This window comes from Sphingomonas sp. SphC10 (assembly GCF_057004845.1).
The window spans coordinates 57,672-170,825 of the sequence record NZ_JBSLMQ010000002.1; the positions used below are offsets into that span (position 1 = coordinate 57,672).

The following is a 113,154-nucleotide window of genomic DNA, read 5'->3' on the forward strand; positions in this document are numbered from 1 at the left end:
CCTGCGACAACAGTGAGAGTTCGTTTGCTAGCCATGTTCCATTCCACTTCCTGCATAAGGGCCGTGGGGTCGGGCGGGCGGCGGTTACGGCCCAATGAGCCGTCGTCCGAGTTCAACTCCTCTGATTGTTCATCCTGTCGAGCGCCGCGCGCAGCCCACGGGCGAGCTTGGCTGCGTCGTCGTTGGCCCAGAAGTGCATGAAGAACAGCCGCGGCTCGTCGTTTAGCATATGATTATGCAGCGCCGTGACCTCGATCCCGTTCGTCCGCAGCACGCGCAGGACCGGATCGACCTCGTTTGCGACAAGTACGAAATCGCCGGTGATGGCGGCTCGGCCGTCCCCGGTTGGCTGAAAGTTGATCGCGGTCGCCGTGCCCATCGTCGGCGGAGTCTCCATATCGCCGTCCATCAGCCGCTCGGCGCGCGGAAAGCTGTATTGGAGGATGCCACCGGCCGTCTTGCCCTCACCGCCCATCAACCGGTTGAGCGCGGCCACATCGAGGTCGAGCCGCGATGCGGCTGCGCTGGCCGAAGGCGATTGCGGCGCGGCGAGCGGGGTCCGACTGGCTGATAGCGCTTGCCGGAGCGCGGCCGCGAGCTTCACCGGGTCGCCGTGGCCGGCAATGTGCATGTACATGGTCGCAGGCGAAGAGCGGAGCAGGTGATTGTGGAGCGCGGTGATCGTAAAACCGCTTGCGAGCAGGCGGCTCAAAACGGGGTTCACCTCGTCGTGGGTCAGCACGAGATCGCCCATCACCATCGCCTCGTCGCCCATCGGCTGAAACGCCGCCCAAGAGCCGAGCGCGAGGGAGGGCTTGATCGTCACCCCATCCAGCGTGACGCTCAGGTCCGAACGCGGGAAGCTGTAGCGGTGAACGCCCCCCGGCTGTTCGGCCCCCGCTCGTCCTATCGCCCGGTCGACAGCCGACCAGTCCGGCGCTGCCCATGCCGGGCTTGCCAGCAGGAGGCTGGCGAATCCCAAGGCGATGGTCTTTTTCAGCATAATTGATCCTTCATCAGCGCACTCGACACGGAAAGCCTCACGTCATGCGAGCGCGCCGCCGGCGAGCCGCGACATTGCGCTCCGGTTTCTTTCTTCGGGATAAGCAGTCCTATGTTCATGAGGCTTGTGATGCAACCCTTACACTTGTAGGCTAGTGACGATACAACTATGACAAACACACAAGCTTCCCCTTGGTTGCTCCTGATCCCGCAGCTTCCGGCTAAGCCTGCCTATTTGCGGGTGAAGGTCTGGCGGCGTTTGCAGGCGATCGGGGCCGCGCCGCTCAAGAACGCCGTCCATGCGCTCCCCAATCGCGAGGACACGCGCGCGCTGTTCGAAGAACTGCATCGCGAGATCACCGAAAATGGCGGCGAGGCGCTGATCCTCGAAGCGCGCCTTGTCGGCGGCATGGGCGATGCGGAGCTGCGCGGAGTGTTCGACGCTGCGCGTGACGCCGACTATGAGGAGTTGGCACGCGAGGCGCGCGCGCTGTGTGAGGGCGAGTATGTCGCGGCGGCGGATGTGGGCCGCCTGCGCAAACGCCTGAACGAGGTCGCCGCGATCGACTTTTTCGGTGCGCATGGTCGGCAGGCGGCACAGGCCGCCATCACCGAGGCGGACCGCCGCTCTCACCAACATCCCGATGTGAGCGGCCCCGGTGCGCCCGAGCTGACCCCGGCGGAGCTAAAGCGCCGCGTTTGGGTGACGCGCCGCCATGTCCATGTCGATCGCATCGCGTCCGCCTGGCTCATTCGCCGCTTCATCGACCCCGAGGCGAGCTTCAAGTTCGTCGAGGGCAAAGGATATGTGCCGGAGCCTGACGAACTGAGGTTCGACATGGCGGACGCTGAGTTCACCCACGAAGGCGACCGCTGCTCCTTCGAGACCTTGGTGTTCCTCACCGGTCTCGAGACCGACCCCGCGCTGCGGGCGCTCGGCGAAATTGTTCACGACCTTGATATTGCCGATGCTCGGTTCGAGCGCCCGGAAACTCCGGGAGTGAGCGCGCTTATCGCCGGCATCTGTGCCGGCACCGACGACGACGAGGAGCGGATCGCGCGCGGATCGACCGCGCTCGACGGATTCTATGCTCACTTCACCCGGCGAAAAGAGGACTAAAGATGGAGGCCAGCGCACGCGCTGAAATCGCAGTCGAGACGCTGCACGAGCACGGCATCAGCTTTGGCGAGGCGGTGCGCGTCTGGATCAGGGTCGCGCTGCTCAGCTTCGGCGGACCGGCGGGCCAGATAGCGGTGATGCATCGCATCCTGGTCGAGGAGAAGCGCTGGATCGGCGAGGAGCGGTTCCTCCACGCGCTCAACTATTGCATGCTGCTGCCCGGCCCTGAAGCGCAACAGCTAGCTGTCTATATTGGCTGGTTGCTCCATAAGACCAAGGGCGGCCTGGTCGCGGGCGCGCTATTCGTGCTGCCCGGCTTCCTCGCGATTTTAGGGCTCAGCTATGTCTATGTGCTGCTCGGCGAAGTGGCGCTGGTCGAGGGATTGTTCTTCGGATTGAAGGCCGCCGTGCTGGCGGTGGTGCTACAGGCGGTGGTCCGGGTGGGTTCGCGTGCCTTGAAGAACAACGTCATGCGCGGTTTTGCCGCGCTGGCGTTCGTCGCGATCTTCGTGCTCGACGTGCCCTTCCCGCTGATCGTGCTTGCCGCCGCGCTGATCGGCTTCTTCGGTGGCCGCGCTGGTTACGCCGCATTCAAGGGCGGCGGCGGACATGGTCCCGCCGGCGCTGAGATAATCCACGACCGCGACACCGCTCTTGGCGAGGGCCTTCCCGACCATGCCCGGCCGAACCTCTCTTGGTCGCTGCGCATCTCCGGCGTCCTGCTGCTGCTCTGGCTCGGGCCGGTCGCAGCGCTGCTGTTCGCGTTCGGCCCCGACGACGTGTTCAGCCGCATCGCCACCTTCTTCAGCCAGATGGCGGTGGTGACCTTCGGCGGCGCCTATGCGGTGCTCGCCTATGTCGCGCAGGAGGCAGTCGAGACCTATGGCTGGCTCCAGCCCGGCGAGATGCTCGACGGGCTCGGCATGGCCGAGACCACGCCCGGGCCGCTGATCATGGTGACGCAGTTCGTCGGCTTCCTCGCGGCCTTCCGCGAAGCGACCGGGCTGCCGCCGCTCGTCGCCGCGACCTTCGGCGCAATCCTCACCACCTGGGTTACCTTCCTGCCATGCTTCCTGTGGATCTTCGCCGGCGCGCCATTCATCGAGCGGCTGCGCGGCAACCGCGCATTGTCGGCCGCGCTTTCGGCGATCACCGCCGCAGTGGTCGGCGTGATCCTCAATCTGGCGGTCTGGTTTGGTATCCACACTCTGTTCGAGCAAGTCCGCGAAGTGCCGTTCGCAGCCGGCACCATCGATCTCCCAGTCCTAACGTCCGTCAACTGGCCGGCGCTGGCGCTCGCGGTGGGTGCGATACTCGCCATGTTCCGGTTCAAGGCCGGCATGCTGCCGGTGCTCGGCGTCTGCTCGGTCCTCGGGGCCGCATATGTAATGATCATCTGAAGGAGTGACGCGTGACGATCGACCATCTTTCCCGACGCAGTGCAATCGCAACTCTTGGCATCGGAGCCGCCGCCATGACTATCAACGAAGCCTCTGCGCAGACGCCGGCCGCAGCGCCGGCGGCTGTCCCCGCCTTTGCCGGAAATCATCAGGTCAAGCCGCTCAGGTTCAATCCCGCCAGGCTTCACGGCCTCTCCGAAAGGCTGATCACATCGCACCACGAGAACAATTATGCGGGCTCGGTCAAGGCCCTGAATATGATCGAGACACGACTTGCCGCCGCGCTCGCTGACACGGACCTGCCGCCGGTGGTCTATGGCGGATTGAAGCGCGAGGAGCTGCACCGCACCGGCTCGGTCGTGCTCCATGAGGTCTATTTCGACGGGCTCGGCGGCAACGGCCAGGCAGCCGGTTCCATCCGCGACGCGCTGGGCGCGGCGTTCGGCTCGTTCGACCGCTGGGAAGCCGACTTCCGCCGTACCGGGATGAGCCTTGCCGGCGGATCGGGCTGGTGCGTGCTCGTCTACAATCTCCACACGCGCTCGCTGCACAACCATTGGGCGTGGGATCATATGCACGGTGCGATTGCCGGCGTGCCGCTGCTCGCGCTCGATATGTACGAGCACAGTTTCCACATGGATTACGGCACCGCCGCCGCCAAATATGTCGACGCCTTCTTCCGCAACATCGACTGGGAAGTGGTCGACCGGCGCTATGCCGCGGCTTTGCGCGGCGGCGGCTGAACCCGACCGCCGTGGCTTAACACCCACTGCTGCGCGACACCTGAGTTCGCGACCACAAAGGGGACAGGTCCGATGGGGAGATGCAACAATGACATCCGGCCCGAACATCGCTCTTCTTTGGCGTGGGCAAGCAGCCGAGTGGACGCATCGCTTTCATGAAGCCCGGCAGTGGCCGATAATGCAGGCCTTGCGGGCGCTCGGGGCGACCGCAAGGCCTGTACTGTACAGGGACGAGGCGGTTCGCGAGATTCGGGACGAGCTGCTGTCGTGCGACGCAGTGCTGGTCTGGGTGAATCCGTTGGACATTTCAGGCGACCGCTCGCAGCTCGATCCAATGCTGCGCGAAGTCGCGGGGTGCGGCGTTGTCGTCAGCGCGCATCCTGACGTGATCGCCAAAATCGGCGTCAAGGAAGTGCTCTACACAACGCGATCCATGGAATGGGGCAGCGATGTCGATCGATACGTGGACGCTGAAGGCCTTCGCGCTCGTTTCCCCGAACATCTTGCCGCAGGCCCGCGCGTGCTGAAGCCGAACTACGGCAACGGCGGCAGGAATGTATGGCGTGTCCAACTAGACGAAGCGGGAAACGCTCCGGCTTTGAAAACGTCGGTGAAAGTTCAAGAGGCCCGCCAAGGAAGCAAATCGGAGCGCATCAGCCTAGCCGAGTGCTTGGAAAGGTGGGTGCCGTTTCTAAACGACGGCGGCGTGCTGATCGATCAGGCTTATCAGCCGCAGTCGTCCGAGGGCATGGTCCGCTGCTACGTGTGCGGGCACCGAGTGGTTGGCTTTGGGCACAACCTGATCACTGCGCTGATGACGCCAACGGCCATTGATACAACGTCGTCAACCCCACAGCCGATGGGCCGCGCCATGTTCGGACCGGAGGTGACGCGCTTCGCAGCCTTACGGAAAGCGATGGAGGATCGCTGGATTCCAGAGATGCAAAGGTTGCTGTCGATCGTCGACCACGATCTTCCGCTTCTTTGGGACGCCGACTTCCTATTTCGCCCTGGTGAAGCCATCAGCGATGGCTCCTATGCGCTTTGCGAGATCAATGCTAGTTCGGTTGCACCATTTCCGCCAAGCGCCGTCCAGCCAGTCGCCGCAGCGGCAATCGGTCGCGCTCTTGCCATTCGTTTGACGAAGGAGACCTCCAATCCTCATTGATATGATTCAAGCAATTCAAGAGACGTGACATTGGTCGTATCAATCAGACAAGCCTAAGGGTGAGCGAGGCTGGGTGAAACCGGCTCAGGTGGCAGCGCGGAGATACTGGTAGAGGGTTTCGCGACTGATCCCCAGGTCACGGGCGATGACGGCCTTGCGCTCGCCGTCATCAACACGGCGGTGCAGCTCGGCGACCATTTCGTCGGAGAGGGAACGTTTCCGCCCGCGATAAGCACCGCGTTGTCTGGCGACCGCAATGCCTTCGCGCTGCCGCTCCCGGATCAGGGCGCGCTCGAATTCGGCGAACGCACCCATGACCGAGAGCATCAGGTTGGCCATCGGGGAATCCTCGCCCGAGAAGGCCAGGCTTTCCTTCACGAACTCGATCCGGACGCCTCTTTTGGTGAGGGACTGAACCAGTTTGCGCAGATCGTCGAGATTACGCGCCAATCGATCCATGCTGTGGACCACGACGGTGTCACCCTCGCGGGCGAAGGCGAGCATGGCATCGAGTTCGGGGCGGTTGATGTCCTTGCCCGATGCCTTGTCGGTGAAAATCCGGTCGAGCGACTGCCCGTCCAACTGGCGATCGACATTCTGATCGAATGTGCTCACCCGGACGTAACCGATCCTCTGGCCTTTCATCGCCGCCTCCGGTCAAAATGTCAGGTTGAATTCTATGACACGGCGGAACATGCGTCAATAAATGCTTGCCATAACCCTATCCTGACAGAAACCGCCGCTGCATCCTGACGTCCGGTTAGGCTATACTCCAGATTGACGCTAGCCTGTCGCTCTCGACTCGGGATGGAGGCAGGATGGCGCGGCGGCGATTATTGACCGGAGAAGAAAGGCGTCGCCTGTTCGATATCCCCCATGACGAAACCGCGATCGTCGGCCACTATACCCTTGCCGCCGAGGATCTCGAACTGGTCGGTCGCCGCTATCGCCCTGCCAACCGCCTCGGTCTGGCAACGCAGATCGCGCTTATGCGGCATCCCGGCTTCGGTTTGCAGCCCGACGTCGACGTCCCCGATGCGGTCCTTCACTATCTCGCCGCCCAGCTCTTCGTCGATGTTGATGCGTTCGCCGACTATGGCCAGCGCGCGCAAACACGTAACGATCATGCCGACATTGCGGCACGGCATCTGGGGCTACACCCTTTTCGGCGAGGGGATATACCGCTCGCGCTCGATCTCGCCGCAAGAGCTGCGGAGCGGACCGATCGGGGCGAACCTATTGTCCGCGCATTGATGGAGGGGCTGAAGCAGGAACGCTTCATTCTTCCATCGGCAGACACGCTCGAACGTGCGGGCCTCGCCGGCAGGGCACGCGCCCGCAAAGCCGCGGCGGCGCTCATTGTCGAAAGCCTGGGTCATGCCGAACTGGCGCGGATCGATGATCTGATCGTCAACAACAGCGACTTCGGCATGACGCCGCTGGCCTGGCTGCGCAATTTCGAGGAAGCGCCCACCACGGCGAACATCAACGGGCTGCTGGAACGGCTACGCTATGTGCGCGGAATCGGCATCGACCCGGCGATCGGCGCGAAAATCCCCGACTTCCGGTTCGCGCAGTTCATGCGCGAAGGTGGCGTTGCGCCGGCGTTCCTGCTCTCCGATTATAGCCTTAACAGGCGCCGCGCGACGCTGATCGCGGCGGTCATCGACCTCGATGCCAGGCTCGCCGATGGTGCGATCCAGATGTTCGACAGGCTTGTCGGAAGCCTGTTCACACGGGCGCGGCGCGGGCGGGAAAGGCGCTATCAGGACAGCATCCGCTCGGTCGGCGAACTTATGCGGCTGTTCGGCGCGACGATCGCCGCGCTGGGAGAGGCGGTCGAACATGGCGGTAATCCGCTCGAACTGATCGACGAAGCGGTAGGCTGGCACAGACTGGTCGCAGCCAAATCGCAGGTCGATGCGCTGGCCGAGCTGGCGGGCGAAGATGCGCTTGTCGCGGCGACTGGTCGCTATGCGACGCTGCGGCGGTTCAGCCCGGCTTTCCTCGATACATTCACGTTCAAGGCATCGGGGAGCGGATCGCAACTGGTCAAGGCCATCGAGGTCATCCGCGATACCAATGCCCGCAAGGCCCGCAGCCTGCCCGAGGGCGTTCCGCTCCCATTCGCCAACCGGCAGTGGAAGCGCCTCATCACCGAAGGTGGCCAGGTCGATCGCCGGCGATACGAGACGGCCATCATGGCCACGCTGCGCGATCGGTTGCGCGCCGGCGACATATGGGTCGAAGGAACCCGCAATTATCGCCGCTTCGACACCTATTTGCTGAGTCGACGCGATGCCGATAAGGTGGCCGACAGCCTGCCATTCCAGACCGATGCGGCCGCCTATCTGGAGGAGCGGGCAAGGACGCTCGACTGGCGGCTGCGCCGTTTCGCCAAGCAACTCAAGGCGAACAGGCTCGCGGGCGTGGCGCTCGAACGCGACCGGCTCAAGCTGCAACCCATGCCGGCGATCACTCCACCCGAGGCGGAGGCTCTCGATCGCAGGCTCGACGCCTTGCTTCCGCGCGTGCGGATCACCGAACTCCTGGTCGAGGTGGCCGAGCGCACCGGGTTCCTGAGCGCATTTCGCGATCTTCGGTCCGGCAAGGAGCATGACAACCCGCACGCGATCCTCGCCGCCATTCTCGCTGATGGATCGAATCTGGGTCTAGAGCGCATGGCCAACGCCAGCGACGGGGTGAGCTACGCCCAGCTTGCCTGGACCCACAACTGGTATTTGTCGCCCGAAAACTATCAGGCCGCGTTGGGGATGATCGTTGCCGCGCACCATGATCTTCCTTTCACGCGCCATTGGGGAGCCGGCACTAGTTCATCCTCCGATGGGCAGTTCTTCCGCTCGGGCCGCAACCGATCGGCGGCGGCCGACATCAATGCGAAATATGGCAGCGAGCCGGGCCTGAAGATCTACTCCCACCTGTCCGATCATTTTGCCTCGTTCGGATCGCGGATCATGTCGGCCACCGCCGGCGAGGCCCCCTACGTGCTGGATGGCCTGATGCTCGGCGCCGGCGCGCTACCGCTGCATGAGCATTACACTGATACCGGCGGCGCGACGGACCATGTCTTTGCCCTTTGCCATCTTCTCGGCTTCCGGTTCGTGCCCCGTCTGCGCGACATCGCCGACCGGAAACTCGGCTCGATCGCCGCGCCTTCGACCTACAAAGGCATCGAAAGCCTCATGGGCCGCACGATCAAGACGGCGGCGATCGAAGCCGATTGGGATGACATCGTCAGGATCGTCGCCTCCATTAAGGAAGGAGCCGTTGCGCCCTCCGCGATCCTGCGCAAGCTGGCCGCCTACAAGCGCCAGAACAGGCTGGATTTTGCGCTGGCCGAACTCGGCCGCATCGAGCGGACGCTATTTGCGCTCGACTGGCTTGAACAGCCCGACTTGCGTCGCGCCTGCCAGGCCGGCCTCAATAAAGGCGAAGCACGTCATACCCTTGCCGCCGCGATCTACACCAACCGACAGGGGCGGTTCACCGATCGCTCGATCGAGAATCAGGAATATCGGGCATCGGGCCTCAATCTGCTGATCGCGGCGATTTCTTACTGGAACACCGTCTATATGGACAGGGCCGCCCAGCATCTCCAATCATCCGGCGGCACCTTCGATGATGCGCTGCTTGCCCATCTCTCGCCGATGGGCTGGGTGCATATCAGTTTGACCGGCGACTATCTGTGGCAAAGGGCAAACCGGCTCTCCCCTGGCGAGTTCCGCACCCTCAACGATCCCATGGCCCGCCTCAAACTCGTGGCATAGCCAGTGTTCTCATTATGTCCGCCAAATCGTTGTCTGGCGCACAAACCTTGAGGTGACGCCCATCCCAATGCTCGACGATACGACCCTCATCATCTAATCGGAAGATGTCGATGCCAGCGTAGTCGTGGTCTCCGGGCCAGTGCTGATGGCAGTGCAGGACCACGGTATTTCCTTCTGCAATAGTCCGCTTGAATTCGACTCTCTTGCCAGGCCACTCTCGTGCCATCCGCTCAAAATAGTCGATAAATGCCTGCTTTCCGGTAGCGACTTGAGGGTTGTGCTGGATATATTCTCCGCCGACATATTGCTTGATTGCCTCAGCAGGTCGGCAGTCGTTGAACATCATCTCGTAAAAGGCGATCACGTTCGCCTTATTTAGCTCCAATGACATCTAACAGCATCCTTCCCTGAGAAAACGATCCTCTTTTGAAATGGTGTCGCGAACGGCCGGTCCGGGATCGGGCGCTAATCCCAAGCCAGCGGACCTCCCGCTAGCATTCCCCTTTCACCATCCCGATCGGAGCAGTCGCCGGGCTTAGCGTACGACTTGAACCATCCTCTCACCGGCGCCCTTCCTAGACCATCAACATACGTCAGCTTCTGTCCCGTGTCGTGATCGCGACCCCCGCGGAGGCGACGATCAGGCCGGCGATCTGCACCGCGCCGAGCGCCTCCCCAAAGAGCATGAACGCCAGCACCGCCACGACGGGCGGCACAAGGTAGAACAGCGAGGCGACGACCGAGACCGCGCTGCGCCCGATCATCATCAGGAGCAAGGTCATCCCGCCGACCGACAGGCCGATTACCGACCAGGTTAGCGCGCTCCACGCCTCCCAGCTGCCATCGAAGCGCATATCCTCGGTCAGGAGCGCGACGGGCGCGATGACGAGGCCCGAGGCGGCGAATTGGATCGCCGCGCCGACGCGTAGGTCAACGCCACCGCCGCTGCGCTTCTGCCAGATGGTGCCGAGCGTGATGGCGACGGTCGCCAGCGCCGCGACCGCGACGGTGACGGGAGCCGCCGCGTGGACGGACGAGGTCACCTGCGGGGCGAGCACCATTGTCGCGCCGATCAAGCCGACCAGGATTCCCATCCACTGCCGACGGGTGACGCGGTCGCCAAGCATCGGCCCGGCCAGCGCTGCGGTCAGGAGCGGCTGCAGGCCTGTGATGAGGGCGCAGACCGCTGCCGGCAGGCCATGGCTGACTGACCAGAACACGCCCGCCAGATAAATTCCCTGGAGCAGGAGGCCAGCGACGACCGCGTTCGCCCACAACCGCGGTTCGCGGGGCCTGGACGCACCGGCGAGCGCAGCTAAGCCGGTGAATATGGCCGTACCGCACGCGAAGCGGATGGTCAGGAAAGTGAGCGGGTCCGCGTGGCCCGCGACGAGGCGTGCGACCAAAAAGCCAGTCGCCCAGATGCTGACGAACAGCATCGGGGCGACCGTAACGAGGTCGGGAAGCGACCGGGACCTACCGGACACTTGCCCGTGGAGAGAGGGTTCAGAAATTGATCGTGCCTTCGACCGTGAACATGCGCGGCGGGCCGTACGTCACCTCGGCATAGCCGGATGCTGCGGTGAGGGACGAATTGCCGCTGCCAATATAGGCCTTGTTGGTCAGATTGGTGACGCCCGCAGCGATGCTGTAGCGGTCGGCCCGGTCGGCGTAACGCAAGGTCGCGTTGACCAGCGCATACTTGTTCTGGGCGATCTGCTCGGTGTTCGGCGCGTCGAAGTAGGTCTTGCTGCGGTACGCGACGTCGACGCGCGGAGTGAGCGAACCCGAGCTCAACGGGATGCGGTAGGCGAACCCGCCGTTGAGGCTCCACTTCGGCGTATAGGCCTGCATGTCGTCGAGGTCGACGCGACCTAGCGCGCCAGGCGCAAGGTTCGCCTGCCCGGCATTGAGCGCGTTCGTGAAGCTGTCGTAGCCAAAATCCGTGTATCCGACGCCGAAATTGATCAGCAGCGGACCGATCGGGCTGACGGTTCCTTCGACCTCGAAGCCATTGATCGTCGCCTCGCCGGCGTTGCGCACGACCGGGGCGACGCCCTCGCGCACAACGATCTGGATGTCCTTGTATTTCGACTTGAAGGCTGCGGCGGAAAGCCGGAGCGTGCGGCCGATGAGCAGCTTGCCGCCGATCTCGTACGACGTCACCTGCTCGGGGTCGAATTCGGGCAGAAATTCCCGACCCGTCGGCGCGTTGGGCGAGATGACGGGCTGCACGATGCGGGTGTTGAAGCCGCCGCTCTTGAAGCCCTGCGAGTAGCTCGCATAGGTCATGAGCTCCGGTGTCCACTGATATTGCAGCGTCGCCGCGGGCGTGAACTTGCTGTTGGTCTTCGAGTTGAGGACCGGGTTGAAGAGGAAGGTCCGGGAGCCGGTGCAGGTCGCGGCCACCGCGCCCGTGCGCTGCGGCCCGAGGCAGACGTTCTGGGCGTTCAGCGGCGCGGGATAGGCCACGTTGTAGCCGACGTTCGTGTAGCCGTAGCCGCTGACGGCGGCGGTCTCGAACGGCGTGGCCTCCTTCTTGTCGCGGGTGTAGCGGAGGCCGACCGTCAGGTTCAGCTTGTCCGTGATCGCGAAGGACTCCTGCGTAAAGATCGCCAGCGATTCATTCTTGATGTCGGCGTTGTTGTTGAGGCCGCCGACGCGCAGTTCCTCGCCGGTGGTGGCGCTGATCTGCGACGGGAGGAAGACCGGGTAGAACTGGTAGTCGGTCTCGCGAAAATAGTAGGCGCCGAATTGGTACTTGAGGCGGCCGTTGGGGGTCTCGCCAAGGAACTGCAGCTCCTGGGTGAACTGCTTTATGTTGTCCTGGTTGACGGTCTCGAGGATGCGCAGCGGCGTGTTGTCGGCGTCGCGGATCGAGAAAGGGTTGGTCTCGCGATAGGCAGTGATCGACTTGACGGTCAGCCAGTCGGCGACGTCGTACTGGAGTGTCAGGCCGATGCCGTACATCTCCAGCTCGGACCGGCTGGGCGCGTTGGAGGCGACCTTGAAGGGGCCGAGGGCCGAGTACTGGTTGTTGGCGCAGCGGCGATCGTTGTTCTCCGGCACCGGCGTGACGGGGTTCGTCAGCGCGAAGCCGGGACAACCCGCGATTACCGAGGCGAAGCGGACGAACGCGGCGCTGGTGTTGATCCCGCCGAAGACGGTCGGCGACCCGTTCACGTCGTCCTTGGTGTAGTCGCCGATCAGCAGCGCCTCGAACTTGTCACTCGGCTTCCACAGCAGGCTTGCACGGGCCGCAAATGTGTTGACGTCACCGAAGTCGCGTCCGTCGAGGATGTTGGTGACGTAGCCGTCGCGGATGCGCTTGGTGGCCGCGAACCGTACCGCCAGCGTCTCGCTCACCGGGAGGTTGAGGACGCCGCGCAGATCCGCGCGCTTATAGTCACCGAGCGTCCAGCCAACGTTGCCGGACACGCCGGAGAAGTTTGGGCGCGCGGAGAAGACCTGGATGGCACCGCCGACGGTGTTGCGACCGAACAGCGTCCCCTGCGGGCCGCGGAGCACCTCGACGCGCTCAACATCAAGTAGCGATATGGCGGTTCCACTGGCGCGTGCGAAGTAGACGCCGTCGACGTAGAAGCCAACGCCGGGATCGGTCGAGGCCAGGAAGTCGGTCTGACCGACGCCGCGGATGAAAATCGCGGAGGACGAGCTGTTGCCGGATGCGGGCGCAACCGCGCTGAATTGGACATTGGGAGCGAGCTGGGTGAGCTTGTCGGAGGAGTCGATCTGACGCTCGGCGAGCGCGCTGCCCCCGAACGCCGCGACGGAAATAGGGACGTTCTGGATGCTCTCCTCGCGACGGCGCGCCGTCACGACGATGTCGCCAATGCCTCCAGGTTCCTCGGCGATGGGGTCGGACTGCTGTACGGGTGGGGCGGAGGCCGCCGGGGCCGGCGCGGCCTGTGCTGCCGAGGTGCCCGCCTCAACGACGGGCTGTTCCGGTGGCGTTTGGGCGGGAATGGTGGTCTGTGCCAAGGCAGGGGCGGGAACCACGCCAAGACCGATCGCGAGTGCCGTGCTGGACACAGTTCGGCGGATGGTCGCCGTGTAGCTTCGATGAGCCTTCATGTATTTCCTCCCCGTTCGCTCGACTGCCGGGGCTCCGCCCGGTCAGAACGCGTTCGTTGACGAAAGTTAGGAAGAAGTCTTTCCGAACGTCCAATACAGATGACGTATGCGATCGATACCTAGGAGGTCGGTGACACCAACAAGGCAAATCAGTCTTTCGGGAATATCAAGTATGCCCCCGCCAAAGAATTCTTAGCCGATACCGGCATGGTATGTAAATCGATGGCACACCAATGATCTGTAGAAGCGGGTGAGCCCTTTGGAACGTTCGTCGGCGGCGCTGGATATGCCCCCCCCACGCTTGCGAGTTCGCGCACGGGGCGGGGCGCCTGCAAAGCCGGAAGTGCGAATGCGGCAGCAGCGCGGAGTCGCAACCGAGGTGGTCGCTGGCGCCCTCCAATAGCTCAGGGGTGTTCACGCGTTGAGGCAACCACCGAGGCTTCAGCGGCGCGAAGTTGGCAGATTGACGCTGGGGGAACATAAGGAAGGTGGGTCGATCGCCGCAGCGACCGGCCCACCTCGGCTTCGAGCTTGGTTCCGCAGGGTCGGTCAGAGGATTTTTAGGACCCGCACCTGAATTCGGGCAGCTTCGTTGAAGCCCTCTCGTGATTGTACGTCACGTCCGCCGATCAGCTCGAGCTGCCACTTCGGCGCGACGAATTTTTGGATCGCCAGTCTAATCTGCTGACGCTCAGAGCGCTGACCGGTATAGACGCCGTCGAGGTGCTCCTTGCCTCCCCACATACTCGCGGTGCCGATGGCGATCGTCGTCTTCTTGTCGGGCAAGGCGTACCGAAGCCAGCTCTGGACATGGTAGACGGGCTTCTTCGTCAACCGCTGGCTGAGCGCGCCGACGTCATTGTTGACCGTGAAGAAGTTCACGTCGCCGTAGAGATCGAGGGTGACGTTCTTGCCTAGCCCCTGGATGAAGCCAATCTGCGGATCGAACGACCACCGATTATTGCCGAAGTTGACGGCCTTGTTGCGGTCGTACGTCCCGGTAGGGATACCCACGATCGGCGAGAAGCCGAGATACGTCGAATAGTTATCGCTCGGCTTGTTAACAAACCAGATCGTCGCAAAGACGAGAACGTCTCCGATACCGGTGGATGATCCCAGATTCTGCCCACCAACCCGAGCATCATGGACCGACCCCACCGGTACGATGATTTGCGGATCGACGACGAACGGCCCGAGTTTCGTGAAGTGGACGTAGCGCAGCAGCGCGACCGATGTGTTGAGATTGGTGTCGTCCTTCAGCTCCCCGCCGCCTGGAAGCTTGAGCTTGTCGCGGTTGATGAACTGGCCGTAGACCAGCGCGAGGTCGGTGCCGGGGGGTAGCGCCGTGTAGTCACCGGGGTCGACCGCTGTCTGAGCTTGAACGGGTATGGCGGCAGCAAAGCCCAGCAGGGCGGCGGACGTCGCCAGGACGCCACGGATCGTTGCCGAAATCGGCATGGTGCATTCCCCTCTTTTTTGATCGTGTTCGTTTAGGCGGTGATGGCGCTGGCAGCCTGCTCCCCGATGATGACGCAGCCTGCCATGGTATTGCCGGTCGTTACGCGAGGCATGATCGAGGCGTCCGCGATGCGGAGGCCCTGGATGCCGTGAACGCGCAACTGCCCGTCCACGACGGACATGTTATCCCGACCCATCTTGGCGGTGCAGCTCTGGTGCCAGTAGGTCACCGCCGCGTTGCGGGCGAAGTCCTGGAGGTCGGCGCCAGTGATCTTCCCCGGCATAACCTCCCGCTTGTTGAAAGCCGCGAGTGGACCGGTATTGCCGATCTCGCGGCAAAGCTCGATGCAACGGAGCATTGCCGTCATGTCATCGGGCTCAGCGAAGGTATTTGCCGCAATGTTGACCGGGGAACTGGGGTCCGCACCGGTGATGGTGATCTCACCGCGGCTCTTCGGACGCACCACGGCAGGTGATAGCGACCAGCTTCCAGCAGGCGGGTTGTACTGCTTGCCCGTGACTTCACTCACGTAGGGAATCTCGATCTGGAACGGCTGCAAATCCGGCGTGTCGAGCTTGGAGTCACTCTTCCAAAAGAAAGTTGCCTCGGCGGCATTGTTGCGCGGCGCGATCGGCTCTTTGTACTCCCAGACGCAACCCGCGATCATCACGTGATCCTGGAAGTTCTTGCCGACACCCGGGAGGTCCGCGACGACAGGAATGCCGAATTTGCGAAGCTGCGCCGCCTCGCCGATGCCCGACTGCATCAGGATCTTGGGCGTGTTGATCGCGCCGGTCGAAAGAATTACCTCGCGCGTCGCACCGATGGTCATCAGCTTTCCGCCATGGGTGAACTCGACCCCAGTGACGCGCGTGCCCTTGGTGGTGAGCTTGCGGATCGTCGCCTGCGTGAGGACCGTGATGTTCGGCCGATCCAGAATCGGCCGGACATAGGTGCTGAACACGTTGAGGCGCTCGCCGGGCTTGTAGCGAACGTTGGGGATCGCAGCCCCGCCGACGCCCTCCATCAGGATGGCGTTCTGATCAGGGAAAGTCGGGATCCCAACGCCTTTGCACGATGCGAGCATCGCGGGCGCAATGGGCGAAGGATTTGGTGTTTCGCCGACATATACAAGACCACCCTTGCCTCGTCGGTGCGCATCGGCAGGACCTTGGTAATCCTCAATGCGGCGGTAAATTCCGAGCACGTTCTCGTAGCTCCAGCGCGGATCACCGGACTCACTCGCGAAATAGTCCCAGTCGTTCTTGTGACCACGCGACCAGATCATAACGTTGATCGACGATCCGCCGCCCAGGACCTTGCCCATCGATAATGGGATTTCGCGATTGTTGATCTTGGGATTTGGCGCGCCCTTGAAGCCCCAGTCCCGCTCGCTACCGAGGTTTGTGAACCAAACGCCAGGATTGGTAACGCTCGGCACCTGATCGCTGCCGCCTGCCTCAAGAAGCAGCACTTTGACCGCCGGGTTTTCAGCGAGACGGCGCGCGACAACCGACCCGGACGAACCGGCGCCACAAACGATATAATCGTACTGCTTTTGGAGTGCCGCGCCAAGCTGAAGCTGATTTTCGCGGGCGGCCTGCGCGAATGCGGCCCGGCTCACAGCAGTTGTGGAAGCGATTCCCGCCATTGCGGCAACTCGCAAGAAGTCACGCCGCTCGAGCCGCCCCTGCATCAAGCCATCCTCAGCGGCGAGGACTGCGTTGAGCGCCCGAATGCTCGCGTCGTCGTTCATCAATCCTCTCCTTGCGGCAATGGCGCCGCATCGTGTCGCTTCGGCTCCAGCCGAACGCATCGCCGCTTTTCGTGCGTGTCGATTTCAGGAGCGTAATGACGAGAGTCGACTGCCGTCCAATACAGATCTTGTATCTATCCAATACCCTGACGGTAGCTCGCCACGGTCGCCTGCGTACCACCAATTGGCTTGTAGACCGAAAACAACGCCTAAATTAGGGTCATCATATCCACTGGGTATCGGTGAGCGACCTCAACGGTCTTTGCGGCCCGATGTTGATCGAAGGTACGCTATGCCAAACGAAAAGCTAGGAGAGCGGAAGTGACGGACAGCACAAAACTGATCGGAGACGAGCAGCTTAGCGGCGGGGCGTTCACCGGGAGCTGGACAACGCTGTCGACAACGACAGACGTTCAAGAACCTGCAACGGGAGCGACGTTAGGCAAGATCGGCATCGCCAGCCCCGACGACATCGCGGCGGCTGCCGCGAGTGCGCGCGCCGCTCAGAAGGCATGGGCCTCCGATACTCCGGATAATCGGGCAGCCGTTTTTCCAAAGGTTGTGCAGGTTGCAACCGAGCGGTGGGACGAGATCGTCGAGTGGATCATGCGCGAGAGTGGATCGGTCAGAGCGAAGGCCGAATTCGAACTGTCTATAACCATCAAGTCGATCTCGCTTGCGGGTGCCATGCCACAGCAAGCGCAGGGGCTTGTGCTGCCGAGCGAGCGTGGGCGCATCAGCCTCGCCCGTCGCCGACCGTTAGGCGTCGTAGGCATCATCGCCCCGTTCAACTTTCCGCTCTATCTGGCGATGCGCGCAGTCGCACCAGCGATCGCGGTCGGCAATGCAGTTGTGCTAAAACCCGATCCGCGCACGTCCATTTGTGGCGGCTTCGTGATCGCCCGGTTGTTCGAGCTTGCGGGTCTACCAAATGGCGTCCTCCAGGTACTGCCGGGACGCGGCGACGCGGGCGAGGCGCTGTGCCGTGATCCGAACGTCGCCATGATTCAATTTACTGGATCTACCGCCGCTGGTCGGATGGTAGGCAAGACGGCCAGCGAAAACCTGAAAAAGGTCTCGCTGGAACTTGGCGGTAAAAATTCTTTGATCGTCCTCGAAGACGCGGATCTCGAACTGGCAGCCAAGAATGCCTCATGGGCGAGCTATCTTCATCAGGGACAGATTTGCATGTCTGCAGGGCGGGTGCTGGTGCATGCGACCATCGTCGAGGAGTTCACCAAGCGCCTCGTAGCTCACGCGGAAGCGCTGCCGGTGGGCGATCCAATGTCCGGGCAGGTCGCGGTTGGACCGCTCATCAACCAGACGCAAGCCGACCACGCCCGCAAGGTCCTAGATGGAAGCGTTGCCCAAGGTGCGAAGGTAGCTGCGGGTGGCACGTCCGATGGTTTGTTTTTCAAGCCGACCGTGCTGACAGGGGTAAGCAAGGACATGCCTGCGTTCAGCGACGAAATCTTCGGGCCTGTGGCGGTTGTCGTACCGTTCGAGAGTGATGAACAGGCGATCGCGCTCGCCAACGACACTGAATACGGCCTGTCCGCGGCGATCATCACCCGCGACGTTGGACGCGGTATGGCCATTGGTGACCGCCTTCAGGCGGGTCTGGTCCACATCAACGACCAAACCGTGAACGACGACGTCGTTAACCCTTTCGGTGGTGTCGGAGCATCTGGTAACGGAACATCGATCGGCGGCCCGGCGAACTGGGAAGAGTTTACGCATTGGCAGTGGACGACCATCAAGGGAACAGCACCCGCTTACCCTTTCTAGAATGCCTTCGAAAATTATAGTTCGATTGAAATGTGAGGTGTGCCACGAGGACTGTGGCATACCCGTCAATGAACACACGCAAACCCATAACGCTTGGCCGCTGATCGGTACCAGGCGGTGTTCGACGCCGCATTGAAACGAATCTACATAGAGCGAGGATTAAGACATAACCTCACCCATGTGTCCAAGCATCGAGGTGGAGCACCCGACTGTCTCGCGGGCCTATCGTTTGTAGGACAGTCGCCAGCAGTAAATTCAACGCGCCGACACCGTCTTGCGAGCGCACATAAGGCAGAGCTTCAATCCTCAAAGGAGCTCTGCGGTGCCGTTTGGTAGGGTGCCCTTTGGTCCTCCTTGGTTAGGACTTCAGGCGGACCAAAGGGCCAACCCGAGCCAAATTTATGACGTCCAATTTTGGCGGAAATCGGACCGGCCAGAGTAGGAACGCAGAGGGTATACCCATACCAGACCGCACACATTGAAGCCAGGCAGAGACATTTACCCATTGCAGGGCAGGCGTAATCAATGCGAGTCCTCTACTCTAATCGGAAGAGGGTGCCTTATGGATATCGACTTTGATGCGCTGCTGGATGACGACGAGGTCGCACCTATTAACCCGCGTGAGATATTCCAGACCCTCGACAAACATAAGGATTTCGATTTTCTTCGGGATGTTCAACGGGACGTACTCGACGGGTGGTTCTCCCGGAGAACGTCTAAAGACACTGTCATCAAGCTTAATGTAGGATCCGGAAAGACGACCGTCGGACTGCTCGCTCTGCAAAGCTCGATTAATGAGGGAATTTATCCGGCCGTATTTGTATGCGCGGATAACCTTCTAGTCGACCAAGTAGTATGGGAGGCAGATCGCTTGGGTATCGCCGTTTCTACGGCCACCCGGGACCCTGATGTCAAAGCCGGCTCTAAGATCCTCGTTACAAGCATCTATCACGTCTTTAATGGCATGTCAGTGTTTGGCGTCGCCAAAGAGGGCGAGAAGATCCCCATAGGCGCCATCGTCGTGGACGATGCACATGCATGCCTGCGCACTCTTGAGCGGCAATTCCGGCTAACGATCCCGTCCAGCCATCCCGTTTACGAATGGGCTCTCAACAGGTTCGAGGAGGCAATCAACCAACAAAGCCCACGCAGCCTCAAACGGATTAAAGCTAACGATCACAGCGATTACGTTGAGGTGCCCTACTGGGCGCTCAAAGATGCTGCAGATGAACTACTGACAGAGTTAGTCAACGCCGAGAGCGAAAAGCCCTTCAAATACGTCGTCCCATTCCTTGGCGAAGGCCTCGCGCTCTGCCGGGTGATAATAGGCGGCCAAGAGATGGAGATTTCTGCCGTCTATCCCTGGGCAGACCTGGTCAACCCCTTTAGGCGTGCCAAACGGCGCATCTACATGACCGCGACGCTCTCTGATGACACTATCCTAGCCACTCACTTTGGAGCAGACCCTGACGTTCTGGAGGTGGCGGTAACCACGCCTTCCGCGACAATGGGCGAGCGGATGATTTTGATGCCGCAACAGCTCAACAAGGACATAACGTTCAACGACGTCAGCGGTATGTTGAAGGAGCTTTCAAAGGAGCATAACGTCGTCGTTATTGTTCCATCGAAAGCAGCTTCTGAGGAATGGGCTAACCACGCCGACCAAATATTGATGGGCGATGATGTTGCTGACGGTGTCGCGAAGCTCAGGCAATCGCACGTCGGTATGACGGTGCTTGTGAACAGATATGACGGCATCGATCTCCCGGACGACGCGTGCCGCGTTCTCGCTATTGTAGGTCTGCCAGAGGCTGCATCGCTGGTAGAACGCGCGGACATGACAGTGCTGAGCGCGTCCGGTGTCACTCTGCACCGGCAGGTGCAGCGGATAGAGCAAGGCATGGGTCGTGGCGTGAGATCAATTGACGACTTTTGCGCCGTCATCCTGTTCGGCTCGAAGTTGACGGAGAGGCTTCTTTCTGCGGACGGAAAGGCGATGCTTACCGCCGCGACGAGTGCGCAGCTCGACCTTTCTCTAAAACTCGCGAAACAGGTCGAGAAGGCGGCGGGCGGGACAATCGATATCGGAAAGGTCGCTCAAGTCGTCGACCACTGTCTGAGCAGGCACGACGGGTGGCGAAAATCAGCGCGGTCGGCACTGCTGAAAGCCGAGGGATCAAATGAATTGCGCTTTGACCGCACGCAGGTGACCCTGCGATCCGCAATCGACTTGGCTCGAGATGGCGATACGAGGGGAGCAGTCGCAACGCTGCAACCTGTGGTGACCTCAGCAACGGACGATGACAATAAGGCCTGGTTGATGAGCCGCCTTGCGCAGCTTACGCACTTTCACGATCGGGCAGAGGCGCAGAAAATAACCAAGGCGGCCTACGCTTTGAACCGGAGCGTAACCCGCCCACTCGAAGCGCTTAGCTATGAACGCCTCTCAACAGTGAACGAAGCTCAGGCTGTGTCTGCAATACGTTACCTGCGGACCCGCCGTCTTGAGCATCAGGATCGGATCTTTTTCGCGACGGACGTCAAGGAGGATCTTGCCTTTAAGCGCGTGCCTTACAAACGTTTTGAGGAGGCTGTGCGTCAGCTTGGTCTAGCAATCGGGATGCTCTCGCAGCGGCCAGAGGAGGACTATCAGGAAGGTCCGGATAATCTCTGGCGGCTACCAGGGAGGGAGTTTCTGGTCATAGAATGCAAAAATGAGGCTGGATCCGAGGAAGGCATAAAAAAGCGCGACCTCGGCCAACTCGGCCAATCAATCGAGTGGTTCAAAGACCGATATGGGGATACCGAGCCATTTATCCCGATTATCATTCATCCACTCTCGTATGTAGGGCCGCAGGCCACTGCTATACCGGATTGCCGGGTCATAGATGGGCACCGGCTTCGGCTACTTAGAGATAGCTTTTTGGACTTCGTTAAAGCGGCGAATGAGGAGGTTCTTGGAGACCCCGCGGCCGTACATCAACAACTCGCCACACATAACCTGACAGCAGATCGCTTTATAGACGCGTTTACCGTACCACTTGCATAGGCGTAAATCGATGAGGCGGAGTGTCTGTAGCCCCGCCTAGAACCGATATGACGTTTCGGAGTTAGGGCTGGAAGTGCCTATTTTAGCAGACGGTCAGCACGGTAATTTAAGGCAGCGCTTCCTCGGTCGCGCTGTAAAGGTCCTGCGCCTTTCGCTTCCAGTCGTCACACTGCTAATACCTCCCTATATATTATTTGTGGGAGAATCATCCCAGCTTTCGTTGTTCAATGAGTTTGGCCTGCCATCCGGCTTGCAGGACCAGACTGCGGCTGGCGATTTCATAGCCGGAATAGTCGCTATCCTGAACGCCTCCGCGACAGCGATCTTTCTGGCGGTTACCTTGATATGCATATTAGGCGGCGCTGTAAGCATGACCTGCCTAGCGATCATCGATAGAATACGATGGATCGATCGGAAGGTTGGTCATCGCGTAAGGGCGGTCAGCCGAGCAGGCATGAACGGTATGAAGGCAGCAGGCTGCTTTGGACCTATTATAATTGGGTCCGGCCCCTTTGTTGCCATGATCGTCTTCGGTATCCTGTACGGTCTTTTCTTTGCATCAGGTACAGTCCTCTCGGTTGGTTACGAAGAGGGCATGCGGCTCGCGAAGGAAGCAAAATCGAGTGCCTTGATTTGCGCTGGCCTAAAGAGACCAGCGGCGAATGGCGGCAGAACAGATTGCGTATCAATTATTACGAGCGGCGGATCGAGGATTTCTGGTTATCCAATGCCGACGGATCAGCAAATCATTGTCATAGATCAATCGGGGAATGCCAATTGGGTGAAGAGCGACGACGGCCTCACTGTGATGAAGACCACTATTCAACATCCGCATCCGCAGCCTACCAAGCCGAAGCCTCATAAATCCCCATAACGGTGCCGCATAAAAGGCAAAGTCGGCGCGGCCGCTTGCAAGTGCAGCGCTATTCTAAGCGCATGAGTTGCGCCGGATACGGAGATACAAGTGGCTCTAACTCGTTCCAGGGGCCAGTGAGCCATCGAGCATAATCGTCGTCATGCAGAATGACAGGCATTGCCTTGGGGTGTATAGGCGAGACTAGGAAGTTGGGCTCAGTAGTAAGAAAACTATAAGCATTCCCGCGCTCCGTCGGTCTCCAAATTCCGGCAAAGGCGAAGACAGGTCGGCTGGGCACGTCGAACCAGTGCAGCGGCTTCTTGCCGTCCTCACCAGGCGCGAGTCCATATTCAGAGAACGACGTAACCGGCACGAGACAACGCCGAGCCGGGGTGGTCAGCATCGACCGCCAGAAGCTGGAACTGAGATTGCGCACGTTGGTCACGTACTTCGTCAGCTTTACCGTCGGATCACGCTTACTCGGCACCTGCGTCGGCACGCCCCACTCCATGCGCTCGAGCCTGCGATCGTCGCCATCCTGCACAACGACAGCGCCATAGAACGGCGTCTTCTTCCCCGTCGGGAAGATATCGCCAATTGGAAACGTCTCCTCCACCTCATAGGGGGTGCGGATGCCGAACGTCGCAGCCACCTCGGCCTGCTTCGCCGTTAATCGATACCGATTACACATCAGCGCCTCCTATCGGCGCCGGCGACGATCGCCGGCGCTTGTTCGTCAGAGCTTGTCCTTCAGACCCTTCGCGGCGGTAAACGACACCTTCTTCGACGCCGCGATCGTCATGGCTTCGCCGGTCGCCGGGTTGCGGCCCTGCCGCTCGGGCCGATCCTTGACGGCAAACTTGCCGAAACCAGGGATCGAGACTTCATCGCCCTTCGCTGCAGCGTCCGCGATCTGATCGAAAACCGCCGTGATCGCCTTCTTGGCGTCGGCTTCGCTCGATCCCGTCGACGTGGCGACGCCCTTGGCCAGCTCGCTGATGTTCATGCTATTCATGCTCCCTAGAAAAACGAGCGGAATCCTTACTCATGACGAGCGACGACACAAAGACCGTACTGGATGAGGCGAACGCCCGAGCGGTTGCGCTGATGCTCGACAAGCTCGAGGACCACGATGTTACCGTGATCTATGAGGCAGTCGGCGGGATAGGGCCGATCGCTGACATCGCGGCTGACGCCATGAAGAACCGAAACATTGACCTCTAACTTGCAGCGTGTCGCTCGCGGGTGATGCGCGGATCCTCATACAGGTCCCGCATCGCCCGCAGCCGAAACCCATTCCACCAGCGCTGCCAGCGGTGCTCGGCCGCATCGTGGATCATGTGGCAGCGTTGACAGAGCGCTCGCAGGTTAGCCGGGGCGCTGTTGCTCGGATCATGATCGAGGTGCGCGCATGCCAGCACGACATAGGTCGTCCGGACGCTCGCCAGCGTAAAGCCGCCCTTCATCGAAACCCGCTTGCCCTGGTCTGACCGCCAACACCTCGCATCGGCATCCCACCAGCGTCCATCGCCAAGGTGAGCGACCCGCCGAAGGTGCGGCCGACCGCATTGCTCGCAGCGCCTGCCGGCGCGGTCGAACCGGATCGTGCCTGACAGCTGCTGCCAGTCGATCGGGTAAAGCCAACGGTTTTCGGCGCGGATCGGCATCGCATTTCTATGAGTCACGCGACCAGCCTTGGAAAGCTGATTTTCGCCGTTTGTTTTCACACCGTTTTGCAGGTGTTCCACCGCGAAACGATGAACCGAGAGGATCGAGGCTTGACCAATAGAGCTCGGTAACGGAACATAAAGGGAACGAGTAGAGTCTAACCCTTATGCCCGCCGCCCTTGATTCATCAGCGCCGACCATAGCGCATCTTCGGACGATCGCCACACCCGCGACCGACTTCCGCATCATGCCTTTCGGTGTCGATGCGATCGACGGGCGGCTCGGGGCAGGGGGCCTTCGCGCGGGCGCGCTACACGAGGCGACGGCACAGAGTGCCACGATGGTCGACGACGCGGCGACGACCCTCTTCCTCGCCAGCATCGCCGCGCGCGAAGCTGCTGCGACAGGCGGGCCGGTGTTGTGGGCGAGCTGCCGCGCTGACCTGTATGCGCCGGCGCTGGAGCAGATCGGCTTACCCAGCGCAGCCGTGATCCATGCCCAACCGCGCGATGACGCGGCCCTTCTGGCGGTGATCGAGGATACGGTGCGCGACGGTACACCGTCTGCCATCGTCGCGGAGGCGAGCAAAGTCTCCATGGTCGCCACCCGCCGCCTGCAGTTGGTCGCGGCCGAGGCTGACATGCCGGTCCTGCTTTTGCGCCGTCGACGCGGACTCAACGAGGATCCGCTTGCCGAACCATCCGCGGCCTGGACCCGCTGGCGGATCGGCACCACACCGTCCGAGCGGCTTGAGGTCGCGGGTGTAGGAAGGGCGAGATGGACGGTGGAATGCGCTCGCCAGCGTGGTGGTGAGGGCTTCTCCCTGATTGTGGAGGGCAGCGATGAGACGGGTCGTCTCGCTGTTCCTGCCGGACTTGGCCATCGAGCGGCTGAGACGGTTGGAACGGTCCGCTTCGCGGCAGCCTGAACGGCTTGTCCTCGAGCTGCCGGTAGATGACGACCCCGGCGCCTGTTCGGTGCCGCGGGGCGGCGGTTGGCGGCCAGGTGCGCGGTGGGCACGCGAGGGCCTGCCGTCCCGCGTCGACGTCGAGACGCAGATCGCGGCGCTGCCAACACATGCGCAGCCGCCTATGCGCGAGCTCGGCCGGCGATCGGAGGCAGCAAGCCACCCCTATAAGACCGTGATCGCAGGGCATCCGGAGCCAAAAGCATCGCCGTTGGATATTAAAACCCATGGCTTTCCACCTCTGGCGCTTATCGGGAAGGCTGGCCGGCGCGAGGAGGTGGTTGCTGCCTGCGAAGGCGCACGGGCGCTTGGCATCCATCCCGGTATGGCTGCGACCCATGCGCGCGCGCTCGTATCGGATCTCGATTTCCGTCCGGCCGAGCCGGAGGCTGATGCTGCACTCCTCGACCGCTTGGCGCTGTTCGCGGTTCGGCGCTGGTCTCCGATTGCTGCTGTCACGCCCGCCGATGGGCTCTGGATCGACCTTGCTGGCTGCGCGCATCTGCATGGTGGTGAGGAGCGGTTCTGCAGGCGGCTGATCGCCTTCTGCCGTCGTGCCGGCTTTACCGCACGCGTGGCCGTCGCTGATACGGCAGGGGCGGCCCATGCCCTCGCTCGCTTCGGCCGCAGCGAGCTGACCCGCGTCGAGCCGGGTGCAACCGCCAGTGCGATCTCGCCGCTGCCGATCGTCGCATTGCGCCTGGCGCCGAGCGCCATCAGCGCGGCCAAACGCTTCGGCTTCGAGACGATAGCGGATCTGCTGCCGGTCGCGCGCGGACCGCTGGCGCGTCGGCTCGGCCTGCCGGCGATCACGCGTCTGGACCAGGCGCTCGGCGCCGTGGCCGAGCCAATCACCCCGCGCGAGGATGCCGAAGTTCCGATCGTCGAACGTCGCCTCCTTGAGCCGATCGGCACAGCTGAGGCGATCGAACAGGTTATGGGCGACCTGCTGAACGATCTAGCGCAGGTCCTGGAGGCGCGAGGCTTGGGCGCACGGGCACTCCGCCTCACGGCCGTGCGCGTCGACGGCACGGAACAGGTCGTGGGTGTCGGCACGTCGCGGCCGACGCGCGAGGTATCGCACCTTCTCAGGCTCCTGAAGCTCAGGATCGAGCGGATCGACCCTGGCATGGGTCTCGAGCAATTCTGGCTGGTCGCGCCGCATACCGAACCGTTGGATGCGGTCGACCTTGGCGCGGTCCTCGCCGGCGAGACGCTGGTGCGGGACCCGGCGCGCCTCGTCGACGTCATCGCCGGCAGGATTGGAGGCTATGCCGTCTACCGGCTTGCGCCCGTCGAAAGCCATGTGCCGGAGCGGGCCGTCACCCGCTCCGACCCGGTGGAGATGCCAGGATCATGGCCGGCATGGAAGCGCCCGATCCGCCTCTTTGCCCGGCCTGAACCGCTGGCGCGCGTGATGGCGCTGATGCCGGACCAGCCACCGCGTCGGTTCGAGTGGCGGGGCAAGACCTACAAGATCGTTGCCGGCGACGGCCCCGAGCGCGTGCACGGCGAGTGGTGGCGCCGCGATGCCGAGGTGTGGGCGGTGCGGGACTATTACCGTGTCGAGGACGATGCGGGCGGCCGCTACTGGGTCTTCCGCCGCGGTGACGGTTTCGAGGAAGATACGGGCGACCTGTCCTGGTGGATGCACGGGGTCTTCGGATGACCCACTATGTCGAGCTACAGGTGCTCACCCATTTTTCGCTCCTGCGCGGCGCGTCGTCGCCGGAGGAGCTGTTCGCGGCCGCGGCGCTGCTCGGCTACCCGGCGATCGGCGTCAGCGACATCGGCACCGTTGGGGGTGTCGTACGGGCATGGGAGGCGCAGAAAGCCACAGGCGTCCGCTCGATCGCGGGCACGCGCGTCGATCTGTCCTGCGGCCGGCGCCTGCTGCTCTATCCGACCGACCGGCCCGCCTGGTCGAGGATCACGCGGCTGCTCACCGTCGGCAAGAAGCGGGCGGGCAAGGGCGGGTGCCTCCTCCACTGGCACGACCTCGAGCCGTGGTCCGAGGGTGTTGTCGCCATCCTGCTGCCGCACGAGGCGGACGAGGAGAACGTCGCCGCGCTGAAGGACCTGAAGGCTATCTACGGGCGTCGCGGCTATATGGCCCTGTTCCAGCGGCGTCGGCCGGGGGACGCGGTCCGCATCGATGCGCTGGCGCGACAGGCGGGCGGGGCAGGCGTCCGTGCCGTCGTGACAGGCGACGTCCTCTATCATGCGCCCGAGGCACGACTGCTGCAGGACGTCGTGACTGCAGTGCGCGAGAAATGCACCGTCGACGAGCTCGGCTATCGCCGGGAGGTGAACGCGGACCGGGCGCTCAAGTCGCCAGACGAGATGGTCCGGCGATTCCGCGCCTATCCGGACGCGCTACAGGCCAGCGTCGACATTGCGCGCATCTGCACTTTCGACCTTGGCGAGCTGGCCTATCAGTACCCGCACGAGCGCCTGATCGAAGGGCTGTCAGCGCAAGAAGCCTTGGAGAAGCTGGCGACCGAAGCGGTCGAGCGGATGTTCGACGGCAACGTGCCGGAGGCCTACACGACGCAGATCGCGCATGAGATGCGGCTGATCGGCGAGCTAGGCTACGCACCGTACTTCCTCACCGTGTACGCCATCGTGCGCGAGGCGCGTCGGCGCGGGATCCTCTGCCAAGGCCGCGGCTCGGCCGCAAACAGCTGCGTGTGCTTCGTGCTCGGCGTCACCTCGATCGATCCGATCAAGCATGAGCTGCTGTTCGAGCGCTTCGTGTCGGGGGAGCGCCGCGAACCGCCCGACATCGACGTCGACTTCGAGCATGAGCGCCGCGAGGAGATCATCCAGTGGATCTATGAGACATACGGTCGCAACCACTCCGCGCTGACGGCGGTCGTGACGCGATACCGCGCGCGCGGCGCGGTGCGCGACGTCGGCAAGGCGCTTGGGCTGCCTGAGGACCTGACCTCCTCGCTCGCCGGCCTTGTGTGGGGCTGGTCGGCCGAAGGCGTCGGCGAGAAGCAGGTCGACGAGCTCAACCTCGACATCGCCGATCGCCGGCTGCGCCTGACGCTCGACCTCGCGCGCAAGCTGATCGGCGTGCCGCGTCACATGTCGCAGCACCCGGGCGGCTTCGTGCTGACCCATGATCGCCTTGACGACCTAGTGCCGATCGAGCCCGCTGCGATGGAGGATCGGCAGATCATCGAGTGGGACAAGGACGACATCGACTCCCTCAAGTTCATGAAGGTCGACGTCCTCGGCCTCGGCATGCTCGGCTGCATGAACCGGGCCTTCAACCTACTCGAACAGGACAAAGGCATTCGGGTTGGATTGGCCGACCTGCAGGACGATGACCCGGCCGTCTACGCCATGATCCAGAAGGCTGACACGCTCGGCACCTTCCAGATCGAGAGCCGCGCGCAGATGAGCATGCTGCCGCGCATGAAACCGCGCCGCTTCTATGACCTCGTGATCCAGGTCGCGATCGTGCGGCCGGGGCCGATCCAGGGTGACATGGTCCACCCGTACCTTCGCCGGCGTGAGGGGCTGGAACGGCCGGAGTACCCGCGCCCGGAGCTGCGCGCGGTGTTGGAAAAGACCCTCGGCGTTCCCCTGTTTCAGGAGCAAGCCATGAAGGTCGCCATCGTCGGCGCGGGCTTCACGCCGGCCGAGGCGGACCAGCTGCGCCGCGCCATGGCCACCTTCAAATTCACCGGCGGGGTCAGCCATTTCAGCGAGAAGCTGATCGAGGGCATGGTCGCACGCGGCTATCCCCGCGACTTCGCGGAGCGCACCTTCCGCCAGCTTGAGGGCTTCGGCTCCTACGGCTTCCCCGAGAGCCACGCCGCCAGCTTCGCCAAGATCTCCTATGCGAGCAGCTGGATGAAACACCATCATCCGGACGTGTTCTGCGCCGCGCTGATGAACGCGCAGCCCATGGGCTTCTACGCGCCCGCACAGATCGTCCGCGACGCGCGCGAGCACGGGGTCGAGGTGCGGCCACCTTGCGTCAATGCGAGCCGGTGGGATTGCACCCTCGAGCGAACAGGCGGGCGTTATTTGGCGGTGCGGCTTGGCCTGCGAGTAATCCGCGGCCTATCGAACGCTGACGGAGCGAAAATCGTCTCGGCGCGCAGCACCACCGCATATGACTGCGTCGAGGACGTGTGGCGCCGATCCGGCGCGCAGCGTGCCGCGATCGAGAAGCTGGCGGACGGCGATGCCTTTCACAGCTTCGGTGCCGATCGCCGGCAGGGTCTATGGAAGGTGAGGGGGCTCGGCGAGGCTCCGCTGCCGCTCTTTGCCGCGGCTGACCGCGCGGCCGAGACACTGAGCGCGGAAGGCATTGAGCCAGAGGTGCAGCTGCGGGCGCTGACTGATGGCCGTGAGGTGATCGAGGATTATCGCAACCTGCAATTGTCGCTCCGTGCTCATCCGCTGACGTTCGTGCGTGACGAGCTGACACGTCGCGGCGTGACGCGCTGCGCGGATCTCGCCAGCGTCCGCGACGGCCGCCATGTCGAAGTCGCGGGCATCATCCTTGTGCGTCAGAAGCCCGGTTCCGCGAAGGGTGTGCTGTTCATAACGATCGAGGACGAGACCGGAATCGCCAACGGCATACTTTGGCCCGACCGCTTCGAGGCGCAGCGCCGAACCGTAATGTCGGCCTCCATGGTCGGTCTAAAGGGGCGCGTGCAGAAGGAAGGCGAGGTGATCCACGTCATCTGCGACCGGATCGTCGACCATGGCGACCTGCTCCACCGTGTCGGAGATATGTCCTTCCCGCACCGCACCGGGCGCGGCGATGCGGGCCAACATCCAGGCTCACCGGATCGCGGGGACAAGGGATGGCAGCCCGAGCCGCGCAACCAATACTGGCCGCCCCATGCGGACGGTAAGGATCCTGAGGAGGTCGCGCGCTTCAAATCGCACGACTTCCACTAATCCGTGTCGACGCTGCCTCGGCACCAGCGCGTGGTGATCGCGCTGTCGGTGCACATCCTGCGTGCCGGCGTGGCCAGGTGTTCGGAGACGACCGTCGACGGCATGGAAGTCCGTCTCGCGCTACGCTGTCTTCTACCCCACTGCCCTGAACGTTGGCCCCTCGAGCTCTATTGGGATGCAGCATCCCAGACGAACGAAATTGGCAGAGCCCAAGGCGTGACGGCCGCGTTTAACGGGATCGTTCGCCAGCTTCGCAAGGCGGGACGGTATGAGGACGTGTCACCGCTGTGAGCAAACGGCCGACGATCGAGGCACCGTACAAAACGCTCGGTGAATGGGCGGCCGATCGCGCCGACATGCGGATTGCATGCGTCTGCGGTCGGAGCATGAACATGCCGGCAGGCCAAATCCTCGAACGGTTTCATGGCGACGGCGACGTGGCATCCAAGGTCATTCGGTTGCGATGCCGAGGATGCGGTCGCCGCGGCCATGCTTCTGTATCGTCGGTGCCGATCCTGCGCCGCTAAGGCATCAGGCGTCGCCAACGGTCAGTGCAGACCTTCCGCCGTCGGCCTTTCCGGCCATGCCGGGCACCTCATCAAGCTGACGAAGATCGGTGAACTTGCCGCGCTCCTCACGGTAGCGCACAATCTCGAAACCATGGCCTTTGAGCTCGGGAACAGCATCCAGCTGCTCGGCCGTCGCAGTGTTTACGTTGACGAGAGATGCGTCGCTCATGGTCATCCTTTTCGTTTGCCGGTAGCAAACCGATAGGAGCCCCTCCCGGTTCAGACTGCCGCAGAACGGCGAGAAAGGGTGACCAATGGCCAACCATGACGCTCCGGAAGACACGAACGATATTCGGGCGCTGCTCGCCCATTTACTCGCTGGCGTCACTGGCAAGCCCGAAGCGCACTGGGAAAAGCTGATAGGCGAGGTGACGGCTTTGCCCATCGTATTCAATCCCCGGTCAAATTGGAGGATTGATCAGAGCGGCACGATGAAGGAGATCGACGCCATTGCGAAAGCCGCAGAGGTTGTGCGCCAGGCACATCCCTACGTCCCGTCACCGAAAACCTTGACCTAGTCGCCGAAGATTTCGGCAATCGGTCGACTGAAAAGGCGTGCAATCTGGAACGCGCTAGACAACGATGGATCGTGCTTCCCCGTTTCGATCGCGTTGACCGCTTGCCGTGAGATCTGAAGCCTTTCAGCGAGCTGTGCTTGGCTCCAACCACGCTCTTTGCGGAGGACCTTCAGCCTGTTGCAAAGACCCGCCACGGCTTAGAAGGTGACAACAACGGCTTGGCGGACGAGCCGCTGAGCGCTTGGTGAGGTTGACCGGGCACCTGGCGAGCGTTGTGTTGGTCGTGGCGCACTCACCATCTGAGCGACTGAGCTATAACTGACAGGGTGGATGCCGTCTTGTGTACGAAAGGCGTCCAGGTGCACGACCGTATCGCCGAAGGTCACGGCAACAGTCCTGACGATCGCTGAGGCAGCCGGGTTATACGGCGCGATCCAAACGACCCGGGACGCAGTGGTTCTACGCCGGATGACGTCCAGATTTCGAAGAAGCTTAGGGCTGCGCGGATCGTTCGAACCGAGAGCTATGACAACGAGGCTGGCAGACAACGTCTCAGGGGAGAACCGCAGCGCGTCACTGGAAGATGCGCCAACACGAGCGCGCGTCTCGCACTGAATGCCCGACATCGCCAACGCTGCGGCGGTGCCAACTGCGGTGCTGTCACCGAGGATCAGGCAGAATGGGATCATTTGTGACCCAGCAGGGCCAGTACGATAGCGAGCGACATGACGAACAGGGAAAGCCAGATGGCGATCTGCCCGTAGATGTGGAGTACCACACCTACCCAGGAGTGCCGCTTTCGAAGCAAGATGCCGCTGCCGACGGCGATGAAGAAGGCGATGGTCGTAGGCATCGTTATCGATGGTGATCTATTCAACGATGCCTCTGCCAACGGGAAGAGTCCGATCATCATAACCAGGAGCCAAGAAAACCCTAGCAGCGCACCGTCAAACACCTGTCGCGCTGACGGGTTTTCGTTATGAACTCCGGTGCGGCGAACGCCTTGATGGCCATTAACAAACGCTGTATCCTTGCGGCGGGAGCAATGTGCCATGGCCTACGACCTCACCCAGTACCTGATTACGCGAGACCAGAGCGGCTCTGGCGGCGTGATCGCGACGCCGGCGTCTGAAATCCCGGCTGTTGAAGCTCCGGCTGCGGATGCACCACGAAGCCATCAGCTTGCCTATTTGGCAGTCTACGGTGCATGTTTCGTCGGCCTCCTTCTTTGGTTCTGGAGTTAGGCTTCACTTCCTCAGCGAGGGGTCGACGAAGAAGCCCTTTCCAAGCTTTTCGTCGATCTCTGCCTTCACGGGCTGCGCAGCCATAACGGTAGAAGAGCGCTGCGCCGTAGCCAGACTACGCGCATCCTGCACCTTGCCCGACCCTGCCTCAATCGCCTCGGCCGCAGCGACGGGTGCGGCTGACTGCCCAGGGCCGCCAGCATCTATCAGGCCGCCGGGCTTATACATCTTCTCTATGGCTCCTGCGCCGGCCAGCGCCGGACCACTCAGCTCATGCGGGTCATTTAGATGGAGCTGGCCCTGTACCTCGTTGAACATACCTTCCTGACGTTCAGAAAGGAACTTCGCGATCAAGGTATCGCGCACCTGCCGGCGATGACCGGTCAGGCCAACTTCATGAAGCCCAGGCGCATCAAGCCCACCGGCTTTCTGGCTCTCGCGGGCGTACCAATCACCAAGCTCAGCACTGAGGTTGGTGCTCATCTGCATGCTATGCGTTTCGGCATAGCTGATATCTTGGGAGAGCTGCTGTGCCCTCTCACGCGACTGGCGCGCGCGCTCCTCGAACGAATGCGCCCGGGCAAGGGCCTCTTCGCGCGAAAGCGACGAACTGCGACTGGTGCTGCCGCGAGCGAACGTCCCGGAGCGGTTTGTGTCGGTATCGCCGATGCTTGCGCCGTTGGCGACAGTGGTGTCGTCGCGGACGCTCTGCGTCGTCGAATTGCGATCATCAGTGCCGCGAGATTGATCCGCGTTGTGACTGAGGCGGTCGCCTTGGATCCCGGTCTTGGAGACCTCTCCACCAATCGAGGGAAGAGCACCAACGGCACGACCGAGCAATCCGCCGCGGCCCGTCGTTGGAGTGTTGGCGCCTGCCCCTTCCGGAGCAGGACTGGAACGGCGACCGCCACCCCCGCCGATGCTGGCTCCGATCGTGCCACGAACAGTGTCGATTGTCTCAGCGCTACGATTGTTGCCGTCGGTAAGCCGCCTCGATTGCGTAATGGCGCTTTGATCCTCGAGGCCGGTAGATGTGCCCTGACTGTTACGGACGCTCCGGTCGACCGTCGCAGTATGCTGCGAGGTTGATCCCGTTTCCCAGCCTCGGATTTGCTCGGCAGAAACCCCGGTGGCCCAACGACCCGTCTGGCTATATGTCGTCAACGCCGCTGCAGAGGCCTCGTCACTTTCAGCAGATCGGTCATAGGCGCTCTTCGTGGTCTTCATATCCGAAAGGAAGCCCGCATTGAGGGTCGGCGTGCTCTCAAATCGACTAATTGCCCCGTTTGTATCAATTACGGAGTGGCCGTTGCCATAGCTGCTTGCGGTGGCACCATTGTCAAATCGGAAGCTCGAACCGGCAGCACCCGACGAAAACATGGGTGTGTCTTGCCAATTGTTGCTTTGACGCATGTTCGATGTCGAGTTGGCGAAGCTCGTGTTGCCATAAGAATAGTTGCCGGTCGTCTGCTCGGCCGCAGCCGCTTCAGCTGCGTTCTGAGCCGGGTTGAGGACCGATGTCGCCTGACCCGAGATACTCATCGCGCCCTTGGCGAGACCCGCCGCGAGGAAGGGCACACTCATCAGCATGAAGCCGGCGATCGTGGCCGTCTCGGCATTGACGGCGCCGATGCCCGCGAACGTGCCTAGCGACATACCTCCTTCCGCTGCGCCCTGGGCGGCACTGGTGGCGCGCGTCATGCAGATCATGTGGAGGATGACGTACAGCGGCCCCCAAGACGCGAGGTAGAAGAACCCGGTCAGATAGCCCTTGAGCGCCCCGACCCCCGTTTGAGGCATCAGGAAGAGCGGGAAAATCACCGGGAACATCGCGTAGAACACGACCGTGAGCACGATGTTGAGGATCGGAACCCAGCTCATCGCCTGTTGGGCGATCGAGTTGTACGTGTTGCGCGCCTGAATGTCCGCCCGCGTCGTGGCGAAGGTATCGATCGACGCCGCGCCCGGACCACCGGCCATCCCGTCGCGAGCCTGCATGAACGCGTTGATCGCCGTGTTCTGCCGCATCACGGCTTCGTAGTTGGCGCTCGAGGCGGTGAAGGCCTGATTGACGATCGGAACATCGGCACGAAGCTTAGCCGAGGCGACGGCGGTCGAGAGTTTGGGGAAGGCCTGCTTCGACCAGATCGGCGTGTGCGCCGCGATCATCGGCGTCCATTGCTCTGAGAGCAGGTTGTAGGCGTTGTTGCACGTGATGATGTCGCTTGTCACCGACGCACCGTTGCGGCTGACCCAAGGCTGCGACCGGGCGACCGAACCCGGCCCCATCGCGCTCCATAGGTCCTTCGCGTTCGCCAAGTCGGTCATCGACTTCTGACCGAGCATGATGTCGCCGAACACGCAGTTCTTGAAATGCGCCGACAGGTTGGTCGCAAACTCGGCGTCGCGGATCTCGAAATTGCGCGTCGCGTCGAAAAGGCGCGCGCCATAGACCATGCCGTTGGTTGAGTAGTTCAGCTGGCTTGGCATCGTGAAGACCGTCTCGGCCGTGCGGGTGAGCCAGTCACCGACCTGACTGGTGAAGCTCGCGATCACGCCCAGCCCGAGGGGCACGTTGGCAACGGCGGCAGGGGCCAGCGACGGGTTGATGCGGTCGGTCACCTTCACCGACACGGTAGGGACCATCAAGCACATGTAGATGAGCGTCGAGCCAATGAACCAGTTCATCCAGACGCGGACGTTCATCGTGAAGGCGACGCACAGAAGCGAATAGATCAGGCCGAGGACCATGACGACGCGAAGGAGCGAACGGTAGCCGCCCCCTCCCGTCCACGCTGCGACGGCGTTGAACGTGTTGACGATGTATTCGCCACCGCCGATCGTGAAGACCTCGACCATGCCGTTCGTCCTTAGTTGAGGCCCTGCGCGCTCAGCCCGCGCGAGAAATTGAGCGAAGCGGCCATCGCCGGCGACATGCTGTTCTGCAGGGTCGATTCCAGCATCACGGATTTGTTGATGAGGAAGATCGTCTGATTGAGCTTGTCGTTCAGCTTGAAGTCGCGCTGCGAGTAGCGGTCACGTGCCGACGCCAGCTGCTCGCGCCATGCCTTGCTGACGTCGACGTCACCCGACTGGACCTGGACCGATGACTGGCTGATCCGATCGAGCATGTTGTCGATCATCGCCGAGAGCATGTTCACAGCGACGATCTCGGCAAGAGCGTTCGTCTCACCGGGATTAAAGCTCTGGTGTGCCATCGCTTGGACCGCGAGCATTTTGTAGAGCGGGATCGTCGTCATATTGAGGAGCTGCTGCTCCCCAACGTCGAGCGCGCTGTCGGTGCGGATCTTCGAGTTGATCGAGTCGATCATGCCCTTGATCTTCGTGCGAAGTCCGGTCGCGATCTGAAGATTCTGTTCGGTGACCTTGAGGCACTTCAGCTGCTCGTCGCACTTCAGAAACTTGACCGGTTGCCCGCCCGTGCCCGTACCATCGAGAAGGGCGGTGACGACCGCCTCCTCGGCAGGCCCATGAAAGACCACAGCCGGGCCGCCGTCATCGCCACCCTTCGGGTTGACGATGATCGTGCCGACGAGGGTCATCAGGTATTCCGAGAACGCCTGATCGAAGGTGCCGAACTTATTGGACTTCTGGATTGCGTCCCAGGTGTAGTTGCGCGGCGTGCCGGCCGCATTCTCCGCCACCTTGGGATCGGTGTTGGCGTCGATCGTCGACTCCTGCTTATTTCCCGGTCCGCACTCCTGACGGGACCGCGCCCAGTCGGAGAAGATACCTTGGCTGTTGCCGATCGCTGCGCAGACGTTGGACCGCGCTCCGGCCATCTTCGGCCATAGGCCCCCCACCAGGCCCTGCGCTGCCTCGCACGACGAGATGTTCATCTGGTTCATCTGCTGCGCCTTGTTGGCCATGCCATCCATGACCTTGCCGATTTCGGGCGAGACGCTGTCGATCGCGAGCTGGAACGCGAAGCCGAGCGCGTTGTTCGCGGTCGCCTTCAGCATAGCGACCATCTCGGCGCCGTTGATGAACGAGAAGGAGCCGGTGAAGATGTCGATGCCGCCACACCCGGCGCGCACGCTCGGCATCTGGAGATTGAGCGGCTGCACGCTCTTTTGCGGGAAGCGGGTCCAGACATTGCCCATCGAATAGTATCCGGCGCTCTGGCCCTGATATGCGCTGGGGCCAGTGACATTGGCGGCGCCGCCCGCGTCCTGGAAGAAGCTATTCATCTGCCCGGCGACGTCGGCACGCGCGATGTCGACCGGGATCATGCTCGCGGCCCCGAGGCACGCGACGACCGCGGCGGACCGCCGCAGGAAGACGCGGAAGGGGGAGGGGCGGGGTTTGCAGGTGGTAGCGGTCATCAGAAATCCTGACCCGGCTTGGTGTTGGTGAGCATGAAGATCCGCTCCATGACCTCGTCGGCCGACATGACGCCGAAGCCGATGGGCACGGTCTTGCGGGTCACGGTGTCGAAGAGGACGAGCGCAGGCGTGGCCAGCGGCACGCCCATGCGCTCGCGCTGGCCGCTGTCGACCACGTAATTGGGGAAGGTTCGGCTCGGACCACCATCGGTTGAGACGGCCATCACGGTCATACGATGACTGTCGGCGACCGAGCGGAGGATCGGAGAGAAGACCTCGCACGCGGCGCAGCTCTGCGCGAAGAAGTAGAACATGGCGTGGCCCTGAGAGACGGAAAGCCGCCGGGGAGGTGCCAGTATGCCAGGTGGATCAACCAAGATGTCGCCCGTCCCGCCTTGGCCTTACGGAGTGCCCACCAGCCCAGGACGGCGAAGCCGATCCCGATGACGATGTGTTGGGACAGGATCCCCCACGTGAAGGGGATGACCATCGCTAGGAACTCGTCCAACGTCCAAAAGCCGATAAGCTCAGGGTCGTCCAAGTGCGATGGGATCACGTACTTATCGGCTGACATCACGCCACCTTCAGTGACGACGCCGGCGGAGCTGCTATCTCCGCCGGTGCCGGATCGAGTTAGATGGTGGCGGTGACGGTCGAGGTGACGATCGGAACGCCGGTGCCGGCGCCGACGCCCACGCCCACCGGGATCGCGACCTGGCCGAGCGAGAAGCGGCCCGAGGCCAGACCGACGACACCGCCGGCCAGCGACAGCACGGTGATGATCTTGCCGCCCGAACCCTCGAGGAAGCCGGTGAAGGCGTTCAGCGCGGTATCGAACGTGCCGTCGGCACCCGCGAAGGCGGGCGAGGCCATCACGGCCGCAGCCGCTGCGACGCCGAGGGTGGCCAGTGCGGCCGTCTCGACGCGACGGCCCATCTTGAGCATGGTCTTCATGACGAAAGGTCTCCTTTGATTGAGCGCATTTCAGCGCGCCCAACCAAAGGCTCGACCGGGAAAAAAATTCGCGCAATCGGCGCGTTTAGGAACTGGTAAGGTTGCCGTAAGTTTTTTCTGCGATTGCGACGAAATGAGCTTTGCCAGCTTACCAATCAGGCTCTTGTCCCGCGCTTCGGGACGACTTGTCCGCCCCCACGAACATCTGTCCGCGTTTACGAACGCCTGTCCGTAATAGCGGACAGCTGTCCGTATTGGCGGACACGCGTCCGCGTGCGAGGACAGCGGCGCGAAGGCCTTAATCCCGCGATGCGACTCCGCTCTTTGATTGTGTTACACAACGCGGACTCGATGGTGCTAAAACGCCGCGGAGACGGTATTTTTCAGGGTGTGCTATCAAGGTGAGGACTTCTTCTAAGATGACGGCGGGTGAACGCGCCTTCGATCTAAAGATCTCGGAAACGTTCTTTCGGCTCGTAACCGAAAGCATCCGCCTTTTCTCGAACAAGAAGAAGAGACTTCTTTCGATCAACGACGTGGTCAACGATCGATCTTCCTCGGCCGCCCAAATCAAGGATACCTACCGACCAGGCTCGTTGAAGGAGCATCTGCGGATCATCCCAACTGATGGCGATGTCGGCCTATCACTGACGATCCTCGAAAGCAGCGCTGAGGCGATCGACGGTTCGATCCCAGACCTTCAAGAGGTTATCGGATCATCGGTAAGTTTTGCGTCCGCCGTTTCACTGGTCCTCTTCGACTTCATCGTTGAGGAGAACACGACGGAGGTGATTAATAAGCTGGGGCTGGACGTTGAGGACGCCCAGGCCTTTCGAGCTGCGGCAAAAAGAACCGAAACGAACGTGATTCCAATCAGGTAGCACCTCGGAAACATGAAATTAACGTTAACGGCAGGGTTGCCATTCTGTCATTTTCGGGCGTACCTGAGTCGAAGCTAGCGGGTGGGGAGTGCCCTGAGGTGGGAGCGTCTAATCCTTACAATTCTGGCGAAAGCAGTAGCAGCGCCAAGCCAGAACTTGCCGACTTCCTCCTCGCGAGGATGAAGGAATTGCGGGTCACGTTCCGCGTGCTCGAGGCTTCAACGCCGATGATGAAGCGGACGAGGCTCCACTGCATCCTGCATTCGGACACGGCCAAGCGCCGGCCGATGCGCGTGGACGAGGCCCAGGCGATCTGCGCCGCGCTCGGCATCACGCAGTCAGAAGCGTTCTTCGGGACCGAGCTGCTCGGCTGCATGTCGGGTGACGATCGCGAGGAGGCCGCAGGCCTGACGTCATTCCTCGCGACGATGTTCGGCGGATTGGCGCCGAGATTGGCGAACGCTGTGTCCGCGATCGGCGGCTTGGATCTAAGCGACGTGAAGGGTGAGCACGGCCAGCAGATCCAGCAGCTGGTATGTGAGACTTTCGAGCGAGGGTATGCGGACCTAGCTGAGCGCAAGGGGCTCCGGCTGCGAAAGAGAGAGGCCGACGGGCTCTAACGGCACCTCGACTGAAATGATGGATTGGGCACCGCTTCAGGTGCCTTTTTTTTGGCGCTGTCACCACCGCCACGCCGTCCCGGACAGACCTCCCGCCGCCCTGCCATCTCGCGTCCCTTAGGGCTCCTAGAGCATCTGACGCCCCCCGGGATCGGAAGGGGAGGGGGAGGTTGAACGCGGGCTGGAGGACCGTGTGCATCAGCAAACGGGGATGATGCCGTTTGAGCCGAAGCCGACACGGTGCTACGGCAAGGCATGGCTTACGCTTCCGTAATCCAGACCCCCCTTACCGACCGCTACACCGACACAGCCTCTCGCGTTTTCAAAAGCACGAAGAAGGGCGGCCGGGCGGCCTGGACCTGTCCGAAATCGGCAGAAACAGGGCCTAGAAAGCCGGTTTTGGGGTCGGATTTCGTGCTTTCGGAAACGCCAGCGGCCGAATTTTCGTGCTTTCAAAAACGCGAGAGCGCCGGAAGCGAATTATCAAAAACACGAGAGCGTCGAGGTCACTGGGGATCCCGGCTGAACCCGATCCGCTCTCCTCGGCGAATGCCGAGACACATGAAGGTAAGTTGACAATGGCGGAGCAAGAACAGGGCGAGCTTTTTCTGCTCGACAGTCCTCTCCACGGACCAGTCCGCGGAGAGCGGTCACTCATGGCATGGCCGTTCTTCGCGTTGGCGAAGAAGGCCTGGATGCAACCGCTTACCTATAAAAAGGGTGACATCTCGATCGAAATCGGGCCGGGACCAAAAGGGGTGGCCACGATCTACGACAAGGAAATCCTGCTCTATATCGCCAGCCTAATGGTTTCCAAGGTAGAGGCAGGGAAGGCCATTGGGCAGGAGTTCAGCTTCAGTGCGAACGACCTTTTCAGCGTCACCGGCGTCAACAAGTCGGCTAGGTCCTACACAAGATTGTCTGAGGCTCTTGAGCGACTTCAAGGCACACAGATCAAGACCAACATCGAAGCAGGCGGGGAAGGCGAGGAGGGCTTTTTCTCGTGGCTACAAGAGGCCAAGCTGCAATACAGCAAGGGCGAAGGTGGCGTGAAGCGCCTGAAGGCGGTCAAAATTCGCCTCTGTGACTGGCTGTATCGGGCTATCATGGTCGACCGCCAGGTCCTCGAATACGCATCCACCTACTTCCAGCTCGGCCCGGTCGAACGTCGACTCTATGAGGTTGCCCGATCGCTGTGCGTTGACGGTCAGACTACCATTCCGCTTGAGGATCTGCGGCTGCAGATGGGCTACCAAGGATCCTCGCGCCAATTCAAATTCGCACTTACGAAAACCATCAAAGAGGACCCGATCCCAGGCTTTCGATTTGAGATCGAGGATCAAGGTCTCGGAACGGTGACGGCAGCCGGGCGAACAGTCCGCGAATACCTCGTCAAAATCATTCCAGAGAGCACGGTGAAGCGCCTCTCGTCATAGACGTTTTCGATTCGACGAAAGCCGACTCCAAACACGGCGCCACCAACTTCTCGCGTTTCCAAAAGCACGAATTGTTGTCCCGTGGCGCGGGACGGGGCAGCCTACGTGTTTTCAAAAGCACGAACATTAGCCGCCTAATGTTGTCGAAAGCACGAATCACGCGTGTTTCGCGAATGGCTATCGTGCGCCACTATGCGGCCGCCTGGGTCGCAGTCCGCGGCCTGGAAAAATTGGGAATGGCTGTGACCACATAAACGAATGCCCGGCACGAGGCCGGGCACCCTGAGACCGCTATGTCCGATGCCGGCAAGCATCGAAAGAGCCGTTGAACGCTCAAGATATACTGGTTTCCGAGCTTCGGTTCAAGGGTTGCGCGCTTCGCGCCACGGACGAGTTTTGCCCCGGTCCCGGCCCAATGTGAGGGCAGGAAATTGGCTGCAATAACAATGGCAGAGGCGGCTCTGGCCGTGCTCGGCGGTGCCCGCTTCAAGCGGAAGCCGTCGCGATCTGGCGCAACCCACCGCACTGGGGCGCCCGTGCGGCGCGACAGCATCGAGGCTGGTACGTTCGAAGACGCCTTCTTTTCGCGTCCCAGCAAAGGTGAAACCGACCGGATCTACAAGCGCGCTGCGGCGCTGAGCGCGGGACGGGCGAACCTGCGCGCAAGGATCGCGCACGAAGAACGAGAGCCGACACCGCGGGAGGCCGCTATCCTGCGCTTCAGCCGTAACACGCTGGCGGTCCTCGAGGCATTGCTCAGGATCGCGCGAGTCCAAGCAGGCCGTGTGTACCCCACCCTCGAGTATCTGGCCGAGACTGTCGGTATCGGACGCCGCACCGTCATCCGCGCACTTGCGCTTCTGACCGAACTCGGCTTCGTTCTTGCCCAGCGTCGCTTCAAACGCGTCGAGATCGACGGCGTTGGACCACGCTATAAGCAAACCAGCAATGCGTACCGCATGCTCATGCCGGCCTGGATCGAGGCTCACCTTCCGCGCTGGCTGCGTCCGGCTCCTTTGCCCGCGGATGTCGTCCAGCAGGAAGCCGAGCGGATCGAGCAGACGGCCGCGATGCTCAGCTCACTGTCGCGTCGGGAATATGCGTTGGCGACGGTCGACGGCCAACTAGGCAAGGTTCTCGCGCGCCTCGGCGCCGCGATCGATGCCAAAGAGAGCGAGTGCCAACCTGGCCTGCAACCGCTCCTAGATTCATATATCATTAGCTCAGAAAGACTTGGCCTAGCCGGCCAAGGCGTTCACGCCTGACGGCGAGAGCAACGAAACCGCAACGCGCATCTCGACGGCGGCCCGAAGACTGACTGTCGGAGCGCCGGCTACGCCGTCGCATTGCTCCCGAAAGGAGCATGCGTTTTCTGGCGTCGATCATCGGCAGGGCGCGAACGCTGAGAGGTCAGAATTGCGCGAGTGCGACCGAGCGATAGGCAGGTTGTGGCAAGGTCGAACGAAGTGCTTGTGACCCAGGCGCTGCGGTCAATCTCGACCAATTGGCGATGATGTCGGTTACATAGGCCTGCGTTTCGGTGATCCGGGGGACGAGACCCCCGCGCACTCGGCCAGGACCGGCATTATAGGCAGCGAGCGCGAGCTGCACGCGGCCGAACTTATCGAGCTGCTGGCGGAGGTATCGGGCACCGCCACGCATGTTCTGGTAGGGATCGAACCGGTTCACGCCGAGCCCCATCGCAGTGCCGGGCATCAGCTGCGCGAAGCCGAAGGCGTTTTTCGGCGATAGAGCTGTTGGATTGTAGCGGCTCTCGCGAATTATCATCGCGTCGAAGAGCCCAGTTGGAATGCCGTGTTCGCAGGCGATCGAGCTCATCATGCCATAGTAAATTGCCCGCCGACTTTCGGCCTCGCGCGAGAGAAACCCTGACGGCCGATACGCGAGCGGAGCACAGCCGGGAACGAAGGCTGGCGCCGTAAACGATCCGACGCCCGGTTTCATCCAATCGGGCACGCTGATGGAGGACGTCGCCGCTACAGCCGGGGCCAGGCTGTCGGATACGCTGACCTCGGGAAAGATCGACGCGAGCTCCTGCTTCATCCGAAACTCAACGTAGCGGCGGCTTAGATCGTGCACCTTGAACTCAGGCGGGAGGTCAGGTGCTGGGAGGTCATCGGCGGGTCCGCCATCACCCTCCGCCATTGGCAGCGCCGACGCGGTGGTCATCGAGATCAGCTCAACGCGCCGAACCTTGCCGCGCTTTTCAGGCGCGGCCGAAGCAGATGTGGCCAGCGCCACGCTCGCGATCGCCACACCGGCGTAAAACTTCTGCACAAAAACCTCCTCGACCCCCTGTTTAAAAGAGTGGAGATCAAGAGATTTGCCCTTGTCAAGACCGGGGCCGAGGGCGAAACTGGTCAAGAAACGTCGCCCAAAGGCTCTTCGAGCATGTGGTTGATCCATCGAGACACTGACGGAAAAGGTCCAAATCGCATCAAGCTTCCGCAGCCGCTGCGGGAGGCGCTGGTACGCTGGTACGTGGGCAAAGGCACCTTCCACGACGAGCAGGCCGGCATCACGCTCGTTCAGAACGCGCGCATCGGTCACCGCTGGATCGCCTGCAATTGCCTTGGAGCGGAGGCGGCCCCACCGATCCTCACACCCGCGTTCCTGTCCGAGGCGGAGACCTACTATCTTCGACGTCTGACCAGCGAGAAACGTCCCGAGCATCGCGCAGACTGCCCGTTCTTCCGCGACCAGGTGACCAACCGGATCACCGAGATCCGGTCCCCCAACACGCCCACCGACCCGCCTGCTGGCTTTTTCGAGGTGCTCAGGCCCGCGCCGGAGAAGCTCTCGCAACGGCCGGAAGAAGACAGCAACGACGATCGGACGCGAAACGCGTCGACGCCGCGGCTGGCTCGCCTTCTATGGCGGCTAATGGACACGGCCGGATCCAACAGCGTCCCGCCGATCGGCGCAGGTCCGGAGTGGTCGATCAAGGAGGCCTTTGCCGCCATCCTCGGCGCGGCGGGAAAGATCGAGATTGCTCCCGGCATCGAGTTAGGCCGCGCCATCTGGACGCACGCCCGGCCGCTCGAGGCCAAGGTCGTGTATGCAACGCTGCGACGCCTCGCGGAAAACTGGCCAAAGGCGCATGCGCCGCAAGGCTTCGTCCTGCTCTATGCGACCGCGATCCAAGGGCACAAAATCTACGTGCCCGATGGTCCTCCCGTGGAAATCGCTAATCGGGTTCAGTCACCATCGGTGCGGGGTAACAGGATCAGCGGCCCGTTCCTCGTGCTGGTTGTCGCCGGCGAGTACCCGGAGGCCCATGGGTATGCGCCGCTGCGGGGGTACGCACAGCCGATTTACAATGGCCGGCTGTTCGTTCCGGTGGAGTCGGATTTCGAGCGGAAAACCCTCAAGCGGATCTTGGAAGCCCAACGGCTTCTCCGTTCGCAGTCAATTGATCTGGCGATCGGAAAGCCGCTCTTCGATACCATGACACCAGATGGCCCATGTCGTCCGGACTTCGTCCTCGAGGGGAGATCCCGCGAAACCGGGGAGCTGCGCACGCTCGTTGTGGAAGCGATGGGGTTCGACAACGACGATTATCTCGCCGCAAAGGCGGTGACCCACCCGCGCATGCGCCACCTGGGCGATCTGCTCACATTACGCCCGAGTGATATCGAGGACGATGCTGCGGGCATTCAAATCGCCAATGCGATGAGGCTCTAAAAGCCTCGTTGGACCGCTAAATAATTGCAGGCTCTGAGGATCAACCCCAGTTCATCGTCGCGGCGAAGTAACAGACTATGCCAAGTGTAACGGGCGTGGAAAGTAGGTAGAGCTTCTGCCAGCGCCACCATGTCTTCGGAAGCAGCAGAGCCGCACCGCGGATCGTGCGGGCATCTTGCCAGACCTTGGCCTGCCACATCTCGTGAAGCGTCACCGAAACTGACATGACCATGGCGATTCCGCAGCAGATTCCTGCCGCCAGATAGATGGCGACCCAGTTCGCGATCTCGACTGGCGAAAACTGAGACATCCACACCTCTTTTTAAGGCCGTGCGTCGACAAACAAGCACGGATCGATTCTAGTTCCTAGAGCACCCTACTTGGCTGGGCTTAGCGCTGGGTAAACGGGACGGATACGAAATCAGCCCTGATTTAACAGGGGTAGAGGAAGAGCGGAGGGGGGGAGAAAGGATGGGCTGCTCGGGTGGCCCGACATTCCCTTGCGGTAATGGTTCGCCGGTACAGGCGGCCAGGTACGAGGTCCGCTCGCCATGGAACGCTTCCTGCTCTTCATCCGCGACGTCGACGGTCGCGATCAAACCGACGTGCATCCCAGTGAACGATCGGCCCGCACGGCCCTAGCGGCTTATGTACGGAGCCGGTCCGAACCGAACGCCGATGTCGTCCCCCTCCACGACGACGACGCGATCGACAGCTATTTCGCCGCGCGGGACGCTGCATATGTGATCGCGCGCCTGACGAAGACGATGCGACGCGAGGGGGATCCGGCATGACCCTGATCGCCAATCGTCCGTCACAGAAGCTGGTCGACCTCGTCGGCGCGCTCGGGGGAACTTGGCACCGGAACGTCGCGACGTGCCGCTGCCCAGCGCATACGGACAAGACGCCAAGCCTGTCACTCCGACAAGGCGATCGAGGCATCCTTGTGACCTGCTTTGCGGGTTGCGACCCTGCCGACATCCTGCGCGAGCTCGACCGCATACCGCTAGGCCAGCGCTATGAGCCACCCAAGGTGACCCGCGCAGGAGGCACCGCCAATATCGAGCGATTATGGAATGAGGCTCGTGGCGTGCCAGGAACCTGCGCGGAGCGCTATCTCGCGTCGCGCTTCCTGCTACCGCTGCCGACCGACATTCGCTTTCACCCGCGCTGCCCACTCGGGCCGAAGCCGCTCACCGTGTTCAAGCCAGCACTGCTCGTCGCCGTTCGCGAAGCTGACCGCCTGGTCGCTTTCCAAAGGATTTTCATCGATCCCGCAACGAGCGCCTACACCGAGAAGCAGACGCTCGGGACCCTCGGCAATGGCGCGTGGCGTGGCGGTGGTCTGGCCTCGACGATAGGGCTCGCAGAGGGTTTCGAGAGTGCCCAAGCATGGTCGCGACTGCGTGGCCTCCCCTGTTGGTCTTCGTTCGGGTCACGACGACTCGACCTTCTGGCCATTCCATCGTCGGTCACCCGGCTGATCCTGGCTGCGGATCGCGATCTCGCTGGGCGACGCGCTGTGGCGCGCAGCATCGAACAATATGCGTCCGACACCCTGACCGTCGTGCCGGACTTTCCGCCGGCGCCCTACAAGGATTGGGCGGAGGTGCTCGAGGCGAAAGAGAGGGGAGGGGGAGGGAGGCGGTGAGCTGCCGGAATGGCAGCATGACCAAGGGAGCCTTCCATGTCCGACCTCCTCGACTTGCCGCCTGTCACCGACCGACCGGCCGCGCTCACGATCGCGCTCGCACTGGCGTCTGGCGAGCCGATCACGCGGCGCGCGCTCAACAACGCCATGACGGGGGCACCTCAAGGTTTGTCATATGGACAGCGGCAGTCGGAACAAATGGTCAACAAAAGCCTGAGCGTTGCCGCAAAGTATATTAAGTTTCGTGGGTTTGTGAGGTTGGACGAGTTGGAAGTTACCGGATCACCTCTCGTGATGTTTCACCCGCGGAGCTCGTAGTAGACGATCTGCCATCCATTCTTGGGACCGCGCCACTGGGTGATCTGAAAGCTATGGGCTTGTGCAGACCCGTCCAGGACGCGGCTACTCCACCGTAGCGTTTCATCGTAACTGCTTCCGGACGATAACGCACCCGCTATGCGCCGAATGGGCAGCTTGGCGGGGAGCCTGCGGATGCGTCGGCCATCGTTGCCGACAAAGATAACGTCTTCGGCCACGCTTCGTCTTGGAACAGCCAACCAGTCGACCTGTTTGCCGGCCTGCTCCTGTCGCAAAACAGACGCGATCTCTTTCGCATCGCTAACGGCTTGGATTTGGAGCTGTTCATTGGTGAGTTTTGCCGAGCACTCAGGTTCGATCGCTTGTAAACTTTCTGCCGCTAATGCCTTCGATCCATCCCGACGATAGTCGTCGATTTCCCAGCGCCACCCCTCAGCACTGTTCCGCCAAAGCGTCTTATATGATCCAACTCGATTTCCGCCATCGTACAGCCCGCCGATAACAACTGCCGACCCGCTCGGATCACAGGACGGAAAGACAAGTTCGGGTCTGCGCTCGGCATGGCTCTCGACACTCATCATTGTGAGCCACCACCTTCGGCTACTCTCGGCTGCTTGCAACATGCTGGCCACAGATGGAGAGCGCGCGGTTTCGGGCGCATGTTGTATTGGCCAGGGGTCGCTTTGTGGACCGAAACTGCGTGCCGCTGCCTGACGGCCACTGGCAAGTACAGCTTCCGAGTAGGCCCGCTCCGCCTCCAGCGCGGAATTCGGCGAACTTGCCGCTAGTAGAAGCGCGAAGATCATGGCGAAATCCTACTCCTCAATCAACGTGTCGAGCGATGTACGGGCATCTGCGCCGGATGGTTGAGCGCCCGATAGAGCGTGGCATGATGACACTTCAGCAGCTTCGCCGCTTCGCGCACCGATGTGCCTTCGCCGACGAGACGCTGTCCGAGCGCGATCTGGTCCGGAGTGAGCTTGGGCTTACGCCCGAACTTCACGCCGCGCGCCATGGCTGCCGCGCGGCCGGAACTGGTACGCTGGTGGATCAGCTCGCGCTCGAACTCCGCGATGCCGGCGAACACGGTGAGCACCATGCGTCCCGCAGGCGTGGTCGTGTCGGCCCAGGGCTCGGCGAGCGAGCGCAGCCCCGCTCCCGCCTCGTTCAGCTTCTCGGCGATGTCGAGCAGGTCGCGCGTCGAACGCGCTAGGCGATCGAGCCGGGTGACCACAACCACGTCGTCGTCGCGCAGCTGCTCCAGCATCCGGTCGAGTTCCGGTCGGGCGCGCTTGGCGCCGGACACCTTCTCCTCGAATGTCCGCCGGCATCCGGCCGCCTTCAGTGCCGTCTTTTGAAGCGTGAGATCCTGATCGTCGGTAGATACGCGCGCATAGCCGAGGAGCATGTCGCAGATGTGCATTGGAACACGGCTGATTAGCAACAGACATTTGCGACAGCGTCCGCCCTCGTGGCGTGACCGGTCAGGGCCGCTGTCGCGAAACTTGAGAGTTACGCGACACCTCGCACGTGTCGGCCATAAACTATACGCTCCCGGACAGGGGGTGATCGATGGCCAGACGCGATCTGTTAACGGGCGACGAACGCCGCGCGTTGTTCGGCGTGCCCCTCGACCATGCCTCGCTCGCCAAGCATTACACGGTTGCCGATGAGGACCGGCCACTGATCGAAGCGAAGCGCGGCGACGCCAACCGGCTCGGCTTCGCGCTGCACCTCGCCCTGCTGCGTCATCCCGGCTTCGGCATACGCCACGACGATGTCGTCCCCGATTTTCTGATCCGGCACCTGGCCGCGCAACTCGACATCGCGCCCACAGCGTTCGAGGGCTACGCGCATCGCGCCCAGACCCGGCTCGAACACGCCTGGGAGGCGATGGAGCGTTTGCGCCTGCGCGCGTTCGAGGCGGCCGACGTCCCCGGCGCGCTCGGCGCAGCCACCCGCGCGGCGGAAGCGACCGAACGGGGCAAGCCGATCGCCGCGGCAGTGCTGGGCCATTTGCGTGCTGCCCGGATCGTTCTGCCCGCGCCCGCCCGTATCGAGCGGATCGGGGTGGCGGGGCGCGCCATGGCGCGCCGCCTCGCGGCCGACACGCTGGTCGATGCGCTTGCTCCGGAGCAGGTGACGGGGCTGGATGCGTTGCTGATCGTGGACCAGGATCGCAGCACGACGCCGCTCGCGTGGCTGCGCGACACGTCGGACAGCCCGACCGCGCGCAATCTCGCCGGCATTCTCGCCCGGCTCGCGCACGTGCGCCGGCTCGGGCTCGACCCGGGCATGGCCGGCCGCATCCACGAGCACCGCTTCGAGCAGCTCGTGCGCGAAGGCCACGTCGCGCCCGCGTTCCTCCTGTCCGACTACTCGCTCCGCAGAAGGCGCGCGACACTCGCCGCAGCCGTCATCGACCTGGAAGCGCGGCTCGCGGACGCCGCGATCGAGATGTTCGGCAAGCAGACCGGCCTCCTGTTCGCCAGGGCCAGGGCCGCGCAGAAGCGCGGCATCGAGGCGACCACACGCGACGTGAACCGGCTCATGCGGCTGCTGGGCGCCACGGTCGGCGCACTCCGGGTCGCGCGCGAGGACGGGTTGGACGTCTGGGCGGCGCTCGACGACGGGGTGGGCTGGACGAGGCTTCTGGACGCCGAGAGCGAGGCGACCGCGATCGCCGACCTGACTCGCGACGAGCCGCTGATCCGCGCGGCGGGGCGCTACATGACGATGCGGCGCTACGCGCCCGCGTTTTTTGACGCGTTCCGGTTCAAGGCGGCAGGCTCGCGCGACGGCGTGCTCGGCGCGATCAAGGTCGTGCGCGCGCTGAACGCGACCGGGCGGCGAGACGTACCGGCCGATGCGCCCATGCCGTTTTCCAGAAAATGGAAGGCGGCGATCACCGAGGGCGGCGTCATCGACCGCCGTCGCTACGAAACCGCCACGGTCGCGACCGTGCGCGAGCGGCTCCAATCGGGCGACCTGTGGGTGGAGGGTACGCGCGAACACCTGCGCTTCGACAGCTATATGCTCCCGCCCGGCAAAGCGGCCGAGATCGCGCTCACGCTGCCGTTCGACACCGACGTCGGCCGCTACTTGGAGGGGCGCGCCAGGCTGCTCGACTGGCGGTTGCGCCGGTTCGCAGGCTCGCTGAAGCGCGGCACGCTCGACGGCGTGGAGCTGCGGGGCGGTAACCTCAGGGTCAGCCCGCTCGCGGCCGTAACGCCCGCTGCGGCCGACAGGCTGGACGCGGCCGTCGACCGGCTCATGCCCCGCGTGCGCATCACCGAGCTGCTCGCCGAGGTGGAAGCCCGCACCGGGTTCCTGTGCGCATTTCCGGAACTGCGCTCGGGCCGCGCCCACTCCAACCCGCAGGCCGTGCTCGCCGCGATCCTGGCAGACGCGACGAACCTCGGCATCGAGCGCATGGCCAACGCCAGCCAGGGCGTCACCTACGCCCAGCTCGCCTGGACGCATGGCTGGTACGTATCGGAAGAGAATTACGCGGCAGGGCTGCGCCATCTGGTGGACGCGCAAGCCGCGCTGCCGCTCACGCGCGTGTGGGGCGACGGCACCGCGTCGAGCTCGGACGGGCAGTTCTTCCGCTCGGGCAGGCGGGGCGCGGCCGGCAGCACCAACGCGCGCTACGACCGGGAGCCGGGGCAGAAGATCTACGCCCATGTCGCCGATACCTACGCGCCCTACCATGTCCGGCTGATCTCGGCGACCGCGGCGGAGGCGCCCTATGTGCTGGACGGGCTGGTCGCGCACGGCTGCGGCATCGAACCCGCGACCCACTATGCCGATACGGGCGGCGCGTCCGACCACGTGTTCGCGCTCGCGCACCTACTCGGCTTCCGGTTCGTGCCCCGCCTGCGCGATCTAGCCGATCGCCGGCTCGGCCTGTTCCCGGGCACGGCCCGCCCCGAGGCGCTCGCGAAGCTGATCGGGCGCCCGTTCAACATCGCTGCCATCCGCGAAAGCTGGGACGAGATCGTCCGGCTCGCCGCGTCCGTGAAGGCCGGCGTGGTGCTACCGTCGGTCATGCTGAAGAAGCTGGCCGCGTACCGTCGCCAGAACCGGCTCGACTTCGCGCTCCAGGAGCTGGGCCGGATCGAGCGCACCCTGTTCACGCTCGACTGGCTAGAATCCAGGGCGCTCCGCCAGCAGTGTCAGGCTGGGCTCAACAAGGGCGAGGCGCGTCACACGCTCGCCCAAGCCGTGTTCGTCCACAAACAGGGCCGCCTGCGCGATCCGCAGTTCGAGAACCAGGCGCTGAAAGCGTCCGGGCTGACGCTGGTCACCGCCGCGATCGTGTACTGGAACACGCTTTACATGGGCCGCGCCGTCGAGCATCTGCGCGCCAGCGGCGAGCCCGCGCCCGACGAGCTGCTCGCCCATGTAGCCCCGCTAGGCTGGCGACACATCAGCCTGACCGGCGATTACCTCTGGCAAAACGCCGCTGCCGAGCTCGATCAAGACGGCTACCGCGCACTCAACATCGCCGGCGGACCCGGAGCCAAGGTGGCCTGAGCCGCCCTGTTCGCTACCTGTTCAGCTTACCGCTGTCCGTGTCACAAACCTTGAGGTGCTCCCTAAAGCGGCGCTCGAATAACGTGGTTGGCCGCCCCCTAGCGCAATTAGCGCAACTGGCTGTCCTTGCTGCCCCGGCGATTGATGCCGGTGAAGGTCGGGCGCTTATCGCGTTCGCTTTGACAGGCGACACAGGTTCTTACGCCGGGTATGGCCGTGCGGCGTTTCGCCGGGATTTCGTCGCCGCACACCTCGCAGTCGGTGCTACCCTCGCCGGAAGGCAGACGCGATCGGGCGGCGAAAACCGCGTCCATGATCGTTGCATCAATCTGGTCCTGCACCGCACTATCGGGTGCCCATCCATTTGCCATCGCCACAAGCTCCTCGATTTTGACCTTGGGGGTCAGATAGTCGGGGGCGCATGGGCCAAGCACGCGACTATCCAGCACAGCACCCGAATATAGGGTACTCCCTACCAGTATCAAGGAGTGTGCAAATTTAGCTCAGGACAGATTTATGGGGTTCCAGTGGCGGGGGTAGATCCTCTTCGCCAAGCAGCGACAACATATCCCGCTCGATTGTCCGCTTCATCGCATACAGCGGCAGACAGTTTGGCTCGACGCCGAACGGGTCTTCCAGCTCGTGACCCAGCGCATCGAGGCCGAAAAAGGTATAGGCGGTGAGGAGCACCGGCAGGAGCGTCCACCAGTCGAGTGATCCTGCGAGCGCGAAGGGAAGCATCACGCAAAAGATAAGTGCGGTGCGATGGAGCAGCAGAGAATAGGCGAACGGCACGGGCGTCGTGGATATCCGCTCACAAGCGCCCTGAACCTTGCCGAAGGATCGCATGTCTTCTGCCACGACGGCATAGTGAATCGGCGTAATGACGCCAGTCTGCTTTAGCTCGAGCAGCCTGCGCCCCATACGATCGAGCACGAGGTTCGTGACGTTCGGGCTCTTTGTCGCCGGGCCGATATCGACCCACGGCGCAATGGCGGCGATTTCATCCTCGCCGCGAAGGCGTGCGGTGAGGCCGCAGGCAAAGCCACATATGCTATGGAGCAACGCGCGCCGATCCTCGTCAGGGAGAAGCGATGTCTCGCGCGCGAACGAACGGGCCGAGATAATTAGCTCGCCCCAAAGCTGCCGCCCCTCCCACCATCGCGCATAGCAGGCATTGTTGCGGAAGCTCATGAAGATCGAGAGCGCGATACCGATCAGGGTGAAAGGGATCGTCGAAATCCGCGCGAAAATGCCGGGATGGGCTTGGGCGGCCAGGATGGCGATCACACTGACGACCGCGATCGCCGCCAGCCTCCGTGCGATGCGCGGCAGGATCGAGCCATGCACGGTGAAAATGATATCTTGGAAGCTCGGTTGCGATCGAACGATCATATTCCGTGGAATGTCCTTCGCCTGTTTGCCAGCATTTCCATCGGCAGCTCGTCGAAACGAGCTGCCGTCAGGGTTTGAGGATGAAGCGAATGACCTGCGCGACAGCCCCCAGCGCCAAAACGCTGGCCGCCCAGATTAAGACCATCCAGGCGAGCCGTCGACCGAGAGGTTTAGGCTCGTCCATCAATGATACCCATGCGTGCCGACCTTACCGCGGAACACCCAATAGGCCCACGCGGTATAGCCGAGAATGATCGGAATGATGACGGCCGCACCCGCCAGCATGAAGAGCTGGCTTTGCGGGGGAGCGGCTGCATCCCAGATCGTGACGGCGCGGGGAACAACATAGGGGTAGATACTGATCCCCAGCCCAACGAAACCGAGAAAGAACAGGCCAAGCGCCATAATGAAGGGCAGGCGCTCCGCGCCGCGCTTCAGGCTCCAGAAGAAGGTTGCAGCGCAGATCGCCACCAGCAGAGGAACCTGCGCGGTGAGAAGCACGCCGGGCATCGCAAACCAGCGTCGCCAATAGTCATAGGTCAGGAACGGCGTCGCCGCACTGACGGCGAAAAGCGCGAGTAGCGTCGCCCCGCCGAGCCAAAATGCCAGTCGACGGGCGCGTTCCTGGCCCGGCCCTTCGGTTTTCCAGACCAGCCAGGCCGCGCCTAGAAGCGCATATCCGATCACGACTGCCGCGCCGGTCAAGAGGCTGAACGCGCTCAACCAATCCAGCCATCCCCCTGCATAGGCATCGGCCTCGACCCGCACGCCTTGCAGGATCGCGCCCAGCGTGATCCCCTGCGAGAACGCCGCGAGAACGGACCCAAAGCTGAAGGCGACATCCCAGAAGGGACGATGGCGCGGATCTCGCCAGCGAAACTCGAATGCGACCCCGCGAAACACGAGACCGAGCAACATCGCGATGATGAGCGGGTAGGTCGCGGGAAGGATGATGGCGTAGGCAAGAGGAAAGGCCGCGAAGAGACCGCCTCCGCCCAGCACGAGCCATGTTTCATTGCCATCCCAGACCGGCGCGATCGAGTTCATTGCCTGATCGCGCTCTCCTCCGACCGAAAGGTTCGGAAAGAGGATGCCGATCCCCAGATCGAACCCGTCCATCACGACATAGGCGAAGACAGCAAAGCCGATGATACCGGCCCAGATTATGGTGAGATCGAGGTGCTCCACGTTCATGCCTCCCGTCCGGTTGATGCCACGACGCCGCTTGCCGGCGTGATGCCCGCCGCGCGTTGCGGCACCTTGGACGGTTCCGGTTCACCGGCTGCGGGCGGCTTTGCCATCATCCGGAGCAAATAATAGGTGCCGGCCCCGAACGCGCCGAAATAGACGAGGATGAAAGCGACGAGGGACGCCGCGACAGCCGGAGCGGCCAGGGGGGAGTGGGACTCCGCGGTTCGCAGCAGGCCGTATACGGTGAAGGGCTGTCGGCCTACTTCCGTCGTCACCCATCCTGCTATGACCGCGACAAAGCCTGACGGACCAAGCGCGAGAGCGGCGCGGTGCAGCCAGCGCCAGTCATAGAGCTTGCCGCGCCAGCGGGCGAGCAGGCTCCAGAGGCCCAACCCAAGCATGGCGAGGCCCATCGCCACCATGATCCGAAACGACCAGAAGACGATCGGCGTGGGCGGCCAGCGATCGCGCGGGAAGTCGTTGAGGCCGGGGAGGGGCGCTTTGGGATCGTGCTTGAGGATCAGCGATCCCAGATAGGGGATTTCGATCTTGCCGTGGACCACCGCATCCTTGTTGCTCGGGAGGCCGAAAAGGATGAGCGAAGCGCCCTCGGGGCTGGCCTCATAATGACCTTCCATCGCGAGAACTTTTGTCGGCTGATGCTCAAGCGTGTTGAGGCCGTGCTGATCGCCCGCGAGAATCTGGATCGGCGCCACAAGCGCCGCCATCCACATCGCCATGGAGAACATCTTGCGCGCGCCGGGATTCGCGCGGTCGCGCAGAAGGTGCCATGCTCCTACGGCCCCGACGACCATTGCCGTGGTCAGGTAGGCGCCGATGACGGTATGGACGAGGCGATAGGGAAAGCTCGCGTTGAAGATGATCGGAAGCCACGAACCTGCGGGCACGAACTGGCCCTTGGCATTGATCGCATAGCCTGCCGGCGTCTGCATCCAGCTATTCACGGAAATGATCCAGGTCGCCGAGATGAGCGTCCCGACGGCGACCATGCAGGTCGCGAAAAAATGCGGGCCCCTGCCTACCTTGTTGATGCCGAACAGCATCACGCCAAGGAAACCGGCTTCAAGGAAGAACGCGGTCAGAACCTCATAGGCCATGAGCGGGCCGATGACCGGACCGGCCTTGGCCGAAAATACCGACCAGTTCGTCCCGAACTGGTAGGACATCACCACGCCCGAGACCACACCCATGCCGAACGCGACGGCGAAGATCTTGAGCCAGTAGCGATAGAGGTTCGCATACACACCGCTGCCGGTCTTCAACCACAACCCTTCAAGCACCATGAGATAGCTTGCCGTGCCGATGGAGAAGGCCGGGAAGATGAAGTGGAATGAGACCGTGAACGCGAATTGCGCCCGGGCCAGGATTACCGGATCGAGATTCTCAATCACCAACATTCCTCCCTGTTTTGTCCCGCCGATGTTCGTCCGATTGTCCTCTGCAGAGGCTTTGCGATTCGAACACAGGGCTTGGGGGCCGGACGCGCGCCATTTCCTTTGGTGCAGCGATCCGATCGGGCCGGCAATATATCATACTCCCCACCAGTATCAAGGGGGTAGGAACCCAGGTCTGGCGTTCGATGTTTCTGGAGGCGTAGGGGAAGGTTCAGGCTCGCTTCGGCCGAAATTTGAGGTGTCAGCGCGGCGCAAGGCACAGGATAGGGTTGAAACTCCCCCCCTGTATAGTATGTGCATATCAACAGTCAGGAAAGCGCGATGCCACATTCACCAGAAGAGAAGAAGCGGGCCATAACACGCCTGCGTCGCATCAAGGGGCAGGCGGAAGCGCTTGAACGCGCGATCGAGGCCGGAACGGATTGCGCCCCTTTGCTCCAACAGATTGTGGCGATGCGGGGCGCCACCAACGGGTTGATGGCAGAAGTGATGGAAGGCCATCTCCGTGAGACCTTCGGCCCCGCCAACGGCGCGCATGGGGAAAATGGAGCCAGCCCATTCGACGACGACATGGAGGGTATAATGCGGATATTGCGAACCTATCTTAAGTAGGTCTTAGAAACCGCAGTACCTGTATATAGATTTATAAGAACAATTTTTTACCGATCGGCAATATAATGACGGTGCGCCCAATTTTCGCGTGGTACGACTTATGGGTTGGTATTTTCATAGATCGCCCTAAGCGGCGTATCTACATTTTTCCAGTTCCATGCTTTGGTATTTTCATTCAGCTTCGCGTGCCACCGGCATCATAACTTGATTGCGGGACTGCAATTTGTGGTTCCACTGGAAAATCGCAACTGGATGAGAACACGTTATGATCGTCAAGAATTTCGGATATCTGATTGCGCTCGATCAGGAAGGCCATTTCGGTAGGGCAGCCAAGAGCTGCAACGTGTCGCAGCCCACGCTTTCCGCCGGCATCAAGCAGCTCGAACAGGACTTGGGTGTGGAGATCGTGCGGCATGGCCGGCGTTATGACGGACTCACATCGGAAGGTGAGACTGTGCTGGCCTGGGCGAAGAAGATCGAGAGCAACTGCGAGGGGCTGGAGCGCGACCTTTCGGCCCAGAAACGTGGGCTGGAAGGTCAAATTCGCCTGGGCGTGCTGTCGGCCACGTCGATCATGGCATCGATCCTCAGCCTTGCCCTCGCTGAAAGGATGCCGCTCCTCGAACAGTGCATTTGCACAGCGCAAACCTCGTCGCTGACCAAAGCCTTGCTGACGCATGAAATGGACATGGCGCTGGTCTATCTCGAAGACATATCTGAGGAGGACTTTGACACGCACCTTCTCTACCGGGAGCGGATCGTCGTTTTCCAGGCATCCGGCGACCCGCTCCCGCGACAGGTTTCATGGGATCATGTCGCCGAGCTGCCTTTGTGCATCTTGGACTGCGCGCTACCCAAAGCCGCGCGTTCTAGACTCGGGCACCGTGCCGCAAAGTCGATCAGGACCAACAATGTCGATGTTCTCGCTGCCCATATCGCAAGTGGGCGATATGCCACCGTCCTTCCGCAATCTCTCGCAACCTATTTTGCTCGGATTTCCGACATTCGGGCGGTTGAAGTCGCAGGTGAGGGCGCAGATGCCGCTGTTGGATTGGCCATGCCCAGAAATGGGGTGAAATCGACACCCACAGCCGCGCTGTTCGAAATAGTCCGCGCACCCGAGACAATGGCCTCGATAGAGGCCGCTCTGGACCTGTACCGCCAGTTCCAACCCGAAGGGGGCTGACCGTTCATGCCGTGCTATCGCAGCATGAACGGTCGCGCGACCCACTATTCGACGTAGATCATTTTCTTGGTCATCCCGCCGTCGACCACAAGCGTTTGCCCGGTAACAAAGCCGGCGGACGCCAGATATAGCACGGCCTCGGCAATGTCCTGGGGGCGACCGACCCGGCCAACCGGATGCTGCGCCTCGTCCTCGGCGCGCAGATTCGTGTCATTGGTGATCCAACCAGGTGCGATTGTATTGACCCGGATTTTGGCGCCAAGTTGCACCGCCAGCGCCTGCGCGAGTGCCACCATGCCACCTTTCGCAGCGGCATAGGCAAAGTCGATGCCTTGGGACATCAACGCGCGGGTGGAAGCCATCATGACAATCGAACTGCCATCGGTGAGCAGGGGCAATGCCGCTCGCGACATCAGAAAGGCCCCGGTCAGATGGCTGCCAATGGTGCTGTTCCACTGGTCGAGCGAGGTGTCACCGAGCTGCATGAATGTGTCGTAAACAAGCCCACCATTGTTGACGAGCAAGTCCAGTCGATCCCAGCCAAGGGCACGAAAAGCCTCGGCTACGGACTCTTCGCTGGCAAGATCGCAATGGATCTGTTGACCGATCGCTCCTTCCTTCAAATCGAAGGATGCCACCTCCCAACCTTCATCCAATAAGGCGGAACATATAGCCTGACCGATTAGCCCCGATCCTCCTGTTACAATAGCGCGTTTCATAAGAACTCCTTTCTGTCAGAGGATGATAGAGAGACCGGCACCATTGCGCCAACACAACTCAAGTCCAGAGAACGGGCGCATAGGGCGTCACCCTGATAGACTTCAACTGCGCCTTGTCTTCCAGAAACATTATGCTTGCTGCAATGGAATATGATATATCATCTTGTTGCATTGCGGCAGTCATTCTCCTGTAGCTTGGTCATAGGAATTTCCGATCTTGGGATAGAATCTTCGAGTTTGCTCCGAAGGAGAAGCGCCGCCATTCTGCCAAGACGGTAATGATGAGACTGGCAACGACACTACTATGCTGCGCTGAATTAATTCGGTGCGGCATGTTGATCCGTGTCAAGTCCTACTCTCGTCAATACTTGGGGGGGCGTGAAAAAACGCAGGAGATATCTGATGGCTACAGGCAACCGGATCGTAACCTTCGAGAAACCGATGGAAATGAAGGTCAACACCTTCAAATTCCCGGAGCTGATTACTCCACAGGGCAAAAAAGCTCCCCACGGCGCCATTCTCAAGATCGTCACCACGAACATCTGCGGCAGCGACCTTCACATCTACCGAGGTTCGTTTGAAGTCCCCAAGGGGATGACGATGGGCCACGAAATGACCGGCGAGGTGATCGAGGTCGGCTCCGACGTCGAATATATCAAGGTCGGCGATATCGTGTCCGTTCCCTTTAACGTCGGCTGCGGACGCTGCTACAACTGCAAGCACATGCGCTCGGACGTGTGCGAGCACACCAACCCCGAAGTCGACTGCGGCGCCTATGGCTTTAACCTGGGTGGATGGACCGGGGGGCAGGGGGATTACCTGTTCGTGCCCTATGCAGACTTCAATCTGCTGGCTTTCCCCGACAAGGACGCGGCCATGGCGAAGATCCGTGATCTGACGCTCCTTTCGGACGTGTTGCCGACCGCGTTCCACGGGTTCGCCGCTCCCGACTGGCCGGCGCAACCGGCCTATATCGTCGGCGAGAATGTGCTGATCTTCGGCGCGGGGCCTGTCGGCCGCGCGGGCGCCGCCTGTGCGAAGCTCCTCGGTGCCGGCGCCATCATCGTCGCCGACTTCATTCAGGAGCGGCTCGATCTGCTCAAGCCGCACGGCGTCGAGACCATCAACCTGTCGGACGGCATTCCGATCGAAGATCATCTGGAGCGGATCACCGGCAAGCGCGAGGCCGATCGCGTCATCGACTATGTGGGCCTCGACTGTCGCGGGTTCGGGGCGGAGTCCGACCAGATCGTCGAGAACGCCGTCACCAACGCCCTGCTGAAATATGTCCGCTTCGGCGGGATGACCAGCACGGTCGGCGTATATTGCCCCAATCCGATCTCCAAGAATCGGGACAACAAGAAGGGCAGCATGGAAGTCGATTGGGCCAGTGGCTGGATCAAGTCGCCGCGGATGTCGGCAGGCCAGTCGCCGACGGCCAATTACAACCACGCCCTCATGCGGGCCATCCTGAACGATCGGATGCCCTATCTGACTCCGATGATGAACACGAAGATCATCAAGCTGGAGGACGCGCCGGCGGCCTACAAGGAGTTCGATGACGGATCGGCGTTCAAGTACGTCATCGATCCGCACGGCTCTGTGGCGGCCTGACCATCTAACCCGGAATGCCCCCCGGTCATGTCGGGGGGCATTCTGAGCCGTTGGGGGCGGACTGCTTGCCGCACGCACACCCCCTTCCGGCTTGTCGATCTAACACCCCCCCGGATCGGCAAGCCGCCCCCTTCTGGAACGCAGCATCAGCCATGGCGCTGCGCTTTTCCGAAGCCGTAACGCCCTGTCGGGCGCTTTCACCACCCTCAGACATTATCCCTCTTGCATACTGGCTAGGAGTATCTTATACATACTCCCAGCCAGTATGCTTGGCTCCGAATCGAGATATCGAAACGGGGACTCGCAACCGGCGGTCCGGTTCTAGAAAAGAGGGAGATCCAAACATGAAATCTCGCGCCGCCGTAGCCTTCGAGGCAGGCAAGCCGCTCGAAATCGTCGAGATCGATGTCGCACCGCCCCAGAAAGGTGAAGTGCTCATCAAAGTCACGCATACCGGGGTATGCCACACCGACGCTTTCACGCTGTCCGGCAACGATCCGGAGGGCATTTTCCCGGTCGTTCTCGGCCATGAGGGCGCGGGCATCGTCGTCGAGGTCGGCGAGGGCGTCACCAGCGTCAAGCCGGGCGATCACGTCATTCCGCTCTACACCGCCGAGTGCGGCAAGTGCGAGTTCTGCCTGTCCGGCAAGACCAACCTGTGCGTCGCGGTTCGCGAAACGCAGGGCAAGGGCCTGATGCCCGACGGCACCACGCGCTTCTCCTACAACGGCCAGCCCCTCTATCACTATATGGGCTGCTCGACGTTCAGCGAATACACCGTCGTCGCCGAAGTCTCGCTCGCCAAGATCAACCCCGAAGCGAACCCCGAGCATGTCTGCCTTCTGGGCTGCGGCGTCACCACCGGCATCGGCGCGGTCCACAACACCGCCAAGGTGCAGCCGGGTGACTCGGTTGCCGTGTTCGGTCTGGGCGGCATCGGTCTCGCCGCGATCCAGGGCGCGCGTCAGGCCAAGGCAGGACGCATCATCGCGATCGACACCAACCCGACGAAGTTCGAGCTGGCGCGTCAGTTCGGCGCGACCGACTGCATCAACCCCAAGGACTATGACAAGCCGATCCAGCAAGTGCTGATCGAGATGACCGGGTGGGGCATCGACCACACGTTCGAGTGCATCGGTAACGTCCATGTCATGCGGGCCGCGCTGGAATCCGCGCATCGTGGCTGGGGCCAGTCGATCGTCATCGGCGTCGCTGGCGCGGGCCAGGAAATCTCCACCCGTCCGTTCCAGCTCGTCACGGGCCGGGTCTGGAAGGGGTCGGCCTTTGGCGGTGTCAAGGGACGGACCCAGCTTCCCGGCATGGTCGAGGACGCCATGAAGGGTGAAATCGATCTGGCGCCCTTCGTCACCCACACCATGGGTCTCGATGAGATCAACGAAGCCTTCGATCTGATGCACGAAGGCAAGTCGATCCGCACCGTGATCCACTACTGATCCCTCAACTCTAACCTTCAATTTCAATAGTTAACCTCAAGGAAGAATATCATGGCTGATCCCGTTATCTCCGGCAACGGCGTGTTCTCGCACGTCTTCATCGGCGCGGCCGATGTCGAGCAGTCGGCAGCGTTCTACGACGCCGCTCTGGGCGCCCTGGGCGTCAAGAACCTCGGCCCCTTCGGCAATGGTTGGGTGCTCTACGGCCGCGAAAAGCCTGCTTTCATCATTGCCCGTCCCGGCAATGGCGAAGCGCCCTCCAGCAACGGCGTGACGGTCGGCTTCGCCGCCGCGACGCCCGCCGAAGTGGACGCTTTCCACGCGGCCGGCCTCGCCGCTGGTGGCACCGACGAGGGCCAGCCCGGCCCGCGGGGCCACCTGCCGGGTGCCTATGCGGCCTATCTGCGCGATCCGGCGGGCAACAAGGTCTGCTCGTACACCTTCATCTAAAGCCGGAAGGTGAGGGCGATACCGGCAACCCTATGACTGGCTGTCGCCGGCGCTGGAACAGGCGCCGGCGCTTCCCCCCGCACCACAGCCAGGAAAAGGGCGCCTATCACCACACCGTCCACCAACCGTCGAAGCAAGGAAACAAAAATGGAACGTGTCGAACATCACGCCAGCTTCGGCGGTTGGCAGGACGTCTATCAGCATGACTCGATCAGCCTGGGTTGCCCGATGAAGGTCGGCGTCTATCTGCCTCCCCAGGTGAAGGACGGTCGCGTGCCGGTGCTGTATTGGCTGTCCGGCCTGACTTGCACCGAACAGAATTTCATTACGAAGGCTGTCGCGCAGCGTTTCGCTGCCGAGCACGGGATCATCCTCGTCGCGCCGGACACGAGCCCGCGAGGCGAAGGCGTGGCCGACGATCCCAGCTATGATCTGGGACAGGGCGCCGGCTTCTACGTCAACGCGACTGAGGAACCTTGGGCTGCCCACTACCGCATGTACGATTATGTCGTCGAGGAATTGCCGGCGCTGATCGAAGCCACATTTCCGGCCGATGATCGCCGGGCGATTGCCGGTCATTCGATGGGCGGGCACGGCGCACTCGTTGCCGCTCTGCGCAATCCGGGGCGCTATCGCAGCGTATCGGCCTTTTCGCCGATCGTCGCGCCGAGCCAGGTGCCTTGGGGCGAGCGCGCTCTGACGGCCTATCTCGGAGACGATCGCGCCGGGTGGAAGCATTACGACACCATCGAACTCATCAAGTCCGCCAGCGAGCGCCTGCCGTTGCTCGTCGATCAGGGCATGGATGATGAGTTTCTGGATCGCGAGCTGCGCCCGGATCTGCTGAAGGCGGCCTGCGAGGCTGCGGGGCACCCGCTGATCCTCAACCTGCGACCCGGCTACGATCACAGCTATTATTTCATCGCTAGCTTCATCGGCGAGCATATCGGCCATCATGCCAAGGCGCTGTTCCAATGAGCGCGGCGGCATCCTCGGCCATGCGCGAAATCGCGTCCAGCAATGACCCCGCCTCCGGTCGCCATCGCGTGGTGGTCGTGGGCGCGGGCTTCGGCGGCCTCGAAACCGTCCAGCGGCTCGCGGGGAGCGGCGTTGACATCACCCTTGTCGATCGCCGCAACCACCATCTTTTTCAGCCGCTGCTCTATCAGGTCGCGGGCGCGTCGCTGTCGCCATCGGAGATCGCCTGGCCGATCCGCTCGCTCTTCGCCAAGCGCAAGGACGTTCGGACTCTGCTCGGTGAGGTCGAAGGCGTGGACACGGGCAACCGGCGCGTCGTTCTCGAAGACGGCTCGACGCTTGGCTATGACACACTCGTCATCGCGACGGGCGCGCGGCATTCCTATTTCGGGCATGACCAATGGGAGCCTTATGCTCCGGGCCTCAAATCGCTCGAAGATGCGACCACCATTCGCCGGCGCCTTCTCGTCGCGTTCGAAGAAGCCGAGCGCGAGAGCGATCCCGCGCGCCGTGCGGCCTTGCAGACCTTCGTTATCATCGGCGGCGGGCCTACCGGCGTCGAACTGGCCGGCACGATCGCGGAGCTTGCCCGTCTGACACTGGTGCGCGATTTCCGGTCGATCGATCCGCGCGCGACGCGGGTGGTGCTGGTCGAAGCCGGGCAGCGGCTCCTGCAGGTCTTCCCGGAAGATCTGTCGGCCTATACCGCTCAGGCGCTTGAAAAGCTCGGTGTCGAAATCAAGCTCGGCAAGCCGGTCACGGAATGTTCCGAGCATGGGGTCGTGGTCGACGGTGTGCCTATTCCCGCTGAAACGATTTTGTGGGCAGCAGGCGTTCAGGCCTCGCCCGCCGCGCGCTGGCTGAACGCTGAAGCCGATCGCGCGGGCCGCGTGGTCGTCGGGCCGGACCTGACAGTGCCAGGACACCCCGACATTTTCGTGATCGGCGATACCGCAGCCTCGAACGGGTATGACGGCAAGCCGGTGCCCGGTCTCGCGCCGGCTGCAAAGCAGGCCGGACAATATGTGGCCCGGCTGATCCGCCAGCGCTTTAAGGGGCAGAATGCTTCGGAACCGTTCCGTTACCGGCATCAAGGCAATCTGGCGACGATCGGCCGCAGCCTTGCGGTCGTCGATATGGGCGGGTTCAAATTGCGCGGTGTTCTGGCGTGGTGGATGTGGAAACTGATCCACATCTACTTCCTGATCGGGACGCAAAATCGGATGAGTGTTGCACTAAGCTGGATGTGGACCCACGGCATAGGATATCGTGGCTCGCGTCTGATTACTTACAGCGATCTCGCTCAGCACGATGCCGGGCAGGACCATGACAAGGGGAGGGAAGGCGATTGAGTGAAGAGGGCAGCGCCGAGAACAGCGGTTCAACTGTCTATGGAATGCCCACCTATGAGAATAGGCGGGTTGCCATCGACGAGGTTCATGCGCGCCCTTATTTGCTGATAGATGCGCCGCGTGCCCTGGTGCAGCTCGCCTTCATGAACGAGGGCAATCTGACGAAGGACAAGGCGACCCTCGCGGAAATATCGAGCCGGATGGGCGCCCCGCTGCCGGATCAGGACACACCTCTTCATGGCCTGACCTGGGATCAGGGTAAATTGCACTGTGAGAAGCACACCGAGTTCTCGACCTACTTGTGGAGTGCGCCCCTCGATCCGGGCACCGGGGAGCTGGCGGGTGAAGATCCGTTCAAGCACGGCTTTACGCCGCCCGGGCCGGTCATTTGCGGCGTCCGCCTGGACGTTGTTACGTGGACCGAAGAGACCGCGACCTATATCGATCGCTTCGACCCGATCAGCCGGTGTCATTCGCTCGTCGAGGATGGCATGGCCGATATCGTCACCGATTTCCGTCAGGACGCCGATGGGCTAACCCGCATCCTCATCCTCGATCGCGGTTTGACGCCGATCCGGCTTGGCGCGCTGGCACAGCGGCTCCTCGAAATCGAGACCTATCGGACGCTGGCCCTGCTCGGCATCCCACTGACCCAATCGCTGGGGCCGCATCTGCGCAGCATAGAGAAGCGCCTTGCCGCCATCACCAACGAGATGCGCAAATCTGCACGCCGCGACAGCGAGGGGCTACTTTCCCGGCTGACCGACCTTTCGGCCGAGCTGGAGGCGGACACGGCGTCCAGCCTCTACCGCTTCGGTGCGAGCCGTGCCTATTATGAAATCGTCGAGGAGCGGCTTGCAGCGCTCGGCGAAACCTTCGTCCCGGGCTGCTATCGCTGGCGCAACTTCCTCCATCGCAGGATCGCGCCCGCCATGCGGACCTGTCGCGTGATCGAGGAACGGCAAGCCAATCTCTCCGACAAGCTGGCGCGCGCGACCACGCTGCTGCGGTCGTGGATCGATGTGCAACTCGAACGCCAGAACAGCGATCTGCTGGCCTCGATGGACAATCGGGCGAAGCTGCAATTGCAGCTTCAACAGACCGTGGAAGGCCTGTCTGTCGCGGCGATCTCCTATTATGTGATCGGCCTGCTCTCCTATCTCATCAAGGGCATACCGGGGATTCACGACATGGTGGCGCCCGAGCTGGTGATCGCCGCTCTGGTTCCCCTTGCCGTCCTTGGTGTCTGGTGGACCGTTCGACAGATCAGGAACGCGCACAGCGACCATGGACCGCCGCCCGCAAAAAAGCAGATATGATCCCTTTATCGCCTCCGTGCGTCTAGCGCGCGCCGGGGGCGAAACCGGCAGGAGGATTTCCAGTGTCGACCGATGTTTTCATACTGCACTCGCAATACACGCCGGCAGGCGATCAGCCCGAAGCGATCGCGCGCCTGATCGCCGGCGTCGAAGAGGGGGCACATCACCAGACCCTCAAGGGCATCACGGGCTCGGGCAAGACCTTCACGATGGCGAACATCATCCATCGTCTGAAGCGCCCCACCTTGATCCTTGCCCCCAACAAGACGCTGACATCGCAGCTCTATGACGAGATGCGGCGATTTTTCCCTGAAAACGCCGTGGAGTATTTCGTCTCCTATTACGACTATTTCCAACCGGAAGTGTATCTGCCGGGCCGCGATGAGTTCATTCCGAAGGATTCCTCGATCAACGAGCATCTGGAACGGTTGCGCCTGTCGACGACAAAATCGCTGATCGAGCGCCGCGATACGATCGTCGTCGCCTCGGTATCGTCGATCTACGGCATGGGCGATCCCGACAATTATCGCGCGCTCCAGGTTCCGCTGACCGAGGGCGCGCGGTTGGGACAGGAAGAGCTTTTCCGCAGCCTGGCGCGCCTGCAATATGATCGGGCCGAGCATAAGCTGAAGCGCGGCACTTATCGCGCTGATGGCGACGCTGTTGAGATTTACCCGGCGGATTCGGAATATAAGGCGCTGCGCGTCGGTTTGGCAAACGGCGTGATCGCGTCGCTCCAATGGTTCGATGCGGCGACCGGCAAGCCGATGGAAAGCGCCGATCACTATCTTGTCTCGCCCAAGACTGTTCTGGCGGCGACCGCAGATCAGGCCCGCAAGGCCGCCACGGCGATCCTCGAAGAGTTGGAAACGCAGGTCGAACGGCTGACCAGCGAAAACCGCCTGACGGAAGCGGCGCGCCTCTATGATCGCATCACCAACGATGCCGAGATGTTGCGCGAGGTCGGATATTGCTCGGGCATGGAAAATTACGCCTGCTATCTGAGCGGTCGTGACCCTGCGCTCCCGCCCATAACCCTGCTCGACTATCTGCCCAAGGACGGGCTGCTGTTCGTCGACGAATCGCATGTGATGATCCCACAGATCTCGGCGATGTTCCGGGGCGACCAGGCCCGCAAGGATACGCTGATCGATTATGGCTTCCGCCTGCCGTCTTCGAAGGACAGCCACCCCCTGAGCTTCCACGAGTTCGAACAGGTCAAGCCGCAGACGATCTTCGTGTCCGCCACCCCCGGCGCTTATGAGGTAAAGGCCTCGCAAGGCAGGGTGGTTGAACAGATCGTGCGGCCGACCGGCCTGCTCGATCCGAAGGTGGAAGTCCGCCCGTCCCAAGGCGCGCGTGACGATTTGCTACGCGAGATCGCGCAGCGCACGCAGCGCGATGAGCGCGTGCTGGTTACGACGCTGACCAAGGTTGCGACCGAGGAGCTGCACGCTTTCCTCGAAAGCGAAGGCATTCGCGCGCGTTACATGCACTCTGACATCAAGGTCGAGGATAGGGTCGCGATCATCGAGGGCCTGCGCGTGGGCGAGTTCGACGTGCTGATCGGGATCAGTTTGCTGCGCGAAGGGCTCGACATCCCAGAAGCGTCGCTGATTGCGATCTTCGATGCAGACCGCGCGGGCTTCCTGCGCTCGGCCCAGGCGCTGATCCAGATGATCGGCCGCGTCGCGCGCAATGTGAACGGCACCGCTGTCCTCTACGCCGATATGGTGACGCCGGCGATGCGGGCCGCGATCGATGAGACCGAGAGCCGGCGACAGCGCCAGATCGCCTTCAACGAGGAGAACGACGTCACACCGCTCTCGTCGGTTCGCGGCCTGGCGTCGGCGCAGCCCTACGGGCAAGAGCCGTCGGTCCATTCGGAAGCCTTCTGCGAGAACCTGTACGAGCTTTGCGACCGGATCACGGAGAAGGAACAGGCGCTGCTCGCGGCGGTGGATCACGGCCAAGAGGATCGGGCCGAGACGATCCGGGGCGAGCTGGACGGCCTCTACCGTCAGTTCATTTATCTGTGACGCGCCGGGTGAAAGTGACCGAATGAGCAAGGATCAGGAGCCTCAAACCACCCCCGGCAAGGAACGCGCGCCGCGATCCGGCTTCGTACAAGTGCGCGGCGCGCGGCAGAACAACCTCAAGAATGTTGATGTGGACGTTCCGCGCGATGCCTTCGTGGTGTTCACCGGCATATCGGGATCGGGCAAGTCGAGCCTCGCCTTCGGCACCCTCTATGCCGAGGCACAGCGCCGCTATCTGGAATCGGTCGCGCCCTACGCCCGCCGCCTGATCGATCAGGCCGGCGTGCCGGAGGTTGACGCCATCGACGGGTTGCCGCCCGCGGTCGCGTTGCAGCAGCAGCGCGGCTCGGCCAATGCGCGGTCTTCGGTTGGCAGCGTGACGACGCTCTCCAGCCTGGTGCGGATGCTCTATTCGCGCGTCGGAGAATATCCGCGCAATCAGCCGATGCTCTATGCGGAGGACTTCTCCCCCAACACCGTGGCCGGGGCCTGCCCGACCTGCCACGGCATCGGGCGCGTCTATGACGCGACCGAAGAGACGATGGTGCCCGACGACAGTCTCACCATTCGCGATCGGGCGATCGCGGCATGGCCGCCGGCGTGGCACGGCCAGAACCTGCGCGATATCCTTGTGTCGCTCGGCTATGATGTCGACACGCCATGGCGCGATCTTCCGAAGAAGGATCGTGACTGGATACTCTTCACCGACGAGACGCCGACGGTGCCGGTCTATGCGGGTCTGACGCCCGAACAGACGCGCGTTGCCCTCAAGCGTCGTATGGAGCCGAGCTATCAGGGCACCTTCACCGGCGCCCGTCGCTACGTGCTGGAGACCTTCGCCAACACCAAAAGCGCGCTGATGAAGAAGCGTGTCTCGCAATATATCATCGGCCGCGATTGCCCGACCTGCGACGGCAAGCGCCTGAAGCGCGAGGCCCTGTCGGTGAAGTTTGCCGGCCTGGACATCGCCGAGTTTGGCGACCTGACGGTGCTGAAGCTCCGGGACTTGCTCACGCCCGTCGCCCATGGCGAGTATGGTAGCGCCTCGACGACCCTGAAGGGCCATGTTCTCGGCAAGGCGGCCCGCGATGCGGCGGTTGAACGTAGGGTCGCGGCGGGAGGCTCGGCACACAAGGCAGCGCCTGACGTGCGCCGCACGCCCAATCTTTCCGATGAGAAGCGGGTCGCCGCGCAGCGTCTCGCATCCGAGCTGCTCGAACGGCTAGGCCCGCTGATCGACCTTGGCCTTGGCTACATCTCGCTCGACCGCAGCACGCCGACGCTTTCCTCCGGCGAGCTGCAACGCCTGCGCCTTGCCACTCAATTGTCGTCACAGCTTTTCGGCGTGGTCTATGTGCTGGACGAGCCATCGGCGGGGCTGCACCCGGCAGACGGCGAAGCGTTGCTGACCATCCTTGAGCGGCTGAAGGCGGCGGGCAACTCGCTGTTCGTTGTCGAGCATGATCTTGACGTGATCCGCCATGCCGAATGGCTGGTCGATGTGGGGCCAGGTGCCGGCGAAAAGGGCGGCGAAGTGCTCTACAGCGGCCCGATCGCAGGGCTTGCCGGCGTCGAGGCGTCGATCACCCGTCGCTATCTGTTCGCAGAACCTGACGCCCATGACCGGACCCCGCGCGAAGCAAAAGCATGGCTCCGTCTTGAAGGTGTGACCCGCAACAATCTTCACGGGCTCGACGTCGCGCTACCGATTGGCTGCTTCACCGCCGTCACCGGGGTTTCAGGATCGGGCAAGTCCAGTCTTGTCAGCCAGGCACTTCCGGAGCTTGTGACGGAACAACTCGGCGGCACGCCGGCTGCCGAGGAGGAGGATACCGATCCGCTGCTCGATGTTGCGCGGGAAGAGACCGAAGGCCGCATCGTTGCGGGCATGGAGCATGTGCGCAGGCTGGTGCGGGTCGATCAGAAGCCGATCGGCCGCACTCCACGCTCGAACCTCTCCACCTACAGCGGCCTGTTCGATCATGTGCGCAAGATCTTCGCGAACACCCCACTGGCGCGCCGGCGCCACTACAGCCCGGGCAGGTTCTCCTTCAACGTCGCACAGGGCCGCTGCCCGGTGTGCGAGGGTGAGGGCTTCGTCATGGTGGAGCTGTTGTTCCTGCCCAGCGTCTATGCGCCCTGCTCGACCTGCCATGGCAGCCGCTACAATCCGCAGACGCTCGAAGTCGAATGGAACGGCCGCAACATCGCCCAGGTGCTTGAGCTGACGGTGGACGAGGCGTGCGACTTCTTCGCGAGCGAACCGTCCGTCATGCGCTCGCTCGATGTGCTGCGGGAGATTGGCCTCGGCTATCTGAGGCTTGGACAGCCGGCGACGGAACTGTCGGGCGGCGAGGCCCAGCGCATCAAGCTCGCGACCGAGCTGCAACGCGCCCAGCGTGGCAACACCATCTACATCCTCGACGAGCCGACTTCGGGGCTTCACCCTTCCGACGCTGATCGGCTGATGCGGCACCTGCAGGGCCTTGTCGATGTCGGCAATACGGTCGTCGTCGTCGAGCATGACATGCGAGCTATTTCACAGGTGGATTGGGTGATCGATCTGGGGCCTGGCGCTGGCGAAGATGGTGGCCGGATCATCGCGAGCGGCGTCCCTCACGATGTTGCCGAAGCGCAAGGCAGCCTGACCGCGCCTTATCTAAAGGCGGCGCTTTAGCCGCTTGGACGCCGGCGACAGGGGGGAGTGGGACTATGGTGAGTCTTGTCGATTGGGGTGTGGCGATCCCGATGATCGAGCACCGGCCATGTCTTGCTGGGATGTGATAGCGATGGTCCTGCCCGACCATTCAGGGAGTTGAACGTGCCTTCTACCGTCTCTCAAGATGTTACCGCTCGTTCCCAGGCCGTCGATGCCCGGCTTACCCGCGCTGCGATCTTTCTGGTCGTCTCGATGGGCGCCGGGGAGAAGCCGGAAGCGGGGGTGCGGGGTCTTTGCGCCATCCTGTCGTCGCTGGTTCGTGGCGTGGGCTTCCGGGCGGCAGACGGCGGACTTTCCTGCATCATGGGGATCGGCTCCGATGCTTGGGACCGGCTATTCGGAGCGCCGCGGCCGAAGGAACTGCATCCGTTCCGGGAAATCCGCGGCGTCCATCATGCGCCTTCGACGCCCGGCGACCTGCTGTTTCACATTCGCGCCGCGCGTCAGGATTTGTGTTTCGAGATGGCGGCGCAGATCGTGAAGCGTCTCGCCGGCTTCGCCTCGGTGACGGACGAGGTGCATGGCTTCCGCTACTTCGACGATCGCGACCTGCTGGGATTTGTCGACGGGACGGAAAACCCCGTCGAGCAGGGAGCCAGAGATGCCACGGTGATCGGGGCGGCGGACGATCCGGTCTTCGCTGGCGGCAGCTATGTGATCGTCCAGAAATACCTCCACGACCTCGACAAGTGGAACGCGATTCCCGTGGAGCAGCAGGAGAAGATCGTAGGGCGCGAGAAGCTGTCGGACATCGAGCTGGACGAGGCGGCCAAGCCGAGCTTCGCGCATAACGTGCTCACCAACATCGAGGAGGACGGCGAGCAACTCCAGATCCTGCGCGATAACATGCCGTTCGGCGATGTTGGTAAGGGCGAGTTCGGCACCTATTTCATCGGTTACGCCCGCTCGCCGACCCGCATCGAGCGGATGCTCGACAATATGTTCATCGGTTTGCCACCCGGCAATTACGATCGCTTGCTCGATGTTAGCCGGGCCGTGACCGGCTCGCTTTATTTCGTGCCGTCGGCTGATTTTCTGGACGAGGTAACGCCGGAGCCAGCCACGGCCGATGGCGATGAGGCGGTAGCCGAGGCGCCCGCATCCACGGCGCCGGCACCGGAGCCCTCGTCAGCATCGGATGGATCGCTGCGCATTGGATCACTCAAAGATGAGGCAGGACATGAATAACCTCCATCGCGAACTCGCCCCCATCTCCGACGCCGCTTGGGCGCAAATCGACCAAGAAGCGACCCGAACTCTCAAGCGCTATCTGGCCGCGCGCCGCGTCGTGGACGTGCCGGAACCGAAGGGGGCCACGCTCGCGGCCGTGGGAACGGGCCACACCAAGCCGATCGATGCGCCCAGCGATGGCGTCCAAGCCGTGCGGCGTGCGGTCAACGCCGTGGTCGAACTGCGCGTGCCCTTCACGCTGACCCGCGCGGCGATCGACGATGTGGAGCGCGGCTCCGAGGATTCGGACTGGCAACCGCTCAAGGAAGCCGCCCGCACGATCGCCTTTGCCGAAAATCGCGCGATCTTTGATGGCTATGCCGCTGCCGATATCGGCGGCATCCGTCCCGGCGCGAGCAACGAGCCGGTGCCGCTGCCCACGGCCGTCGCCGGATATCCCGCCATCGTCGCCCAAGCCGTCGATCGGTTGCGCCTTGCCGGGGTCGAGGGGCCTTATCGACTGGTGCTGGGCGATGATCCGTTCACCGCGATCAGCGGCGGCAGCGAGGAGGGCTATCCGGTGCTCCAGCACATCAATCGTCTGGTGGACGGCGATATCATCTGGGCGCCGGGCATCATGGGCGGCGTCGTCCTGACAACGCGGGGCGGCGATTTCGAACTCGATCTCGGACAGGATTTGTCGATCGGCTATCTCAGCCACACCGCCGAGGCGGTCGAGCTGTACCTGCAAGAGAGCTTCACCTTCCGGCTGTTGACGAGCGAGGCGGCTGTTTCGCTCCCGACAACGGAAGCGTCGGCGCAGCCGGCGTGAAGGCGTTGCCGGTTGCGCCGCCCGCACGCGGGCCGCAGCGAGGGGTGGGACAATGATAAGTCTCGTCGGTTGGATCGCCACGATCGCGACGATGATCGCGGCGATGATGACGGCTTCCAACCTGGGCGCGCGCGTGACGGGCTGGGGCTTCGTGGTGTTCAGCATCAGCTCGGTTTGCTGGACCACATTGGGCTACGCCACAGGACAGACAGCCTTGGTTGCCACCAATGGATTCCTGATGCTGACGAACCTAGTTGGTATCTGGCGATGGTTGGGGCAGCAGACCAAATATGAGGATGGCGGCCGATCGGCCGAAACAGCCAGCCAAAGATCCGATACGCCGAACCTGTTCACCGCGACCGGCCTGATCGGCATGGCGGTTGATGACAAGAGCGGGATGAATCTGGGCCGGGTTGTCGAGGCCCTTATCGAATGTTCGACCGGCAGGATAAACTATGTGGTGATCTCGGACGAGCGATATGCCGGTCTTGAAGAGACATTGCGAGCGGTGCCGCTCGAATCCCTCAGGATCGGCTACACGCGCATGACGCTGTTGCTGGACGGCCCGAGCTTCCTGTCACAGCCCGGCCTCAAAAGTCGTGACTGGCCCGCCTTCGCTCCGATCAATCCCTAGCAAGCGATCGCTCACACCAATTGGAGCGCGCGATCATGATCTTGACCGGGGCCAAGAAAGCGCAGGATCAGGATACGGTGGGCTTCTGGCCGGTAGATGTAGGCGCTTGCAATCGTAGCGGCGTCTGCTCGCAAACAGCCGGTTTTTCTGCTCACGCTCTCTGCCACTGGCAGGTGGCATCCTGCTCGAATTATCTGCCAATGTGCTCGCCATCATCCGGCGCTGCTTGCAAACGGGGCGTCGTGCTCACGCTTCCTGCCAATGGGTTCTCCAAACCCGTCGCCGGCAGCCGCTTTTGCGAAGAAGGTTTTCAGAACAGTTTTGACAAGCAGCAGGCCGCAGAAATGCGTTGCGGTCATGGCCCGCCGGCAAGGTCGTCAGAAAGGAAGGTTTTCGCGAACAGAGGACGGCGCATAGAATGGGCACAGATATACGTTTATGACCGAACCCGTCGAACTGCGCTGGCCGCGATCGTCCCGTTTGGGATCAATGGTCGGGATAGGATTCTCTTCATGCCCCAGCCGGTATAAAGGAACCGCCCCGATCGTAGCGGCTGCGTCGTTATCCCGCCTACCCAACCCGTGGGCTCGACCTTCGGCCCAGCCGGGCCCGCCTCAACGTGGCCCGTCGACTGCGATGACCGCGGCGTCGTCTAGCTGGAACCGGCCAAAGTCGTCGTCGCCCCATAACGAACGCTCCAGCCGGCCGACAAGCCGGATCGGCTTCCCGGTCGGCATTGACCCATAAGGCAGCGAGTATTCATGGTTTTGCGTCGAGGGAGCCGATCATAGGCAGGAATACGGCACAACCCGTTTCCTTGCAGGAAAGATCAAGCACCAGGTTCTTCCCCGATCCGTCGTTCCGCCCAGCAAACGTCCACAGAAGGCTGCGGCGCTCGGGATAGTTCGGGTCGGCGACACGGTAGGAAGCTACGCCTGCGGGGCGGCCGTCGAGCGTGAGCTGATCCGCTTTGTAGTTGGTCCCGGAGCTCGCGATCGGCAGCGCCGATCCTCGGCCTGTCACTGTGAACATGCCTTCGTAGCCCGGCCCGCGCAGCAGGAACACCGGATCGTCTACCGGGTCCTTTCCCGCCTTCAGAGTCGCATCTGATGGAATGGCGACCGTGCAGCACGAAGGGATCCCGACCGACTTCCAGCCGGCCGGGACCTCGGGTTGCGGTGCGTTCGGCGAGCAGGACACTAGCAGCAATCCCGCTACCGACCACACCGCGACCCTCATATCACCGCACTCCGTAGGCGTTGCGAAGCGCTGTCGTCTCCGTCGAGCACGGGGTGCGACGCACCACGCCCGCCGGCTGACTATAGTGCATGACGCACGCCGTGTTGTTGGCTTCTGAAGCGCGTCAGCCCTGAGCGCTACGGCTCCCTATTGGGGCGATCGAGCTTCGCCCAAATTGCGGGTGCCCGCAGCTTGGAGAAGGATCTTGCGACCAAGCACCTAGTCGCCCTCTACACCGCTTGTGGCGGTAGAGAGCGCTTTTCCGATCAGCACGTCCGTGAGCGGACGGAACTGACCATACCCGATGTTCAATGGTTTGCCGCTAACGACAATCGACCCCAGGGAGCTGTGCATCCCTCAAATCCACGGTTCACTACCCGCTCTGCTGAGGCCTTGGCGGGCGATTTTACATTGGAGGATCTGGGCTTCATCTTCGTTCCTTCGTCACTACGACGAAGCCCAGATCCTCCTTAAATCACAACCTCAAATCTGTGCCATTGGTGCTGACGGCGGACACGCGACCTTGGTGAGCTTCGAATCCGTGCCCGCGGACTTGAACGCGAACGCGGCCCCGGCTGCCGCGGTGCTGGCGACGGCCGCTCCAACGAGCACCTTCTGCTTCGTGTCCATCAGACTGTCCCTCTCTCAAGGGGCCGCGCGACCGACGTGTTCCTGCTCGTCCTCTCCTCATCACCAGCGGATGCAATCTTGAACGCCAAGATTTGTGCGCGGTGGATCTGGGGAGGCTCGGCGAACAGCGAAGCAGCGCTTCCGGATAGCGCCGTGCCGATTTCGCCCGACAGATGCGTCTCGCGCCCTGCCTCGTCGGCGAAGGTATCGAGGATGGCGAACCGAGTCTTTCCGAGACGCAGAGCGTACCACGACAGGGTGCCAGGCTCCCGCTCCACGGCCGATCGGGCTCCTTGGAGGAAGCGGGCAACCTCTTCCTCCGCACCGTCCCGTGCTTCAAGCGGAACATGCAGGGCCAAGCGCGGCAGGGCGTCCGCCGCCGGCACCTTGAGGGCGAGGATGTCGGCCGGCTCGATCTCCGGCAATCCGTTGAGGATGGTGAAGGTCTTCACGACCAGCGCCCGGCCGACCGTGCCGAACAGATGCTTCAGCCGGCCGGCATTGCCGGGGAAGGTATCGAAGATGGCGAAGTCGGCGGGGCCAAAGCGCAGCGCGTACCAGTGCCGCGTGTCCTGCTCATGCTCGACCGGCTCCAGCGCACCCCGGAGGAATTCAGCGGCATCTTCCTGGTGGGTCGGCCCGGCTTCAATGCCTACGAACAGTGCCTTGTGCATCTTTTCTCTCCTTGTTCCGATGGTAGCGCCTCGAGCTCCACGGAAGGCGTCCTGGGCCTAAATCATGGGAAGTTCGCGCGGCCGGGCGCCGACAGCCCGTTCGGCCAGGGCGACTTCCCCGGCCCGCGCACCCCTGGCGGGCGCGTGCTGGAGGAGATCGCGGCCAGCCACGGCACGACCGCACGCCAAGTGGCGCTTCGCTTCCTGGTGCGTCGGCCATCGCTGTTCGCTATGGTCAACGAGTCCTGACCCTAGGTCTGCCGACATACTTGGTCGCAAGCTGATCGACACCGCCGCTACACGTGCTCCAAAGCGGCGGTGTCGATCGGCATCGATAAGCGTCCTGTTCCCGGTTATTCCGCCAATCAACCGTGCGGGCGCATAACAACCTTGATCACACCTTCTTCCTTGTCGCGGAATTTAGCGTACATTTCTGGCGCGTCTTCAAGACTGGCCGGGTGGGTGATCACGAAGCTGGGGTCGATCGCGCCCGCGACGATTTTTTCCAGCAACGGTCTAGTATAGCGCTGCACGTGGGTTTGGCCGAGCTTGATCGTTAGTCCTTTGTTCATCGCTGCACCGATCGGAAGCTTGTCACCCATCCCGACGTAGACGCCGGGCACGGAGACCGTGCCGCCCTTGCGGCAGCTCATGATCGCCTGCCGCAGGACGTGGACGCGATCAGTGGCGAGCATCATGCTTGCCTTCACCTTGTCCATGACCGCGTTCGCCGCCCCGTGCGCGGCCGCCTCGCAGCCGACAGCATCGATGCAGCTGTCGGGGCCCCGGCCCTTGGTTCGCGCCTGCAGCTCGTCGTAGACATCGGTTTCGGCGAAGTTAATCGTCTCAGCGCCACCGGCCTCCGCCATGGCGAGTCGCTCGGGCACCTCGTCGATCGCGATCACGCGGCCGGCGCCCATCATCAGCGCGGAGCGGATGGCGAACTGGCCGACCGGACCGCAGCCCCAGATCGCGACGGTGTCGCCATGCTCGATCTGCGCATTCTCGGCGGCCATGTAGCCGGTCGGGAAGATATCCGATAGGAAGAGGGCCTGCTCGTCGGTAACGTTGTCGGGAATCTTGATCGGACCGACATCCGCCATCGGCACGCGGAGATACTCCGCCTGACCGCCGCAGTAGCCGCCCAGCATGTGGCTGAAGCCGAACAGCCCGGCGGGCGAATGGCCCATCGCCTTGGCGGCCATCTCGGCGTTCGGATTGGTCCGATCGCAGGCCGCAAACAGACCCTTCTTGCAGAACCAGCAATCGCCGCAGCTGATCGTGAACGGCACCACCACCCGGTCCCCGATCTTGAGGTTGGTGACCTCGGACCCGAGCGCCACGACCTCGCCCATGTTCTCGTGGCCGAGGATGTCGCCGGCCTCCATGGTGGGCTGGTAGCCATCCAGCAGGTGAAGGTCCGACCCGCAGATCGCGCAGGCGGTTACTTTGATGATCGCATCGCGCGGGTGCTTGATCTCGGGATCCGCAACGGTGTCGACGCGGACATCGCCTTTACCGTGCCAGCATAGTGCGCGCATGTCGTTTCCTCATCTGAGTGCATGTCCCTGTCGTCAGGGCCATGTCTATGACGCTCAACGCCTTGAGCCGCGGCATGGGTCCCTGTCCATTTGATTCGTTTACATCAACGAGCGGCCGTAAAACGGCCGTACGGCCAGCGGGTTGAACGCAGACGGCATGCCCGGCTTGAAAGCCAGCAAGATAATGAAGTGGGTCGCCCAGGCCGTGCAGCCGGCCGACACGATGGTGATAGGTTCTCACAGGCTGCGCGTCTTCCGCCCTGAGCGTATGGCATGGTCGGCCAGGGCAAAGGACGCATAGATTCCGCAGAGGCAAACCAGGCCGGCGAGCAGCACCAACCACAGATCGTGGTCGTGCCGGACGCAGTCGAAAACCTGTACGACCTGGGAGTACATCATGCTCGGCTAACGGCAAGGCGTTAAGACATCTCCAACCGGCTCATATCGGCTTTCCCTGGCTGTGATCCAGGACCAAGGAAGCCGCAGTCGGGTTCCGCGCAGCCATGAACACTTACGTTGCCGAGCCCGCGCCTGTCGTCCGAACCGGCGACCATGCTCGACTGACATAACTTGATTTCGGTCCTCCGGGTCGGTTCCCAGTCGCTACAAAGATTTATGCCTCGCATCGCCGTGGCGCTGGTGGCATTAAGGGCATGATCGGAGGATTACGTCCATGGCACGCAAGAGCATCAAAAGCGACGCGGTGAAACTCAAGGGCGAGACGGCCAAGAAGGCACCGCCGCTGCCGGCGGGTGCCGACCAGCCGACGAACTATGCCGAGCAGCAGGGCCATGGCGGCGAAACCCGCCAGACGACCTCGGACGCGGCACTTACCATGACCACGCAGCAGGGCATCCCGATCGCGGACGCCCAGAACAGTCTCAAGGCGGGTCTGCGGGGCCCCACGCTGCTCGAGGACTTCATCCTCCGCGAAAAGATCTTCCATTTCGATCACGAGCGCATCCCGGAGCGCGTCGTCCACGCACGCGGCTATGGCGCGCACGGCGTGTTCGAGCTGACCGACAGTCTGGCCGACTACACCCGCGCCGACGTGCTGAGCACGGTCGGGCAGCAGACGGAGGTGTTCGTCCGCTTCTCAACGGTAGCGGGCAACAAGGGCTCGCGCGATCTGGCGCGCGACGTGCGCGGCTTCGCCGTCAAGATGTACACGAAGCAGGGCAACTGGGACATCGTCGGCAACAACATCCCGGTGTTCTTCATCCAGGATGCCATCAAGTTCCCCGATCTGGTCCATGCGGCTAAGCAGGAGCCCGACCGGGCGTTCCCCCAGGCGCAAACCGCACACGACAATTTCTGGGATTTCGCCAGCCTCACCCCGGAAGCCTGGCACATGATCATGTGGATCATGTCCGATCGCACGATCCCCCGCTCCTTCCGCACGATGGAGGGCTTCGGCGTCCACAGCTTCCGCCTGGTGAACGCGGAAGGCAGGTCGACCTTCGTCAAGTTCCACTGGAAGCCGCGCCAGGGGCTCCAGTCGGTGCTGTGGAACGAAGCGGTCAAGATCAGCGGCGCCGATCCCGACTATCATCGCCGCGATCTCTGGGAGGCGATCGAGAGCGGTGACTTCCCGCAATGGGATCTCGGCGTCCAGCTGTTCGATCAGGAAACCGCCGACAAGCTTCCCTTCGACCATCTCGACTCGACCAAGCTCATCCCCGAGGAGGACGTGCCGGTCCGCATCGTCGGTACGCTCACGCTTAATCGCAACGTCGACAACTTCTTCGCCGAAACCGAGCAGGTCGCCTACTGCACGCAGAACATCGTGCCGGGCATCGACTTCAGTGACGACCCGCTGCTGCACGGCCGCAACTTCTCCTATCTCGATACCCAGCTGAAGCGGCTCGGCAGCCCGAACTTCACCCACCTGCCGATCAATGCCCCGCGCTGTCCGGTGATGAACTTCCAGCAGGACGGCCACATGGCGATGCGCAATCCGAAGGGGCGCGTGAACTATGAGCCGAACAGCTGGGGCGCGGAAGGCGGTCCGCGCGAGAACGCGGAGATCGGCTTCACCAGCTTCCCCGCCGAGGTTCAGGGGACTAAGCAGCGGGTTCGGTCCGAAACCTTTGCCGATCATTACAGCCAGGCGCGGCAGTTCTATCTCAGCCAGCAGCCGATCGAGCAGAAGCACATCGGCGACGCGCTGGTGTTCGAGCTGTCGAAGGTAGATCGTGTCGACATCCGGGCCCGGGCGGTCAGCCACCTGCGCAACATCGACGAGGATCTCGCCGCTACCGTCGCGGACGGGCTCGGCCTTGACCTGCCGGACGCCGCCAAGGCGGCCAAGCCGACGCTAGACCTGCCGACATCGTCGGCGCTCTCGATCGTCGCCAACGGCCCGGCGAATTTCGCCGGGCGAAAGATGGGCCTGCTGCTGACCGATGGGTCGAGCGCCGAGCTGTTCAATGCGCTGACGAAGGCGCTGGAAGCCGAAGGCGCGGTCTGGGAGGTGGTCGCGCCGAAGATCGGCGGGGTCACGCTCGACGACGGCACCAAGGTCGCGGCCAAGCAGAAGATCGACGGCGGACCTTCGGTCCTGTTCGATGCCGTCGCGGTGCTCCCGTCCGAGGAGGGGGTTGCGATGCTCGCCAAGGATGCGGCCTCCAAGGACTTCGTGGCGGACGCGTTCGGCCACTGCAAGTTCATCGGCTACACCGATGCAGCCGCCACGTTGTTCGACGCTTCTCGGGTGCCGGAGCTTGACGATGGCTTCGTAGCCCTAAGCAAGAGCAAGGACGTCAAGGCGTTCGTCACGACCTGTCGTGACCTCAGGTTCTGGGCTCGGGAGATGAAGGTCGATCTCGACGCGGCGGCCTGACGACCCTGGCGGGAGCGGCAGGTGGACGTCCTGCCGCTCCACTTAACGGCAAGCCTCATATCGCACGGACGTGGGACGTGCTGCCTCGCTCGCGTTCAAGGGGATCGGGGCACACCGTCGGCGCGGGCCGCGGTGACGACCCAGCGGCGGGTGCGGCGCACGGTGCGAACCGTCCAACGACGCCCGGTCTCTGCGAGGAACCGGGCGTGGATTCCTGCCGCGTGCTGGGCGAAGTCGTAGTAGTCGATCCTGTGGTGCGCGAGCACGATGGTGCCGTCTCCCCGCAGGCGAGCGGCCATCTCACGCGCAACCCGGGCCATCTCTCGCGCTGAGAGGTAATACAGGATCTCGGCGATCACGATCACGTCATAGACGAGACGTGGCGGTCGACCGGGGAGCACGAGCAGCGATGCGCACGCACGAGGCCAGGCCGCGACGGCGCGTGCCGTCAGGTCGACCCCCTCCCTCGTGCCCTCGGTCGCATCGAGGCACAACGCCATCCTCGCGATCGCGGCACTGTTGGATCCGTTGCCGCTGGCCAGCTCCAGCACCCGTCCGACCGGTCGGTGACCTATCGCGTGCAGGATCGCGGCACGCTTCACCGCCTCGTCACGGGCGGTGAAGGTGCGCCAGGGATCGTCGTCGCCGGCGAACTTGGCGGCGAACCCGGCAAGATCGATCGGGCTCGTCACTTCGAACCCGGCCGGTAGCGCTCGACCGGACGAGCAAAGGCCGCAAGCTCGTGTCTCGCGATCGTGAAGCCTGCTGGATCATCGGAAACGGCGCCGAGCTGCGTCCGGTAGACGCGGATCAGCGACCGCTTAACCGGAACTCCTCCGGGCACAGCGATGCGCCATGCCGGTCCGGACCTGTCCGGGCGAGGCGGCCACACGCGGTAGGTCAGCCGACCGGCGCCACCCGGGCATCGGGCGACGGCCGCTGCTACGGCGCGGTGATCGGGATGGTCGTCATCGCAGGCCGGTCCGACGATGAGATCGAGATCCCGGCATCGTGCGACCTGGCGGCGCAGCGCGCGATAACAGCGTCCCGGGATCGAGGGCAACTGGCCATCGGGCAAATTGAGGAACGAGACGTCGCCAGCAACGATGCCGAGACGACGTAGCGCATGAAGGCTCTCACGCTGGCGCGCCGCGACCAGTCGCGCTCTCGGCCATTGTCGGCTGCCCCGGTGAGACGCGGCACCATCGGTCACGACCGCAACCCGGACCCGAGCTCCATGGCGGCGAAGCCGCGCAATGAGGCCTGCCGCGCCGATGACCTCGTCATCCGGGTGCGGGGCGATCACCAGCGCGACACGTACGTTTCGCAGCGGGATCCTCACAGAATGGGGTCGAGGATGTGCTCGGCGACAGCCTGGCCGACGCGAAAGCGATGCGCGTCGGGCGCAGGCTGGCGCAGGTACACCATGAGATCGGCGATCTTTGCCGCCAGCGGATGCGATAGGAACAATCCCTGCAGCCCCACCGCCTCCTGCGCGATCGTCAGGGCGCGCTCGGCAGAGCCGGCGATCGATAGCCGCGCAGCGGACACCCGGGCGAGGCGTTCCGCATCCGTCCCGCTGAACCAGGCGCCCGCCGTGTCGCGGATGCTCGCCGCTGCACCCTGGGCAAGCAGGAACAGGTCGGCGAGGCGCGATGCCTGGAACGGATCGGAAGCGCGCTCGTGGGTGGTCAGGTGGTCACGCACTGCATCGAGCAGGCCGGCGATGCCCCCGGCATGAACCGCGGCGAAGCGCAGCGCGCCTCCGCTGAAGAACGGCTCCCGCGCATAGCTGCCGGGCTCGCCGATACGGCCGTCTTCACGGATCACAGAGCCGGACCAGCGCACCAGATGTGTCTCCGAGCGCTGCATGCCGATCGTCTGCCACCACTCCCGATCGATGGCAGGCGGATCGGCATCCAGGTCGAGCAGGAGCAGCTGCGGCCCGCGTTCGCTATCCGCGGTTACCAGCGCGTGAGTCAGTATCCCCGCCCCCGATGCATAGCCCTTGCCGCCGGTCAGCCGTCCGCCGGTAAGCACCAGCGACTCACCCGGCAGGCCCGCATTCCACACACCCAGCATCGCTCCCGCAGCGATCCGCGCCCGCAACGCAGCGACCTGGGACGACGTGCCGTATCGAAACACGATTTGCACCGCATCGACATGCCCCTCCAGCAGGCGCCCGATGGGGAGATCCCGGCGTCCCGCAGCGTAAAGAGGGCGGAGCAGGTCCAGATATGCCTCGGGCGTCGTCGGATCGCCGGCGGGGTCGGTCACCCACCCTGCCGCGACGATCGCATGGCGCAGAGCTTTGGTCGTCGTCATACCGCCTGCTCGCAAAGCTGGTGCTCGAGCGTTGCCAGGGCATGCTCGGCCTCGGCGAGGGTGACGTCGGGTATATCGGGCAGCGCCGGCACGACACGCATGGCGAACGCCTCTGCGTTGGGGCAGTCGCGCGCGACGCCGATCACATGGTCACCGGTCAATCCGATACGGTCGCCGAAGCGAGCTGCGACAAAGGAATCGGGGAGCCCGGCCCAAATGCGGCGCGCCTCCGCCTGCTGTCGGTATTGCCATGCCGCCCCTCGGGGATGCGGCATTGAGGGTGCCCCGTGATGGTCGATGGCAGTGAGCGCAGCCGCCATGCCGCCCGGCGCCCGGCCGAGCCTCCGTGAGGAGGTCGCAACCACCATGCCGGGATCGCGGCGCACGCGAAACCCGGCGCGCCCGGCATCGTCGAGCAGGGCGGCGTCCTCGCCGCATGGCACCGGCTGGAAGCCACCCAGCGCCTGATAGGCTCCGGGTCGGAAGGCCATGTTGGCGCCTCCCGAGCAGTGGGAGCCGGTCGGACTGTCCCACGGAACGGGGTCGACCGATCGTCGGTAGGCGTGAAGCCGATCGAGGTAGCGCTCGACCCTCCCCTGCACCGGATCCCGCTCCGCTGCGATCCGGACGATTCGCCCGGCGACAAGGTCGGCCGAGGCCAGGCCCTGCAGTGCCGCCCTGACCCAATCGGCACGGGGCTGGCTGTCGGCGTCGGTCGTCAGGAGAATACCGTGGGGCGTGCTCGCCGCATGATGCAGGCCGAGGGCGATGGCGGCCCGGCGTGCACGACCGGCATTGGCATCAGGGGACGGGTCTCCCTGAGCCACCGTGAACGGAAGGGCCATGCGACCAGCATGCTCGAGTATTACCTGCTCGCTCGCATCCGAGCAATTATCAAGGAGGAAGAACACGGCAGCCTCGACGTCGCCCAGGTCCAGTCGCTCGATCGCCTCCAGCAACTTCGGTAACGCAGTCTCCTCGTTGCGGACCGGAACACAGATCGCAGCTGACACAGGTCGCAACGGCACCCCCACCATCGGTTTCGCAGGACCGGCGACCCTGCCTTGCAGGACTGTAGGTGATAAACGCCGGTTTCGATAGCTGCTCGCGGTGATGCAAGATGCCAGATCGTCATGCAGGACTATAGGTTTGCCCGGTTTCAACCGAGATATCGGCGTCGGGTAGGTAGCCGTCGAAGTTCGCGCCGCGCACCTACAAGCTGCTGTTCGACATGGCAGGCTACCCGGATGCGAAGGCGGTGCCATTCTTCCCCGAGATCGATCCCGTGTTCCGCGTCACCGACCCTGCCGCGCACTACCATGTGCCGGTCTGAGCTGCCCCCTTCTGAGTGGTCCATCGACTATTACAGTCTGGACCAAGGAAGGGACGACGAATGCCTGCGAAGAAGCACAAGCCCGAGGAGATTATCGGGAAGCTACGTGAGGTTGAGATCATGCTGGGTCAGCACCGGTCGACGCAGCGCAAGGTGCCGTTCGGGGCAGATGACGAAGAGGCGCTGACCGAGGATATCATCGCCCTTGCCAGGCAGTACGGGCGCTACGGCTATCGCCGGGTGACGGCGCTGCTGCATGCGGCGGGTTGGTCGGTGAACCACATGGCGTAATCAGGAGCGGTGCTCGTTGGGATAGCCTGTCGTCCCCTGAAGAGGAGGACGGAAGATGACCTGCTATGTTGGCCTAGATGTGTCGATGAAGGAGACCGCGATCTGCGTCGTGGACGAAACGGGCGATCGCATATGGGACGGTAAGTCGCGAACGGACCCGGACGCTATTGCGGCCGTGCTGGCGCGGAGGGCCGCAGGAGCCGTGAGGATCGGTATCGAGACGGGCCCGATGACCGTGTGGTTGTGGCACGCATTGACCGAGCGAGAGCTGCCGGTGGTGTGTCTTCATGCCAGGCATGCTGCGGCAGCGCTGAAGCTGCAGATGAACAAGACGGACCGCAACGACGCGTTTGGGTTGGCACGGCTGGTCCGCTCGGGCTGGTACCGGCCGGTCGCTGTTCGCTCGATGGATACGCACCGGTTGCGTGCGCTCCTGATCACGCGAGACCAGCTGGTCGGCATGAGCACCGCGCTCATCAACAAGATACGCGGCCTGGCGAAGACTTTCGGCATTCTGGTCGGACCCGGGAAGGGTGGCACCTTCGAACGTCAGGTCCGGGCAACGCTGCCGGACGATCCGGTGGTCGCCGCACTGTTCGAGAGCCTACTGGCGATGCTGAGCACATTGCGGGAGCAACAGCTTGCCATTGCCAAGCAGCTCGCCCGGGTTGCCCGGCAAAGCGGCGCCTGCCGCTTGATGATGACGATGCCCGGCGTCGGACCGCTGACGGCCGTCAGCTTCATGACCACCATCGAGGATCCTCACCGGTTCCGACGCTCGCAGGATGTCGGCGCCTATCTCGGTCTCACTCCGCGTCGCTACCAGTCGGGCGAGGTCGACATCAACGGCCGCATCTCCAAGTGCGGAGATCGTCTCACCCGCAAGCTGCTGTTCGAAGCGGCCAATGTCATGCTGTCGCGGACCTCGCAGGCGTCGGCGCTGAAGGACTGGGCTGCCGCCATCGGCCGGAGATCGGGCTTCTGGAAGGCGCGCGTTGCGCTGGCCCGCAAGCTGGCGGTGATCCTCCACCGGATGTGGATCGACGGGCGAGGCTTTGACCCAAAGGTGACTGCCATGGCCTGATATCTGCTTTCCGAGCTGCCGCCCCGCCAGGGTGCGGCCACGGCCATCTCGTGACCCGCTTCGTGACCATCTGGAACACGGGAACCACATCGAGAGGCCGGCGATCTGGCGCCATGCTGAGGCTGGACCCGTCCTGACCTCGAAGACGACAACGATGCGCAAAAGAAGATCGACTACGAGCACCTTGGCAAACGGCTTGACCGATTAGACGATAAACGGGTGGAACGGATCTGGCGACGCGAGGGGCTGAAGGTGCCGCAGCGCCAGCCGAAACGCGGCCGGTTATGGCTGAACGATGGCTCGTGCATCCGGTTGCGGCCGGAGTATCCGGGGCATGTCTGGGCTTACGACTTCGTCGAGGAACGCACCCATGACGGACGCAAGTTCCGCATCCTTACCATTATCGACGAGGCGAGCAGGGAGTGCCTGGCACTCGTCGTCGCGCGCCAGCTCAAACACGAAGACGTACTGGCAGCGCTGGCCGAGTTGTTCATCGAGCGTGGTCCGCCCGCGCATATCAGGTCGGACAATGGCAGCGAGTTCATCGCCGCCGCCGTCCAGACCTGGCTCAGGCAGATCGGCGTGAAGACGCTCTACATCGCCCCGGGCTCGCCATGGGAGAACGGCTACAACGAGAGCTTCAACGGCTCGCTGCGGGATGAGCTGCTGAACGGCGAGATCTTCTACACCCTCGCTGAAGCCAGGGTGCTGATCGAGGCGTGGCGGCGTCACTACAACACTGTCCGACCGCACAGCAGCCTCGGCTATCGACCACCCGCCCCGGAAGCGGCGACACCGCCATTGCCGGCCTCCGGTTCCGCTTCGCTCCACCTCCGACCGGCAATGGCGGCGGAGACGACAATGCACTAACTATCAACCCGGACCACCCGGTGGGGGCTGCTCATAATCACCACTCCTCGGCGGTCACCCCCTTTCCCTCAAACGATGGTATTTCGGGATTATGGAAGTAGATCGGTTAGCCGGTTCCACCTGAGACATCAGGAGCCACTTTGGGGTCTGGGTCCTGCGCCTTGCCGGTCGCGGGTGCCACCTTCTGGCTCGGCATAGCGGTGAGATAAGCAACGATCGCATCAACGTCCTTCTCGGCCACCGGCGCCTTGTACACCTCACGCATCTTGGTGACGGTCGCCTTCCACTGGTCCGCCGATAGCGCAGGCTGGGTCAGCGCCATGCTGGCCGAGTGGCACGAGGTGCAGTTGGCGTTGATAACGTCGGCGTGCGGGCCGTCGGGATAGGTCGCGTCGTCGACCGGCAGGTCAACGCTAGTTGAGGCAAGCGAAAAGCCGCGCGCCGACACGCTGGCGGGCGGCGCCGGCTCGGACGTCTCGGATATCGGAACGGGCGCCTTGCGGCTGCTCGGCGCGCCGATCGAGACGAGGATGATGCCGGTCAGGCCGATCAGGCCAGCGGCCAGCACGCCGGGGGAGAGGGTCTTCATGCTACTCGCTCCTCAAGCCGCGATGATGGTGGTGGTCTCAATGTTGCCGCGCATGAACCCGCCCGGGTTCCAGATCGGCTTCATCGGCTGGGCGACGCCGTTGGTATTCCAGCAGCGCACCATGATGGGGTTGGGCCCGCGTCGCAGCGGCACGCGACCATCCCAGCGCCGGAAGCTGTACCTGCCCTCGTCCGCGCCGAGCGTCGTCCTGTACCAGGTGCGGCCACCGTCCGACGACACATCGACCTTGGCGACGCCGCAATCGCCGCCCATCGCGATCCCGCCGACCGGGATCGATGCCTCATAGGCTATCGTCTGGCCATCGGGCAGGCTGGTCATCCAGCTGCGCGGGATCATGCGGTTGATGGGGACAGTCGGGAAGTCTCTGGCGCCGGGCGCGACATTCGCGCCCGGCGTCGCGGGGATCTTGTAGGCCTTGGCCATCCAATACTGGTCGTCAGGGCCGGGCAGTACCTCGATCGCGTTCAGCATCTTGACCCAATAGGTCGAGTACCAGCCCGGCACGATCAGCCGGCAGGGAAAGCCATTGAGGAGCGGCAGCTGCTCGCCGTTCATGCCGAAGGCGATCATCACTTCGCCGTCGCGGGCATGGTCGATGTCGAGCGCCTTCTCAAAGTCAGGGGCGCCCGCCACGACCGGTTGATCGAGCGCACCGAAGCGCACCTGCACCGCGCCTGTCTTGACCCCGGCGAGGTCGAGCACGTCGCGCAGGCGCACACCGAGCCATTTGGCATTGCCCATCGCGCCGTTGCCCCATTGCGCGCCGGCAACACGTGGCTGGAACAGCCCACGGCTGTTTCCCGAGCATTGGTTGACCGCCGCCATCTCGACCCGCGGCAGGCGCAGCAGCTGGGCGAGGCTGATCGACAGCGGTCGGTTGACGTGGCCGAAGACGTTGAGGCGGAAAGTCTCGACATCGATCGAGGTCGGGATGTCGGCCCAGTGCCAGCGGACGAAGAACTGGTCGTTGGGCGTGAACACCGACTTGTCGAACACGTCCATCGGCGTTTCCAGCAAAGGCGGATGGACACGCTGGAGGATCATGCTGCCCTTGCCGGGAAAGGCGCTGGTCATCGGCCGTTCGGCATTGCCGCCAGGCAGCTTCAGGTCGACGAGCTGCTGTGCCAGCGCAGGTGCTGCGGCAAGGCCGGCGCTGCCGAGCGCGGCATGCCTAAGAAAGCGGCGACGGCTGGTCTCACTCGCCAGCCCGGCGTCGAAATTGTCCATGACAAGGCTCTCCTGTGGCCAGCCACGCTGGCGGATCGAAGGGGCGTTCTGCAAGTGATCGAACCGACTGATCCGATCACCACGGCGGATCAGTTCGGGGTGGCGATGCAGGGCGAGACGAACAGGTTGCCCCGCCATGCGCCAGCCAGCGTCTTGGCACCGACCAGCAGCCACATCGCCGCAAGCGCGACTGTCAGCACCGTGCCAGCTATGCCGAAGAAGCCGAGGTTCAGCGTCGTGCCGAGGCGGAAGGTGGCGACGGTGTAGACGCCGAGCGGAAAGGTATAGCCCCACCAGCCCAGGTTGAACGGCACACCAGCGCGCCAGTAGCGGATGGTGATAAGCGTCGCGAGCGCCAGCCACCACAGGCCGAAACCCCACAGGCAGAGTCCGGCGACAACGCCGATCCCTTGAGCGACGCTACCGACATCGGCCAACCCGTGCGCCGCGAGGATCGCCGGCGCATCTGCCCCGAGCACCAGCATGCCCAGAGCACCCGTGCCGATCGGCCCCAGCGCCAGCCAGGAGGATGCCGCCATGCTTTCATGCGGCAACTTATGGAGTGCCATGCGCAGGATGAGGATGGCGAGGATGCCAAACGCGACCGGCACCGAATAGGCCCACAGCACATAGGAGGTCGCAAGCGTGACTAGCTGCGCGTGGGGATCGGCCAGATGCGGCGCGAGCAGCCCGCCGCTGGCACCCGCCACTTCGGCAGCGACGACCGGCAGCAGCCATACCGCGGTCATGCCGTCCAGGCTATGCTCGTGGCGGGTGAACATCAGGTACGGGATCAGCACGCCGCAGGCGAGCGACATGGCGACGTCGATCCACCACAAGACCTGCGCGACCGGTACGATGCCATTCCCGAACCGCGCGATGCCGAAGGCGAGGCAGCCGTTGATGATTGTCGCCAGCCCCATCGGGATGGTCCCGATGAACATTGACACGGTGTTGTGCCCGAAGATGCGCCGCGCCTCATGCCCGAACATCACCCAGCGCGCGCCATAGAGGCCGGCGAACAGCGCGAAGAGTGCGATGTTGAAGAACCACAACACCTCGCCGAATGGCTTCAGCGAGGGTCCAATGCCGGGTACCTGCGGCAGTGCGAGCGCGAGGATGCCCGTGCCCATCGTCGCGGCGAACCAGTTGGGCGTGAACTGGCGGATCATCTCGCGGGGGTGATCGAGCCGGCTGAGCGGCTTGAGGCCGCTCAGAACGGAGTGCGTGTCGGCAGTCATGCGACCTGCTCCTTGATGAGGTCCGTCAGCGCGTCGGCCGCGCGGGTGCGATAGCGTTCCTTGTGGCGCAGCGCGTGAAAGGCGCGGTCGGGCAGCCCGAGCGGCAGCTCGACAAGGTCACCGGCCTTGAGCGCACGAGCTACGACCAATCGCGACAAGACGGCAACGCCGGCACCGGCCTCGACCGCGGTACGCACCGCCTCGTTGGACGGCAGCGTCATCGCTATCGTCAGCTGGGCCGGATCAAACCCGCGCGTTCGCAGCACGTCCTCGAAGGTCGAGCGCGTACCGGATCCCAGCTCACGGACGATCCAGCGTTCAGTGCGCAGCCAGGCCTCGTCGACACGTTCGGCGTCCTCGCGGCCGACCAGCACCATCGGATCACGCCCGACAGTCCAGTGGGCGAGTGCCGGTTCGTCCACCTCGCCCTCGACAAAGCCGAGTTCCGCCGCGCCGCTCAGGACCTGCGCTGCCGCACCTTCGGTGTTGTCGATCGCGAGCTCAACCGCGATCTGCGGGTGGCGTTCGTGGAAGGCGGCGAGCTTTGCCGGCAACCAGTAGCTCGCGATCGTCTGGCTGGCGACGATCCGCAATGAACCACGGGCAAGCCCGGCATAGTCCGCCAGCATCGTCTCGGCATGCGCTGCCCGCCCCAGCACCGCGCGCGCTTCCTCCAGAAAGCCGCGGCCTGCTTCGGTCAGCTGGATGCCACGCCCGACGCGGTGAAACAGAGGAACCCCGTAGCGCGCTTCGAGGGCAGCAATCGCGCCGGAGGCAGCAGACTGCGTGACGTTCAGCACCTCCGCTGCCTTGGTGACGTGTTCGCGCTCCGCGACACCGACGAATATTCTGAGCTGCTCCAGGGTCATGCAGCTTATATCGCGCAATCTGATCGATACGACCAACCGTTTGATCTGCTCATTCCAATCTGGATATCGGAACGATCGGCAGCCTTTCGTCTGTGATGGTCTTGAAGACTTGAAGCGATCCGCGTGCCCGCGGCGTTTGTTCGTCCATGACCGATATGATCGAGCGCAAATCCGATCCCTACAACGCCGAGCCGACGCCCAGTGCGTTGATCGAGCGGTTCCTGACGCCGCAGGCGCTGTTCTACGTGCGCAGCCACGGGCCAGTGCCGGATCTGCCCGCCAATCATCGGATCGAGGTGAGCGGGACGGGCATGGCGAGCCGCTCTTTCTCGGTAGAGGAACTGAAAGCTACGTTCCCCACGCGGACGGTGACGGCAGTTCTCCAGTGCGCCGGCAACCGGCGCACTGACCTCCAGCAGGTCGGAAAAACGTCGGGTGATCCTTGGGATGTCGGCGCGATCGGCAATGCAGAGTGGACCGGCGTACGCCTGGCCGATGTGCTCGATGCGGTCGGCGCACCTGATGCGTCCGACCTGTTCGTGGCGTTCACCGGCGCGGACGAGGTGGACGTGGAGGGCGAGGAAGCCTTGTTCGGGGTATCGATCGCCATGAGCAAGGCGCGGCAGCCCGACGTCCTCCTCGTCTGGGCGATGAACGGCGAGCCGCTGACGCCCGAACACGGCGCACCGCTCCGCATGGTGGTGCCGGGCTATGCCGGCGTGCGCAGCGCCAAATGGCTGACACGGATCGAGGTGCGAGACATGCCTTCCGACGCACCGATCCAGGCGCACGACTACAAGCTGTTTCCCGCCGATGTGACGAGCGACACCGTCGACTGGAGCCGGGGTCTGACCATCAATGCCATGCCGCTCAACGCCGCGATCTGCGTGCCCGGCTCTGGCGAAAGCCTGCCGGCCGGGGAGGTGCGGATCGAGGGCTATGCCATCGCCTATGATCGCCGCGTCTCTCGGGTCGAAGTGTCGGTAAACGGTGGTCGCGAGTGGCAACAGGCGACGTTCGCCGATGATCCGGAGACGCACTGGGGTTGGCGGCGCTGGACCCTCGACGCCACGCTTGCCAAAGGTCGCCAGCACCTTGTCGTGCGCGCCTTCGACGGGGCTGGACAGGGACAGCCCGAACGGCCGGACACGATGTGGAACTTCGCCGGCTATCTGTGCACCGCCTGGCATCACGTCCACGTGCTGGTCGAATGATCGAAGCGTCAGGGGCATCGGACATCGGCTTCTGGATCGATGCGATCGGGCGGCTGGTGGTGGCGACCGCGGCCGGGATGGTGCTCGGCTGGGAACGCTCGCGCGAGAACCGGCAGATCATGGGCTTGCGAACGCTGGGTCTGGTCGGTCTGGCGAGCTGCATCGCCGTGCAGGCGGTCGTGCATAGTGGCCTGCCAAATGTAAACGCCGACGCCGCAGGGCGGGCGATGCAGGGCATTCTGACAGGCGTCGGTTTCATCGGTGCCGGCGCGGTGCTGCGGGTCGGCCAGGGTCAGGAAGTGCATGGATTGGCGACCGCCGCGTGCATCTGGGTGACGGCCACGATCGGCGCGGCAGCGGGGTTGGCAGTGTGGCCGCTCATCATCGGCGGGGTGAGCCTTGCAATGCTCGTCCTGTTCGTCGGTGCGCCGCTGGAACGCCGCATCCGCGAGCGGGCTCGCCGGACGCCGGCCGAGGCCGACAGGAAGGACGTCGAGCGCAAGCCGTGATCCCGCTGGATCGCCCGGTGCCTGTCGGCGTCGGGAAGCGGCAAGGTGCAATCAGGACACCAGCGCCGCATCGGCCTGGCGCCGGACCTCGTCGGCGATCGGATGCAACTCGGCCGCGGGTCGCTCGCCCACCACACTATAGCCGATCCCATCAACCGCCCATGTGACCCGGCCCATGGTCCCGCTGGACGTGCTGGTCATGCTCGCGGTCTTGTCGATCTGCATAGGCCTCGTCAGCACCGCGAGTTTCGACGCTTGCGGTCCGTCGTAGAGGAGCAGTGCCGCAGGGCCGTGAGGCGTCGCGACCAATCGCCCCCCGCCATAGCGATAGCCGGCTGTGCTGAGGTCCGGGATGGTGACGCGCTCACCCAGTCGGGCGGAGGTCCACCGGATCAGCATGGCGCGCTGGTCGGGGCCGATTTCCGCCGGTCGTATCCGGTCGGCGGCATAGACACGGAAATTGTCACTCGCCTCGTTGGCCAGCGCCGCGATGCCCGCGCGGGGTTCACCGCTCCACCGCGCGCTCGACCAGCCCCCGCCAAACCCCAACGCCAGCAGAAGTGACGCGGCAATGGCGAGTTGCCAACGCGGTTGCCTTTGCTGTCCCCTGATCGCTGCCACGCGCATCGTCGCCGGAATGGGTTCGTCCGCGATCGTGGTGAACAGGGATGCGAGGGCTCGCGCCTGCTCCGCCTGCTCCCGCAAACGGGCATGCAGATCCGGCTGGCCTTTAAGGTAGGCGTCAACCAGGCGCTGCCGCTCGGGCGACAACCTGCCATCGATCCATGCGGCCAGATCGTCCTCGCCGATCGGGCTGGTCATTGCACGCTCCTCAATCGCGGCCGTTCACCCTCCCGGAGGAGTGTCGCCAGACGGTCGCGCCCCCGCGATATGCGCGACATTACCGTGCCCAGCGGCACGCCGGCTACGGCAGCGACCTCCGCATAGGGCAGGCCCTCGACCGAGACCAGGAGCAGCACCGTTCGCTGTTCTTCAGGCAACGCATCAAGCGCGCGCAGCAGGTCGCGGTGGTGCAGGCCTGTGTCCTGATCGGCCGGGCGGCCGAGCGCGGCGTCGTCCACGAGGTGGAGCGGAACCGCCGTACCTCGCCGGCTATGCTGCCGCTGATGATCGACCAACAAATTGTGCAGGATCGCATAGACCCACGGGCGGACCTCCGCACCCCGTCGCTGTCGCCAGCGCCCGACCGCGCGCTCCAGGCAATCCTGCACCACGTCATCCGCCATCACCCGGTCGCGCAACCACGACCGGGCATAGCGGCGCAGCCCGGGGATCAGCGGTTCGATCGCGGCGGCAAGCGGGTCCATCTCAGTCGCGCTGCACCTGCACGATGCGCCCCGGCGCGCCGTTCACCACCTCCGCAACCGCCAGAAAGCGCCGGGGTGTCGCGGTGCTGCCCTGAACGATCTGCCGGATCGGACCCGATGCGTTGACGATCGCCGCACCTGCCGGGTTGCTCATGAAGTTCGCAAGCGGCTCTACCGCACCACTGCCGTCCGCATTGGCGGTCAGCACGAGCATGTAAGGCTTTTTGGGCTGCAAACCGGTAACGGCACTTTGCACGACCTGAATGATGCCCTGGTCGAAGAGGGTGATGCTGCTTGCTGTACCTTTGCCGCCGATCGGCCCCATGGTCAGATGCAACGCCTTGCCGGCCGTGCCGAGCGGCTGGAGATTGTCGGTGCCGGGGCCTGTCGGAACTGCGTTCGACACATAGGCGATCGCCTGCGGTGCCTGTCCGACCGGCACGGTGGCAACGACCGTGTTGCCAGCGGTGTCGATCGCGGCGAGCTCATCGGCATTCTCCAGCCCGACGTAGATGCGCCGGCCGTCGCCCGATGGCCAGACACCGTGCGGCATCTTGCCGACCGGGATGGTGGCGACGGGCGCGAAGTCGGATGTGCGGAACACCTTCACCGCATTCTCTCCGCCGACCGTCACATAGGCGAACTGCCCCTTGGCCGTGCGGGCGAAGTTGACATGGTTGGTGATCGGCCCGGTATCCAGCACCTTCAGGATCGCGAAGGGTGGTCTCGCATCGAATGCGACCGTCTTGCCGATGTCCTTCAGCGTGAACCACACCTGCTTGCCGTCCGGCGTCGCGGCAATATTGGGACAGAACGGGCTTGGCTGTGCCACCTGTCCGACCTGCGCGTGGGTCGCGACATCGAACACGGCCAGCACCGGATTGAACGACGAACAGACATAGCCGTACCGGCCATCGGGAGAGAAGATCGTCATGCCCGGACCACCGGGCGTCTTGATGCGCCCCGTCTCCTTGTACGTCGTGGGGTCGAGCACGGCGATATAATCCTCGCCGCGGACCGTGACCCACACCTCCTTGCCGTTTGGCGTGAAGAACGCCTCGTGCGGACTGCGCCCGACATAGGTCGTGTGTTTGACCGTGTTGGTGGCGGTGTCGATCCACGACACGGCGTTCGATCCGATCGACACGACCGCCAAGGTCTTCCCGTCCGGCGAGAAGCCGAGGCCGTGGACCAGCACCTGTCCCTTGTAGAGCGGCGAAAAGTTCATCGGCTGCGGATCGCCGAGCTTGATGACGCCGAGCAGCCGGTTGTCGGCCGGGTCCGTCACCGACACCGTGTTGGAGAATTGTTCAGACGCATAGACGCGGTCGCGGTGGCTGACGGGCATGTCCTTAGCGTTCCACGGCGCCTGCTGGGCCATGGCGAGGCCCGGTGCGGCGCTCATCAGCAAGGCGGCCGAGCGCAGGATGGTCCGGATCATGTCAGTGCTCCATAGGGCTATGGTGGTCGCCGCCCTGCGTCGGGGCTGGCGTCGAAGGGGGTAGCGGCTGACCGATCGCCAGCTTCATGGCGGCGATCTCCTGCTGCTGGTCGATGATGATCTCCTGCGCGATGCGCTTGAGCTGCTCGTTATGGCCATAGCGCAGCTCCGCCACCGCCATATCGATGGCGCCCTGATGATGCGGGAGCATCATCGCCACGAAGTCGCGGTCGACGTCGCCGGACGGCTTGACCATCATGCCCGCCATCATCCGGTCCATCGCGGCAGACACTATGCTGGCGTAGCCATCGGCAGGGGAGGCCGCGGCTGCGCCTGTAAGTAGGGCCGGAGCAGTCAGACCCAGCATCCAGTTTCGTCTATGCATAAGCCTCCGGCGCATCAGTCCTGAAAGCATAGACGACGCTCGCCCGGGTTTATTCCATGGGTGAGCCGGTTATCAGCCTTCCCGATTGGGAAGGTTCAGGGAGACGGCTGACGGTCGCAAGGCGCACCGGACGGTAGGGAAATAGCCGTTTTCCCAAAATATGTTCCCGATTGCTCCTTCCCGAAATGGCCGGTTGGAGACGGAGAAATGGGACGATCCCGCCCGTGCAATGAACCCGCCTTTAGCATCCGCCCGGAGCGGATAATGTGAGCAGCCATGTCCGATTGCGAGCAGCCCCGGATGATGGCGAGCACGCTGGCAGATAATTCGAGCAGGATGCCACCCGCCAGTGGCAGAGAGCGTGAGCAGAAAACCGGCTGTTTGCGAGCAGACGCCGCTACGATTGCAAGCGCCTACAACTAGATATCGTCGCCGAGCGCGCCCTTCACCGAGCCCTTGACGTCCTGCCCGGTGCCCTTGGTCTGCTGCGCCTCGCCCTCATCCGCCAGCTGCTCGTTATCGGTCGCGTTGCCGATCGCTTCCTTGGCGCTGCCCACGAGCTTGTTGCCCGCCGCTTTCGCCTTGTCAGTGAACTCGCCCATCGTGTGACTCCTCTTCAACACAACATCAGACAATCGCGCAGAGGCGTCGCCAGGTTCCGGTTTCAGCCACCGGCGCTGCCGGACGGCCCTGGGTGCAATGGAGAGGAGCGAGAGGGGGGAGGCTGAGCTGCCGGACGGGCAGCGATCCTGACGGAGTTTCCTCGATGACCGACCTTCTCGATCTGGCCGCACGGCCTGCCGTCATCCCTGCGCATGTCGCCGCGCACCGGCTGCTCCCCGTCGTCGCGGGCAATGCTCCCGTTACGCGCCGCGACCTCAATAGTGCGATGACGGCCGCATTTGGCGGCAGCGACGCCGAGGGGTGCTGGACCCAGCGCGACAGCTTCGAGATGCTGGAACATGCCGTCGCGCTGCATCTTGCGGCGGCGTCCTGGTCGATGACGTCGCTGATCGATGTCGCCCACGCATCGGCGCTGATGGAGCGGCTGCCCACCCAGACCGTCCGCAGCGAGGAACAGATCGACTTCCAGCAATTCTCGACGCCGGCCGATATCGCTGCGATCGTGGTGTTGCTGGCGGCGATCGACGCCGAAGACGTCGTGCTGGAACCCAGCGCCGGCAACGGCCTCCTCGCGGCGCAGATGCCGGCTTACGCGGCGTTGCAGCTCAATGAGATCGATCCGCGACGCCGCGCGCGGCTTGCCGACATCTTTCCTTCAGCCACCATCACCGGGCATGACGGCGCCGCGCTGGTCAGCCATCATGCGGATCTACCCCAACCCTCGGTCATCGTCATGAACCCGCCCTTTTCCCGCAGCGTCGGGCGGGGCGTCGACGACCTCGCAGCAGTGCGCCACCTCCAGGCCGCGCTGCGCCGCGTCCGCAAAGGCGGCCGCGTCGTCGCGATCATGCCTGACTGGTTCGCACCCTCGGCCAGGATGCAAAAGGCGTTCGATACCGTGCTGACCGGCGTGACGGTCCGCACCTCGATCCGGCTCGAGCATTGCTACAGGAAGCACGGCACCGATATCGCGGTCCGGCTCTACGTCATCGACAAGGCCGCAGGCGGCGCGCCTCCCGTCACCATCCAGCGCGCATCGGTTGCCGACCTGGTGCCGGCGCTGAGCGTGCCGCCACGGCTCGCACTCGCCGATACCCCGAAACTCACCTTTCGCGCGCCGGTCCCCGGCGTCTCGATGTTCGGCGCAGCGCGCGTCACCCGATCCGCGCCGCCACGCCCGGTCCACGCTCCGCGGCGCAACGACGTGCTGCCGGTCGGTTATGCCGCGCTGGACACACCGGCACCGCTTGGCGATCAGGCCGGCGTCTATCTGCCCTACCGCCCAAGCCGGATCGCCTTCACGGCCGCCGGCGAGCATCCGACCGCGCTGGTTGAATCTGTTGCGATGGGATCAATCCCGATGCCGGTCCCGACCCATGTTCCGTCCCTGCCCGAACGCACGGTCACCGAACGGCTGCTATCGGCCTCCCAGCTCGAGACCGTCGTCTATGCCGGCCACGCCTGGACCCGGATGCTGCCCGGCAGATTCCGCCCCGACAAGGAAGGCGTCGGCCTCGCGCTCGATACCGACGACGGCCGCCAGTACCGGCAGGGCTTCTTCCTCGGCGACGGCACCGGCGCCGGCAAGGGGCGGCAGGTCGCGGCGTGCATCCTCGACAATTGGCTGTCGGGCAGACGCCGCCACATCTGGGTCAGTAAGAACGAGCCGCTGCTCGATGACGCGCGGCGTGACTGGACCGCGCTTGGCGGTCTCACCGGCGACGTGCAGCCGCTCTCCAACTGGAAGATCGATCAGCCCATCACGCTCGACGAGGGCGTGTTGTTCGTCAGCTATCCGACGCTGCGCTCCGCTCGAGCCGACAGCACCCGCCTCCAGCAGATCCTCGATTGGGCCGGTCCCGACTTCGACGGGGTGATCGCCTTTGACGAGGCACATGAGATGGGCGGTGTCGCGGGCGGCGAAGGCGCGCTTGGCAAGACCGAAGGGTCGCAGCAGGGCATTTGCGGCGTCCTGCTCCAGAACCACCTACCGCTCGCCCGCGTCCTGTACGCCTCGGCGACGGGCGCGTCCGACGTCAACAACCTCGCCTATGCGGTGCGGCTCGGCCTGTGGGGACCCGAAACCGCCTTTGCCGACCGCACCGCGTTCATCAGCCAGATCCGACAGGGCGGCATCGCCGCGATGGAACTGGTGGCGCGCGACCTGAAGGCGCTCGGCCTCTACATCGCCCGCGCGCTGAGCTTCGCCGGGGTCGAATATGACGTGCTGCGCCATACGCTCACCCCCGAACAGATTGCGATCTACGACCAATATGCTCAGGGTTGGGAGATCATCCATCGGAACATGGAAGAGGCGCTGGCGCTGACCGGGGTGGTCGACAGTCTCGATGGCTCCACCCTCAACAGCGGCGCAAAGGCATCGGCACGCAGCCGTCTGGAATCGACCAAGCAGCGCTTCTTCGGCCAGGTGCTGCTCGCGATGAAGCTGCCGACCGTCATCGCCGCGGTCGAGGAGCATCTGAAGGCCGGTCAGTCGGTCGTTCTCCAACTGGTCACCACGGCCGAAGCCATCCTCGACCGCCGGCTCTCGAGCCTGACGCCGGAAGAACGCGCCGACCTCGACATCTCGCTCAGCCCGGTCGAATATGTCGTCGACTATCTGATGCGCGCTTTCCCGACGCAGCAGCAGGAGAATTATTCCGACGATAGCGGAAATGTCCGGTCGCGGCCGATGCGCGACGAGCATGGCAATCCGGTTCACAACCCAGATGCGGAAGCCGCGCGCGATGCCCTGATCGAGCAATTGTGCGCGCTACCCCCGATCCAGTCGGGCCTCGATGCCGTCATCGACCGCTTCGGCACCGATGCGGTCGCCGAGGTGACCGGACGGACCCGACGGCTCGTGACCGGCGCCGACGGGCGCCAGAAGATCGAGAGCCGCACCGCGCGCTCAGGGCAGGCGGACAGCGCCGCCTTCATGGCCGGGGCCAAGCGCATCCTGATCTTCTCCGATGCCGGCGGCACCGGCCGCTCCTACCATGCAAGTCTCGACGCGGTGAACCGCGAGCAGCGCGTCCACTTCCTGCTGGAGCCGGGCTGGCGCGCCGATCGCGCGATCCAGGGGCTGGGACGCACCCACCGCACGCATCAGGCATCGACCCCGCTGTTCCGCCCCGTCACGACCGACTGCAAGGGCGAGCTGCGGTTCACCTCGACGATAGCGCGGCGGCTCGACAGCCTTGGCGCGCTCACCCGCGGTCAGCGGCAGACAGGTGGCCAGAACCTGTTCGATCCGGCCGACAATCTCGAGAGCGACTATGCCAAGGATGCGCTGGTTACCTGGTTCCACCTCCTGAACCGCGGCAAGCTGACCAGCATCTCGCTCGACGACTTCACCCGCCGCACGGGCCTCGAACTTCACGACAGCGACGGCGTGCTCAAGGATGATCTTCCTCCGATCCCGCGGTGGCTCAACCGCCTGCTGGCGCTGCCGATCGCGTTGCAGAACGCGATCTTTGAGGAGTTCCTGACGCTGGTCGAGACCCGCGTTGCCGCCGCCCGCCAGGCCGGTACGCTCGATGTCGGCGTCGAGACGATCATGGTCGAGCGCGCGGCGCTGATCGATGATGTCGTGCTGCGCACCGATCCGCGCAGCGGCGCGACCTCACACCTCCTCACCATCGAAACCGAGCGAAGGAAGAACCCGCTCACGCTCGAACGCGTTCTCGACTTCGCCCGCTGGGACGACACTGCCCGCTTCGTGCGCAACGCCAAGTCCGAACGCGTCGCGTTGATGAGCAAGGCACGCGCCTGGATGGACGATGACGGGCTGCCGATCGCGCGGCTCGAACTCCAGCGGCCGTGCCGGCGCGAGTATCTGCGCGAGGCCGAACTTGGCGAAACCGCATGGGAAGTGATCGACCACGATACGTTCGCGACGCTCTGGGAAATCGAAGTCGCCGAGGCGCTGGTTACCCCTGAGATCGAGACGATCCGGCTCGCAACGGGGCTACTGCTGCCGATCTGGTCGGCGCTGCCCTCCGACCATATGGCGGTCAATCGCATCGTCGATAATGCCGGCAATAGCTGGCTCGGCCGGCTCGTCTTCGACACCCATGTCGCACAACTCTATACCAAGCTGGGACTGGTGACCCCCGATGACCTCCCGGTCGATGCGATCGCGCGCTCGGTGCTGTCGGGTCGCAGCGTCGAGGTGACCCGCCCGTTCGCGATGACGCTCAAACGCTCGCTCGTGAACGGCAATTCGCGTGTCGAGATCGTGGATGCGCCGGCGACCCAGCTTCCCTGGCTGAAGTCGCTTGGCTGCTTCACCGAGATCATCTCGTACAAGACCCGCGTGTTCGTGCCCGCCAACGATGCCGAAACCGTGCTGGCCCGGATCCTCAAGGTTGCTTGAGCGGCACTGCCGGAGTCGTGCTGGGCGCAGGCGGGTGTTCGCCCTGGACCGCTATGATAGGACACCGCCATGGAACGGGAAATCACACACGCCTGCGGTCACGTCGCCACACACCAGGTCTATGGACTATCGACGTTCGACACCGAACGCGAGGCCACCAAACTTGCCCGCCGCAAATGCAAGGCATGCTACACGGAGGTGTCAGCCGCCAGGGCGGAGGCGGCCCTCGCAGGGGTCGCCGACCTTGGTCTCCCCGATCTTATCGGCAGCCAACGCCAAGTGGCATGGGCGACGACCATCCGGGCCGAGAAGCTCGCCGTGCTGCGCACGGCATCGCCGGACAGCATCGAGCGCCTGACAATGATGACGGATGCCAAATGGTGGATCGATCGTCGAGGGGAGAAGCCTGCCGCATTGGCAAAGGACTGACGACAGCCGGTGCCCTGATGCACGGGTTCCCGGGTCAATCCCGGGATCAGGGAGGGAAGGGGGAGGAGTTCTTGTGTCCGGGATTTGGTCCGGGCGCGAGAAGGAGTGTCCTCCATGACCATTCAGAGCGTGAAGCTGGCGAAGCTGGTGCTGTCGCCGATCAACGTCCGCCAGGCGGGCGAGGATTTTATCGAGCAACTGGCCGCTGACATTGCGGCGCGCGGGCTCATCCAGAACCTGATCGTGACGCCGGCGAAAAAGCCGCGCGGCACCTTCGCGGTCATCGCCGGCAGCCGGCGCCTGCGCGCGCTCGAACTGCTGGCACAACGCGGCGACATCGATGCCGCGTCCTATGACGTGCCTGTGCTGGTGTTGTCGGGCAGCGATGCCTTGCTGTCGGAAACCTCGCTTGCCGAGAACTTCCAGAAGCTGGCGATGAACCCGGCCGACGAATGCCGCGCGTTTCAGCATTTCATGGGCACGGGCGGGGATATCGACGGCGTGGCCAGGCGCTTCGGCATCACGCGCCGCTTCGTGGAAGGGCGGCTGCGCCTCGCCGATCTGGCCGAGCCGATCTTCACCGCGCTCGCCGAACGGCGGATCAGCCTCGATATCGCCAAGGCGTATGCCTCGACGGCGAGCCAGGACCGCCAGCTGATGGTGTGGCAGGCCTATGGCAACCAGAGCTACCAGAGCGCGGACTCGATCCGGCGGATTATCGCCAACGAGACGATGAAGTCGAGCGAACCTGTTGCGCGCTACGTCGGCGAGGCTGCCTATGTCGCGGCCGGGGGCAAGGTCGAGAACGATCTGTTCAGCGACGACGGCGATCGCTGGGTCGATCCCGGCATCGCGCAGACACTGGCGGCCGCGAAGCTGGAAGCCGAGGCGCTGCGCCTGGGCGAGGAACAGGGGCTGGCCTGGGTCCGCCCGATCGCCGGCACCAGCACCTGGGAAGCGGCGCGCGACCTGCATCGCATCCACCTCCCGACGCTCCCGCTGACGCTCGAGCAGGCCGAACGGCTCGATACGATCGCGACGCGGCTCGAGGAAATCGAGGACGCGATGCAGGGCGTCGAGGGTGACGAGGACGAGGCGACCTATGCCGCGCTCGAGGAAGAGCATGAGACGCTCTCGGACGAGGCGCAGGAGATCCACGACCGCCCGCAGATCCTGCCCGACGAACTGAAGCAGAAGGTCGGCACCTTCCTGCTGCTCGGCCGCGACGGCACCACCACGCTCGACACGACCTATTATAGCGAAACCCCGATCCGGGTCGTCGCGATCGAGCCCGACGCCGATGGCGATGAAGACAAAGCCGGCGAGGATGGCGGTGAACGCGCACCCCGGGGTTTCCACATCGAGGAGGGTCCGGTGACGACGGGGCGGTCGGCCGCGGCGCCGGTCGCGCCCGAGGCCGAGGCTCCCGGTGGCAAGGCGCTCAGCCAGGTACTGTACGACCAGCTCACGGTGCAGCGGCGCGACGTGCTGGCGGCCTCGATCCTCGCCAATCCCGCGCTGGCGCTCGACTATCTGCTGTTCGCGATGATCGACGGGCGGGTGAACATGCTCTCGCACAGCGGCACCACGATCCGGGCGAGCCACCCGCAGGATCCGATGCTGGCAAAGAGCGTGCCGGCGACCCGTGCGCGCGACTATCTGGCTGAAGCCTATGACGGGCTGGATGCGTCGTGGACGGAGGCTTGCGACAAGTCGAGCAGCGGAGCAGCGACGATCGGGCGGTTCGAGGCGTTCCGGGCACTTGGCGACGAGGCGAAGACCGCGTGGCTGGCGTGGATCGTGGCGGCATCCTTCGAGGCAAAGGACGGCTACACGGCGAAGCAGAACGCGCTGCAGAACCGGCTTGCCACGATCCTCGACATCGATGTGGCAACCTGGTGGCGGCCGACGGCGGAGAACTTCTTCGACCGGGTGTCGAAGGGCGTGCTCCTGTCGCTGCTCGATGAGGTTGGCGGACCGGCGCTGTCGGCTCGCCATGCCAGCCAGAAGAAGCCCGAGATCGCGGCAAGCTGCGAGAAGCTGTTCGCCGGCGAAGCGATCGTCGAGGCCGAGGTGAAGGCTGCGGCGCTTGCCTGGGTGCCGAACGCGATGCGCTTCCTCGACCAGGCCGACGATGCTGACACCGGGAACAACGACGACGCCGATGCGGGCTTTGCCGACCTGATCGTGTCGCAGGATCCCGGCATCGATGACGATGACGATGCCGGTGACGATATCGGGGACGACATCGATATCGCCGACCTCATCGGCAACGATCCCGACGATGACGCGGCGAACATCAACGACGCCGCCAATGACGAGATCGAGATCGTCGCGGCCGAATGACCGGCACACGGCATCGCCGGCAGTGCGCAACTGCCGGCGATGCTGTTTCGACACCTGCGCCCTTCGCAGCCCCCCGCCTTGCGGTGTCATTTCGGCCCGAGCCGGACCGCTGCCCTGCCGCACCCACCGGAGACCTGTCCCATGTCCCGCATCCCGTCCGTCCGCGACATCGCGGGCGAGGTCACCGCTACGATCCTGGCCCGGCTCGAGGCCGGCATCTTGCCATGGGCGCGGAGCTGGTCGCTGACCGGCGAGGGCGGACGGCCGCTGCGCCACGAAGGCACACCGTATTCGGGCATCAATACGCTCTGGTTGTGGGCGACTGCCGACATGCGCGGCTATCGCAGCCGCTACTGGATGACCGCGCGCCAGGCCGGGGAATTGGGAGGGTGCATCCGTCCGGGCGCCTGTCCCTCCATGTCGATCTACGCCTCGGTATTCAGGAAGCCCGGCCAACCCATGCTCACCGGCGAGAGCGCGGCGCGCTTCATCCGCTTCCTGCGCAGCTACGCCGTCTACAATGCAGACGAGATCGACGGCCTGCCGGCCTGGTATTATCCGCGTGACGTTCCCCCGACGCCGGCCCTGCTCTCGCAGCGGCAGGACGCGATCGATGCCTTCTTCACCGCGATCCCGGCCAGGGTACGCCACGGCGGGGACGAAGCATATTACTGCCCCGGCACCGACCGCATCCAGCTGCCGCATCCCGGCAGCTTTGCATCGGGCGACGCCTACGCCTCCACCAGGGGCCATGAGACGGCGCATTGGTCGGGCGCTCCGGCGCGGCTCGCGCGCACCTTCGGCAAACGCTTCGGCGACCGTGCGTACGCGATGGAAGAACTCACCGCGGAACTGACCGCGAGCATGATCTGCGCCGACCTCGGCCTGCCGACCTCGCTCCACGACAGCCACGCGAGCTACGTTTCGCACTGGATGACCGTGATGCGCGCCGACACGTCGGCGATCTTCACCGCCGCTGCCAGGGCCGAACAGGCGTTCGCCTATCTGCGCGGCTTTTCGACGCCCGCAGCAGGCGAGCAGAAAGCCCCCGCCGCAGGCGAACCGGAAATACCGGCCGCGATCGCGGCCTGACCCTTTCCACCCCCAACAAGGAGACCCGTCATGGGATGGTTGTTCATGAGCCGCTACGCGATGGGCGGACACGAGACACCCAAGGCCTATCTCGACGCGCAATTCACCTATGAGCGCGAACAGCCCGAGGGCACCGCCACCGGGCTGCGCATCCTCGACAGCGCGATCGTCGGCATGAACACCTATTACGCCGCGGCGCAGGTCATGACCGACGGCAAGGGTAGCGAGATCTTCGCGGTCGTCTGCCTGATACGCTGGAACCCGCGCAACAAGGATGGAGAACATTTCGGGTACAAGGACATGGAGGAATCGATGGGGCCGTGCGAGGACGATTGCCCCGAACGCATCCTGCGCCTGCTGACTTCGAGCGATAATGAAAACGCGCTCCAGTGGCGACGCCGCTGCCTTGCCAATCTGCGCCTGCGCGCCCGCAAGCTGACCGAGGGCATGCGCATCCGCCTCGCCGTACCGCTTACCTTTACCGATGGCCATCACGGCACCGACTTCACCGTGGTGAAGCACAGGCGCGGGATCGCCTTTCGTCCGGTCGAGGGCTTCGGCCTCTACCACATCCGAGGGGTCCGCACGCTGGCATGGCAGGCGTTGCCGCAAACCCGCGTTCACAAGACGCTGTTCGCGTGAGCGCGCCGTCATGCGACACCTGCACCGAAATCACGAGGTCCGCCATGTCCGAAGCCCTGTCCCCGCTACGCCGCCTGCTGTGCTGCCGTTCCAACGCGGTCCGCGTCGCAGTGCGCCTGACCGAGGCCGGCGAGCACGTCGCCGTCGTCGCCACGTCCGACCCGTTGCAACCCTGGCGGGTCATCGACGTCGCCCATCCCGGCATTGAGCCGCGAAAGCTCGACCGATGCGCCTGACCCTCTTTGGTGCGCTGGCGCTCGCCACCGCCTGTTCGGCAGCCGCCCCGAACGATGCCGCATCGCCTGCCTCTACCATCGCGGCACGCGGCCGCGCGCTCGATGGCGACACCGTCACGATCGATATCCGCCTGTCGGGCGCCGATGCCTTTGAGAGCCGGCAATGGTGCCAAGGCAACACGGGTTGCTGGCAATGCGGCAAGGCAGCGCAGGACCGTGCCGCCCGGATGCTCAAGGGGGGCGAGGCCACGATCCGGCTGACCGGGAGCGCCAGCTACGGTCGCCCGGTCGGCACGGTTACGGTCGATGGCCGCGACCTTGGCGAGACGATGATCGCCGCGGGCCTTGCCCTGCCGGTGACCGGGTATCTCAGGGCCGATCCCGCACGCGCGGCCCGCTACGTCGCCGCCTATGACCGCGCGGTCGCGGCTCGTATCGGCGCGCACGAGGGCAGCTTCATCGAGCCGGCTCGCTGGCGGCGCGGCGAGCGCCTGTCATGCGAGCCACGCGGATCCTCGCGGTAACCGCGAACACCGCGATTACGGCGAACATCGCGATTACCGCGATTACCGGGTCATGGGAGCGGAGGGGGGGGGAGACGGGCGTATCCGATCAAGGGAGCCGACCGCCATGACCCTCTTCGCTTCATCCCCACGTCCCGACCACAGCCCATGGGGACCGTTGCAGACCGCCGACCAGCGCCTTCCCGGCATCTGGCATGTCACCACCGCCAGCCATGGCGGTTTCCTGCTTTCCGACGAGCGCCAATCGGCGATGCCCGCGCTTTTACGGCGTGACGATGCCGCATATGAGGAGGATGTCGACTGGACCCGCGTGATGCTCGCCTTCGAGCCTGAATGGCGCGCTACCCGCGATCCGCTGCGTGATCTCGAACTGCCGCTCGCCCACGACATCGCGCGTAACTGGCTGCCTGACGCCTATGGTGCCTTCACCGGCAAGGCGGTGACCCCGCGCGACAGCAATGTCTCGCGCCGGCGCGCCGCGTATCAAGCCGTCATCGGGGGTTATGTCTCGACCGCCGCCTATGGCGATTGGGCCGACTGGGTGCCTACGGGCAAGGTCGGGGTGGTGTTCCGCCAGCTTGCCGGCGTCGATGCGCTGGGGTTCGCCAACTATACCGGCGAGGTACGCTACGGCCTGGTCGACAAGGCCCGCTATGCCGAGCGCACCGAGGTCGAAACCTTCGAGAGCCTCGGCGCGGTCCAGGTCGAGAGCATGGCTCCCATCACCAAGCAGGTCGCCGCGCTCGCCTGAACGCGTGTCGCCTTGCGCGCGAGCGGACAGTGCCGTCGCGCTTTACCCTGACTGAAAGGATTCCGACGATGAGCGTCTATCTCCACCTCTTCCACGGTCGCGATGCCCTCGAGCAGGACCTCGACACCTGGGGCCGCGAAGGCCCCACCATCGGCCCCCTCAGCTACGTCCACACCACCTATGGTAGTGACGTGAAGCTGCGCGGCGCGCGCGAGGTCATGGAAAAGCATTTTCCCGATGCCCAAATCCATTTCCACGACGGGTATGGTGAGCACGCCATCCAGCTCGACGGCGACTGCCTGCCGCATGGCGGTACACTTTATGGTGACTGGAGCATCTGCGGCGCCGAGCCGCTGCGCGCGCGCGGTACGCCATGCGTGACGCCGGTCTGCGACAAATGCGGCAGCGATGACCTGGTGAAGGATGCCGCCGCGGTGTGGGACCGCGAGACGCAGGCCTGGTCGCTTGCCTCGACCTATGATGCCACCACCTGCCAAGTCTGTCTGCGCCAGGGCGACGACATGGAAAAGTGGGTGCCGGCCGCCTGAGCACGCGAGACTTTGCGCATTCCCGACCGTTCACCCATATGATAGAAAGATCGACGACGATGGCGACCATGTTCAACAGCATCCGCGCTTCACGCGACCTCGAAACCGCCGGTGCGGCCAAGCCGCTCGCCGACGCCATTGCGACCATTCTTGGCGACACCATGGTCACCTCGCGCGAGGATCTGGTCACCAAGGATTATCTCAAGGCCGAGATCGCCACGGTGCATACCGAGATGGCCAAGGTGCGGACCGAGATCGCGTCGGCCAAGAACGATACGATCCGTTGGCTCATCGGCAGCCAGGTCGTACTGATCGCGGCACTTGGCGGCATGATGAGCCTGATGCGCGCCTTCGGCTGACGCCGAACGGCAGGGCGACCGGAGGGGAGAGGGGACGGGAGGGCGAGCGCGATGGTCGCGCTTCCGACCCGGAGACGCCCCCCATGTTCGACGTCGCATTCCGCCACCAGCAGGCGCTCGATCCCAGCGCGCTGACCACCATCCCGACCACGATCCACGCGATCGAAAAGGCGATCGAGGACTGCCGGCATGCCGGGCTCGATGCGAACAGCGATCCCGCGATCGTGCTGCTCGCCCGCCATCTCGCCGCCATCTGCGCCGCCCGCCCCGACGACACCGTGCTGCGCGGCACCTGCGCCGACCGCGTGGCGGCACTGCGACGCTTCCCCCCGCTGCTGTCGCTCGCGATCCGCGGCGTTGCCTATGATGCGGTCGCCAAGGAGCGTTTCCATATCGATGGCCGAAAGGCGCTGCGCCGGCTTGCCGCCGCGCTCGACGTCGCGCCCGATGCCTTCGATATCCATTCGCTGCCCGGCGAGGTCTCGATGGCGGGTGAGATCGTGCTGCGCACGTCCGATCTTCATCTCGAACTGACGATCGGGCGGCTGCGCGAAGGTCGCGAACTGCTCTACCGCCGTGCCGGCGTGACGCGCGATCCGGCGGGTCCGCCCAACCATTATGCCGCGATGCGCGAACTCATCGACCCCGAACGGCTTGCGCGCCGCATCCGCCGCGACCTCGAGCTGACGGCGCCTGTGGCGCTGCCGGCACTGATGACCGCCTGACGGGAGAGCGCCCATGGACATCGATCCCGCCATCGCCGCCGCGCGTGCCGAGGTCGCGCGGCTGACCCGCTACCTCGAGCGACGCAAGGACTTCCTCGACGCGCTCGACTGGCACGCGCTCCCGGACGAGATCGCCCGCCAGTCCGCGATGCTCGACGATCTGCTCGCCGGCGATCTTGCCGATGCCGTCCTTTACCGCGACTGGCTGGAGAAACGCGCGGCCGATGGTCATCACCTCGCCACCGGCATCCTACGCTTTGAGCCAAGGCCGCGTCCGTGGCACCCTGAATGGAACACGCTTGCAGCCTGACCAGGAGGTTATCACCATGAGCCGCCACCAGTTCCCCGGCCTCGATGGCGCGTCCACCGTCTTCATCGGATGGGACAGGCCGATGCAGACCTTCTTCGTACAGGTGCTGCGTCCGCATCCCCACCTCGCCGGCGAGGAAGAGACCGTGGCATGGCACGGCACCGCGATCGGCGAGCTTGCCAACGCCCGCGAGGCGGTGACGATCGCGTCGCGCTGGGCCAGCCTTCCATCCGACCTTGCCATCCGTCTCGAAACCGACCGGCTGAAGACGCTCGGGCAATCGGATGGCGAAGCGCAGCTTGCTGCCAGGCGGTTCATTACCCGCTGATCCAGCCTGCCCCGGGGTAGCGAAGGGGAGGGGGAAGGGATGGTCGATCCGGTACTGGATCGACGGAGAACCCCCCCCATGTCCTACACGATCGACCTTGGTGCCGGTCCGGCCGAAGAAGATTGCGCGCAACTCGGCCGGTCGCCCGACTTCGACACGCTGAATGCGCTCGAGATCGAGGCGTATCGCTGCGCGCTGATCGCGCGCCACGGCGCGCCGCCCGCAGGGTGCCGCTTCAGGACCATCGCCAACCACCACGACTTCGGCTGCTACCGCACGCTTGGGTTGCGCATCACCGATGAGGATGACGCCGCGGTGTCAGCCTATGCCGAAGCCGTTGAGGATGGGCTTGCCACCTGGATCGAGGCGGGTTTCCGCGCGCCGGTCAGCTACGCCGGACCTGTGCCGGTCGTCGATCATATCGACACCGCTGCCATCGTCATCGGCGCGCTGATGACGACGCGTCCTGCCTGCGACGGCACTTTCCCGGTAGCCGACTTCGCCGTCCTTCATGCCAACCTTGCCGCCGCCTTCCCCGCCGAGGCCGCGACTGCCCGCGCACGGCTCGCCGCATCCGCCTGAACGGCAGACTTACGGCGCATGGCGCCGATCCATCCGAAATGGAGAAATCCCCATGGCCAACAGCTACACCAAGGCCGCGTTCGCGCTCACCGTCACTGCCGGGGAGGCGAACATGCTGCGGCTCGCCGAGCGCGCGGTCGACATCCTCGACACCAATGGCGCCGACGAGGATCTCGCGCTCGGCTACGACAGTCTCGGCACCGCCTTCCATGCGCTGTTCCCGCCGAAAGGAACGAGCATGTTCGAGAGCTTCCTCGACCTGTTCGACGATTGGAGCTTCCCTTACCTGGACTGCCGGATCGACCTGTCCGAACCCGACGCGAACGGCCTGGTGCAGGCGCTGTTCTCCGGTGACCAGTTCGGTGTCGAGCCGGTCGCCAAACTGATCCGCATCGCCTGTCCCTCCGCGCTGCCGTGCGGCTTTGCGTGGTCGAGCGACTGCGACCGGCTTCATCCTGGCGAGTTCGGAGGCGGGTGCGTCGTCATCACCGCTGACGGTATCGACTGGCACAGCACGACCGGGATTCTCGAGCACGCGCTGCTGCGTGCCGAAAACCGCCACGACGGCATCGACGGCCATGTCCTCGCGGTGCGCAGTCCCGAGGGCGAGATCGCATTCTGGAACCGGACGGACGGTCTGGTCGGGCTTGACCGCGCCACGGTGTGCCGGGGCGACGAGGCGGCTGAGGTCGATCTGTCGGCGTTCGACGCGGCACAATGGATGGCGCTGCCCGCGCCCTTCCACGGATGAGCGCCGCAGCGCAGCCGGTAGAACCACCGTTCGACCCGGCCGATCCTGCGTGCTGGCTCGAACGCGGCCGCACGCCTGCCCATGCCGATGCCATCGCGCGCGCGTGGCGCGACTTCCCCGATCTGCCGGCACAGGCGCCGGTGGAAGCGCGCATGGCGCGCGGCCGCGAGAGGATCGCCGCGATGCGCGTCGTCAACGACGCGATCGCGGCCGAAACCAGGGCACAGCGCGAGGCGACCAACTTCGCCTTCACGCAGGCCCAGGTCGAGCAGGGACGCGGTGACGATCGCGACATCGCACTCCTGCAGGGGCGCGACGACTATGGCTATGTCTGGGATTGTGCGTGCCGCTATGCCGATGGCTGGTATGCCGCACACGCGGGCTGGCCGCATCATTACCCGGACGGCATCCCCTCGGACGTACCGCTCGGCGAACGCCGTGCCGCCTATGACCGGGGCTTCACCGATGGCGGCGGGGACCGCACCGACCTGTTCGATGCCGCGAGGCGCGCCTTCACCGCCGACCTGCGCCGCCACAATCTGCCGCCCGCGCCGATCGCGACGGTGACCGGCAGGCCGCTTCCAGGAAGCTGGCCCAAGCCGAGCGACGAGCCGCGACCCGCGCGCTGGTCGCGCCGTCTCGTGGTCCTGTCGGCCAACGATATCGGCGGTGATCCGGCATGGGACTTTCTCGACCTGATCCACGCCCATCCCGGCTCCGAGGCCGCGACGATCGTGGTGCTTACCGAGGGCGGGTTCGTCGCGGCGGATCGCCTCGATAGCGGCGTGCACATCCATGCCGATCGCGAACACCTGCACCGGCAGCTCACCGGGCTTGTCGGCGAGCGTGACTATGACGACGTGCTGGTGACGCTACAGGGCCATGACCTCGACCTGCTCGACGGAATCGCCGGCGCGCTGCCGCTGACGCGCACGATGGAACGCACCCGCAACACGCGGCTCCAGCAGCGCAGCCACCTGCGCATCTGGCTGGCTCGCGGGCGCTGCGACCACGAAACGATGGCAGCGGGGCATATCCGCTGGGGCAAGGCGATTACCGGGCTGACCGGGCGGCTTGGCGAGTTCACCGCGCGCCATGTCGGTCCCGCACCGCACAAGGGGCATCTGATCCGCGTCACGACCGGCGACCTGACCGCGACCGGCTACGCCGCACCCGACGGGACACCGCTTGCACCCGAGATCACCGTGTCGAGCAAGGCAAAGCTTCGCCCGGCTATCGCCTCGACGTTGCGCACCTTCGCCGCGGCGACGCCGCTGATGGCGCAGGCGGTGCGCCGGGCCGCTTAATAGCCGGCCCGCCGGCAGGCAGCGGCGAGCTGCGCGACCCTGGGGTTCCGGGCGCCCAGATCGGCGCGTGCCATCGGCAACGAGCGCGTGCAGATCGTGCGTTCGTCATCATATTTCGCGCTGCGCTGCATCTCCCTTGCATGCGCCGACCTCGAGTTCGCCCGCCGTTCCTCGGATTGGGTGACCGCGTCCTGCGAGAGCGTGCCGGTCAGCCCGCCCATGTCAAATACCTGCGCCGCGGCCGGTGTCGCCGCCATCGCGCCGATAACGCTCAGAATTGCCAGTTTCATGCTCGGTCTCCCGTTCTGGTCGACCGGCTTCCTACCAGATTGCGCGGTCCGGGTCGAACGAGGCCCGGACGAGGCTCGCAAGTGCCGCGCCGCTGGCTCGTGTTTCCCAAGCTGAAAGGATCCCCATGGCTGACATCACCGACCTGCCCGTCATGACCCGCGACGATGCCGTCTCGATCGGTTTCGCGGGGTTCAACGACGTGCCCCACAAGCCCGTCGAGATACCCGACGGCGCGTTCACGATCACGGCGAAGACGAGCGAGGGACGCCGCATCACCTTCTCGTTCATGGGCAAGGGCTATGATGGCCCGGCGCGCTTCGTCGACATCCAGTTCCACGATCGCGGCACCGTCATCCCAAACGCCGATAACGGGGTATCACCCACCTTCAACGCCTTCGCGATCACGCGCGGCGGACGGCACATCATCGACAGCCGGCCGCTTGACGAAGACGAAAAGCCCTCGATCGTCGTCGTCCTGATGGACAAGGCGGGAGACGAGCCGTCGCGTCCGAACCGAACGAGCGCTCCCAACAAGGACCGTGTCCTTGCCGACCTGCTGGACCGCGCAGCGACCGTCATCTCCGATCCCCATGACAACATACTCGCCGACCACAGTGATCTGGTCGACACGCTGACCGCCGAGGCCGCACGGCGCCGTCGATGACCGGCCTCCCCTTCTGCACGGGGAGCGGAGGGGGAGGGCAGGGGAGAGCGGATGGAATCGACCGTGCGCTCGAACCCGAAAGCACCGTCCCATGCGCAGCATCCTCGCTTTCTACGAAATCGACCGCGAGTACGGAGGTCCAGAAGAGGGGGGCTGGTGTGCGCCGTTGTGGCGCGAGAAAGGAGTGCGTCTGATGACGTGATGCTTGTTGGCAATGGCATCTGCCCACCGAGCTTACCGGTGCCCTCGGGCTGAAACTTCGAAAGGAGAACGGGACCATAGCATGCTCGGAAAAGGCCCAAAGTGAATAGTCGCATTGAAGCAACGGGTCAGGGCAAGACGGTTATGGTGAACGCTACACTGCGTGAAGCCCAATCTCTCGCGGCCTAAACCCTTGGCGGCGAGGAAAGCGACTGAAACCCCGCACCGACGCGTCGGGTCCACTCTACCAGCTCGGACCCGAGAAGCGGCCAAGTCCGTACCATCGACTTGACCGGCCAACCTTGTCGGCGTGACCTCCTTCGGAGGACTAGAGATGAAAAGGCCACCTAAGACCGTTAGCTTATCTCCTTTCACGCGTAACTACGGGACCGCCTGTAGCTGGTCGAGTTATCGACCTGTATGGCGGCGGAGCCGCAATATTACCCGAACACCCGGCGTAATTGCCGGGACAGCCCTTGCCTCGGTGAGGGACGGTCGGCCGTATAAGTTCGGGGTGACCCGAGCGAAAGCGCAACCGAGCGGGGGAAGTGCGGCAGCTTCGATCCAGCATCGAACCAGGGCGGAGGTCTGCTGATGCAACCCTGTGCCGCCTTGAAAAGGCTGGAATCACTTGGAACGATTGCCTTGACCGGCAAACGTGTGAACGGTGTGTTCCGACTGCTGCTATCCCGCTCCTTGTGGGTGGAAGCTTTGGGCCGCATCCAACAGAACCGTGGGGCAGAGACCCCCGGCATCGACCGTGAGGCCGTAACCGATCTCGACGAAAGCCGGATCGATGCGGTGATCGCGCAACTCTCGGCGGGCACGTATCGCCCGCAGCCGGTCAGGCGCGTCCACATCCCCAAGACCAACGGTAAAACAAGACCGCTCGGCATCCCGACTGCAACCGACCGACTGGTGCAGGAAGTGGTCAGGATGATCCTGAACGAAGTCTATGAACCGATCTTCTCTGATCGGTCACACGGCTTTCGACGGGGGCGGTCGTGTCACACGGCGCTCGACCATGTCCGCAAGACATGGAAGGGCGTGAAGTGGCTGATCGAAGTCGATGTCGAAGGATACTTCGACAACATCTCTCACGAGAAATTGTTGAGCCTGCTTGAACGTCGCATTGATGATAGGCGGTTTACCGCTCTCATCAGTGCGATGCTGAAGGCAGGGTATCTGGAGCAGCAGCGTTTCCACGAAACCTATAGTGGCACGCCGCAAGGAGGCATCGTCTCGCCTCTGCTCGCGAACGTCTACCTGCACGAGCTTGACCATTATGTGGAAGGGCTCGTCGCTGGCTTCGACAAGGGTGCCCAACGTCGCAAATCGGCGGAATACAGGCACCTTCAGCGCCGTTCCGAGTACGCCCGGAAGCGCGTGGCTGCGCTGCGTGACAAAGGGCAGGTTGATGAAATCCAACCATGGCTGGACCGAATAAAGGAGACGCTCGCGGCGATGCGCAAGCTACCCGCGACGGACCCGTTCGATCCAGACTTTCGACGCCTTCGCTACGTCCGGTACGCCGACGACTTCCTTCTGGGGGTTATCGGCAGCCGGGCCGAGGCCGAAGAGATCAAGGCCGCCATCGAGGGCTTCCTCGCGAGCGAGCTTGAGCTCCGAACGTCCCCGTTGAAAAGCGGGATCCGCGAGGCTCGGAAGGGAGCAAGGTTCCTTGGCTACGACGTGCGCACTCGCACGGCGTCCGACCGGCTCGTCAAACAACGGGCACGGACGGGCATCGTCGCAGTCAAGCGGACGGTGACGGATCAAATTCAGTTGCTGGTCCCGCGCGACAAGGTGCAATCGTTCAGCCAGAGGCACGGCTATGGTCAGTTCGACTTGGGACGGGCTGTGCACCGTCCGGGCCTGCTTCACATGGATGATGCGGAGATCGTCAAGGTCTACAACGCCGAACTTCGCGGCTTTGCAAATTACTATGCCTTGGCCGTGGATGTGAAAGGCGCACTCAACAAGCTCGAGTTTCTCTGGCGCGGTAGTCTGTTCAAGACGCTCGCGCACAAGCATCGGACAAGCCTAATGGCTTCGCTCCGGCGCCTCAGGGTTGGCCCGGGCAGGTACGTAGTGCGTATCGGCGTTGGGAGGGATGAGAGGAGGATCGCGGTTTGGCGACTGGCGGAACTCGATCGTAGGCCGGTGTTCTGGCCGTCGGTCGACAACACGCCTCGCACGGAAGCTCTTCGGTTAAGCAGGACCAACCTGACTGACCGAGTGCTCGCCCAAGCATGCTCCGCATGTGGCGGCACCGATGGACCGTTCCATCTTCACCACAGCAACCCCGTGCGTCGCATGAGGGATGGGCCGGTGTTCCGGAGGCTTCACGCCGAACGGGCCCGGAAGACGAGGCCGCTTTGCGCGCCCTGTCATCAACTCCTTCATGCAGGGAAGCTGCCGGACTTTCGTTCTACAGTGCCCGGAGCGGAGAGCCGGATGCAGTGAAAGTTGCACGTCCGGTTCGGAGGGGGGCAGTGGGGTGTTCTCTCGTAGACGCCACCCTGCCTACCCTACGGTACGACACCGGCACCTTCGTCCGCGTGATCGCCCTCCATTACCACGACGAGGCCGCGGTCGCGGCGATGCGCCGCGCCAACCGGCTGCTCGAGCGCCTGCAGCGGCATCGCCCGCCGGTGGATTCGGCTGCCTACACCGGCGGACGCTTCCGCGCCTTCAGCTTCTCCGGCCTCCCGCCCACGCGGTTTCCCGCACGTCGCCCGGAATATTCCTGACCCAGCAGAAAG

The 113,154-nt window shown here is 63.6% G+C and carries 108 protein-coding genes and 4 pseudogenes (1 of these 112 cut by a window edge); 64 read left to right on the forward strand and 48 right to left on the reverse strand.

Translation table 11 applies throughout. The features are described 5' to 3' along the window. Both ACWKSV_RS17990 and ACWKSV_RS17995 read right to left on the reverse strand, forming a co-directional pair. Positions 1–56 carry the start of a PepSY domain-containing protein gene (locus tag ACWKSV_RS17990; protein WP_236614763.1) on the reverse strand. It extends 289 nt beyond the left edge of the window, so 56 of the gene's 345 nt are visible here — the first part of the coding sequence; it begins with the start codon at positions 54–56; its stop codon lies beyond the left edge, outside the window. A gap of 56 nt (positions 57–112) precedes the next feature. Then, positions 113–1,003 (reverse strand): DUF1259 domain-containing protein, encoded by an 891-nt coding sequence (locus ACWKSV_RS17995; RefSeq protein WP_008603797.1) that lies wholly within the window; start codon positions 1,001–1,003, stop codon positions 113–115. A gap of 195 nt (positions 1,004–1,198) precedes the next feature. On the opposite strand from ACWKSV_RS17995, the gene ACWKSV_RS18000 reads away from it, so the two are divergent. From ACWKSV_RS18000 to ACWKSV_RS18015, 4 genes are all read left to right on the forward strand, one after another. Continuing rightward, positions 1,199–2,122 (forward strand): chromate resistance protein ChrB domain-containing protein, encoded by a 924-nt coding sequence (locus ACWKSV_RS18000; RefSeq protein ID WP_008603798.1) that lies wholly within the window; start codon positions 1,199–1,201, stop codon positions 2,120–2,122. Between the two features lie 2 nt (positions 2,123–2,124). After that, complete coding sequence (chrA, locus tag ACWKSV_RS18005; protein WP_008603799.1) at positions 2,125–3,522, forward strand: chromate efflux transporter; 1,398 nt, start codon at positions 2,125–2,127, stop codon at positions 3,520–3,522. A 74-nt stretch (positions 3,523–3,596) separates the two neighbouring features. After that, a complete protein-coding gene (locus ACWKSV_RS18010) occupies positions 3,597–4,265 on the forward strand; it encodes a superoxide dismutase (protein WP_017184236.1) in 669 nt (222 codons plus the stop codon). A gap of 88 nt (positions 4,266–4,353) precedes the next feature. Next, positions 4,354–5,433 (forward strand): Cj0069 family protein, encoded by a 1,080-nt coding sequence (locus ACWKSV_RS18015; protein ID WP_157838154.1) that lies wholly within the window; start codon positions 4,354–4,356, stop codon positions 5,431–5,433. Positions 5,434–5,517: 84 nt separating this feature from the next. On the opposite strand, the gene ACWKSV_RS18020 is transcribed toward ACWKSV_RS18015, so the two are convergent. Further along, positions 5,518–6,078, reverse strand: coding sequence for a recombinase family protein (locus ACWKSV_RS18020; RefSeq protein WP_017184234.1), 561 nt, complete (start codon positions 6,076–6,078; stop codon positions 5,518–5,520). A 173-nt stretch (positions 6,079–6,251) separates the two neighbouring features. Here ACWKSV_RS18020 and ACWKSV_RS18025 point away from each other — a divergent pair, with 173 nt between their 5' ends. Further along, positions 6,252–9,221 carry a Tn3 family transposase gene (locus ACWKSV_RS18025; RefSeq protein ID WP_008603805.1) on the forward strand — a complete coding sequence of 990 codons (2,970 nt, stop codon included), beginning with the start codon at positions 6,252–6,254 and terminating at the stop codon, positions 9,219–9,221. Here ACWKSV_RS18025 and ACWKSV_RS18030 read toward each other — a convergent pair. From ACWKSV_RS18030 to ACWKSV_RS18050, 5 genes are all read right to left on the reverse strand, one after another. Further along, on the reverse strand, positions 9,205–9,612 hold the full coding sequence (locus ACWKSV_RS18030; protein ID WP_184116617.1) for a nuclear transport factor 2 family protein: 408 nt from the start codon (positions 9,610–9,612) through the stop codon (positions 9,205–9,207). The two genes, ACWKSV_RS18025 and ACWKSV_RS18030, sit on opposite strands and share 17 nt — an antisense overlap. Before the next feature lie 202 nt (positions 9,613–9,814). Continuing rightward, positions 9,815–10,660 carry a DMT family transporter gene (locus tag ACWKSV_RS18035; protein WP_066667189.1) on the reverse strand — a complete coding sequence of 282 codons (846 nt, stop codon included), beginning with the start codon at positions 10,658–10,660 and terminating at the stop codon, positions 9,815–9,817. A gap of 67 nt (positions 10,661–10,727) precedes the next feature. Continuing rightward, on the reverse strand, positions 10,728–13,223 hold the full coding sequence (locus ACWKSV_RS18040) for a TonB-dependent receptor (RefSeq protein WP_183937294.1): 2,496 nt from the start codon (positions 13,221–13,223) through the stop codon (positions 10,728–10,730). A 642-nt stretch (positions 13,224–13,865) separates the two neighbouring features. Then, complete coding sequence (locus ACWKSV_RS18045; protein WP_066667187.1) at positions 13,866–14,774, reverse strand: transporter; 909 nt, start codon at positions 14,772–14,774, stop codon at positions 13,866–13,868. A 32-nt stretch (positions 14,775–14,806) separates the two neighbouring features. After that, positions 14,807–16,426, reverse strand: coding sequence for a GMC family oxidoreductase (locus ACWKSV_RS18050; RefSeq protein WP_184116621.1), 1,620 nt, complete (start codon positions 16,424–16,426; stop codon positions 14,807–14,809). A gap of 426 nt (positions 16,427–16,852) precedes the next feature. On the opposite strand from ACWKSV_RS18050, the gene ACWKSV_RS18055 reads away from it, so the two are divergent. The 3 genes from ACWKSV_RS18055 to ACWKSV_RS18065 all read left to right on the forward strand — a co-directional run bounded on the left by ACWKSV_RS18055 (position 16,853) and on the right by ACWKSV_RS18065 (position 22,242). Then, complete coding sequence (locus ACWKSV_RS18055; protein ID WP_022676122.1) at positions 16,853–18,319, forward strand: benzaldehyde dehydrogenase; 1,467 nt, start codon at positions 16,853–16,855, stop codon at positions 18,317–18,319. A 562-nt stretch (positions 18,320–18,881) separates the two neighbouring features. Beyond that, complete coding sequence (locus ACWKSV_RS18060; protein ID WP_184116618.1) at positions 18,882–21,368, forward strand: DEAD/DEAH box helicase; 2,487 nt, start codon at positions 18,882–18,884, stop codon at positions 21,366–21,368. A 454-nt stretch (positions 21,369–21,822) separates the two neighbouring features. Continuing rightward, complete coding sequence (locus ACWKSV_RS18065) at positions 21,823–22,242, forward strand: hypothetical protein (RefSeq protein ID WP_242417104.1); 420 nt, start codon at positions 21,823–21,825, stop codon at positions 22,240–22,242. 49 nt (positions 22,243–22,291) lie between these two features. On the opposite strand, the gene ACWKSV_RS18070 is transcribed toward ACWKSV_RS18065, so the two are convergent. Both ACWKSV_RS18070 and ACWKSV_RS18075 read right to left on the reverse strand, forming a co-directional pair. After that, on the reverse strand, positions 22,292–22,915 hold the full coding sequence (locus ACWKSV_RS18070; RefSeq protein ID WP_082731335.1) for an SOS response-associated peptidase: 624 nt from the start codon (positions 22,913–22,915) through the stop codon (positions 22,292–22,294). Positions 22,916–22,960: 45 nt separating this feature from the next. After that, positions 22,961–23,230 carry an HU family DNA-binding protein gene (locus ACWKSV_RS18075; protein WP_066773491.1) on the reverse strand — a complete coding sequence of 90 codons (270 nt, stop codon included), beginning with the start codon at positions 23,228–23,230 and terminating at the stop codon, positions 22,961–22,963. Positions 23,231–23,271: 41 nt separating this feature from the next. Between ACWKSV_RS18075 and ACWKSV_RS18080 the strand changes: the two genes are divergently transcribed. Further along, positions 23,272–23,448, forward strand: a complete 177-nt coding sequence (locus ACWKSV_RS18080) for a hypothetical protein (protein ID WP_156442302.1) — start codon at positions 23,272–23,274, stop codon at positions 23,446–23,448. On the opposite strand, the gene ACWKSV_RS18085 is transcribed toward ACWKSV_RS18080, so the two are convergent. Then, positions 23,445–23,891, reverse strand: a complete 447-nt coding sequence (locus ACWKSV_RS18085) for a hypothetical protein (RefSeq protein WP_066773494.1) — start codon at positions 23,889–23,891, stop codon at positions 23,445–23,447. The two genes, ACWKSV_RS18080 and ACWKSV_RS18085, sit on opposite strands and share 4 nt — an antisense overlap. Positions 23,892–24,058: 167 nt before the next feature. Here ACWKSV_RS18085 and ACWKSV_RS18090 point away from each other — a divergent pair, with 167 nt between their 5' ends. Genes ACWKSV_RS18090 through ACWKSV_RS18105 form a run of 4 tightly spaced genes read left to right on the forward strand, consistent with a single transcriptional unit; the run spans position 24,059 to position 30,079 of the window. Continuing rightward, the gene (locus ACWKSV_RS18090) at positions 24,059–24,820 is read left to right on the forward strand and encodes an ImuA family protein (protein ID WP_183937299.1); all 762 of its coding nucleotides are present in this window, start codon (positions 24,059–24,061) and stop codon (positions 24,818–24,820) included. Then, entirely contained in the window at positions 24,735–26,528 is a 1,794-nt protein-coding gene (locus ACWKSV_RS18095; protein WP_242417102.1) for a DNA polymerase Y family protein, read from the forward strand. Before ACWKSV_RS18090 ends, ACWKSV_RS18095 begins: the two co-directional genes overlap by 86 nt. Continuing rightward, a complete protein-coding gene (locus ACWKSV_RS18100) occupies positions 26,525–29,788 on the forward strand; it encodes an error-prone DNA polymerase (protein WP_066773501.1) in 3,264 nt (1,087 codons plus the stop codon). The genes ACWKSV_RS18095 and ACWKSV_RS18100 overlap by 4 nt, the downstream gene beginning before the upstream one ends. A 30-nt stretch (positions 29,789–29,818) precedes the next feature. Then, positions 29,819–30,079 carry a hypothetical protein gene (locus ACWKSV_RS18105; protein ID WP_231902921.1) on the forward strand — a complete coding sequence of 87 codons (261 nt, stop codon included), beginning with the start codon at positions 29,819–29,821 and terminating at the stop codon, positions 30,077–30,079. A gap of 240 nt (positions 30,080–30,319) precedes the next feature. On the opposite strand, the gene ACWKSV_RS18110 is transcribed toward ACWKSV_RS18105, so the two are convergent. Continuing rightward, positions 30,320–30,526, reverse strand: coding sequence for a helix-hairpin-helix domain-containing protein (locus ACWKSV_RS18110; RefSeq protein ID WP_066773553.1), 207 nt, complete (start codon positions 30,524–30,526; stop codon positions 30,320–30,322). 85 nt (positions 30,527–30,611) lie between these two features. Here ACWKSV_RS18110 and ACWKSV_RS18115 point away from each other — a divergent pair, with 85 nt between their 5' ends. Continuing rightward, on the forward strand, positions 30,612–30,875 hold the full coding sequence (locus tag ACWKSV_RS18115) for a hypothetical protein (protein ID WP_066773505.1): 264 nt from the start codon (positions 30,612–30,614) through the stop codon (positions 30,873–30,875). Here the strand turns inward: ACWKSV_RS18115 and ACWKSV_RS18120 are convergent. Further along, positions 30,872–31,069 carry a helix-turn-helix transcriptional regulator gene (locus tag ACWKSV_RS18120; RefSeq protein ID WP_082731336.1) on the reverse strand — a complete coding sequence of 66 codons (198 nt, stop codon included), beginning with the start codon at positions 31,067–31,069 and terminating at the stop codon, positions 30,872–30,874. The genes ACWKSV_RS18115 and ACWKSV_RS18120 overlap by 4 nt on opposite strands. 491 nt (positions 31,070–31,560) lie before the next feature. Further along, positions 31,561–31,728 carry a hypothetical protein gene (locus ACWKSV_RS18125; RefSeq protein WP_242417101.1) on the reverse strand — a complete coding sequence of 56 codons (168 nt, stop codon included), beginning with the start codon at positions 31,726–31,728 and terminating at the stop codon, positions 31,561–31,563. Between the two features lie 199 nt (positions 31,729–31,927). Between ACWKSV_RS18125 and ACWKSV_RS18130 the strand changes: the two genes are divergently transcribed. After that, positions 31,928–32,119, forward strand: a complete 192-nt coding sequence (locus ACWKSV_RS18130) for a hypothetical protein (RefSeq protein WP_156442303.1) — start codon at positions 31,928–31,930, stop codon at positions 32,117–32,119. A 3-nt stretch (positions 32,120–32,122) separates the two neighbouring features. On the opposite strand, the gene ACWKSV_RS18135 is transcribed toward ACWKSV_RS18130, so the two are convergent. The 5 genes and pseudogenes from ACWKSV_RS18135 to ACWKSV_RS18155 all read right to left on the reverse strand — a co-directional run bounded on the left by ACWKSV_RS18135 (position 32,123) and on the right by ACWKSV_RS18155 (position 37,419). Then, positions 32,123–34,978 (reverse strand): conjugal transfer protein TraG N-terminal domain-containing protein, encoded by a 2,856-nt coding sequence (locus tag ACWKSV_RS18135; RefSeq protein ID WP_066773513.1) that lies wholly within the window; start codon positions 34,976–34,978, stop codon positions 32,123–32,125. Positions 34,979–34,989: 11 nt separating this feature from the next. Next, complete coding sequence (locus ACWKSV_RS18140) at positions 34,990–36,372, reverse strand: conjugal transfer protein TraH (protein ID WP_066773556.1); 1,383 nt, start codon at positions 36,370–36,372, stop codon at positions 34,990–34,992. Positions 36,373–36,464: 92 nt separating this feature from the next. Continuing rightward, positions 36,465–36,782, reverse strand: a pseudogene (traF, locus tag ACWKSV_RS18145) (conjugal transfer protein TraF); the annotation flags it as partial. Further along, entirely contained in the window at positions 36,695–37,039 is a 345-nt protein-coding gene (gene traL / locus ACWKSV_RS18150) for a type IV conjugative transfer system protein TraL (RefSeq protein ID WP_483666950.1), read from the reverse strand. The pseudogene traF and the gene traL, both read right to left, overlap by 88 nt. A gap of 59 nt (positions 37,040–37,098) precedes the next feature. Beyond that, positions 37,099–37,419, reverse strand: coding sequence for a TrbC/VirB2 family protein (locus tag ACWKSV_RS18155; protein ID WP_066708110.1), 321 nt, complete (start codon positions 37,417–37,419; stop codon positions 37,099–37,101). Positions 37,420–37,838: 419 nt separating this feature from the next. On the opposite strand from ACWKSV_RS18155, the gene ACWKSV_RS18160 reads away from it, so the two are divergent. The 4 genes from ACWKSV_RS18160 (at position 37,839) to ACWKSV_RS18175 (ending at position 41,621) form a co-directional block, all read left to right on the forward strand. Continuing rightward, positions 37,839–38,300, forward strand: a complete 462-nt coding sequence (locus ACWKSV_RS18160) for a hypothetical protein (protein WP_066773308.1) — start codon at positions 37,839–37,841, stop codon at positions 38,298–38,300. A 179-nt stretch (positions 38,301–38,479) separates the two neighbouring features. Next, complete coding sequence (locus ACWKSV_RS18165) at positions 38,480–38,920, forward strand: hypothetical protein (RefSeq protein WP_066773310.1); 441 nt, start codon at positions 38,480–38,482, stop codon at positions 38,918–38,920. A 578-nt stretch (positions 38,921–39,498) separates the two neighbouring features. Next, positions 39,499–40,356: a replication initiator protein A gene (locus tag ACWKSV_RS18170; protein WP_066773312.1), complete on the forward strand. Its 858-nt coding sequence runs from the start codon at positions 39,499–39,501 to the stop codon at positions 40,354–40,356. A gap of 536 nt (positions 40,357–40,892) precedes the next feature. Then, positions 40,893–41,621 (forward strand): helix-turn-helix domain-containing protein, encoded by a 729-nt coding sequence (locus ACWKSV_RS18175; protein WP_066773322.1) that lies wholly within the window; start codon positions 40,893–40,895, stop codon positions 41,619–41,621. Positions 41,622–41,766: 145 nt separating this feature from the next. Here the strand turns inward: ACWKSV_RS18175 and ACWKSV_RS18180 are convergent, their stop codons facing one another. Then, on the reverse strand, positions 41,767–42,741 hold the full coding sequence (locus ACWKSV_RS18180; protein WP_231728698.1) for a lytic transglycosylase domain-containing protein: 975 nt from the start codon (positions 42,739–42,741) through the stop codon (positions 41,767–41,769). A gap of 27 nt (positions 42,742–42,768) precedes the next feature. On the opposite strand from ACWKSV_RS18180, the gene ACWKSV_RS18185 reads away from it, so the two are divergent. After that, a complete protein-coding gene (locus ACWKSV_RS18185) occupies positions 42,769–44,061 on the forward strand; it encodes a DUF8535 domain-containing protein (RefSeq protein ID WP_066773324.1) in 1,293 nt (430 codons plus the stop codon). Positions 44,062–44,101: 40 nt separating this feature from the next. Here ACWKSV_RS18185 and ACWKSV_RS18190 read toward each other — a convergent pair whose 3' ends face one another. Continuing rightward, positions 44,102–44,371 carry a hypothetical protein gene (locus ACWKSV_RS18190; RefSeq protein WP_066773327.1) on the reverse strand — a complete coding sequence of 90 codons (270 nt, stop codon included), beginning with the start codon at positions 44,369–44,371 and terminating at the stop codon, positions 44,102–44,104. Between the two features lie 241 nt (positions 44,372–44,612). Here ACWKSV_RS18190 and ACWKSV_RS18195 point away from each other — a divergent pair, with 241 nt between their 5' ends. From ACWKSV_RS18195 to ACWKSV_RS18205, 3 genes are read left to right on the forward strand one after another with little or no spacing between them, the layout of a single operon-like run. Beyond that, complete coding sequence (locus ACWKSV_RS18195) at positions 44,613–44,855, forward strand: hypothetical protein (protein WP_066773330.1); 243 nt, start codon at positions 44,613–44,615, stop codon at positions 44,853–44,855. Beyond that, positions 44,852–45,712, forward strand: coding sequence for a DUF7146 domain-containing protein (locus tag ACWKSV_RS18200; RefSeq protein ID WP_066773332.1), 861 nt, complete (start codon positions 44,852–44,854; stop codon positions 45,710–45,712). The genes ACWKSV_RS18195 and ACWKSV_RS18200 overlap by 4 nt, the downstream gene beginning before the upstream one ends. 36 nt (positions 45,713–45,748) lie before the next feature. Beyond that, on the forward strand, positions 45,749–46,030 hold the full coding sequence (locus ACWKSV_RS18205) for a hypothetical protein (protein WP_483666951.1): 282 nt from the start codon (positions 45,749–45,751) through the stop codon (positions 46,028–46,030). Here the strand turns inward: ACWKSV_RS18205 and ACWKSV_RS18210 are convergent. Continuing rightward, a complete protein-coding gene (locus ACWKSV_RS18210) occupies positions 46,012–46,611 on the reverse strand; it encodes a hypothetical protein (protein ID WP_037447156.1) in 600 nt (199 codons plus the stop codon). The two genes, ACWKSV_RS18205 and ACWKSV_RS18210, sit on opposite strands and share 19 nt — an antisense overlap. A gap of 245 nt (positions 46,612–46,856) precedes the next feature. Further along, positions 46,857–47,438 (reverse strand): recombinase family protein, encoded by a 582-nt coding sequence (locus ACWKSV_RS18215; RefSeq protein ID WP_007406331.1) that lies wholly within the window; start codon positions 47,436–47,438, stop codon positions 46,857–46,859. 164 nt (positions 47,439–47,602) lie between these two features. Here ACWKSV_RS18215 and ACWKSV_RS18220 point away from each other — a divergent pair, with 164 nt between their 5' ends. Continuing rightward, positions 47,603–50,569, forward strand: coding sequence for a Tn3 family transposase (locus ACWKSV_RS18220; RefSeq protein WP_018250482.1), 2,967 nt, complete (start codon positions 47,603–47,605; stop codon positions 50,567–50,569). A 107-nt stretch (positions 50,570–50,676) separates the two neighbouring features. On the opposite strand, the gene ACWKSV_RS18225 is transcribed toward ACWKSV_RS18220, so the two are convergent. From ACWKSV_RS18225 to ACWKSV_RS18245, 5 genes are all read right to left on the reverse strand, one after another. After that, entirely contained in the window at positions 50,677–50,940 is a 264-nt protein-coding gene (locus tag ACWKSV_RS18225; protein WP_024310576.1) for a DksA/TraR family C4-type zinc finger protein, read from the reverse strand. A gap of 127 nt (positions 50,941–51,067) precedes the next feature. Continuing rightward, entirely contained in the window at positions 51,068–51,964 is an 897-nt protein-coding gene (locus tag ACWKSV_RS18230) for a bestrophin family protein (RefSeq protein WP_017980832.1), read from the reverse strand. A gap of 67 nt (positions 51,965–52,031) precedes the next feature. Next, entirely contained in the window at positions 52,032–52,148 is a 117-nt protein-coding gene (locus ACWKSV_RS18235) for a DUF2474 domain-containing protein (protein WP_017980833.1), read from the reverse strand. Beyond that, positions 52,148–53,158 carry a cytochrome d ubiquinol oxidase subunit II gene (gene cydB, locus ACWKSV_RS18240; RefSeq protein ID WP_017980834.1) on the reverse strand — a complete coding sequence of 337 codons (1,011 nt, stop codon included), beginning with the start codon at positions 53,156–53,158 and terminating at the stop codon, positions 52,148–52,150. Before cydB ends, ACWKSV_RS18235 begins: the two co-directional genes overlap by 1 nt. Next, on the reverse strand, positions 53,155–54,573 hold the full coding sequence (locus ACWKSV_RS18245) for a cytochrome ubiquinol oxidase subunit I (RefSeq protein ID WP_017980835.1): 1,419 nt from the start codon (positions 54,571–54,573) through the stop codon (positions 53,155–53,157). The genes cydB and ACWKSV_RS18245 overlap by 4 nt, the downstream gene beginning before the upstream one ends. Before the next feature lie 318 nt (positions 54,574–54,891). Between ACWKSV_RS18245 and ACWKSV_RS18250 the strand changes: the two genes are divergently transcribed. Both ACWKSV_RS18250 and ACWKSV_RS18255 read left to right on the forward strand, forming a co-directional pair. After that, positions 54,892–55,182, forward strand: coding sequence for a metal/formaldehyde-sensitive transcriptional repressor (locus ACWKSV_RS18250; protein ID WP_017980836.1), 291 nt, complete (start codon positions 54,892–54,894; stop codon positions 55,180–55,182). 265 nt (positions 55,183–55,447) lie between these two features. Next, the gene (locus ACWKSV_RS18255; protein WP_017980837.1) at positions 55,448–56,368 is read left to right on the forward strand and encodes a LysR family transcriptional regulator; all 921 of its coding nucleotides are present in this window, start codon (positions 55,448–55,450) and stop codon (positions 56,366–56,368) included. A gap of 44 nt (positions 56,369–56,412) precedes the next feature. Here ACWKSV_RS18255 and ACWKSV_RS18260 read toward each other — a convergent pair whose 3' ends face one another. Then, a complete protein-coding gene (locus ACWKSV_RS18260) occupies positions 56,413–57,087 on the reverse strand; it encodes an SDR family NAD(P)-dependent oxidoreductase (protein WP_024310570.1) in 675 nt (224 codons plus the stop codon). Positions 57,088–57,489: 402 nt separating this feature from the next. Here ACWKSV_RS18260 and ACWKSV_RS18265 point away from each other — a divergent pair, with 402 nt between their 5' ends. The 11 genes from ACWKSV_RS18265 (at position 57,490) to ACWKSV_RS18315 (ending at position 71,648) form a co-directional block, all read left to right on the forward strand. Then, a complete protein-coding gene (locus ACWKSV_RS18265) occupies positions 57,490–58,701 on the forward strand; it encodes a glutathione-independent formaldehyde dehydrogenase (protein WP_020486678.1) in 1,212 nt (403 codons plus the stop codon). A 344-nt stretch (positions 58,702–59,045) separates the two neighbouring features. Beyond that, entirely contained in the window at positions 59,046–60,155 is a 1,110-nt protein-coding gene (locus tag ACWKSV_RS18270) for an S-(hydroxymethyl)glutathione dehydrogenase/class III alcohol dehydrogenase (RefSeq protein ID WP_017980840.1), read from the forward strand. 51 nt (positions 60,156–60,206) lie between these two features. Further along, positions 60,207–60,605, forward strand: a complete 399-nt coding sequence (locus ACWKSV_RS18275) for a VOC family protein (RefSeq protein ID WP_017980841.1) — start codon at positions 60,207–60,209, stop codon at positions 60,603–60,605. A 147-nt stretch (positions 60,606–60,752) separates the two neighbouring features. Next, positions 60,753–61,583: an S-formylglutathione hydrolase gene (gene fghA, locus ACWKSV_RS18280; RefSeq protein ID WP_017980842.1), complete on the forward strand. Its 831-nt coding sequence runs from the start codon at positions 60,753–60,755 to the stop codon at positions 61,581–61,583. A gap of 20 nt (positions 61,584–61,603) precedes the next feature. Next, positions 61,604–62,935, forward strand: a complete 1,332-nt coding sequence (locus tag ACWKSV_RS18285; RefSeq protein ID WP_020486679.1) for an NAD(P)/FAD-dependent oxidoreductase — start codon at positions 61,604–61,606, stop codon at positions 62,933–62,935. Between the two features lie 44 nt (positions 62,936–62,979). Continuing rightward, positions 62,980–64,254 (forward strand): DUF3422 domain-containing protein, encoded by a 1,275-nt coding sequence (locus tag ACWKSV_RS18290; RefSeq protein WP_017980844.1) that lies wholly within the window; start codon positions 62,980–62,982, stop codon positions 64,252–64,254. A 62-nt stretch (positions 64,255–64,316) separates the two neighbouring features. After that, complete coding sequence (gene uvrB / locus ACWKSV_RS18295) at positions 64,317–66,293, forward strand: excinuclease ABC subunit UvrB (RefSeq protein WP_017980845.1); 1,977 nt, start codon at positions 64,317–64,319, stop codon at positions 66,291–66,293. Positions 66,294–66,315: 22 nt separating this feature from the next. Next, on the forward strand, positions 66,316–68,970 hold the full coding sequence (locus ACWKSV_RS18300) for an excinuclease ABC subunit UvrA (protein WP_017980846.1): 2,655 nt from the start codon (positions 66,316–66,318) through the stop codon (positions 68,968–68,970). A gap of 144 nt (positions 68,971–69,114) precedes the next feature. Next, positions 69,115–70,200 carry a Dyp-type peroxidase gene (locus tag ACWKSV_RS18305; RefSeq protein ID WP_026151879.1) on the forward strand — a complete coding sequence of 362 codons (1,086 nt, stop codon included), beginning with the start codon at positions 69,115–69,117 and terminating at the stop codon, positions 70,198–70,200. Continuing rightward, a complete protein-coding gene (locus ACWKSV_RS18310) occupies positions 70,193–71,014 on the forward strand; it encodes a family 1 encapsulin nanocompartment shell protein (protein ID WP_017980848.1) in 822 nt (273 codons plus the stop codon). Before ACWKSV_RS18305 ends, ACWKSV_RS18310 begins: the two co-directional genes overlap by 8 nt. A 52-nt stretch (positions 71,015–71,066) precedes the next feature. After that, the gene (locus ACWKSV_RS18315; protein ID WP_017980849.1) at positions 71,067–71,648 is read left to right on the forward strand and encodes a PRC-barrel domain-containing protein; all 582 of its coding nucleotides are present in this window, start codon (positions 71,067–71,069) and stop codon (positions 71,646–71,648) included. A gap of 212 nt (positions 71,649–71,860) precedes the next feature. On the opposite strand, the gene ACWKSV_RS18320 is transcribed toward ACWKSV_RS18315, so the two are convergent. From ACWKSV_RS18320 to ACWKSV_RS18335, 4 genes are all read right to left on the reverse strand, one after another. Continuing rightward, on the reverse strand, positions 71,861–72,007 hold the full coding sequence (locus tag ACWKSV_RS18320; protein WP_191864868.1) for a hypothetical protein: 147 nt from the start codon (positions 72,005–72,007) through the stop codon (positions 71,861–71,863). 400 nt (positions 72,008–72,407) lie between these two features. Next, positions 72,408–72,887: a hypothetical protein gene (locus ACWKSV_RS18325; protein WP_231376736.1), complete on the reverse strand. Its 480-nt coding sequence runs from the start codon at positions 72,885–72,887 to the stop codon at positions 72,408–72,410. Positions 72,888–73,370: 483 nt separating this feature from the next. Beyond that, the gene (locus ACWKSV_RS18330) at positions 73,371–73,517 is read right to left on the reverse strand and encodes a hypothetical protein (protein WP_018250478.1); all 147 of its coding nucleotides are present in this window, start codon (positions 73,515–73,517) and stop codon (positions 73,371–73,373) included. Then, the gene (locus ACWKSV_RS18335; protein WP_010408781.1) at positions 73,517–74,191 is read right to left on the reverse strand and encodes a putative quinol monooxygenase; all 675 of its coding nucleotides are present in this window, start codon (positions 74,189–74,191) and stop codon (positions 73,517–73,519) included. The genes ACWKSV_RS18330 and ACWKSV_RS18335 overlap by 1 nt, the downstream gene beginning before the upstream one ends. Positions 74,192–74,278: 87 nt before the next feature. On the opposite strand from ACWKSV_RS18335, the pseudogene ACWKSV_RS18340 reads away from it, so the two are divergent. Beyond that, positions 74,279–74,437, forward strand: a pseudogene (locus ACWKSV_RS18340) (aldo/keto reductase); the annotation flags it as partial. Positions 74,438–74,556: 119 nt separating this feature from the next. Here the strand turns inward: ACWKSV_RS18340 and ACWKSV_RS18345 are convergent. Further along, positions 74,557–75,732 carry a zinc-dependent alcohol dehydrogenase gene (locus tag ACWKSV_RS18345; RefSeq protein ID WP_018250476.1) on the reverse strand — a complete coding sequence of 392 codons (1,176 nt, stop codon included), beginning with the start codon at positions 75,730–75,732 and terminating at the stop codon, positions 74,557–74,559. A 673-nt stretch (positions 75,733–76,405) separates the two neighbouring features. On the opposite strand from ACWKSV_RS18345, the gene ACWKSV_RS18350 reads away from it, so the two are divergent. Then, entirely contained in the window at positions 76,406–78,574 is a 2,169-nt protein-coding gene (locus tag ACWKSV_RS18350; protein WP_018250473.1) for a catalase, read from the forward strand. Between the two features lie 95 nt (positions 78,575–78,669). Here the strand turns inward: ACWKSV_RS18350 and ACWKSV_RS18355 are convergent, their stop codons facing one another. The 4 genes from ACWKSV_RS18355 to ACWKSV_RS18370 are packed head-to-tail and all read right to left on the reverse strand — an operon-like array spanning position 78,670 to position 81,858. After that, positions 78,670–79,266: an SAM-dependent methyltransferase gene (locus ACWKSV_RS18355; RefSeq protein WP_010408767.1), complete on the reverse strand. Its 597-nt coding sequence runs from the start codon at positions 79,264–79,266 to the stop codon at positions 78,670–78,672. Then, positions 79,263–79,880: a PIG-L deacetylase family protein gene (locus ACWKSV_RS18360; protein ID WP_205499333.1), complete on the reverse strand. Its 618-nt coding sequence runs from the start codon at positions 79,878–79,880 to the stop codon at positions 79,263–79,265. The genes ACWKSV_RS18355 and ACWKSV_RS18360 overlap by 4 nt, the downstream gene beginning before the upstream one ends. 32 nt (positions 79,881–79,912) lie before the next feature. Then, positions 79,913–80,899, reverse strand: coding sequence for an acyl-CoA dehydrogenase family protein (locus ACWKSV_RS18365; protein WP_010408761.1), 987 nt, complete (start codon positions 80,897–80,899; stop codon positions 79,913–79,915). Further along, complete coding sequence (locus tag ACWKSV_RS18370) at positions 80,896–81,858, reverse strand: glycosyltransferase family 2 protein (protein ID WP_242417094.1); 963 nt, start codon at positions 81,856–81,858, stop codon at positions 80,896–80,898. The genes ACWKSV_RS18365 and ACWKSV_RS18370 overlap by 4 nt, the downstream gene beginning before the upstream one ends. A gap of 272 nt (positions 81,859–82,130) precedes the next feature. On the opposite strand from ACWKSV_RS18370, the gene ACWKSV_RS18375 reads away from it, so the two are divergent. The 4 genes and pseudogenes from ACWKSV_RS18375 to ACWKSV_RS18390 form a co-directional block, all read left to right on the forward strand. Beyond that, positions 82,131–82,232, forward strand: a complete 102-nt coding sequence (locus tag ACWKSV_RS18375; RefSeq protein WP_018250468.1) for a peptidase associated/transthyretin-like domain-containing protein — start codon at positions 82,131–82,133, stop codon at positions 82,230–82,232. Between the two features lie 120 nt (positions 82,233–82,352). Next, a pseudogene (locus ACWKSV_RS18380) lies at positions 82,353–82,511 on the forward strand (IS3 family transposase); the annotation flags it as partial. Between the two features lie 67 nt (positions 82,512–82,578). Next, positions 82,579–83,607: an IS110 family RNA-guided transposase gene (locus ACWKSV_RS18385; protein WP_020493465.1), complete on the forward strand. Its 1,029-nt coding sequence runs from the start codon at positions 82,579–82,581 to the stop codon at positions 83,605–83,607. 204 nt (positions 83,608–83,811) lie between these two features. Further along, positions 83,812–84,477, forward strand: a pseudogene (locus ACWKSV_RS18390) (IS3 family transposase); the annotation flags it as partial. 106 nt (positions 84,478–84,583) lie between these two features. Here the strand turns inward: ACWKSV_RS18390 and ACWKSV_RS18395 are convergent. The 4 genes from ACWKSV_RS18395 to ACWKSV_RS18410 form a co-directional block, all read right to left on the reverse strand. Then, on the reverse strand, positions 84,584–85,066 hold the full coding sequence (locus ACWKSV_RS18395; protein ID WP_058734567.1) for a c-type cytochrome: 483 nt from the start codon (positions 85,064–85,066) through the stop codon (positions 84,584–84,586). Positions 85,067–85,078: 12 nt separating this feature from the next. Continuing rightward, a complete protein-coding gene (locus tag ACWKSV_RS18400; protein WP_093008089.1) occupies positions 85,079–86,314 on the reverse strand; it encodes a molybdopterin-dependent oxidoreductase in 1,236 nt (411 codons plus the stop codon). 89 nt (positions 86,315–86,403) lie between these two features. Further along, a complete protein-coding gene (locus ACWKSV_RS18405; protein WP_093008091.1) occupies positions 86,404–87,555 on the reverse strand; it encodes a TDT family transporter in 1,152 nt (383 codons plus the stop codon). After that, positions 87,552–88,424, reverse strand: coding sequence for a LysR family transcriptional regulator (locus ACWKSV_RS18410; protein ID WP_058733710.1), 873 nt, complete (start codon positions 88,422–88,424; stop codon positions 87,552–87,554). The genes ACWKSV_RS18405 and ACWKSV_RS18410 overlap by 4 nt, the downstream gene beginning before the upstream one ends. 146 nt (positions 88,425–88,570) lie before the next feature. Here ACWKSV_RS18410 and ACWKSV_RS18415 point away from each other — a divergent pair, with 146 nt between their 5' ends. Together ACWKSV_RS18415 and ACWKSV_RS18420 are read left to right on the forward strand one after the other, a co-directional pair. Further along, positions 88,571–89,638 carry a molybdopterin-dependent oxidoreductase gene (locus ACWKSV_RS18415; RefSeq protein WP_058733711.1) on the forward strand — a complete coding sequence of 356 codons (1,068 nt, stop codon included), beginning with the start codon at positions 88,571–88,573 and terminating at the stop codon, positions 89,636–89,638. Beyond that, complete coding sequence (locus tag ACWKSV_RS18420; RefSeq protein WP_093008093.1) at positions 89,635–90,147, forward strand: MgtC/SapB family protein; 513 nt, start codon at positions 89,635–89,637, stop codon at positions 90,145–90,147. The genes ACWKSV_RS18415 and ACWKSV_RS18420 overlap by 4 nt, the downstream gene beginning before the upstream one ends. A gap of 51 nt (positions 90,148–90,198) precedes the next feature. On the opposite strand, the gene ACWKSV_RS18425 is transcribed toward ACWKSV_RS18420, so the two are convergent. The 5 genes from ACWKSV_RS18425 to ACWKSV_RS18445 all read right to left on the reverse strand — a co-directional run bounded on the left by ACWKSV_RS18425 (position 90,199) and on the right by ACWKSV_RS18445 (position 93,903). Beyond that, a complete protein-coding gene (locus ACWKSV_RS18425; protein ID WP_191864765.1) occupies positions 90,199–90,969 on the reverse strand; it encodes an anti-sigma factor family protein in 771 nt (256 codons plus the stop codon). Further along, positions 90,966–91,475, reverse strand: a complete 510-nt coding sequence (locus ACWKSV_RS18430) for an RNA polymerase sigma factor (RefSeq protein WP_093008095.1) — start codon at positions 91,473–91,475, stop codon at positions 90,966–90,968. Before ACWKSV_RS18430 ends, ACWKSV_RS18425 begins: the two co-directional genes overlap by 4 nt. A gap of 1 nt (position 91,476) precedes the next feature. Beyond that, positions 91,477–92,916, reverse strand: a complete 1,440-nt coding sequence (locus ACWKSV_RS18435; RefSeq protein ID WP_058733715.1) for a YncE family protein — start codon at positions 92,914–92,916, stop codon at positions 91,477–91,479. A 1-nt stretch (position 92,917) separates the two neighbouring features. Next, on the reverse strand, positions 92,918–93,301 hold the full coding sequence (locus ACWKSV_RS18440) for a DUF305 domain-containing protein (protein ID WP_473606591.1): 384 nt from the start codon (positions 93,299–93,301) through the stop codon (positions 92,918–92,920). A gap of 419 nt (positions 93,302–93,720) precedes the next feature. Further along, positions 93,721–93,903 (reverse strand): CsbD family protein, encoded by a 183-nt coding sequence (locus tag ACWKSV_RS18445; protein WP_018250462.1) that lies wholly within the window; start codon positions 93,901–93,903, stop codon positions 93,721–93,723. Between the two features lie 164 nt (positions 93,904–94,067). On the opposite strand from ACWKSV_RS18445, the gene ACWKSV_RS18450 reads away from it, so the two are divergent. The 16 genes from ACWKSV_RS18450 (at position 94,068) to ACWKSV_RS18525 (ending at position 109,233) form a co-directional block, all read left to right on the forward strand. Then, on the forward strand, positions 94,068–98,303 hold the full coding sequence (locus ACWKSV_RS18450; RefSeq protein ID WP_018250461.1) for a strawberry notch family protein: 4,236 nt from the start codon (positions 94,068–94,070) through the stop codon (positions 98,301–98,303). Positions 98,304–98,372: 69 nt separating this feature from the next. Beyond that, entirely contained in the window at positions 98,373–98,732 is a 360-nt protein-coding gene (locus ACWKSV_RS18455; RefSeq protein WP_018250460.1) for a hypothetical protein, read from the forward strand. 114 nt (positions 98,733–98,846) lie between these two features. Then, on the forward strand, positions 98,847–101,078 hold the full coding sequence (locus ACWKSV_RS18460) for a ParB/RepB/Spo0J family partition protein (protein WP_018250459.1): 2,232 nt from the start codon (positions 98,847–98,849) through the stop codon (positions 101,076–101,078). Between the two features lie 141 nt (positions 101,079–101,219). Beyond that, the gene (locus ACWKSV_RS18465; RefSeq protein ID WP_018250458.1) at positions 101,220–102,170 is read left to right on the forward strand and encodes an ArdC family protein; all 951 of its coding nucleotides are present in this window, start codon (positions 101,220–101,222) and stop codon (positions 102,168–102,170) included. A 30-nt stretch (positions 102,171–102,200) separates the two neighbouring features. Beyond that, a complete protein-coding gene (locus tag ACWKSV_RS18470; protein ID WP_020493463.1) occupies positions 102,201–102,812 on the forward strand; it encodes a DUF6927 domain-containing protein in 612 nt (203 codons plus the stop codon). A gap of 44 nt (positions 102,813–102,856) precedes the next feature. Beyond that, positions 102,857–103,048 carry a hypothetical protein gene (locus ACWKSV_RS18475; protein ID WP_018250456.1) on the forward strand — a complete coding sequence of 64 codons (192 nt, stop codon included), beginning with the start codon at positions 102,857–102,859 and terminating at the stop codon, positions 103,046–103,048. Further along, positions 103,039–103,572: a thermonuclease family protein gene (locus ACWKSV_RS18480; RefSeq protein WP_018250455.1), complete on the forward strand. Its 534-nt coding sequence runs from the start codon at positions 103,039–103,041 to the stop codon at positions 103,570–103,572. The genes ACWKSV_RS18475 and ACWKSV_RS18480 overlap by 10 nt, the downstream gene beginning before the upstream one ends. A 106-nt stretch (positions 103,573–103,678) precedes the next feature. Next, positions 103,679–104,323, forward strand: a complete 645-nt coding sequence (locus ACWKSV_RS18485) for a DUF7007 domain-containing protein (protein ID WP_051076120.1) — start codon at positions 103,679–103,681, stop codon at positions 104,321–104,323. 68 nt (positions 104,324–104,391) lie between these two features. Further along, positions 104,392–104,871, forward strand: a complete 480-nt coding sequence (locus tag ACWKSV_RS18490; protein ID WP_018250453.1) for a hypothetical protein — start codon at positions 104,392–104,394, stop codon at positions 104,869–104,871. Positions 104,872–104,930: 59 nt separating this feature from the next. Continuing rightward, positions 104,931–105,230 (forward strand): CCDC90 family protein, encoded by a 300-nt coding sequence (locus ACWKSV_RS18495; protein WP_018250452.1) that lies wholly within the window; start codon positions 104,931–104,933, stop codon positions 105,228–105,230. A gap of 83 nt (positions 105,231–105,313) precedes the next feature. Then, positions 105,314–105,955 carry a hypothetical protein gene (locus ACWKSV_RS18500; protein ID WP_018250451.1) on the forward strand — a complete coding sequence of 214 codons (642 nt, stop codon included), beginning with the start codon at positions 105,314–105,316 and terminating at the stop codon, positions 105,953–105,955. A gap of 13 nt (positions 105,956–105,968) precedes the next feature. Beyond that, a complete protein-coding gene (locus ACWKSV_RS18505) occupies positions 105,969–106,265 on the forward strand; it encodes a hypothetical protein (protein ID WP_018250450.1) in 297 nt (98 codons plus the stop codon). Between the two features lie 16 nt (positions 106,266–106,281). Next, positions 106,282–106,593 carry a hypothetical protein gene (locus tag ACWKSV_RS18510; RefSeq protein WP_018250449.1) on the forward strand — a complete coding sequence of 104 codons (312 nt, stop codon included), beginning with the start codon at positions 106,282–106,284 and terminating at the stop codon, positions 106,591–106,593. 78 nt (positions 106,594–106,671) lie between these two features. Further along, positions 106,672–107,175, forward strand: a complete 504-nt coding sequence (locus tag ACWKSV_RS18515) for a hypothetical protein (protein ID WP_018250448.1) — start codon at positions 106,672–106,674, stop codon at positions 107,173–107,175. Between the two features lie 52 nt (positions 107,176–107,227). Beyond that, the gene (locus ACWKSV_RS18520; RefSeq protein WP_018250447.1) at positions 107,228–107,926 is read left to right on the forward strand and encodes a hypothetical protein; all 699 of its coding nucleotides are present in this window, start codon (positions 107,228–107,230) and stop codon (positions 107,924–107,926) included. Next, on the forward strand, positions 107,923–109,233 hold the full coding sequence (locus tag ACWKSV_RS18525) for a hypothetical protein (protein ID WP_097352037.1): 1,311 nt from the start codon (positions 107,923–107,925) through the stop codon (positions 109,231–109,233). The genes ACWKSV_RS18520 and ACWKSV_RS18525 overlap by 4 nt, the downstream gene beginning before the upstream one ends. On the opposite strand, the gene ACWKSV_RS18530 is transcribed toward ACWKSV_RS18525, so the two are convergent. Continuing rightward, positions 109,230–109,523 (reverse strand): hypothetical protein, encoded by a 294-nt coding sequence (locus tag ACWKSV_RS18530; RefSeq protein WP_097352038.1) that lies wholly within the window; start codon positions 109,521–109,523, stop codon positions 109,230–109,232. The genes ACWKSV_RS18525 and ACWKSV_RS18530 overlap by 4 nt on opposite strands. A gap of 125 nt (positions 109,524–109,648) precedes the next feature. Between ACWKSV_RS18530 and ACWKSV_RS18535 the strand changes: the two genes are divergently transcribed. The 3 genes from ACWKSV_RS18535 (at position 109,649) to ACWKSV_RS18545 (ending at position 113,142) form a co-directional block, all read left to right on the forward strand. Continuing rightward, positions 109,649–110,188 (forward strand): hypothetical protein, encoded by a 540-nt coding sequence (locus ACWKSV_RS18535; protein ID WP_018250444.1) that lies wholly within the window; start codon positions 109,649–109,651, stop codon positions 110,186–110,188. A gap of 795 nt (positions 110,189–110,983) precedes the next feature. Then, the gene (locus ACWKSV_RS18540; RefSeq protein WP_066778815.1) at positions 110,984–112,855 is read left to right on the forward strand and encodes a reverse transcriptase domain-containing protein; all 1,872 of its coding nucleotides are present in this window, start codon (positions 110,984–110,986) and stop codon (positions 112,853–112,855) included. A 29-nt stretch (positions 112,856–112,884) separates the two neighbouring features. Then, on the forward strand, positions 112,885–113,142 hold the full coding sequence (locus tag ACWKSV_RS18545) for a hypothetical protein (protein ID WP_062126511.1): 258 nt from the start codon (positions 112,885–112,887) through the stop codon (positions 113,140–113,142). Positions 113,143–113,154 lie beyond the last annotated feature (12 nt).

Coding starts and splice junctions, on each gene's coding strand:
- ACWKSV_RS18490 (WP_018250453.1), top strand. CDS start 104,392: ATGAGCGTCTATCTCCACCTCTTCCACGGTCGCGATGCCCTCGAGCAG.
- ACWKSV_RS18320 (WP_191864868.1), bottom strand. CDS start 72,007: ATGACCGCAACGCATTTCTGCGGCCTGCTGCTTGTCAAAACTGTTCTG.
- ACWKSV_RS18485 (WP_051076120.1), top strand. CDS start 103,679: ATGACCCTCTTCGCTTCATCCCCACGTCCCGACCACAGCCCATGGGGA.
- ACWKSV_RS18270 (WP_017980840.1), top strand. CDS start 59,046: ATGAAATCTCGCGCCGCCGTAGCCTTCGAGGCAGGCAAGCCGCTCGAA.
- ACWKSV_RS18070 (WP_082731335.1), bottom strand. CDS start 22,915: ATGTGTAATCGGTATCGATTAACGGCGAAGCAGGCCGAGGTGGCTGCG.
- ACWKSV_RS18110 (WP_066773553.1), bottom strand. CDS start 30,526: ATGAGCGACGCATCTCTCGTCAACGTAAACACTGCGACGGCCGAGCAG.
- ACWKSV_RS18050 (WP_184116621.1), bottom strand. CDS start 16,426: ATGGCGGGAATCGCTTCCACAACTGCTGTGAGCCGGGCCGCATTCGCG.
- ACWKSV_RS18505 (WP_018250450.1), top strand. CDS start 105,969: ATGGACATCGATCCCGCCATCGCCGCCGCGCGTGCCGAGGTCGCGCGG.
- ACWKSV_RS18460 (WP_018250459.1), top strand. CDS start 98,847: ATGACCATTCAGAGCGTGAAGCTGGCGAAGCTGGTGCTGTCGCCGATC.
- ACWKSV_RS18425 (WP_191864765.1), bottom strand. CDS start 90,969: ATGACCAGCCCGATCGGCGAGGACGATCTGGCCGCATGGATCGATGGC.
- ACWKSV_RS18525 (WP_097352037.1), top strand. CDS start 107,923: ATGAGCGCCGCAGCGCAGCCGGTAGAACCACCGTTCGACCCGGCCGAT.
- ACWKSV_RS18335 (WP_010408781.1), bottom strand. CDS start 74,191: ATGCACAAGGCACTGTTCGTAGGCATTGAAGCCGGGCCGACCCACCAG.
- ACWKSV_RS18200 (WP_066773332.1), top strand. CDS start 44,852: ATGACCCTGATCGCCAATCGTCCGTCACAGAAGCTGGTCGACCTCGTC.
- ACWKSV_RS18010 (WP_017184236.1), top strand. CDS start 3,597: ATGACTATCAACGAAGCCTCTGCGCAGACGCCGGCCGCAGCGCCGGCG.
- ACWKSV_RS18510 (WP_018250449.1), top strand. CDS start 106,282: ATGAGCCGCCACCAGTTCCCCGGCCTCGATGGCGCGTCCACCGTCTTC.
- ACWKSV_RS18290 (WP_017980844.1), top strand. CDS start 62,980: ATGCCCACCTATGAGAATAGGCGGGTTGCCATCGACGAGGTTCATGCG.
- ACWKSV_RS18090 (WP_183937299.1), top strand. CDS start 24,059: ATGCCCGCCGCCCTTGATTCATCAGCGCCGACCATAGCGCATCTTCGG.
- ACWKSV_RS18100 (WP_066773501.1), top strand. CDS start 26,525: ATGACCCACTATGTCGAGCTACAGGTGCTCACCCATTTTTCGCTCCTG.
- ACWKSV_RS18350 (WP_018250473.1), top strand. CDS start 76,406: ATGGCACGCAAGAGCATCAAAAGCGACGCGGTGAAACTCAAGGGCGAG.
- ACWKSV_RS18540 (WP_066778815.1), top strand. CDS start 110,984: ATGCAACCCTGTGCCGCCTTGAAAAGGCTGGAATCACTTGGAACGATT.
- ACWKSV_RS18250 (WP_017980836.1), top strand. CDS start 54,892: ATGCCACATTCACCAGAAGAGAAGAAGCGGGCCATAACACGCCTGCGT.
- ACWKSV_RS18020 (WP_017184234.1), bottom strand. CDS start 6,078: ATGAAAGGCCAGAGGATCGGTTACGTCCGGGTGAGCACATTCGATCAG.
- ACWKSV_RS18285 (WP_020486679.1), top strand. CDS start 61,604: ATGCGCGAAATCGCGTCCAGCAATGACCCCGCCTCCGGTCGCCATCGC.
- ACWKSV_RS18035 (WP_066667189.1), bottom strand. CDS start 10,660: ATGCTGTTCGTCAGCATCTGGGCGACTGGCTTTTTGGTCGCACGCCTC.
- ACWKSV_RS18265 (WP_020486678.1), top strand. CDS start 57,490: ATGGCTACAGGCAACCGGATCGTAACCTTCGAGAAACCGATGGAAATG.
- ACWKSV_RS18170 (WP_066773312.1), top strand. CDS start 39,499: ATGGCGGAGCAAGAACAGGGCGAGCTTTTTCTGCTCGACAGTCCTCTC.
- ACWKSV_RS18210 (WP_037447156.1), bottom strand. CDS start 46,611: ATGATGAGTGTCGAGAGCCATGCCGAGCGCAGACCCGAACTTGTCTTT.
- ACWKSV_RS18255 (WP_017980837.1), top strand. CDS start 55,448: ATGATCGTCAAGAATTTCGGATATCTGATTGCGCTCGATCAGGAAGGC.
- ACWKSV_RS18075 (WP_066773491.1), bottom strand. CDS start 23,230: ATGAACATCAGCGAGCTGGCCAAGGGCGTCGCCACGTCGACGGGATCG.
- ACWKSV_RS18215 (WP_007406331.1), bottom strand. CDS start 47,438: ATGCTCCTCGGCTATGCGCGCGTATCTACCGACGATCAGGATCTCACG.
- ACWKSV_RS18080 (WP_156442302.1), top strand. CDS start 23,272: ATGACGAGCGACGACACAAAGACCGTACTGGATGAGGCGAACGCCCGA.
- ACWKSV_RS18395 (WP_058734567.1), bottom strand. CDS start 85,066: ATGAAGACCCTCTCCCCCGGCGTGCTGGCCGCTGGCCTGATCGGCCTG.
- ACWKSV_RS18115 (WP_066773505.1), top strand. CDS start 30,612: ATGGCCAACCATGACGCTCCGGAAGACACGAACGATATTCGGGCGCTG.
- ACWKSV_RS18205 (WP_483666951.1), top strand. CDS start 45,749: ATGTCCGACCTCCTCGACTTGCCGCCTGTCACCGACCGACCGGCCGCG.
- ACWKSV_RS18455 (WP_018250460.1), top strand. CDS start 98,373: ATGGAACGGGAAATCACACACGCCTGCGGTCACGTCGCCACACACCAG.
- ACWKSV_RS18160 (WP_066773308.1), top strand. CDS start 37,839: ATGACGGCGGGTGAACGCGCCTTCGATCTAAAGATCTCGGAAACGTTC.
- ACWKSV_RS18420 (WP_093008093.1), top strand. CDS start 89,635: ATGATCGAAGCGTCAGGGGCATCGGACATCGGCTTCTGGATCGATGCG.
- ACWKSV_RS18190 (WP_066773327.1), bottom strand. CDS start 44,371: ATGTCTCAGTTTTCGCCAGTCGAGATCGCGAACTGGGTCGCCATCTAT.
- ACWKSV_RS18330 (WP_018250478.1), bottom strand. CDS start 73,517: ATGGACACGAAGCAGAAGGTGCTCGTTGGAGCGGCCGTCGCCAGCACC.
- ACWKSV_RS18275 (WP_017980841.1), top strand. CDS start 60,207: ATGGCTGATCCCGTTATCTCCGGCAACGGCGTGTTCTCGCACGTCTTC.
- fghA (WP_017980842.1), top strand. CDS start 60,753: ATGGAACGTGTCGAACATCACGCCAGCTTCGGCGGTTGGCAGGACGTC.
- ACWKSV_RS18375 (WP_018250468.1), top strand. CDS start 82,131: ATGGCAGGCTACCCGGATGCGAAGGCGGTGCCATTCTTCCCCGAGATC.
- ACWKSV_RS18165 (WP_066773310.1), top strand. CDS start 38,480: ATGAAGGAATTGCGGGTCACGTTCCGCGTGCTCGAGGCTTCAACGCCG.
- ACWKSV_RS18345 (WP_018250476.1), bottom strand. CDS start 75,732: ATGCGCGCACTATGCTGGCACGGTAAAGGCGATGTCCGCGTCGACACC.
- ACWKSV_RS18430 (WP_093008095.1), bottom strand. CDS start 91,475: ATGGACCCGCTTGCCGCCGCGATCGAACCGCTGATCCCCGGGCTGCGC.
- ACWKSV_RS18235 (WP_017980833.1), bottom strand. CDS start 52,148: ATGGACGAGCCTAAACCTCTCGGTCGACGGCTCGCCTGGATGGTCTTA.
- ACWKSV_RS18015 (WP_157838154.1), top strand. CDS start 4,354: ATGACATCCGGCCCGAACATCGCTCTTCTTTGGCGTGGGCAAGCAGCC.
- ACWKSV_RS18125 (WP_242417101.1), bottom strand. CDS start 31,728: ATGCCTACGACCATCGCCTTCTTCATCGCCGTCGGCAGCGGCATCTTG.
- ACWKSV_RS18465 (WP_018250458.1), top strand. CDS start 101,220: ATGTCCCGCATCCCGTCCGTCCGCGACATCGCGGGCGAGGTCACCGCT.
- ACWKSV_RS18195 (WP_066773330.1), top strand. CDS start 44,613: ATGGAACGCTTCCTGCTCTTCATCCGCGACGTCGACGGTCGCGATCAA.
- ACWKSV_RS18030 (WP_184116617.1), bottom strand. CDS start 9,612: ATGTCATTGGAGCTAAATAAGGCGAACGTGATCGCCTTTTACGAGATG.
- ACWKSV_RS18045 (WP_066667187.1), bottom strand. CDS start 14,774: ATGCCGATTTCGGCAACGATCCGTGGCGTCCTGGCGACGTCCGCCGCC.
- ACWKSV_RS18225 (WP_024310576.1), bottom strand. CDS start 50,940: ATGGCAAATGGATGGGCACCCGATAGTGCGGTGCAGGACCAGATTGAT.
- ACWKSV_RS18140 (WP_066773556.1), bottom strand. CDS start 36,372: ATGATCCCGGTCGACATCGCGCGTGCCGACGTCGCCGGGCAGATGAAT.
- ACWKSV_RS18315 (WP_017980849.1), top strand. CDS start 71,067: ATGATAAGTCTCGTCGGTTGGATCGCCACGATCGCGACGATGATCGCG.
- ACWKSV_RS18245 (WP_017980835.1), bottom strand. CDS start 54,573: ATGTTGGTGATTGAGAATCTCGATCCGGTAATCCTGGCCCGGGCGCAA.
- ACWKSV_RS18535 (WP_018250444.1), top strand. CDS start 109,649: ATGGCTGACATCACCGACCTGCCCGTCATGACCCGCGACGATGCCGTC.
- ACWKSV_RS18410 (WP_058733710.1), bottom strand. CDS start 88,424: ATGACCCTGGAGCAGCTCAGAATATTCGTCGGTGTCGCGGAGCGCGAA.
- ACWKSV_RS18470 (WP_020493463.1), top strand. CDS start 102,201: ATGGGATGGTTGTTCATGAGCCGCTACGCGATGGGCGGACACGAGACA.
- ACWKSV_RS18480 (WP_018250455.1), top strand. CDS start 103,039: ATGCGCCTGACCCTCTTTGGTGCGCTGGCGCTCGCCACCGCCTGTTCG.
- ACWKSV_RS18130 (WP_156442303.1), top strand. CDS start 31,928: ATGGCCTACGACCTCACCCAGTACCTGATTACGCGAGACCAGAGCGGC.
- ACWKSV_RS18400 (WP_093008089.1), bottom strand. CDS start 86,314: ATGGACAATTTCGACGCCGGGCTGGCGAGTGAGACCAGCCGTCGCCGC.
- ACWKSV_RS18185 (WP_066773324.1), top strand. CDS start 42,769: ATGTGGTTGATCCATCGAGACACTGACGGAAAAGGTCCAAATCGCATC.
- ACWKSV_RS18440 (WP_473606591.1), bottom strand. CDS start 93,301: ATGCATAGACGAAACTGGATGCTGGGTCTGACTGCTCCGGCCCTACTT.
- ACWKSV_RS18085 (WP_066773494.1), bottom strand. CDS start 23,891: ATGCCGATCCGCGCCGAAAACCGTTGGCTTTACCCGATCGACTGGCAG.
- ACWKSV_RS18405 (WP_093008091.1), bottom strand. CDS start 87,555: ATGACTGCCGACACGCACTCCGTTCTGAGCGGCCTCAAGCCGCTCAGC.
- ACWKSV_RS18155 (WP_066708110.1), bottom strand. CDS start 37,419: ATGAAGACCATGCTCAAGATGGGCCGTCGCGTCGAGACGGCCGCACTG.
- chrA (WP_008603799.1), top strand. CDS start 2,125: ATGGAGGCCAGCGCACGCGCTGAAATCGCAGTCGAGACGCTGCACGAG.
- ACWKSV_RS18095 (WP_242417102.1), top strand. CDS start 24,735: ATGAGACGGGTCGTCTCGCTGTTCCTGCCGGACTTGGCCATCGAGCGG.
- ACWKSV_RS18025 (WP_008603805.1), top strand. CDS start 6,252: ATGGCGCGGCGGCGATTATTGACCGGAGAAGAAAGGCGTCGCCTGTTC.
- ACWKSV_RS18365 (WP_010408761.1), bottom strand. CDS start 80,899: ATGACGACGACCAAAGCTCTGCGCCATGCGATCGTCGCGGCAGGGTGG.
- ACWKSV_RS18500 (WP_018250451.1), top strand. CDS start 105,314: ATGTTCGACGTCGCATTCCGCCACCAGCAGGCGCTCGATCCCAGCGCG.
- ACWKSV_RS18515 (WP_018250448.1), top strand. CDS start 106,672: ATGTCCTACACGATCGACCTTGGTGCCGGTCCGGCCGAAGAAGATTGC.
- ACWKSV_RS18135 (WP_066773513.1), bottom strand. CDS start 34,978: ATGGTCGAGGTCTTCACGATCGGCGGTGGCGAATACATCGTCAACACG.
- ACWKSV_RS18415 (WP_058733711.1), top strand. CDS start 88,571: ATGACCGATATGATCGAGCGCAAATCCGATCCCTACAACGCCGAGCCG.
- ACWKSV_RS18385 (WP_020493465.1), top strand. CDS start 82,579: ATGACCTGCTATGTTGGCCTAGATGTGTCGATGAAGGAGACCGCGATC.
- ACWKSV_RS18300 (WP_017980846.1), top strand. CDS start 66,316: ATGAGCAAGGATCAGGAGCCTCAAACCACCCCCGGCAAGGAACGCGCG.
- ACWKSV_RS18530 (WP_097352038.1), bottom strand. CDS start 109,523: ATGAAACTGGCAATTCTGAGCGTTATCGGCGCGATGGCGGCGACACCG.
- ACWKSV_RS17995 (WP_008603797.1), bottom strand. CDS start 1,003: ATGCTGAAAAAGACCATCGCCTTGGGATTCGCCAGCCTCCTGCTGGCA.
- ACWKSV_RS18310 (WP_017980848.1), top strand. CDS start 70,193: ATGAATAACCTCCATCGCGAACTCGCCCCCATCTCCGACGCCGCTTGG.
- traL (WP_483666950.1), bottom strand. CDS start 37,039: ATGTCAGCCGATAAGTACGTGATCCCATCGCACTTGGACGACCCTGAG.
- ACWKSV_RS18325 (WP_231376736.1), bottom strand. CDS start 72,887: ATGAGGGTCGCGGTGTGGTCGGTAGCGGGATTGCTGCTAGTGTCCTGC.
- ACWKSV_RS18450 (WP_018250461.1), top strand. CDS start 94,068: ATGACCGACCTTCTCGATCTGGCCGCACGGCCTGCCGTCATCCCTGCG.
- ACWKSV_RS18065 (WP_242417104.1), top strand. CDS start 21,823: ATGAACGGTATGAAGGCAGCAGGCTGCTTTGGACCTATTATAATTGGG.
- ACWKSV_RS18520 (WP_018250447.1), top strand. CDS start 107,228: ATGGCCAACAGCTACACCAAGGCCGCGTTCGCGCTCACCGTCACTGCC.
- ACWKSV_RS18230 (WP_017980832.1), bottom strand. CDS start 51,964: ATGATCGTTCGATCGCAACCGAGCTTCCAAGATATCATTTTCACCGTG.
- ACWKSV_RS18495 (WP_018250452.1), top strand. CDS start 104,931: ATGGCGACCATGTTCAACAGCATCCGCGCTTCACGCGACCTCGAAACC.
- ACWKSV_RS18445 (WP_018250462.1), bottom strand. CDS start 93,903: ATGGGCGAGTTCACTGACAAGGCGAAAGCGGCGGGCAACAAGCTCGTG.
- ACWKSV_RS18260 (WP_024310570.1), bottom strand. CDS start 57,087: ATGAAACGCGCTATTGTAACAGGAGGATCGGGGCTAATCGGTCAGGCT.
- cydB (WP_017980834.1), bottom strand. CDS start 53,158: ATGAACGTGGAGCACCTCGATCTCACCATAATCTGGGCCGGTATCATC.
- ACWKSV_RS18475 (WP_018250456.1), top strand. CDS start 102,857: ATGTCCGAAGCCCTGTCCCCGCTACGCCGCCTGCTGTGCTGCCGTTCC.
- ACWKSV_RS18435 (WP_058733715.1), bottom strand. CDS start 92,916: ATGATCCGGACCATCCTGCGCTCGGCCGCCTTGCTGATGAGCGCCGCA.
- ACWKSV_RS18060 (WP_184116618.1), top strand. CDS start 18,882: ATGGATATCGACTTTGATGCGCTGCTGGATGACGACGAGGTCGCACCT.
- ACWKSV_RS18220 (WP_018250482.1), top strand. CDS start 47,603: ATGGCCAGACGCGATCTGTTAACGGGCGACGAACGCCGCGCGTTGTTC.